The organism is Micromonospora sp. CNZ285 (genome assembly GCF_004637285.1).
Window position 1 is genome coordinate 5,359,062 of the sequence record NZ_SPQD01000001.1, and the last position, 113,282, is coordinate 5,472,343.

The 113,282-nt window shown below is 72.6% G+C and carries 109 protein-coding genes, 2 tRNA genes and 1 riboswitch (2 of these 112 cut by a window edge); of the genes, 69 read left to right on the forward strand and 42 right to left on the reverse strand.

Annotated elements, in window-relative coordinates:
* The 7 genes from CLT75_RS24450 to CLT75_RS24480 form a co-directional block, all read left to right on the forward strand.
* Positions 1–2,627: the 3' portion of a hypothetical protein gene (locus CLT75_RS24450; RefSeq protein WP_135242639.1), read on the forward strand. It extends 217 nt beyond the left edge of the window; only the last 2,627 of its 2,844 coding nucleotides appear in the window; its start codon lies off the left edge, out of view; its stop codon occupies positions 2,625–2,627.
* Positions 2,628–2,698: 71 nt separating this feature from the next.
* A complete protein-coding gene (locus tag CLT75_RS24455; protein ID WP_135242640.1) occupies positions 2,699–3,313 on the forward strand; it encodes a TetR/AcrR family transcriptional regulator in 615 nt (204 codons plus the stop codon).
* Positions 3,314–3,390: 77 nt separating this feature from the next.
* Positions 3,391–4,728 carry an ATP-binding protein gene (locus CLT75_RS24460; protein WP_135244118.1) on the forward strand — a complete coding sequence of 446 codons (1,338 nt, stop codon included), beginning with the start codon at positions 3,391–3,393 and terminating at the stop codon, positions 4,726–4,728.
* A gap of 25 nt (positions 4,729–4,753) precedes the next feature.
* A complete protein-coding gene (locus tag CLT75_RS24465; protein ID WP_135242641.1) occupies positions 4,754–5,674 on the forward strand; it encodes a hydroxymethylglutaryl-CoA lyase in 921 nt (306 codons plus the stop codon).
* A 212-nt stretch (positions 5,675–5,886) separates the two neighbouring features.
* Positions 5,887–7,419 carry an acyl-CoA carboxylase subunit beta gene (locus CLT75_RS24470; protein WP_135242642.1) on the forward strand — a complete coding sequence of 511 codons (1,533 nt, stop codon included), beginning with the start codon at positions 5,887–5,889 and terminating at the stop codon, positions 7,417–7,419.
* A 66-nt stretch (positions 7,420–7,485) separates the two neighbouring features.
* On the forward strand, positions 7,486–8,634 hold the full coding sequence (locus CLT75_RS24475) for an acyl-CoA dehydrogenase family protein (RefSeq protein ID WP_128138841.1): 1,149 nt from the start codon (positions 7,486–7,488) through the stop codon (positions 8,632–8,634).
* A 102-nt stretch (positions 8,635–8,736) separates the two neighbouring features.
* A complete protein-coding gene (locus CLT75_RS24480; RefSeq protein ID WP_135242643.1) occupies positions 8,737–11,280 on the forward strand; it encodes a helix-turn-helix domain-containing protein in 2,544 nt (847 codons plus the stop codon).
* 286 nt (positions 11,281–11,566) lie between these two features.
* Here the strand turns inward: CLT75_RS24480 and CLT75_RS24485 are convergent, their stop codons facing one another.
* The gene (locus tag CLT75_RS24485; RefSeq protein ID WP_135242644.1) at positions 11,567–12,058 is read right to left on the reverse strand and encodes a MarR family transcriptional regulator; all 492 of its coding nucleotides are present in this window, start codon (positions 12,056–12,058) and stop codon (positions 11,567–11,569) included.
* Between the two features lie 101 nt (positions 12,059–12,159).
* On the opposite strand from CLT75_RS24485, the gene CLT75_RS24490 reads away from it, so the two are divergent.
* Together CLT75_RS24490 and CLT75_RS24495 are read left to right on the forward strand one after the other, a co-directional pair.
* Positions 12,160–12,741 carry a YceI family protein gene (locus CLT75_RS24490; protein ID WP_135242645.1) on the forward strand — a complete coding sequence of 194 codons (582 nt, stop codon included), beginning with the start codon at positions 12,160–12,162 and terminating at the stop codon, positions 12,739–12,741.
* Between the two features lie 254 nt (positions 12,742–12,995).
* Entirely contained in the window at positions 12,996–14,474 is a 1,479-nt protein-coding gene (locus tag CLT75_RS24495; protein ID WP_135242646.1) for a glutamate-cysteine ligase family protein, read from the forward strand.
* A gap of 205 nt (positions 14,475–14,679) precedes the next feature.
* Here CLT75_RS24495 and CLT75_RS24500 read toward each other — a convergent pair whose 3' ends face one another.
* Positions 14,680–16,152 (reverse strand): ICP22 family protein, encoded by a 1,473-nt coding sequence (locus tag CLT75_RS24500; RefSeq protein ID WP_135242647.1) that lies wholly within the window; start codon positions 16,150–16,152, stop codon positions 14,680–14,682.
* A 104-nt stretch (positions 16,153–16,256) separates the two neighbouring features.
* On the opposite strand from CLT75_RS24500, the gene CLT75_RS24505 reads away from it, so the two are divergent.
* Entirely contained in the window at positions 16,257–16,928 is a 672-nt protein-coding gene (locus CLT75_RS24505; RefSeq protein WP_135242648.1) for a PASTA domain-containing protein, read from the forward strand.
* A gap of 97 nt (positions 16,929–17,025) precedes the next feature.
* Positions 17,026–17,919 carry a PASTA domain-containing protein gene (locus CLT75_RS24510; RefSeq protein WP_135242649.1) on the forward strand — a complete coding sequence of 298 codons (894 nt, stop codon included), beginning with the start codon at positions 17,026–17,028 and terminating at the stop codon, positions 17,917–17,919.
* A gap of 81 nt (positions 17,920–18,000) precedes the next feature.
* On the opposite strand, the gene CLT75_RS24515 is transcribed toward CLT75_RS24510, so the two are convergent.
* Together CLT75_RS24515 and CLT75_RS24520 are read right to left on the reverse strand one after the other, a co-directional pair.
* A complete protein-coding gene (locus CLT75_RS24515; protein ID WP_167797014.1) occupies positions 18,001–18,480 on the reverse strand; it encodes a hypothetical protein in 480 nt (159 codons plus the stop codon).
* A 98-nt stretch (positions 18,481–18,578) separates the two neighbouring features.
* Entirely contained in the window at positions 18,579–18,866 is a 288-nt protein-coding gene (locus CLT75_RS24520) for a hypothetical protein (protein WP_018785581.1), read from the reverse strand.
* Between the two features lie 733 nt (positions 18,867–19,599).
* Between CLT75_RS24520 and CLT75_RS24525 the strand changes: the two genes are divergently transcribed.
* The 3 genes from CLT75_RS24525 to CLT75_RS24535 all read left to right on the forward strand — a co-directional run bounded on the left by CLT75_RS24525 (position 19,600) and on the right by CLT75_RS24535 (position 21,220).
* Positions 19,600–20,481 (forward strand): helix-turn-helix domain-containing protein, encoded by an 882-nt coding sequence (locus CLT75_RS24525; protein WP_135242650.1) that lies wholly within the window; start codon positions 19,600–19,602, stop codon positions 20,479–20,481.
* Positions 20,451–20,672 carry a DUF397 domain-containing protein gene (locus CLT75_RS24530; protein ID WP_013283299.1) on the forward strand — a complete coding sequence of 74 codons (222 nt, stop codon included), beginning with the start codon at positions 20,451–20,453 and terminating at the stop codon, positions 20,670–20,672. The genes CLT75_RS24525 and CLT75_RS24530 overlap by 31 nt, the downstream gene beginning before the upstream one ends.
* 149 nt (positions 20,673–20,821) lie before the next feature.
* On the forward strand, positions 20,822–21,220 hold the full coding sequence (locus CLT75_RS24535) for a hypothetical protein (protein ID WP_135242651.1): 399 nt from the start codon (positions 20,822–20,824) through the stop codon (positions 21,218–21,220).
* Here CLT75_RS24535 and CLT75_RS24540 read toward each other — a convergent pair.
* The 4 genes from CLT75_RS24540 to CLT75_RS24555 all read right to left on the reverse strand — a co-directional run bounded on the left by CLT75_RS24540 (position 21,188) and on the right by CLT75_RS24555 (position 23,950).
* Complete coding sequence (locus tag CLT75_RS24540; RefSeq protein ID WP_135242652.1) at positions 21,188–21,790, reverse strand: hypothetical protein; 603 nt, start codon at positions 21,788–21,790, stop codon at positions 21,188–21,190. The two genes, CLT75_RS24535 and CLT75_RS24540, sit on opposite strands and share 33 nt — an antisense overlap.
* Positions 21,791–21,880: 90 nt before the next feature.
* Positions 21,881–22,687 (reverse strand): WecB/TagA/CpsF family glycosyltransferase, encoded by an 807-nt coding sequence (locus tag CLT75_RS24545; RefSeq protein ID WP_135242653.1) that lies wholly within the window; start codon positions 22,685–22,687, stop codon positions 21,881–21,883.
* Positions 22,684–23,793, reverse strand: coding sequence for an NAD-dependent epimerase/dehydratase family protein (locus CLT75_RS24550; protein WP_209310380.1), 1,110 nt, complete (start codon positions 23,791–23,793; stop codon positions 22,684–22,686). Before CLT75_RS24550 ends, CLT75_RS24545 begins: the two co-directional genes overlap by 4 nt.
* Positions 23,794–23,864: 71 nt before the next feature.
* Positions 23,865–23,950 (reverse strand) — tRNA-Leu (locus CLT75_RS24555).
* A gap of 209 nt (positions 23,951–24,159) precedes the next feature.
* On the opposite strand from CLT75_RS24555, the gene CLT75_RS24560 reads away from it, so the two are divergent.
* From CLT75_RS24560 to pknB, 7 genes are read left to right on the forward strand one after another with little or no spacing between them, the layout of a single operon-like run.
* On the forward strand, positions 24,160–24,948 hold the full coding sequence (locus CLT75_RS24560; RefSeq protein ID WP_026267912.1) for an FHA domain-containing protein: 789 nt from the start codon (positions 24,160–24,162) through the stop codon (positions 24,946–24,948).
* Between the two features lie 6 nt (positions 24,949–24,954).
* Entirely contained in the window at positions 24,955–25,440 is a 486-nt protein-coding gene (locus CLT75_RS24565) for an FHA domain-containing protein FhaB/FipA (protein WP_128138039.1), read from the forward strand.
* Complete coding sequence (locus CLT75_RS24570; RefSeq protein ID WP_135242655.1) at positions 25,437–26,873, forward strand: protein phosphatase 2C domain-containing protein; 1,437 nt, start codon at positions 25,437–25,439, stop codon at positions 26,871–26,873. Before CLT75_RS24565 ends, CLT75_RS24570 begins: the two co-directional genes overlap by 4 nt.
* A gap of 28 nt (positions 26,874–26,901) precedes the next feature.
* Entirely contained in the window at positions 26,902–28,395 is a 1,494-nt protein-coding gene (locus tag CLT75_RS24575; RefSeq protein WP_135242656.1) for an FtsW/RodA/SpoVE family cell cycle protein, read from the forward strand.
* Positions 28,392–29,900, forward strand: a complete 1,509-nt coding sequence (locus tag CLT75_RS24580; RefSeq protein WP_135242657.1) for a penicillin-binding transpeptidase domain-containing protein — start codon at positions 28,392–28,394, stop codon at positions 29,898–29,900. Before CLT75_RS24575 ends, CLT75_RS24580 begins: the two co-directional genes overlap by 4 nt.
* A 1-nt stretch (position 29,901) precedes the next feature.
* Positions 29,902–31,284 (forward strand): serine/threonine protein kinase, encoded by a 1,383-nt coding sequence (locus CLT75_RS24585; RefSeq protein ID WP_135242658.1) that lies wholly within the window; start codon positions 29,902–29,904, stop codon positions 31,282–31,284.
* Positions 31,281–33,119, forward strand: a complete 1,839-nt coding sequence (gene pknB / locus CLT75_RS24590; RefSeq protein WP_135242659.1) for a Stk1 family PASTA domain-containing Ser/Thr kinase — start codon at positions 31,281–31,283, stop codon at positions 33,117–33,119. Before CLT75_RS24585 ends, pknB begins: the two co-directional genes overlap by 4 nt.
* 177 nt (positions 33,120–33,296) lie before the next feature.
* On the opposite strand, the gene CLT75_RS24595 is transcribed toward pknB, so the two are convergent.
* The 4 genes from CLT75_RS24595 to CLT75_RS24610 are packed head-to-tail and all read right to left on the reverse strand — an operon-like array spanning position 33,297 to position 36,698.
* Positions 33,297–33,947, reverse strand: coding sequence for an aminodeoxychorismate/anthranilate synthase component II (locus tag CLT75_RS24595; protein WP_114919202.1), 651 nt, complete (start codon positions 33,945–33,947; stop codon positions 33,297–33,299).
* Between the two features lie 5 nt (positions 33,948–33,952).
* Positions 33,953–34,225 carry a hypothetical protein gene (locus tag CLT75_RS24600; RefSeq protein WP_135244120.1) on the reverse strand — a complete coding sequence of 91 codons (273 nt, stop codon included), beginning with the start codon at positions 34,223–34,225 and terminating at the stop codon, positions 33,953–33,955.
* A 2-nt stretch (positions 34,226–34,227) separates the two neighbouring features.
* Positions 34,228–35,895: a class E sortase gene (locus CLT75_RS33460; RefSeq protein ID WP_167796955.1), complete on the reverse strand. Its 1,668-nt coding sequence runs from the start codon at positions 35,893–35,895 to the stop codon at positions 34,228–34,230.
* Positions 35,892–36,698, reverse strand: a complete 807-nt coding sequence (locus tag CLT75_RS24610) for a DUF881 domain-containing protein (protein ID WP_013283315.1) — start codon at positions 36,696–36,698, stop codon at positions 35,892–35,894. Before CLT75_RS24610 ends, CLT75_RS33460 begins: the two co-directional genes overlap by 4 nt.
* Before the next feature lie 229 nt (positions 36,699–36,927).
* On the opposite strand from CLT75_RS24610, the gene CLT75_RS24615 reads away from it, so the two are divergent.
* Together CLT75_RS24615 and CLT75_RS24620 are read left to right on the forward strand one after the other, a co-directional pair.
* The gene (locus tag CLT75_RS24615) at positions 36,928–37,191 is read left to right on the forward strand and encodes a cell division protein CrgA (protein ID WP_135242661.1); all 264 of its coding nucleotides are present in this window, start codon (positions 36,928–36,930) and stop codon (positions 37,189–37,191) included.
* A 179-nt stretch (positions 37,192–37,370) separates the two neighbouring features.
* The gene (locus CLT75_RS24620) at positions 37,371–39,614 is read left to right on the forward strand and encodes a (Fe-S)-binding protein (protein WP_135242662.1); all 2,244 of its coding nucleotides are present in this window, start codon (positions 37,371–37,373) and stop codon (positions 39,612–39,614) included.
* A 66-nt stretch (positions 39,615–39,680) separates the two neighbouring features.
* On the opposite strand, the gene CLT75_RS24625 is transcribed toward CLT75_RS24620, so the two are convergent.
* A complete protein-coding gene (locus CLT75_RS24625) occupies positions 39,681–40,358 on the reverse strand; it encodes a GOLPH3/VPS74 family protein (protein WP_486485265.1) in 678 nt (225 codons plus the stop codon).
* Positions 40,359–40,440: 82 nt separating this feature from the next.
* Between CLT75_RS24625 and CLT75_RS24630 the strand changes: the two genes are divergently transcribed.
* The 3 genes from CLT75_RS24630 (at position 40,441) to CLT75_RS24640 (ending at position 43,926) form a co-directional block, all read left to right on the forward strand.
* On the forward strand, positions 40,441–41,748 hold the full coding sequence (locus tag CLT75_RS24630; RefSeq protein WP_135242664.1) for a hemolysin family protein: 1,308 nt from the start codon (positions 40,441–40,443) through the stop codon (positions 41,746–41,748).
* The gene (locus CLT75_RS24635) at positions 41,741–42,745 is read left to right on the forward strand and encodes a hemolysin family protein (RefSeq protein WP_013283320.1); all 1,005 of its coding nucleotides are present in this window, start codon (positions 41,741–41,743) and stop codon (positions 42,743–42,745) included. Before CLT75_RS24630 ends, CLT75_RS24635 begins: the two co-directional genes overlap by 8 nt.
* 170 nt (positions 42,746–42,915) lie before the next feature.
* Positions 42,916–43,926 (forward strand): C40 family peptidase, encoded by a 1,011-nt coding sequence (locus CLT75_RS24640; RefSeq protein WP_135242665.1) that lies wholly within the window; start codon positions 42,916–42,918, stop codon positions 43,924–43,926.
* Between the two features lie 70 nt (positions 43,927–43,996).
* Here CLT75_RS24640 and CLT75_RS24645 read toward each other — a convergent pair whose 3' ends face one another.
* On the reverse strand, positions 43,997–46,030 hold the full coding sequence (locus tag CLT75_RS24645; protein WP_135242666.1) for a peptidoglycan recognition protein family protein: 2,034 nt from the start codon (positions 46,028–46,030) through the stop codon (positions 43,997–43,999).
* A gap of 238 nt (positions 46,031–46,268) precedes the next feature.
* Positions 46,269–46,403: riboswitch (cyclic di-AMP (ydaO/yuaA leader) on the forward strand.
* Positions 46,404–46,416: 13 nt separating this feature from the next.
* On the opposite strand from CLT75_RS24645, the gene CLT75_RS24650 reads away from it, so the two are divergent.
* Positions 46,417–47,451 carry a C40 family peptidase gene (locus CLT75_RS24650; RefSeq protein ID WP_135242667.1) on the forward strand — a complete coding sequence of 345 codons (1,035 nt, stop codon included), beginning with the start codon at positions 46,417–46,419 and terminating at the stop codon, positions 47,449–47,451.
* A 77-nt stretch (positions 47,452–47,528) separates the two neighbouring features.
* Here CLT75_RS24650 and dcd read toward each other — a convergent pair whose 3' ends face one another.
* Positions 47,529–48,107 (reverse strand): dCTP deaminase, encoded by a 579-nt coding sequence (dcd, locus tag CLT75_RS24655; RefSeq protein ID WP_013283324.1) that lies wholly within the window; start codon positions 48,105–48,107, stop codon positions 47,529–47,531.
* A gap of 78 nt (positions 48,108–48,185) precedes the next feature.
* Here dcd and CLT75_RS24660 point away from each other — a divergent pair, with 78 nt between their 5' ends.
* On the forward strand, positions 48,186–48,731 hold the full coding sequence (locus tag CLT75_RS24660) for a pyridoxamine 5'-phosphate oxidase family protein (protein WP_135242668.1): 546 nt from the start codon (positions 48,186–48,188) through the stop codon (positions 48,729–48,731).
* Positions 48,732–48,804: 73 nt separating this feature from the next.
* On the opposite strand, the gene CLT75_RS24665 is transcribed toward CLT75_RS24660, so the two are convergent.
* On the reverse strand, positions 48,805–49,797 hold the full coding sequence (locus tag CLT75_RS24665) for a zinc metalloprotease (protein ID WP_135242669.1): 993 nt from the start codon (positions 49,795–49,797) through the stop codon (positions 48,805–48,807).
* Between the two features lie 269 nt (positions 49,798–50,066).
* Here CLT75_RS24665 and CLT75_RS24670 point away from each other — a divergent pair.
* From CLT75_RS24670 to CLT75_RS24700, 6 genes are all read left to right on the forward strand, one after another.
* A tRNA-Gly gene (locus tag CLT75_RS24670) sits at positions 50,067–50,140 on the forward strand.
* Between the two features lie 115 nt (positions 50,141–50,255).
* Positions 50,256–50,648 (forward strand): hypothetical protein, encoded by a 393-nt coding sequence (locus CLT75_RS24675; protein ID WP_135242670.1) that lies wholly within the window; start codon positions 50,256–50,258, stop codon positions 50,646–50,648.
* A gap of 220 nt (positions 50,649–50,868) precedes the next feature.
* Positions 50,869–51,288, forward strand: coding sequence for a hypothetical protein (locus CLT75_RS24685; RefSeq protein ID WP_135242671.1), 420 nt, complete (start codon positions 50,869–50,871; stop codon positions 51,286–51,288).
* 105 nt (positions 51,289–51,393) lie between these two features.
* Positions 51,394–52,239, forward strand: coding sequence for a helix-turn-helix domain-containing protein (locus CLT75_RS24690; protein WP_135242672.1), 846 nt, complete (start codon positions 51,394–51,396; stop codon positions 52,237–52,239).
* Positions 52,240–52,337: 98 nt separating this feature from the next.
* Positions 52,338–53,300, forward strand: coding sequence for an alpha/beta hydrolase (locus CLT75_RS24695; RefSeq protein ID WP_167796956.1), 963 nt, complete (start codon positions 52,338–52,340; stop codon positions 53,298–53,300).
* Between the two features lie 129 nt (positions 53,301–53,429).
* Positions 53,430–53,879 carry a CPCC family cysteine-rich protein gene (locus CLT75_RS24700; protein ID WP_486485367.1) on the forward strand — a complete coding sequence of 150 codons (450 nt, stop codon included), beginning with the start codon at positions 53,430–53,432 and terminating at the stop codon, positions 53,877–53,879.
* Between the two features lie 53 nt (positions 53,880–53,932).
* Here CLT75_RS24700 and CLT75_RS24705 read toward each other — a convergent pair whose 3' ends face one another.
* Positions 53,933–54,709, reverse strand: a complete 777-nt coding sequence (locus tag CLT75_RS24705; protein WP_135242674.1) for a hypothetical protein — start codon at positions 54,707–54,709, stop codon at positions 53,933–53,935.
* 160 nt (positions 54,710–54,869) lie between these two features.
* Between CLT75_RS24705 and CLT75_RS24710 the strand changes: the two genes are divergently transcribed.
* Complete coding sequence (locus CLT75_RS24710; protein WP_135242675.1) at positions 54,870–55,481, forward strand: dihydrofolate reductase family protein; 612 nt, start codon at positions 54,870–54,872, stop codon at positions 55,479–55,481.
* Here the strand turns inward: CLT75_RS24710 and CLT75_RS24715 are convergent.
* On the reverse strand, positions 55,460–55,981 hold the full coding sequence (locus CLT75_RS24715; protein WP_135242676.1) for a GNAT family N-acetyltransferase: 522 nt from the start codon (positions 55,979–55,981) through the stop codon (positions 55,460–55,462). The genes CLT75_RS24710 and CLT75_RS24715 overlap by 22 nt on opposite strands.
* Positions 55,982–55,990: 9 nt before the next feature.
* The gene (locus CLT75_RS24720; RefSeq protein ID WP_135242677.1) at positions 55,991–56,386 is read right to left on the reverse strand and encodes a VOC family protein; all 396 of its coding nucleotides are present in this window, start codon (positions 56,384–56,386) and stop codon (positions 55,991–55,993) included.
* Between the two features lie 88 nt (positions 56,387–56,474).
* Here CLT75_RS24720 and CLT75_RS24725 point away from each other — a divergent pair, with 88 nt between their 5' ends.
* The 4 genes from CLT75_RS24725 to CLT75_RS24740 all read left to right on the forward strand — a co-directional run bounded on the left by CLT75_RS24725 (position 56,475) and on the right by CLT75_RS24740 (position 60,024).
* On the forward strand, positions 56,475–57,368 hold the full coding sequence (locus CLT75_RS24725; RefSeq protein ID WP_135242678.1) for a LysR substrate-binding domain-containing protein: 894 nt from the start codon (positions 56,475–56,477) through the stop codon (positions 57,366–57,368).
* 30 nt (positions 57,369–57,398) lie between these two features.
* Entirely contained in the window at positions 57,399–57,965 is a 567-nt protein-coding gene (locus CLT75_RS24730) for an NUDIX domain-containing protein (protein ID WP_135242679.1), read from the forward strand.
* Between the two features lie 76 nt (positions 57,966–58,041).
* Entirely contained in the window at positions 58,042–59,094 is a 1,053-nt protein-coding gene (locus CLT75_RS24735; protein WP_135242680.1) for a MerR family transcriptional regulator, read from the forward strand.
* 51 nt (positions 59,095–59,145) lie between these two features.
* Positions 59,146–60,024, forward strand: a complete 879-nt coding sequence (locus tag CLT75_RS24740) for an LLM class flavin-dependent oxidoreductase (protein ID WP_167796957.1) — start codon at positions 59,146–59,148, stop codon at positions 60,022–60,024.
* Here the strand turns inward: CLT75_RS24740 and CLT75_RS24745 are convergent.
* Complete coding sequence (locus CLT75_RS24745; RefSeq protein WP_135242682.1) at positions 60,021–60,434, reverse strand: ASCH domain-containing protein; 414 nt, start codon at positions 60,432–60,434, stop codon at positions 60,021–60,023. The genes CLT75_RS24740 and CLT75_RS24745 overlap by 4 nt on opposite strands.
* Positions 60,435–60,487: 53 nt before the next feature.
* Positions 60,488–61,036 (reverse strand): type I phosphoribosyltransferase, encoded by a 549-nt coding sequence (locus CLT75_RS24750; RefSeq protein ID WP_209310381.1) that lies wholly within the window; start codon positions 61,034–61,036, stop codon positions 60,488–60,490.
* A 160-nt stretch (positions 61,037–61,196) separates the two neighbouring features.
* Between CLT75_RS24750 and CLT75_RS24755 the strand changes: the two genes are divergently transcribed.
* The 4 genes from CLT75_RS24755 (at position 61,197) to CLT75_RS24770 (ending at position 65,453) form a co-directional block, all read left to right on the forward strand.
* Positions 61,197–61,829, forward strand: a complete 633-nt coding sequence (locus CLT75_RS24755) for a septal ring lytic transglycosylase RlpA family protein (RefSeq protein ID WP_135242684.1) — start codon at positions 61,197–61,199, stop codon at positions 61,827–61,829.
* Positions 61,830–61,897: 68 nt separating this feature from the next.
* Entirely contained in the window at positions 61,898–63,025 is a 1,128-nt protein-coding gene (locus CLT75_RS24760) for a PP2C family protein-serine/threonine phosphatase (RefSeq protein WP_135242685.1), read from the forward strand.
* A gap of 116 nt (positions 63,026–63,141) precedes the next feature.
* Positions 63,142–64,998 carry an acyl-CoA dehydrogenase gene (locus CLT75_RS24765; RefSeq protein ID WP_120572400.1) on the forward strand — a complete coding sequence of 619 codons (1,857 nt, stop codon included), beginning with the start codon at positions 63,142–63,144 and terminating at the stop codon, positions 64,996–64,998.
* Positions 64,999–65,183: 185 nt separating this feature from the next.
* Positions 65,184–65,453, forward strand: a complete 270-nt coding sequence (locus CLT75_RS24770; protein ID WP_013283345.1) for a DUF6458 family protein — start codon at positions 65,184–65,186, stop codon at positions 65,451–65,453.
* A gap of 9 nt (positions 65,454–65,462) precedes the next feature.
* Here the strand turns inward: CLT75_RS24770 and CLT75_RS24775 are convergent, their stop codons facing one another.
* Complete coding sequence (locus CLT75_RS24775) at positions 65,463–66,329, reverse strand: aldo/keto reductase family oxidoreductase (protein ID WP_135242686.1); 867 nt, start codon at positions 66,327–66,329, stop codon at positions 65,463–65,465.
* 139 nt (positions 66,330–66,468) lie between these two features.
* Between CLT75_RS24775 and CLT75_RS24780 the strand changes: the two genes are divergently transcribed.
* Positions 66,469–66,876, forward strand: coding sequence for a winged helix-turn-helix transcriptional regulator (locus CLT75_RS24780; RefSeq protein ID WP_135242687.1), 408 nt, complete (start codon positions 66,469–66,471; stop codon positions 66,874–66,876).
* A gap of 9 nt (positions 66,877–66,885) precedes the next feature.
* Here CLT75_RS24780 and CLT75_RS24785 read toward each other — a convergent pair whose 3' ends face one another.
* Positions 66,886–67,422, reverse strand: a complete 537-nt coding sequence (locus CLT75_RS24785; RefSeq protein WP_135242688.1) for a SixA phosphatase family protein — start codon at positions 67,420–67,422, stop codon at positions 66,886–66,888.
* Positions 67,423–67,539: 117 nt separating this feature from the next.
* Between CLT75_RS24785 and CLT75_RS24790 the strand changes: the two genes are divergently transcribed.
* Positions 67,540–67,830, forward strand: a complete 291-nt coding sequence (locus tag CLT75_RS24790) for a DUF6458 family protein (RefSeq protein ID WP_120572396.1) — start codon at positions 67,540–67,542, stop codon at positions 67,828–67,830.
* 64 nt (positions 67,831–67,894) lie between these two features.
* Here the strand turns inward: CLT75_RS24790 and trhA are convergent, their stop codons facing one another.
* Positions 67,895–68,572 (reverse strand): PAQR family membrane homeostasis protein TrhA, encoded by a 678-nt coding sequence (gene trhA, locus CLT75_RS24795; protein WP_091413751.1) that lies wholly within the window; start codon positions 68,570–68,572, stop codon positions 67,895–67,897.
* 75 nt (positions 68,573–68,647) lie between these two features.
* Between trhA and CLT75_RS24800 the strand changes: the two genes are divergently transcribed.
* Genes CLT75_RS24800 through CLT75_RS24810 form a run of 3 tightly spaced genes read left to right on the forward strand, consistent with a single transcriptional unit; the run spans position 68,648 to position 70,861 of the window.
* The gene (locus CLT75_RS24800) at positions 68,648–69,262 is read left to right on the forward strand and encodes a 5-oxoprolinase subunit B family protein (protein ID WP_135242689.1); all 615 of its coding nucleotides are present in this window, start codon (positions 68,648–68,650) and stop codon (positions 69,260–69,262) included.
* Positions 69,259–70,128 (forward strand): 5-oxoprolinase subunit C family protein, encoded by an 870-nt coding sequence (locus tag CLT75_RS24805; RefSeq protein WP_135242690.1) that lies wholly within the window; start codon positions 69,259–69,261, stop codon positions 70,126–70,128. Before CLT75_RS24800 ends, CLT75_RS24805 begins: the two co-directional genes overlap by 4 nt.
* Positions 70,112–70,861, forward strand: a complete 750-nt coding sequence (locus CLT75_RS24810; RefSeq protein ID WP_135242691.1) for a 5-oxoprolinase subunit PxpA — start codon at positions 70,112–70,114, stop codon at positions 70,859–70,861. Before CLT75_RS24805 ends, CLT75_RS24810 begins: the two co-directional genes overlap by 17 nt.
* A gap of 9 nt (positions 70,862–70,870) precedes the next feature.
* Here CLT75_RS24810 and CLT75_RS24815 read toward each other — a convergent pair whose 3' ends face one another.
* From CLT75_RS24815 to CLT75_RS24855, 10 genes are all read right to left on the reverse strand, one after another.
* On the reverse strand, positions 70,871–72,706 hold the full coding sequence (locus CLT75_RS24815; protein WP_135242692.1) for an NHL domain-containing thioredoxin family protein: 1,836 nt from the start codon (positions 72,704–72,706) through the stop codon (positions 70,871–70,873).
* A gap of 117 nt (positions 72,707–72,823) precedes the next feature.
* Entirely contained in the window at positions 72,824–75,622 is a 2,799-nt protein-coding gene (locus CLT75_RS24820; RefSeq protein WP_135242693.1) for an LppU/SCO3897 family protein, read from the reverse strand.
* A 348-nt stretch (positions 75,623–75,970) separates the two neighbouring features.
* Positions 75,971–76,108 (reverse strand): hypothetical protein, encoded by a 138-nt coding sequence (locus CLT75_RS32770; protein ID WP_013283356.1) that lies wholly within the window; start codon positions 76,106–76,108, stop codon positions 75,971–75,973.
* A 224-nt stretch (positions 76,109–76,332) separates the two neighbouring features.
* Positions 76,333–77,802, reverse strand: a complete 1,470-nt coding sequence (locus tag CLT75_RS24825) for a dihydrolipoamide acetyltransferase family protein (protein ID WP_135244122.1) — start codon at positions 77,800–77,802, stop codon at positions 76,333–76,335.
* A gap of 5 nt (positions 77,803–77,807) precedes the next feature.
* Complete coding sequence (locus CLT75_RS24830; protein WP_030269708.1) at positions 77,808–78,797, reverse strand: alpha-ketoacid dehydrogenase subunit beta; 990 nt, start codon at positions 78,795–78,797, stop codon at positions 77,808–77,810.
* Positions 78,797–79,975 carry a pyruvate dehydrogenase (acetyl-transferring) E1 component subunit alpha gene (gene pdhA, locus CLT75_RS24835; protein ID WP_013473399.1) on the reverse strand — a complete coding sequence of 393 codons (1,179 nt, stop codon included), beginning with the start codon at positions 79,973–79,975 and terminating at the stop codon, positions 78,797–78,799. The genes CLT75_RS24830 and pdhA overlap by 1 nt, the downstream gene beginning before the upstream one ends.
* Positions 79,976–80,585: 610 nt before the next feature.
* The gene (locus tag CLT75_RS32910; protein WP_486485266.1) at positions 80,586–81,044 is read right to left on the reverse strand and encodes a hypothetical protein; all 459 of its coding nucleotides are present in this window, start codon (positions 81,042–81,044) and stop codon (positions 80,586–80,588) included.
* 289 nt (positions 81,045–81,333) lie between these two features.
* Positions 81,334–82,560, reverse strand: coding sequence for a hypothetical protein (locus tag CLT75_RS24845; protein ID WP_135242695.1), 1,227 nt, complete (start codon positions 82,558–82,560; stop codon positions 81,334–81,336).
* Between the two features lie 52 nt (positions 82,561–82,612).
* Positions 82,613–84,316: a GTPase gene (locus CLT75_RS24850; protein ID WP_135242696.1), complete on the reverse strand. Its 1,704-nt coding sequence runs from the start codon at positions 84,314–84,316 to the stop codon at positions 82,613–82,615.
* On the reverse strand, positions 84,313–86,130 hold the full coding sequence (locus CLT75_RS24855) for a P-loop NTPase family protein (RefSeq protein WP_135242697.1): 1,818 nt from the start codon (positions 86,128–86,130) through the stop codon (positions 84,313–84,315). The genes CLT75_RS24850 and CLT75_RS24855 overlap by 4 nt, the downstream gene beginning before the upstream one ends.
* Positions 86,131–86,340: 210 nt before the next feature.
* Between CLT75_RS24855 and dnaK the strand changes: the two genes are divergently transcribed.
* The 5 genes from dnaK (at position 86,341) to CLT75_RS24880 (ending at position 91,104) form a co-directional block, all read left to right on the forward strand.
* Positions 86,341–88,203, forward strand: coding sequence for a molecular chaperone DnaK (gene dnaK / locus CLT75_RS24860; protein ID WP_013473404.1), 1,863 nt, complete (start codon positions 86,341–86,343; stop codon positions 88,201–88,203).
* A gap of 48 nt (positions 88,204–88,251) precedes the next feature.
* The gene (grpE, locus tag CLT75_RS24865) at positions 88,252–88,989 is read left to right on the forward strand and encodes a nucleotide exchange factor GrpE (RefSeq protein ID WP_135242698.1); all 738 of its coding nucleotides are present in this window, start codon (positions 88,252–88,254) and stop codon (positions 88,987–88,989) included.
* Positions 88,990–89,068: 79 nt separating this feature from the next.
* On the forward strand, positions 89,069–90,256 hold the full coding sequence (gene dnaJ / locus CLT75_RS24870; protein ID WP_135242699.1) for a molecular chaperone DnaJ: 1,188 nt from the start codon (positions 89,069–89,071) through the stop codon (positions 90,254–90,256).
* A 24-nt stretch (positions 90,257–90,280) separates the two neighbouring features.
* Positions 90,281–90,721: a heat shock protein transcriptional repressor HspR gene (locus CLT75_RS24875; protein ID WP_120572381.1), complete on the forward strand. Its 441-nt coding sequence runs from the start codon at positions 90,281–90,283 to the stop codon at positions 90,719–90,721.
* 176 nt (positions 90,722–90,897) lie between these two features.
* Positions 90,898–91,104, forward strand: a complete 207-nt coding sequence (locus CLT75_RS24880) for a hypothetical protein (RefSeq protein ID WP_013283368.1) — start codon at positions 90,898–90,900, stop codon at positions 91,102–91,104.
* Positions 91,105–91,182: 78 nt separating this feature from the next.
* Here CLT75_RS24880 and CLT75_RS24885 read toward each other — a convergent pair whose 3' ends face one another.
* The 4 genes from CLT75_RS24885 to CLT75_RS24900 all read right to left on the reverse strand — a co-directional run bounded on the left by CLT75_RS24885 (position 91,183) and on the right by CLT75_RS24900 (position 93,799).
* Complete coding sequence (locus CLT75_RS24885; protein WP_135242700.1) at positions 91,183–91,611, reverse strand: hypothetical protein; 429 nt, start codon at positions 91,609–91,611, stop codon at positions 91,183–91,185.
* Positions 91,612–91,775: 164 nt separating this feature from the next.
* Positions 91,776–92,993 (reverse strand): cation:proton antiporter, encoded by a 1,218-nt coding sequence (locus tag CLT75_RS24890; protein ID WP_135242701.1) that lies wholly within the window; start codon positions 92,991–92,993, stop codon positions 91,776–91,778.
* 5 nt (positions 92,994–92,998) lie between these two features.
* Entirely contained in the window at positions 92,999–93,499 is a 501-nt protein-coding gene (locus tag CLT75_RS24895; protein ID WP_047892103.1) for a cation:proton antiporter regulatory subunit, read from the reverse strand.
* Between the two features lie 81 nt (positions 93,500–93,580).
* A complete protein-coding gene (locus CLT75_RS24900; RefSeq protein ID WP_121685715.1) occupies positions 93,581–93,799 on the reverse strand; it encodes a winged helix-turn-helix domain-containing protein in 219 nt (72 codons plus the stop codon).
* A 205-nt stretch (positions 93,800–94,004) separates the two neighbouring features.
* On the opposite strand from CLT75_RS24900, the gene CLT75_RS24905 reads away from it, so the two are divergent.
* The 16 genes from CLT75_RS24905 to CLT75_RS24980 all read left to right on the forward strand — a co-directional run bounded on the left by CLT75_RS24905 (position 94,005) and on the right by CLT75_RS24980 (position 106,854).
* The gene (locus CLT75_RS24905; RefSeq protein ID WP_135242702.1) at positions 94,005–94,322 is read left to right on the forward strand and encodes a DivIVA domain-containing protein; all 318 of its coding nucleotides are present in this window, start codon (positions 94,005–94,007) and stop codon (positions 94,320–94,322) included.
* Complete coding sequence (locus CLT75_RS24910; protein WP_135242703.1) at positions 94,319–94,573, forward strand: hypothetical protein; 255 nt, start codon at positions 94,319–94,321, stop codon at positions 94,571–94,573. Before CLT75_RS24905 ends, CLT75_RS24910 begins: the two co-directional genes overlap by 4 nt.
* 108 nt (positions 94,574–94,681) lie before the next feature.
* Entirely contained in the window at positions 94,682–97,273 is a 2,592-nt protein-coding gene (clpB, locus tag CLT75_RS24915; protein WP_135242704.1) for an ATP-dependent chaperone ClpB, read from the forward strand.
* A gap of 145 nt (positions 97,274–97,418) precedes the next feature.
* Entirely contained in the window at positions 97,419–97,799 is a 381-nt protein-coding gene (locus tag CLT75_RS24920; RefSeq protein WP_135242705.1) for a hypothetical protein, read from the forward strand.
* Between the two features lie 81 nt (positions 97,800–97,880).
* A complete protein-coding gene (locus tag CLT75_RS24925; protein ID WP_135242706.1) occupies positions 97,881–98,519 on the forward strand; it encodes a DUF4178 domain-containing protein in 639 nt (212 codons plus the stop codon).
* A gap of 1 nt (position 98,520) precedes the next feature.
* Positions 98,521–99,015: a DUF2617 family protein gene (locus CLT75_RS24930; protein ID WP_135242707.1), complete on the forward strand. Its 495-nt coding sequence runs from the start codon at positions 98,521–98,523 to the stop codon at positions 99,013–99,015.
* Positions 99,012–99,437: a DUF4247 domain-containing protein gene (locus CLT75_RS24935; protein WP_135242708.1), complete on the forward strand. Its 426-nt coding sequence runs from the start codon at positions 99,012–99,014 to the stop codon at positions 99,435–99,437. The genes CLT75_RS24930 and CLT75_RS24935 overlap by 4 nt, the downstream gene beginning before the upstream one ends.
* 31 nt (positions 99,438–99,468) lie before the next feature.
* On the forward strand, positions 99,469–99,891 hold the full coding sequence (locus tag CLT75_RS24940) for a DUF350 domain-containing protein (protein ID WP_030269725.1): 423 nt from the start codon (positions 99,469–99,471) through the stop codon (positions 99,889–99,891).
* Positions 99,891–100,664 (forward strand): hypothetical protein, encoded by a 774-nt coding sequence (locus CLT75_RS24945; RefSeq protein WP_135242709.1) that lies wholly within the window; start codon positions 99,891–99,893, stop codon positions 100,662–100,664. Before CLT75_RS24940 ends, CLT75_RS24945 begins: the two co-directional genes overlap by 1 nt.
* Positions 100,661–102,229 (forward strand): polyamine aminopropyltransferase, encoded by a 1,569-nt coding sequence (locus CLT75_RS24950; RefSeq protein WP_135242710.1) that lies wholly within the window; start codon positions 100,661–100,663, stop codon positions 102,227–102,229. The genes CLT75_RS24945 and CLT75_RS24950 overlap by 4 nt, the downstream gene beginning before the upstream one ends.
* Before the next feature lie 67 nt (positions 102,230–102,296).
* Positions 102,297–103,295 carry a hypothetical protein gene (locus CLT75_RS24955; RefSeq protein WP_209310493.1) on the forward strand — a complete coding sequence of 333 codons (999 nt, stop codon included), beginning with the start codon at positions 102,297–102,299 and terminating at the stop codon, positions 103,293–103,295.
* Between the two features lie 67 nt (positions 103,296–103,362).
* The gene (locus tag CLT75_RS24960) at positions 103,363–104,118 is read left to right on the forward strand and encodes a hypothetical protein (RefSeq protein ID WP_135242712.1); all 756 of its coding nucleotides are present in this window, start codon (positions 103,363–103,365) and stop codon (positions 104,116–104,118) included.
* 72 nt (positions 104,119–104,190) lie between these two features.
* A complete protein-coding gene (locus CLT75_RS24965) occupies positions 104,191–104,919 on the forward strand; it encodes a hypothetical protein (protein ID WP_135242713.1) in 729 nt (242 codons plus the stop codon).
* Positions 104,916–105,725 carry an SDR family NAD(P)-dependent oxidoreductase gene (locus CLT75_RS24970; protein WP_135242714.1) on the forward strand — a complete coding sequence of 270 codons (810 nt, stop codon included), beginning with the start codon at positions 104,916–104,918 and terminating at the stop codon, positions 105,723–105,725. Before CLT75_RS24965 ends, CLT75_RS24970 begins: the two co-directional genes overlap by 4 nt.
* 154 nt (positions 105,726–105,879) lie before the next feature.
* Positions 105,880–106,419 (forward strand): orotate phosphoribosyltransferase, encoded by a 540-nt coding sequence (gene pyrE / locus CLT75_RS24975; RefSeq protein WP_135242715.1) that lies wholly within the window; start codon positions 105,880–105,882, stop codon positions 106,417–106,419.
* Between the two features lie 57 nt (positions 106,420–106,476).
* A complete protein-coding gene (locus CLT75_RS24980; RefSeq protein WP_007454255.1) occupies positions 106,477–106,854 on the forward strand; it encodes an ArsR/SmtB family transcription factor in 378 nt (125 codons plus the stop codon).
* A 175-nt stretch (positions 106,855–107,029) separates the two neighbouring features.
* Here the strand turns inward: CLT75_RS24980 and CLT75_RS24985 are convergent, their stop codons facing one another.
* The 4 genes from CLT75_RS24985 to CLT75_RS25000 form a co-directional block, all read right to left on the reverse strand.
* On the reverse strand, positions 107,030–107,875 hold the full coding sequence (locus tag CLT75_RS24985) for a VTT domain-containing protein (protein ID WP_135242716.1): 846 nt from the start codon (positions 107,873–107,875) through the stop codon (positions 107,030–107,032).
* 23 nt (positions 107,876–107,898) lie between these two features.
* Positions 107,899–110,415, reverse strand: coding sequence for a polynucleotide kinase-phosphatase (locus CLT75_RS24990; RefSeq protein ID WP_135242717.1), 2,517 nt, complete (start codon positions 110,413–110,415; stop codon positions 107,899–107,901).
* The gene (locus CLT75_RS24995; RefSeq protein ID WP_135242718.1) at positions 110,412–111,947 is read right to left on the reverse strand and encodes a 3' terminal RNA ribose 2'-O-methyltransferase Hen1; all 1,536 of its coding nucleotides are present in this window, start codon (positions 111,945–111,947) and stop codon (positions 110,412–110,414) included. The genes CLT75_RS24990 and CLT75_RS24995 overlap by 4 nt, the downstream gene beginning before the upstream one ends.
* Positions 111,948–112,165: 218 nt before the next feature.
* On the reverse strand, positions 112,166–113,282 hold the 3' portion of the coding sequence (locus CLT75_RS25000; RefSeq protein ID WP_135242719.1) for an LPXTG cell wall anchor domain-containing protein. The gene runs 440 nt beyond the window's last position; only the last 1,117 of its 1,557 coding nucleotides appear in the window; its start codon lies off the right edge, out of view — the gene reads right to left on this strand; its stop codon occupies positions 112,166–112,168.

A 113,282-nucleotide genomic window follows, 5' to 3' on the forward strand; every position in this document is an offset into this window, starting at 1 on the left:
ACGACAAGGATCCGCAGCCCTACCACCAGCGCTACACGCACCAGCTGCTCTGGTTCTTCAAGTACATGGTCAACGCGATGGTGAAGTTCCCGGAGCTGCCGCTGGACCGGACGTACGCGGTGCTCGACGACATGGAACGGCGCTACCGCGACTCCGGGCACTCGCTCCAGGCCGTCTACAAGCACCGCTACCTGGTGGCCGCGCACCTGGGCGACGACGAGGCGGCGGAGCAGTGGTACCGCAAGTGGATGACCACCCCGCGCGACACGCTCTCCGACTGCGCCGGCTGCGACCCGACCACCCAGGTCGCGCACCTGGTGCGGCACGGCCGGCACGAGGAGGCGGTGGCGCTGGCCGAGCCGGTGCTCGCCGGCCGGCTCACCTGTAGCGAGCAGCCGCAGGGGATCCTCACCGCGCTGCTCACGCCCTACCGCGAGACCGGCCGCACCGACGCGGCGCGGGACGCGCACCGGGAGGCGTACCGGCGGGTGCGCGGGCACCTCGCCGACCTGTGGGACATCGCCGACCACGTCGAGTTCTGCACCGTGACCGGCAACGAGGCGCGGGCGCTGGAACTGGTCGAGCGGCACCTGGACTGGCTGGACCGGGCACCCACCCCGGCCGCCGCGATGCACTTCGCGGCCGCCGCCTCGGCGGCGCTGCGCCAGGTGCCGGCCGAGCTGACTGTGCACCGTCGCGCCTCCGGCGAGCGGCCGGCCGCGGACGTGCCGGTGGGCGCGCTCGCCGACGAGCTGGCCGGTACGGCGACCGCGCTGGCCGAGCGCTTCGACGCGCGCAACGGCACCACGCACCAGTCCGGGTTGATCGCCCGCAAGCTGGCGGCCGGGCCGGTCGGTGAGCACCTGGCGCTGTCGGCGAGCCTGCGCCGCCCGGCGGTGCCCGCGCCGCGTACCGGCTCGGACGCGCCGGCGGCCTCTCCGCAGCCGGTGACGGTGCCGGCCGACGCCGACGCGGACGAGCTGCTCGCGCTGGCCGAGGAGTGCTGGCGCACCAACCGCCGGGACGGCCTGGTCGCCGCGTTGCGCGCGTACGACGAGCGGTTCGGCGACGCCGACGTGCCGGCGGCCACCCGGGCCTGGCGGCTGGAGCTGCGGGCCGGTGAGCTGTCCCAGGACGACGACGGCGTACCGGTGGCGATCGACGTCAACCGGGAGGCGCTGGCCGCCTGGCGGGAGGTGCCGGATCCGCTGCGCGCCCAGGTCGTGGCCGGGCGGCTCGGTGTGCTGCTCAGCATGGTCGAGGAGAGCGCGGACGAGGGGATGGCCCTGGCCCGGGAGTCGGCCGGATACCTGACCGAGCACGGCGAGCCGCGTGACCGGGCCGCCGGCTGGGACCGGCTCGCCCTGGCCCACGTGCACCGCGAACAGTGGGCGGAGGCGCTCGACGCGCTCGACCGGGCCGAGGCGGAGGCGGACGCCGATCCGTGGCTGGCCGGACGGGTCGCGCTGCACCGCACGCACGTGCTGGAGCAGTTGGAACAGGCCGAGGAGTTCCGGGACGCGGCGGCACGGTCCCGCCGGCTGGCGAGTGAGCTGGGCGACGCCGAGATGCTCACCGGCGCCTGCCTGGCGTACGCCCGCTCCACCGACGACCCGGCCGAGGCGGTGGCCGCCTGCGACGAGGCGCTGTCTGTCGCACCGGCGGGCGCGCACCTGCCGCTACGGGTGACCCGGGGCCGGGCGCTGATGGCGGCCGACCGGGCCGCCGAGGCGGTGGAGGATCTGGCCGAGGCGGTCACCCTCTGCGTCGAGCAGGGGCTGGACGGCGACGCGCTGCTGCGCTGGGAGCTGGCCGAGGCGTACCGGGTGGCCGGGCGGCTGGCCGAGGCCGCGGAGGTGGCCGAGGAGGCGGTGCTCGGGCTCGACCGGGCCGGCGCGCAGGCCGAGGCGGACCGCTGCCGGCACATGCTGGCGGGCATCTACGCCGGTCTCGGCGAGACGGACCTGGCGCTCACGGTGCTCGACACGCTGGCCGAGAACCTGGACGGGCCGGACAATCTCCCCCACCGGGCGCAGGTGCTGGAGGAGTCCGGTGGCCTGCTCTACGACGCCGACCGGGACGCCCTCGCCGCGCAGCGGTTCGCGGCGGCGGCGACCGCCTGGCGGCTGACCGGCTTCCAGGTGGACGAGCTGCGGGCCCGGCGGCGGGAACTGCTCGCCCTGCACTGGTCCGGCGACCTGCCGGCCGCGGTCGCCGCGATCGAGCGGGTCGACGAGGCGGCGGCCGCGCTCCCGGCCGAGGCCGACGAGGCGCCGGTGGTCACGTACGAGCGGGCGATGGCCGCCGACGCGGTGGCCCGGGTGCTGATCGGCGAGGACCGGCTCACCGCCGCGCTGGACCGGGTGGACGGCGTCCCGGAGCGCCTGCGGTCGATCGAGGCGTTCGGCGAGGCGGCGCAGGTCGAGGTGCTGACCGGCGAGCTGCTGCTGCGCGACGGGCGGCCGGAGCAGGCCGAAGGGCTGCTGCGGCCGGTCCTCGCCGGGCTGCCCACCGGTTCCCGCCCGGCCACGCAGGCCGCCTGGCTGCTGGCCCGCGCGCTCGACGAGCAGGGCCGGGAGGCCGAGGCGGCGAAGGTGCGCGCCGACCACGGCATCGAGGAGGACTGACACGACGGGCTGGGGCAACCGTTGGGTAACCGCGGCTGCCCCAGCTCGAACGCGAGGTCTAGGCTGGTCCGGTGGCGGTGGAACAGCAGGCACGGGGGGCGGCGGGTGCGGCCCGGCGCCGGTCCCGGCGGGACGAGATCCTGGAGATCGCGGTCGGCCTCTTCGCGGCGCGCGGCTACCACGGTGTGTCGATGGACGACATCGGCGCGGCGGCCGGTGTCACCGGTCCGGCGCTCTACCACCACTTCGCCGGCAAGGAGGCGATGCTCGCCGCCGCATTGATCCCGGTGAGCGAGGGGTTGCTCGCGGGCGGCCGGGACCGCGCCGCCGGCCATCCGGGTGACCCGCGTGCCGCGCTGGAGTCACTCATCGACTTCCACGTCGACTTCGCGCTCGCCAACCCGGCGGTGATCGCGTTGCACCTGCACGAACTGGACCGCCTCCCGGACGAGCCGCGCCGCCGGATCCGCCGGCTCCAGCGGATGTACGTCGAGGAATGGGTCACCGTGCTGACCGCGCTGCACCCCGGCCTGCCCGACGGCGCGGCCCGGGTGCTCGCCCACGCGGCGTTCGGCCTGATGAACTCGACGCCGTTCCTCGGCGGCGAGGTGGACCGCCGGCGCCGTGCCGAACTGCTGCGCGGCGCGACCCTCGCGGCCCTGCTCGCGCCCACCGACCCGACCTGACACGCCGCGCTCACCTTAACGCGTGTTAAGAAGAGACCCCGGCTTTGCGTCGAGAAGGGGTCACGTCCGTGCAGAAGATGATCGAATCGTTGTTGGTCGCGAATCGGGGGGAGATCGCGCGGCGGATCATCCGCACCGGTAGGCGGCTCGGGATCCGGACGATCGCGGTGCACTCGGAGGCCGACGGCGGGCTGCCGTTCGTGACCGAGGCCGACGAGGCGGTCTGCGTCGGCCCGGCGAACCCGGCCCAGAGCTACCGGAACGTCGAGGCGATCCTCGACGCCGCCCGGAGCACCGGCGCGCAGGCGATCCACCCCGGCTACGGCTTCCTGTCCGAGAACGCGGACTTCGCCCGTACCGTCGAAGGGGCCGGCCTGATCTGGGTCGGGCCCGGCGCCGACGCGATCAGCGCGATGGGCGACAAGATCAACGCCCGGAACCTGATGGCGGCCGCGGGGGTGCCGGTCGCGCCCGGCACCACCGAACCGGCGAGCGACCTGGACGCGGCGGTCGCGGCCGCCGCGGAGATCGGCTACCCGGTGATGGTCAAGGCCGCCGCCGGTGGCGGCGGTATGGGCATGGGCGTCGCCGCCGACGAGGCGGCGCTGCGCACCGAGTACGACAAGGTCCGCGCGTTCGCCGAACGGATGTTCGGCGACGGGTCGGTGCTGATCGAGCGGTACTTCCCCCGGGTACGCCACGTCGAGGTGCAGATCCTCGGCCTGGCCGACGGCCGGGTGGTGGCGCTCGGCGAGCGGGAGTGCTCGGTGCAGCGGCGCAACCAGAAGCTGGTCGAGGAGTCGCCGTCCCCGGCGGTGTCGCCCGAGCTGCGCGAGCGGTTCCTGGCCGCGGCGGTACGCGCCGGTGAGGCGGTGAACTACCGCAACGCCGGCACCGTGGAATGCCTGCTCGACCCCTCGACGCAGGAGTTCTTCTTCCTGGAGATGAACACGCGGCTGCAGGTCGAGCACCCGGTCACCGAGTACGTCTACGGCGTCGACCTGGTCGAGGAGCAGTTGCGGGTGGCGTCCGGCCTGGCGCCGACGTTCGACCCGGACGCGCTCACCCCGCGCGGTCACGCTATCGAGCTGCGGATCAACGCCGAGGACCCGAAGCGCTTCATGCCCGGCCCGGGCGCGATCACCACCTGGAACGAGCCGTCCGGCACCGGCGTCCGGGTCGACTCCGGCTACGTCGCCGGCAACACCGTGACGCCGTTCTACGACAGCCTGATGGCGAAGCTGATCCTCACCGGGGCGACCCGCGAGGAGGCGGTCGAGCGGGCGCGGGCGGCGGTCGCCCAGTTCGAGATCGTCGGCCCGAAGTGCAACCTGCCGTTCTTCGCCGAGCTGCTGGAGAACCCGGAGTTCCTCTCCGGCGACTACGACACCGGCATCGTCTCCCGGATGCGCTGACCTTCGACCCAGTGAGGTGAATCTGATGGCGGAACTTCCAGACTCCGTGAGCATCCGTGAGGTCGGTCCCCGCGACGGCCTCCAGAACGAGGAGCCCATCCCCACCGAAGCGAAGGTGCGGCTGCTCGACGCGTTGTCCCGCACCGGGGTGCGCCGCATCGAGGCCGTCTCCTTCGTCCACCCGAAGGCGATCCCGCAGATGGCCGACGCCGACGAGGTGTGGCAGCGGGCGGAGAAGGTCGACGGCGTGCGCTACTCCGCCCTGGTGCCGAACACCCGTGGCGCGCAGCGGGCGCTGGCCGCCGGCTTCACCGAGATCGAGGTGGTGGTCTCGGCCAGCGACACGCACAACCGCCGCAACGTCAACCGCTTCACGGACGAGTCGCTGGACGACATCGCCGAGCTGATCGACCTGCTGCACGGCGCGGGCGCGACCGCCGAGGTGATCGTGGCGACGAGCTTCGGCTGCCCCTACGAGGGCGACGTGGACCCCCGCCGGGTCGCCGCGATCGTCGACCGTGTCGCCCGCGACGGCGCGGACCGCGTCGCCTTCGGCGACACCACAGGCATGGGTACGCCCCGGCGCGTCCGCGAACTGGTCACGGCGGTCCGGGACCGTAACGCCCACCTGCCGGTGCTGCTGCACTTCCACAACACCCGGGGTACCGCGCTGGCGAACATGCTCACCGCGATGGAACTGGGGATCACCGAGTTCGACGCCAGCGTCGGCGGCCTCGGCGGCTGCCCGTACGCCCCCGGTGCCAGCGGCAACCTGGCCACCGAGGAGGCGGTGCACATGCTGCACGACATGGGCATCGACACCGGCATCGACCTGGACGCCCTGATCGAGGCCGCCGAACTGGCCGAGACCCTGGTGGGCAAGAAGCTCCCGTCCGGCGTCCTCCGAGCCGGCCCCCGAACCCGCCTGACCCCCCGCCCCGCCTGAACCTGTTCCCCCTGCGCCCGCCCCGTTGATCAAGGAGTTTGTGTCCTCCGGGGGCCCGAACGAGGACACGAACTCCTTGATCAACGAAATGAGCGGGGGTGGGTGGGGTGCGAGGGCGTGGTGGGGTGCCGAGGGCGGGGCGGGTGGGGTAGCCTAACGATCGTTCAGGTCGGTGGGCGCCCTGTGCGGGGGCCGTGGCAACGGGAGTCGGCGTGACGCTCGACGGTGAGGCTCTGGAGCAGCTACGCAAGCGCGCCCGCGCCGGCGGAGCGGACAAGTACCACGCGGCGAACGCCGCGAAGGGGAAGCTGTTCGCCCGTGAGCGCGTGGCCTACCTGGTCGACGAGGGCTCCTTCGTCGAGGACGGGCTCTACGCCAACGCCATGGCCGACGGGCTGCCCGCCGACGGCGTGGTCACCGGCACCGCCACCATCGACGGCCGCCAGGTCTGCCTGATGGCGAACGACTCCACGGTCAAGGCCGGCAGCTGGGGCGCGCGTACCGTCGAGAAGATCATCCGGATCATCGAACGGGCGTACGCGACGGGCGTCCCGATGGTCTACCTGGTCGACTCGGCCGGCGCCCGGATCACCGACCAGGTCGACCTGTTCCCCGGCCGGCGCGGCGCCGGCAAGATCTTCTGGAACCAGGTCCGCGCCTCCGGGTCGATCCCGCAGGTCTGCGCGCTGTTCGGGCCGAGCGCGGCGGGCGGGGCGTACATCCCGGCGTTCTGCGACGTGGTCGCCATGGTGGACGGCAACGCCAGCATGTACCTCGGCTCCGACCGGATGGTCGAGATGGTCACCGGCGAGAAGACCACGCTGGAGGCGATGGGCGGCGCCAAGGTGCACTGCGCCGAGTCCGGCGTGGGGCACTTCCTCTGCAAGACCGAGAACGACGCGCTCGACGTGGTGCGGACCTACCTGTCGTACCTGCCGTCGAACTGGAAGCAGGACCCACCCGCCGCCGAAGCGGTGGGCGCACCGGAGAAGGTCGACCTGGCCGCGCTGGTCCCGGCCAGCGAGCGGCAGGCGTTCGACATGCGCCGGTACGTCAAGGGCCTGCTCGACTCCGGCAGCTTCTTCGAGATCCAGGCGCTGTGGGCCAAGGAGCTGACCATCGGGTTCGGCCGGCTCAACGGCGAGGTCGTCGGCGTGGTCGGCAACAACTCGATGTTCAAGGGCGGCGTGCTCTTCGTCGACTCGGCCGACAAGGCGACCCGGTTCGTGCAGCTCTGCGACGCGTTCAACGTGCCGCTGCTGTTCCTCAGCGACGTACCCGGGTTCATGGTCGGCAGCGCGGTGGAGAAGCAGGGCATCATCCGGCACGGCGCCAAGATGATCACGGCGATCTCCGAGGCGACCGTACCCAAGATCTGTGTGGTGGTCCGCAAGGCGTACGGCGCGGGTCTCTACGCGATGGCCGGTCCCGGCTTCGAGCCGGACGCCACGATCGCGCTGCCCACCGCGAAGATCGCGGTGATGGGCGCGGAGGCCGCCGTCAACGCGGTCTACGCCAACAAGATCGCCGCCATCTCCGACGAGGCCGAGCGGGCCGCGTTCGTGGCCGCGAAGCGCGAGGAGTACGAGCGCGACATCGACGTGGTGCGCCTCGCCAGCGAGCTGGTGGTGGACGCGATCGTCGAGCCGCACGAGCTGCGCGCCGAACTGGTCCGCCGGTTCGCCGCCGCGCGCGGCAAGGAGCGGCACTTCTCCCGGCGCCGGCACGGCGTCACCCCGGTCTGACCGACCCACGCCCCGGCGTCACGAGCGCCCGGCCCGTCCGTACCGCCGTCCCACCAGGAGGATCAGATGGACTTCCGGCTCAGCGACGAACAGGAGGCGCTGCGCTCCAGCGTGCGGGAGTTCGCCCGCGAGGTGGTCGCGCCCACCATCGCCGAGCACTACGAGCAGCACACCTTCCCGTACGAGATCGTCCGTCAGATGGGCAAGATGGGCCTGTTCGGGCTGCCCTTCGCGGAGGAGCACGGCGGCATGGGCGGCGACTACTTCGCGCTCTGCCTCGCACTGGAGGAGCTGGCCCGGGTGGACTCCAGCGTGGCCATCACGCTGGAGGCGGCGGTGTCGCTCGGCGCGATGCCGATCTACCGGTTCGGCACCGAGGAGCAGAAGGCGCAGTGGCTGCCGAAGCTGCTCAGCGGTGAGGCGCTGGCCGGGTTCGGGCTCACCGAGCCGGGCACCGGCTCGGACGCGGGCGGCACGCGGACGCGCGCGGTCCTGGACGGCGACGAGTGGGTCATCAACGGCTCGAAGGCGTTCATCACCAACTCCGGTACCGACATCACCGCGCTGGTCACCGTCACCGCCGTCACCGGTACGCGCCCGGACGGCGGCAAGGAGCTGTCCACGATCATCGTGCCGTCCGGTACCCCCGGCTTCACCGTCGCGCCCGGCTACTCCAAGGTCGGCTGGACCGCCTCGGACACGCACGAGCTGACGTTCGACGACTGCCGGGTGCCGGCGGCCAACCTGCTCGGCGAGCGCGGCCGGGGCTTCGCCCAGTTCCTGCGCATCCTGGACGAGGGCCGGATCGCCATCGCGGCGCTCGCCGTCGGCCTGGCCCAGGGCTGCGTGGACGAGTCGATCAAGTACGCCAAGGAGCGCCAGGCGTTCGGCCAGCCGATCGGCAACTACCAGGCCATCCAGTTCAAGATCGCGGACATGGAGATGAAGGCGCACACGGCCCGGCTGGCCTACTACGACGCGGCCGCCCGGATGCTCGCCGGTGAGCCGTTCAAGCGTCAGGCGGCGATCGCCAAGCTGCACGCCAGCACGGTGGCGGTGGACAACGCCCGCGAGGCGACGCAGATCCACGGCGGGTACGGCTTCATGAACGAGTACCCGGTGGCCCGCTTCTGGCGGGACTCCAAGATCCTGGAGATCGGCGAGGGCACCAGCGAGGTGCAGCGCATGATCATCGCCCGCGACCTCGGCATGTGAGGACGGCCCCCAGACCGTGTCCTGTCGGATATCGGCAGTGGACGGTCGGGTGGTTGACGATGGGCTGTGGAGCGTCGGAGTCCATCCGTAATCTTCGTGCCCATGACTCCGGATCATGACCGTGCGCGGGGCCCAGACGGTCGTACCGGTCTGTCCGATCTGCTGCGCGGACACCGGCTCGCCGTCGGCCTGACCCAGGCCGAGCTGGCGGGCCGGGCCGGCGTGGGCGTACGGACGGTCCGCGATCTGGAACGGGGACGGGCCGTACGGCCCCAGCGCACCACTGTCGACCTGCTGGCCGACGCGCTCGGCCTGAGCGGGAACGAGCGGCGGGAGTTCGTCGACACCGCCCGGCCCGCGGCGTCCCGCCTTCCCGGCCCCGGCACCGACGATCCGCCGGTGGCGCTGCCCCAGCCCGTACCGCTGCTCGGCCGCGAGCGGGACGTGGCGGAGGTGTCCGGCCTGCTCGACGCGTACCCGGTGGTCAGCCTGGTGGGACTCGCGGGCGTCGGCAAGACCGCGCTCGCCGTCACCGTCGCGCACGCGGTGGCGGCCCGGCACCCGGCCGGCGTGGCCGGGGTGCTCGTGGGCGAGGGCTCGGACACCCCGGATGTGCTCGCCGCGTCGGCGTCGATGTTCGGCGTGAACCGGCTGGCCGACCTGTCCTGCCGGATCGGCGACCGGCGGGCGCTGCTGCTCGTCGACGCCGTCGACCGGGCGCCGGACGCGGTGGCCGAGGCGCTGCGCGTCCTGACCGCCGCCGTGCCGACGCTGCGGGTGCTGGTCACCGGCCGCCGGCCGGTCGGCCTGCCCGGCGAGCTGGTCCGGCCGGTCGCGCCGCTCGACGTACCGCCGGCCGGCGCCGTACCCGCCGACCGGGCCGATCTGGACCGCTGGCCGGCGGCGGCGCTGTTCGCCGCGCGGCTCGCCCAGGTCCGCCCGGAACCGCCGACACCGGTCGAGCTGCCGGCGCTCGCCGCGCTCGTGCGCCGGCTCGGCGGACTGCCGCTCGCCATTGAGCTGATGGCGGCACGGGGACGCATCCTCGACGTCACCGAACTGCTCGACCGGTACGGCGACCGCGTCCTGGACCTGACCGGAGGACGCCCCGGCTGGGAACCCGCCGGCCCGTCTGCCGGCCCGTCCGCCGGCACGGTGACGCTTCGCGACGCGGTGGCGACCAGCTATCGCCTGCTCGCGCCCGCCGACCGGGCGGCGCTGCGGCGGCTGTCCGCGTTCCGTAACCGCTGGTCGGTCGAGCTGGCCGAGGATCTGCTCGCCGACGGCGGCCGGCGGTGGGACGCCGCGCCGATGCTGGACCGGCTGCGCGAACTGGGCCTGCTGAGTGTCCGGGGCACCGGTCCGTTCCGGTTCCGCCTGCTCGACGCGGTCCGTGACTTCGCCGCGGAGCAGGCCGACGCCGACGGCGAGACCGCCCGCATCCGGATGCGGCACGCCGCGGTGGTCGCCGGACTGGTCCACCGCACCGCCCCGGGGCTGGTGGGCCCACGGATGTCCGGCGCGGTGCGCGTGCTCGACGAGGCGACGAGCGACATCACCGCCGCGCTGGCGTACGCCGCCGAGCACGCGCCCGAGACGGCGCTCCTGCTCGCCGCCTCCCTGCCCCGCTGGTGGCGGCTGCGCGGGCGGGACGTCTCCGGCCGGCACCGGCTGCGGGAACTGCTGGCCGATCCGCGTACCGCCGGTGCCCGGCCCACGCTGCGGGCCTGGGCCATGCTCGGCGCGGCCCGGCTCGCCGCCGAGCACGGCGCGGGCGCGGAGGAACTTCCGGGGGTGCGGGCCGCCCTGGTCATCTTCACCGAGGCGGGCGACGTGACAGGCGAACTGTCCGCCCGGTCCGTACTGTGCGCGCTCCTGCCCGGGCTCGGCGCGCACGACGAGGCCCGCGAGCAGGCCGAGGCCGCGCTGGCGGCGGCCAGCCGGCACCACCGGGTACGCGAGATGGCCGTCGCCCAGGCGCACCTGACCTGGCACGACGTACGCGAGGCTCGGCTGCCCGGCGCCCGGCGGCGGCTGGCCACCGTCGACCGCCTGGCGGCACAGTGCGGTGACCAGCGCCTGCGTGTGCTGGCGCGGGCCGATCAGGCCGAGCTGACCCGCCTGGAGGGCCGGTACGCCGAGGCGGCCGAGCAGGGGCGCCGGGTGGCCGCCGCGCTCGCGGAGCTGGGCGATCCGGGGCGACGGCGCCGGACGATCGGCGCGGTCGGGCTGGCGCTCGCCCACGCCGGGCGCCCTGACGAGGCGCTGGCCACAGTGGCCGAGCTGTGGCCGTCGGGCGCGGTGCCGGGCCGGCGCCGGCCACCGGCGGTGGAGATGCTCGACCTGCCCGGCGCGGGTGGGGACGTGCGCACCGAGGACGCGTTGCGCGGGTTGATCGAGGGGCACGTGGCGTTGCACCGGGGAGACCGGGAGCTGGCGGCGGAGTGGTTCGCCGCGGCCGCCGACGCGGCGGAGGGTGTCGCCGACCGGCGCGATCTGGTGGAGGCGCTGGTGGGGCTGGCGGTCAGCACCGCCGACCCGGCCGTGCTGGACCGGCTGGACGCGGCGCGGCAGGTGACAGGCGTCAGCCTGCTGCCGCAGGAGGAGGAGTTGCTGTTCTCCCTGTCGGCCCGACGGCGGCGATGAGCGCTGCCGGCGTCACAGTGGCCGCCGGGTCGCGGTGACCGGCGTGTGCTCCGGCCGGGCAGGAGGAGGCGGAGGGCGCGGGGGTGGCGCGAGCGAAGTAGCCCCCTGGTGCTGCCCCTCGCTCCACGCTCGCGCCAGCACCCCCCGGTGCCCCCCGCTGCCGGAAGACTACCGAGGGCGGACGACCGATTCGTGAATATGTGGACCGCTTTGTCTGGCCGTTGGGGCGGTTCTGCCGGTCATTCTGCCGGTGGCCGGTGGGTAGTCGGCGGCAGAGCGCGGCCGGTCAGGCGGCGTCCTCGGCCGGTTCGGTGCTGCCGGCGGTGGCACCCGGATGAACCGCGTCGCGCACCCGGCGCAGCCCGTCCAGCAGCCCGTCGAGCTGTGCCGGGTCGAGCTGGCTGGTGAACCACTGCTCGATGATCTTCAGGTGACCGGGCAGGACGTCGTCCAGGCGGCTGAGCCCGGCGGTGGTGACCACCGCGAAGGAGCTGCGCCGGTCGGACGGGCAGGCGCGCCGGCAGATCAGCCCGTCCCGTTCCATCCGGTCCACCACGCGGGTCACGCCGCTGGTGGAGAGCGAGGTCTGCGCGGCCAGGTCGGTCATCCGCAGCTGGTTGTTGGGTGAGCGGGCGAGTCGGGTCAGCACCTCGAACTCGACCGGGGAGAGGCCGTGCTCCTCGAACTGGGCGGCGAACCGGGCGGCGAGCCCGGCGTGCGCCTCGACGAGCAGGCCGACGGCAGTGATCCGGGGGTCGTCGAACACGTTCTGGTCCACGCCACCATCCTAGCAACACTTGACACGGGGAATATTGCCATGACTATAGTTGCTCAGTCAGTCGTTGGGCTCCTAAACATTCTTCTCCGGAGGAGAGCATCATGACCAGCAGCACCGAGCCGACTACCCGCGACTGGGAGGGTCTCACCATCCCCGCTCCCGGCACCTACGTGCTGGACGCCGCGCACAAGCGTGTCGGCTTCGTCGCGCGGCACATGATGGTCAGCAAGGTACGCGGTGAGTTCGCCGACGCCACCGCCACCATCACCATCGCCGACGACCCGATGCAGTCCTCGGTCACCGCCAGCATCCAGGCGGCCAGCATCAACACCGCCCAGGCGGACCGCGACGCGCACCTGCGCAGCCCCGAGTTCCTCGACGCGGAGCAGTTCCCGACGCTGGAGTTCCGCAGCACCGAGGTGAAGTCCCGCGACGGCAACGAGTTCGTGCTCGTCGGTGAGCTGACCATCAAGGGCGTGACCCGTCAGGTCGAGCTCGAGGTGGAGTTCGAGGGCGTCGGCCGCAGCCCGTTCGGCCAGGACATCTTCGGCTTCTCCGCCTCCACCGAGATCGACCGGGAGGACTTCGGTCTGACCTGGAACGTGGCGCTGGAGACCGGCGGCGTCCTGGTCGGCCGCAAGGTCAAGATCGAGATCGAGGGTGAGGCCATCCGCCAGGGCTGAGCCCGGCACCGGCCCGCGGGGCCCGCACCGTCCGCCGACGGTGCGGGCCCTTCTCGTGTACGCCCCGGCCGTGCGAATCGTCACGCGAAGTTCTCCGCACTGACGCGCTGGTGACGGCCGCGACGGGGTACAGGTGCAGACCTGTCGCCCGTCCAGTCGGGTGGCGGGGCGGGCGCCCTTACGCCCACCACGTGAATGGTTCACAATGCGTTGCGGAACGGTACGGTTCCGTCGCACCAGCGCCGGGAGGACACATGGGCAGAGACGTCGAGCAGGGCGCCTTCTCCCGCGAGGATCGGGTCCGCTACCGGCAGAAGGTCCGACGGTGCCTGGACGTGTTCGCGCTGATGCTCGACGACTTCGGCTTCGACGCCGACCGCCCGATGACCGGGCTGGAGATCGAGCTGAACCTGATCGACGCCGCCGCCGAACCGGCCATGCGCAACGACCAGATCCTCGCCGACATCGCCGACCCGCTGTTCCAGACCGAGCTGGGGCAGTTCAACCTCGAACTGAACGCCTCGCCCCGGCTCATCGAGGGCAGCGGCTTCGCCGACTACGAGCAGGACCTGCGCAGCAGCCTCAGCCGCGCCGACGAGCGGGCCGCCAAGTCCGACGCGACGATCATGATGGTCGGCATCCTGCCCACGCTCACCGAACGCCACCTGGTCGCCGACAACCTCTCCACCAACGAGCGGTACCGCGTCCTCAACGACCAGATCGTCGGCGCCCGCGGCGAGGACATCGAGCTGGACATCAACGGCGTCGAGCGGCTGCGGACGCACACCGACTCGATCGCGCCGGAGGCCGCCTGCACCAGCCTCCAGTTCCACCTCCAGGTAGCGCCGGACAGCTTCGCCGACTACTGGAACGCCTCCCAGGCCATCGCCGGCGTCCAGGTCGCCGTCGGCGCCAACTCGCCGTTCCTATACGGCCGGCAACTCTGGGCGGAGACCCGGATCGCGCTGTTCCAGCAGGCCACCGACACCCGCCCGGACGAGCTGAAGGCCCAGGGCGTACGCCCCCGCGTGTGGTTCGGCGAGCGCTGGATCACCTCGATCTTCGACCTGTTCGAGGAGAACGTCCGCTACTTCCCGCCGCTGCTGCCCATCTGCGAGGAGGAGGACCCGGTCGAGGTGCTGCACGCCGGTGGCGTGCCCACGCTCGGTGAGCTGCGGCTGCACAACGGCACCGTCTACCGCTGGAACCGGCCGGTCTACGACATCATGAACGACCGCCCGCACCTGCGGGTGGAGAACCGGGTGCTGCCCGCCGGCCCGACGGTGGTGGACATGCTCGCCAACGCGGCGTTCTACTTCGGGCTGGCCCGCGGCCTCGCCGAGTCGGACCGCCCGATCTGGAGCCAGCTGACGTTCAGCTCGGCGGAGGAGAACTTCCACGCCGCCGCCCGGCGCGGCATCGAGGCGGTCCTGCACTGGCCCCGGCTCGGCGACGTGCCGGTCACCACGCTCGTGCTCGACACGCTGCTGCCGGTGGCCGCGCAGGGACTGGACCGGTTCGGTGTCGCCCCGGCCGAACGGGACCGCCTGCTCGGCGTGATCGAGGGCCGCTGCCGTACCGGCCGCAACGGCGCGGTCTGGCAGACCGAGACGGTGTGGACGGCCGAGCGGAACCGAGGGCTGGACCGGGAGGCCGCGCTGCACCACATGGTCCAGCGGTACGCCGAACTCCAGCGCGGCAACGAGCCCGTCCACACTTGGCCGGTCGACTAGTTCCCGAGGTCGCCCTCGCCCTTTGCCCCTCGGCCCTCCACCCTTCCACCCCGGCTCCCTGCGGCCCGCGCCTCGTCGATCTTGGAGTTATGGCGCCTCGAATCTTCCGAATGGGCGTTTTGTGAGGTGCCACAACTCCAAGATCGACGCAGTTGGGCGGGTGGCGCAGCGGCCAAGGTGACGTGCGGGCTGGGGCGGGTGGGGCTCAGCGACCCCGGCGGCGGGTGGTCTCGGTGGGCGGCGGCGGGTCGGCCTGGCCCGACGAGGCGGTCGGGGACGAGGAGTCGTCCGTCGTGCTTCGCGGGTTCGGCTCGTCGGCGGTTGAACCCTTGTCGCGCGGGCCGGCCTGCGTGGGTGACTCGGGCTGCCGCTGCGGCGGCACGGCCCGGCCCCGGCGACCGGTGCTGGACCGGGTGGCACGCCCCCGATCCGTCTCCGTCCGGCCGGATGCCACGCCCGGCTCGTCGTCCACTGCCGCATCCCGGAGCGAACCGGCCGACGCGTCCGGCCCGGTGCCCGGCAGAGTCGTCCGGCCGGAGAGATCCGCCGCCGACCGGTCCGACGCGGATCGACCCGACGTGGACCGGCCCGACGCCGGCGCGTCCGACAAGTCCGAATCCGACACGCTCGCCGTCGACGTGCCCGCCCGCTTCGATGGCGCCGTGCCCGACCGGCCCGCCGTCGAGCTGCCGGACAACGGCCCGTCCGGCCCGTCCGGCTCCGCGGTGGTGGGCGAGGCATCCACGCTGATCTCGTCCGGCTCGCCGGTGCGCTGCCGGGGCAGTGTCACCTGCTCGGCGCTCCGGCGCTCGGCACGCTGGGCCAGCGCGGCCATCACCATCGAGCCGCCGACGCCGGCGATCACCGCGTACGGGGCGATCAGGTGGGCCGACAACTGCTCCGCGGCGATCCCGGCCAGGCGCGGCACGGCGAGCAGGTACGCCAGCGCGACGAGCAGCGGTCCGGCCGCCCCGGAGGCCGCCGCGCCGACCCGGATCTCCGGTGCGCGGGCGGCTCGACGGGCCGCCACCAGGCCGATCACCAGTGCGGAGAGCACCGACAGCAGCGCACCGGGCCAGTAGAAGTAGTCGCGGATCCAGAACGCGCCACGGTCCGCGCTGATCTGCCAGATGCCGAGCTGGGCGGTGGTCAGGCCACGGCCGGCGATCACCCCGTCGACCACCGACACCACGGCGAGCAGCCAGAGCCAGCCGGTGGTGGCGATCAGGTTGGTGGCGGCGGCACGGGTGTGCAGCGCCCAGACGGCGAGCAGTACGCCGAGCACCAGCCCCGCGCCCGCGTACGCGGCGGCGACTGCCTGCGGCGAGGAGACGTCCGGCACCCGGGCTGCCCGCGCGGGTACCGCCACCAGCAGGACGGTGACGATCGCGCCGACACCCGCGGCGAGCGCGAGGCCGAGCCGGGGCAGCGTGCCCGGCGACTCGTCCACGCCACCACGCAGGCGCTGGGCGCAGACCGCACCGACGATGACCGATGTCGCCGCGATCCAGGTCGCCCACGCGAGGCTCGCCACCCAGGCCGCCTCGGCCCGTACCGCGCCGTCCGGCACCCAGTTGATGATGCCCAGCCCGTACCCGAAACCGAGCTGCGCGGCGCCCGCGCCGGCGGCGACGCCGAGCGCGGCGGCTGTCGATCCTCCCCAGCCCCGTCTGACCATGCCGGGGAGCGTAACGTCCCGTGGTCGGCGCGGCGAGTCGTAACGACGGGCCGTGACCGTCAGTGAGCAACGGATACGGTCATCGATGATCGGGGCGGGGGAGCATGACGGACGAGCGGCAACCGGCAGGCGACGGCACCGGGCCGGGGCGGGGCAGGCTGCTCCTCGGTGGTGGTGTGGCAGTGGTCCTGCTGGCCGTGATCGGCGCCAGCGTCGGGTGGATCCTTGCGGGTGAGCCGGAGCGCTCGGCCGCGCCCGGCGACTCCGCTCCGCCCGCCGCCGCGTCCACATCGGCCTTCGCGACCACGGCACCGCCGACCACCGCCGCCCCACCATCCGGTACGCGCACCAGCGCCCCGGCCGGGCTCACCGTGCCCGAGGTGGTGGGCGTCGACTTCGAGCAGGCCCGCCGGGATCTGCGCGAGCGCCGCCTGGGCTGGCGACTGGTCTTCGGTACGGGCAGCGGACGCACCGTGGAGCGCACCTCACCGGGCCCCGGCACTCCGGTGAAGCGCGGCACCACTGTCACCGTGTGGGTCTCCGGGCCGGCGCCGGCCGTGAGCGTGCCGGACGTGGGCACGCTGCCCTGCTCCGACGCGGCAGACGATCTGGTGGAGGCGGGCCTCTATCCCCGGTACGCCACCGGCCGCCAGGGTCCGGTCACGGCACAGGTGCCGGTGGCCGGCGGTACCGCCCGGTGGAACGACCAGGTGACCCTCACCTGCGGCGGCCGGACGTCCCCGTCACCGACGGTCTCCCCGTCGCCGACTCTCTGACCGACGCGGCGCGCTGATCCCGGCCGGTGTCGCCGTGGCCCGCTACGGTGGACGATCGAGGGCCGTGCGCCCCGTCCCGGTGGGGAAAGGACGTGCCATGAGCGACGACCGTCAGGAACCACCCGCCGGTGACGCGGACGCGACCCGGGCGCTGCCCCGGGATTCGGCCGGGGAAGACGCCGAACCGTCCCGGGCGCTGCCCCCCGAGCCGGACGCGGACGCCACGCGGGCGATGCCGCGTAACGCCGCCGGGGAGGACGCCGACGCGACCCGCGCGATGCCGCGTAACGCAGCCGGAGAGGACGCGGACGCCACCCGTCCGTTGCCCGGCGGTCCGGCCGGACAGGGCGGGCAGGCAGGGCAGGGCGGGCCGCGCCGCCCGCTCGACGCGACCGCCCCGCACGAACCGGTGGGTGCCTGGTCCGGCCGTGCCGGCGTACCTCCACCACGTCCGGCGGGTTACCCCGAGCCCGGCGGCGAGTGGTACGGCGACGAGCAGGCCGGGCGCCGCTGGTGGATGCCGATCCTGCTGGGCATCCTGGCCCTGCTCCTGCTCGGGTTGATCGGAGTGGGGGTGTGGCTGGCGTTGCGTGCCGCCGACCGGAACTCCGATCCGGGCCCGCCGGTACCGAGCATCTCGGCGCAGACGAGCGCTGCCCCGACCTCGGCCGCCCCGACCAGTGCCGCGCCGAGCAGTTCACCGCCGAGTACGCCGCCGGCCACGACCGCCCCGGTCGAGGTGCCGATGCCGCCGCTGGTGGGGCTGCCGGAGGCCGCCGCCCGGGCGGCGCTCGACCGGCTGGACCTGGACTACCGGGTGCAGCGGCGGGCGTCGGACCGCCCGGCCGGCACGGTGATCTCCACCGATCCCGAGGCCGGTTACCCGGTGGGCGAGGACGACCGGGTCACGATCGTGGTGGCCGTACCCGCGCCACCGACGAGCGGCCCGAGCACACCGGGCTCCGCCCCGGCGACGACCACGACGCCCTGACGATCACCGCGACGCCCTGACGGTCACCAGGACACTCTGACGATCATCGAGCCGCCCTGGCCGGCCACCGTCACGCCTGACTCACCACTGGCGTCTGCGGGTGCCGACCAGGCCCAGCCCGGCCAGTGAGATGGCGAGCCCGAGCAGCCCGGAGTAGAACAGCGACCGGCTGAGATCGTCGGTGACAGCGGTGGGCCGCTCGGCGAGCGCACCCTCCCCGCCCCCGGTACCCGCGCCCCGGTCGTCGTCGGCCTCCGGCGGGTCGGCGGCCTCGCCGTCCTCGTCGTCGATCGCATCGGACTCGGCGGCATCCGAGTGGGCCGTATCGGAATCGGCCGTATCGGCCGTGGCCGCGTCGGAGTCCGTCCGGCCGTCCTCGCCGGCCACGGTGATCTCCGGTGCCGGTACGGGCTCGGCGAGCTGCTGGGTGGCGGAGAAGGCGGGATGACGGACCGCGAGCGCGAGGGCGGTCGCGGTGACGAGGAAGAGGAAGAGCCCGAGGGCATAGCCGATACGGGACCGGTGGTGCCGCCGCGCGGCGGGCAAGTTGACCATGACCATCCCAGGTTCAGGGTCCATGACGCGCGGGGTGGAACGTGCCGGGGTGGGCGTACCGATTCTATGGCGACGGCACGCCCTCCCGACCGGGAATCGTCAGGTCAGCCGACCCGGACCGGGGTCCGGACCACCGGGCGGCGGGCCGTCCGCACGGTGTGCTGACGCGGAGCCGGTGCGGCCTGGAGCTGCCGCAACCCCTCCTGGAGTACGAAGATCGACCTCCGGTTGACCGCGTCCCCCGCCGCGTTCAACTCGTAGCCGTCGAGCCAGAGCCAACCGTCGTAGGTCGGCCAGTCGAGCACCCGGATCACCCGGAACATGATCGGTCGGAGGAACTGGACACTCGCCGCGCGTGTCACGTGCAGTACGTCACCGGAGCGGGGAAGCACATGGGCTCCTGGGAAGTTCGGCCGGCGGGACCGGCGAGGCTGAACGGGGGGCAGGTGCGGTCCGGTGACGGGGGGTCTGCCTCGTGGACCGGCGGTCGGTGGGTCGGTGCTGGTCGGGCCGTACCCGCGGTGGCGAACCGCCACCCGACCATCACCCGGCTGCTCCCGGTTACCGCTCCCGCCGCCGCAGCCAAACTGGCGTGCAGCGACGGGGTCTTCATTCCGGGGCAGGTCGCACGGCGCGGGACGGCTCCCCTCCGGCCGTCCCACGGACCGTGGTGTCACCACGCCCGGAGATCAAGCGAAGACGGTGAGTAACCCGTGCCATACGGACAGACTGCATCAGGGGCGTGCGACATGCAAGTTGCACGTCGAGTTTTGCTGATAGGTGAGTCGGACACGCAAACGGCGAAACTTGAAGCGTCAGGTACCGGAGCGGCACACTGGACGCCGGTTTCGCCCGTCGCGGCCGGTCGACGACCGGCACCACCCCTGCCGCGAACGACACCCGCCGCTCGCCGGTCGCGCCCGCGGTGGGAGCCGCACCGGGGCGCGACCGACCGGAGGTAGCCGGGTGACTGTGAAGCGTGGTCCCGCAATCCGATGGACGGCACCGTGAGCGCGAGGAGTGAGCCGGTCCTGCGAGCCCCGCAGTCGCGAACTGAGGGGATGCCGTGAGCGCGAGGAGTGAGCCGGTCCTGCGAGCCCCGCAGTCGCGAGCCGAGGAGACTCCGTGACGGAAAGGCGCAGCCCCACCATCCGGCGGCGCCGGCTGGGTGCGGAACTCCGCCGGCAGCGGGAGGCGGCGGGCATCACCATCGAAGTCGTCGCCGAGCAGCTGGAGTGCTCGGCGTCGAAGATCTCCCGGATCGAGACCGGCCACACCACGGCGACCCCGCGCGACGTACGCGACATGCTCCGCATCTACGGCGTCGTCGGCGCGGAGAGCGACGAGCTGGTGCAGATCGCCCGGGAGGCCCGGCAGAAGGGCTGGTGGCATCCGTACAGCACGGTGCTCGTCGGCGCGTACGTCGGCCTGGAGGCCGCGGCCAGCTCCATCCGGGCGTACGAGCAGCAGGTGGTGCCGGGCCTGCTGGAGACCGAGGAGTACGCGAGCGCGATGATCCGGGCGGCCCGGCCGGACTTCACCGACGAACAGGTCGACCAACGGGTGCGTGTCCGTCTGGGCCGTCAGTCGTTGTTGACGCAGGACGATCCGGTCGATCTGTGGGTGGTGCTCGATGAGGCGGTGCTGAGCCGGCCGGTTGGCGGCGACGCGGTGATGCGTGGTCAGCTCAAGCGGTTGGTGGAGGTGGCCGAACTGCCGAACGTGACAGTGCAGGTCCTGCCCTTCGAGGTGGGAGCGCACGCCGGCATGGACGGGACCTTCACGATCCTCAGCTTCCCCGAGCCGAGTGATCCCGATGTCGTGTACGCGGAGAACGCCACGGGTGGACTCTTCCTGGAGAAGAGTGACGAACTGCAGAAGTACAGCTTCATCTTCGATCACATTCGAGCAGCGGCCATGCGCCCGGAGGAGTCCGTCGCACACATCGCGAAACTGGCAGAGGAGCCACTGTGGAAATGGCGACCAAGGAGTTCCCCGTGGACCTGACGCAGGCGACGTGGTTCAAGAGCTCGAAGAGCGGGCCGAACTGCGACAACTGCGTCGAGGTCGCGTACGTGACCGGGGCGGTCGGAGTGCGGGACTCGAAGGACAAGACCGGCCCGGCCCTGGTCTTCGCTCCGGGTGACTGGCACGCCTTCGTCGCCCGCGCCCGGAACGGCGTGTTCGGCCGGAGCTGACCGGCACCGAGATGTGGTCCCGCCCGGCAGCGCCGCCGGGCGGGACCATTCGTGTCCGCGTGCCCGCGCCGCGGCGGCGACCCGTCGCCAGTTCCGATCCGCCTCGTTGAACCGCACAGATCGGCAACCGAACAAGGCAGGCGAGACGGATGACGACGATCGGTTCAGAGAACCTCACCAGCGGCCCGGGCAAGCCCGAGCGGTTCGGTGGCAAGTACCGGGGTGCCCGCCGGGACACCGTCCTCACCGAGGTGGTCTCCGGTGACGGCGACGACACCCGCGAGGGTGGCGTCCCCGAGCAGGCCGCGGCGCCGCTGTCCCTGCCGTCGCTGGACCCCAACCCGCTCACCGAGCCGTCCTTCCCGCCGAGCGGCTGGCCGGTCGAGCAGCAGGAGTCCCTGGTGGACCACCCGCTGCTGCGCGGCCTGCTGATGGAGCTGCCCCCGAAGGGCAGCGTGCCTCCGCCCGGCTGGCTGGACCGCTGGTTCGAGGCGACCCGCGCGATCCTGGAACTGCTATACGTGCAGGGCGCGAGCCGGTCGCGCTGACACCGCCTCGGCGGCCGGCATCGCCCGCTCGGCGAGCCGGTTGTGCCGCAGCGCGTGGCGTACTCCGATCGCGCACACGCCGAGCACCCCGACGGTGATCGCCGGGCTGGCGACGCCCGGCGCGGCGAACAGGTCGACCCCGGCCGCCGGCAGCACCGCCGCCAGCACCGCGATCGCCGTCGCCTGGAGCGGCAGCGCGATCAGCGGGTGCGCCGCCGCCGCGCGCAGCCCGTGCGGGGCGGGGGTGCCCGGCGCCGCCGCGAACGCGCCCGCGCCGGACCGCAGCCGCCGGACCCGCCGTACCGTGCAGACCGCCACCACGGCCGCCGGCACGGCCGCGAGGCCGAGTGCGGCGGCGGCCCGGTCCACAGTGGTGTCGCCGCCGCTCTGCAGGCCCGCGGCGAGGACCGCCGCGGTGAGCGCGAGGCCGGTCAGCACCAGGGCGGACAACCATCCGGTACGCCGGCGCAGCGCGCGGGCGCGGTCGAGCCCGGGCAGGCCCTCCGCGACCAGCCCGGCGGCGAGCCAGACGGCGGCGACGGGAAGCAGTACGGCGAGACGGTCATCCATGCCCCCCAGCCTTGCCCGTTTCGACGTTCGGCGAATCCGGGACGGCACCCGGGTTCGCCCCGTACCCGGGCCCGTAGGGGTAGGGGCGGCTCAGACGTCGAACGTGGCGGGACGCCCGGTGGCCGGCGCCGGCGGGGTGGCCTTCCACACGCCGGTCTTCTGGGCGGCGAGCCGGGCCAGGTAGGCCGGGTTGAGGATGACGTACCGGCGCCACAGGCGCTTGGGTTCCAGGCCGAGCCGCCAGAACCACTCCAGCCCGGCGCGCTGCATCCACGGTGGCGGGTTGCGCAGCAGGCCGGCGTGGTAGTCGAAGGCCGCGCCGACGGCCATCAGCGGCATGTCGAGCAGCGGGCGCATGGCGTACGCGAAGACCTCCTGGCGCGGGCAGCCCAGCCCGACCAGGACGAGGCGGGCGCCGCTGGCCCGGATCCGGTCGGCGATCTCGGCGTCCTCGCCCGGCGTGACGGCGCGGAACTTGGACGGCTCGACCCCGGCGATCTTCAGCGCGGGGAACTTGCGCTCCAGCGCCGGGACCAGCCGGGACAAGGTCTCCTCGGTGGAGCCGTAGAGGTAGACCGGCAGCCCTTCCTCGGCGAACCGGGCGAGCACCCGCAGGGTCAGCTCCGGCCCGTAGACGCGGTCGGTGAGCCCGGCGCCGTGCAGCAGGTTGAGCGCCCAGCGCACCGGCTGCCCGTCCGGGGTGACCACGTCGAACGAGTTGAGCCGGGCGTTGTGGGCCGGGTCGAGCACGCCGGTCATCACGCCGTGCACGGCGAGCGCGGTCAGCGCCAGCGGGCGGCGTTCGTGCGCGGCCGCCACGACGGCCTCGGTGGCCCGGGCGTAGTCGGTGGCGTCGACGCCGACGCCGAGCACGTTGCGCTTGGTTCCGGTGGTCATGCCTTCGGTACCCACTTGTCGACGTTGGCCTCGTAGATCTCGCGGAGGATCATCGGCACGTCGTACGTGATCTTCCAGGACGGGTAGTGCTCCTCGAAGCGGGCCATGCTGCTGACGTACCACTGGTGGTCGCCGGTGCGGGCCTGCTCGACGTAGTTGATCCGGGCCTCACGGCCGGTGATCTCCTGGGCGACCCGGAACGCCTCGATGTGCGAGGTGTTGGAGTGCCGGCCGCCGCCGAGGTTGTAGACCTGGGCCGAGCGCGGCTCACGGAAGAACGCCTCGAACGCGGTCAGCACGTCGTGCGAGTGGATCGCGTCCCGGACCATCTTCCCCTTGTAGCCGAAGAGGTTGTACGTCCGGCCCTCCATCACGCAGCGCATCAGGTACGCCAGGAAGCCGTGCAGCTCGGCGGCGGAGTGCGCGGGGCCGGTCAGCGTTCCGCCCCGGAAGCAGGCGGTCTTCATGTCGAAGTAGCGGCCGTACTCCTGGACCATCACGTCGGAGGCGACCTTCGAGGCGCCGAAGATCGAGTGCAGCGACTCGTCGATCGACATGTCCTCGGTGATGCCGTCGTACCAGCGGTGGTCCTCGGGCAGCTCGTACCGGGTCTCCAGCTCGATCAGCGGGAGCGAGTTCGGCCGGTCGCCGTACACCTTGTTCGTGGAGCAGTGGATGAACGGCGCGTCGATCGCGTGCCGCCGGGTGTTCTCCAGCACGTTGAGCGTGCCGCCAGCGTTCACGTCGAAGTCGGTGAACGGCTCCTTGGCGGCCCAGTCGTGGCTCGGCTGGGCGGCGCTGTGGATCACCACGGCGATGTCCTTGCCGTACCGCTTGAAGACCTGCTCCAGCCCGTCGCGGTCGCGGATGTCGACGGCGTGGTGGGTGTACGCGGAGCCGAGGTCGGCGGCGAGCCGGTCGAGGCTCCAGGCGGTCGAGCCGTCCTCGCCGAAAAAGTACCGGCGCATGTCGTTGTCGATGCCGACCACGTCGAGACCGAGTCCGGCGAAGTGCCGGGCCGCCTCGGAGCCGATCAGACCGCCGGAACCGGTCACCAACGCGACAGTCACACGCCACTCCTGGTCCATGGGAGGCAGGGAAACCATCGGAGCATAGCGTGACGTCCGGAACGCCCCGATACGAAGCAAGGGCCCCGCGATGCGCGGAGCCCTTGCACTGGTGGGGATGGGGGGAGTTGAACCCCCACGTCCTTTCGGACACACGGACCTGAACCGTGCGCGTCTGCCATTCCGCCACATCCCCGTGGCACGACCCGGAACACCATATCGCATCCCGCGCCCGCCATCTGCGGCGGGTGCCGGGACATATTACGCTGTCCACTGGCCACGCCACGAACGATCACCGCTCGTGGCGGGCGAAACTTTAGCACGTCCGCGGGCCTGGTCACGAACGGGCCGACGGCAGCCGGCCGAGCGGCGTGTGAGCTGCGGAGGCGGTGTCCGGATACCATCATTGCCTCGGGACCCGAGGAGGAGCCGGTGAGCGTGCTGCAACGCTTCGAGAAGCGTCTGGAAGGCCTGGTCGAGGGGGCCTTCGCCAAGGTCTTCAAAGGGGTGGTCCACCCCGTGGAGATCCTCAACGCCATGCAGCGGGAGGCCGAGGCGCACAAGGCGATCCTGGCCGGTGGGCGCACCCTTGTGCCCAACCGCTACGTGATCGATCTCTCGCCCTACGACCACAGTCGGCTGGCGCCGTACGCTGCGGCGCTGGCCCAGGAGCTGGCCCAGTCGCAGGCCGAGTTCATCGGCGAGCAGGCGTGGACGGTCTACGGCGACGTGATCGTCGAGGTCGAACGCGGTGAGGGCCTGGACACCGGCATGTTCCGGGTCACCGCCGAGGTCTACACCGGTGGGGACGTCGCCCCGGTCTCCGCGCCCGGCGGCTACGACGCCGGCCCGGCGTACCCGGCGTACGACCAGGGTGGCGGCTACGGCCCTCCGCCCGGTCACGGCGGTGGCCGCAACGTCCGCCTGGTCTCCGGCGACGGCCGCACCTACCCGCTCCAGATGGGCTCGACCGTGATCGGCCGTGGCGACCAGGCCAACCTGCGCCTGCCCGACGTCGGCATCTCCCGGCGCCACGCCCGGCTGGACTTCGACGGCGGCCAGGTGGTGCTGACCGACCTGGGCTCCACCAACGGCACGATGGTCAACGGCCAGCGGGTGTCTGCGGTCGCCCTCAACCCCGGCGACATGATCCAGCTCGGCACCACGACGCTGACCTTCCGCGTGGACGGCTGACCCGCGTTGCCGGAACTGGTCATCACCGTCGCCCGGTTCGGGTTCCTCATCCTGCTGTGGATCTTCGTGTTCACGGTGGTCGGCGTGATCCGCCGGGACCTCTTCGCCGGTGCCCGGTCGGGCAAGCTGGTGGCCGCGCCGCGGGGGATCGGCGCGTCGACCGGGCAGCCGGGGAAGCCGGCGAAGGCCAAGCGCGGCCGGGCCGCCCACCAGCTGGTGGTCACCGCCGGTCAGCTCGCCGGCACCCGGATCACGCTCGGAGAGGCCCAGATCACCATCGGCCGGGCGGAGGACTCGACCCTGGTGATCACCGACGACTACGCCTCGGCGCGACACGCCCGGCTGGTGCCCCGCGACGGGCAGTGGTACGTCGAGGACCTCGGATCGACTAACGGCACCTATCTCGATCGCGCTAAGGTCACCGGACCAACCCCCGTCCCCCTCGGCGTGCCGATCCGGATCGGCCGCACTTCCCTCGAATTACGGCCATGACTCTGACCCTGCGCTACGCGGCCCACAGCGACCGCGGTCTGATCCGAGACGGCAATCAGGATTCCGTCTACGCCGGACCGCGGCTGCTCGCCGTGGCCGACGGCATGGGCGGCATGGCCGCCGGTGACGTCGCCAGCAACATCGTCATCGGTGCCATGGCGCCGCTCGACGAGGACGTCCCCGGTGACGCCCTGGTCGACGCGCTCCGCTCCGCCGTGGGCACCGCCAACCAGCAGCTCCGCGACACCGTGGACGCCAACCCGCAGCTGGAGGGGATGGGCACGACGCTCACCGCGACCCTCTTCTCCGGCAGCAAGCTCGGCATGGTCCACATCGGTGACTCCCGGGCCTATCTCCTGCGCAACGGCGAGTTCGCGCAGATCACCAAGGACGACACGTACGTCCAGATGCTCGTCGACGAGGGCCGGATCAGCGCGGAGGAGGCGAGCAGCCACCCCCAGCGCTCGCTGCTCACCCGCGCGCTCGACGGCCGCGACATCGACCCGGAGTACAGCGTCCGCCAGGTGCTGCCCGGCGACCGCTACCTGATCTGCTCCGACGGGCTCTCCGGCGTGGTCAGCGCGGAGACCATCGCGGACACCATGCGGGAGTACCCCGACCCGCAGCGGTGCGTGGAACGCCTGGTGCAGCTCGCGCTGCGCGGCGGCGGCCCGGACAACATCACGGTGATCATCGCCGACGCCACCGACCAGGACATCGTCGAGGCGTCCCCGATCGTCGGCGGCGCCGCCGCCCGCGACCGGGGCATGGCGACCTCGGCCGACGACTCCACCCCGGCGGCCCGCGCCTCGGCGCTGTCCGCCCCCCGGCCGCCCGCGCCGGAGGAGCCGGCGGACAGCCGCGACGACGAGCCGGAGCGGCGCCGTCGCCGGCCGCTGCGTACCGTCGCCATGGTGCTGGCGCTCGCGGTGATCGTCGGCGGTGGCGCGTTCGGCGGGTGGACGTACACCCAGCGGCAGTTCTACGTCGGCGCCACCGACGACGGCCAGCTGGCCGTCTTCCGCGGGGTGCCCGGCCAGGTCGCCGGACTGGACCTGTCGAACGTGCACGAGCGCAGTGAGGCCCGGCTCGACGACCTCACCCTCGCCGCCCAGGAGCGGGTGAAGCAGGGCATCCAGGCTCGCAACGAGCCGGACGCGGAGCGCCGGCTGGCGGAGCTGACCAGCGACGACCCGGCGAACCCGAACCTCAAGCCGCTCTGCCCGCCCGACCCGTCGCCCGGTGCGACCAGCCCGAGCCCGGCAGCGGGCGGGCTGAACCCGCAGGTCAGCGGCAGTCCCGCACCGTCCGTTCCGCCGGCCGGCTCACCGAGCCCCGGCGCGTCGACGCCGCTGATGACCATCACGCCCGACGCCGTACCCTCCGACACCGTTCCGCCGGCCGACCCGGCCGGTTGCCGGTCGCCGGAGTGAGTGCCGGCTCGATCCCGAGGACGTATCCGTGACCGCAGCCGCCGTACCGGCCGCCTCGCCCGCTTCGACGGGCGAGCAGTCCGGCGTACGCCTGGCCCGGTCCCGGCGCAACGCCGAGCTGTCTCTGCTCCTGCTCGCCATGGTGCTCGTGGCGGCGTACGCGGCGATGATCGAGGCCAAGGCGCTGGACACGATCACGCCCGATTTCTGGATCCCGGCCGCCGCGCTGGGGCTGGTCTTCCTCGGCCTGCACCTGGTGATCCGCTGGCTGGCGCCGTTCGCCGATCCGGCGCTGCTGCCCGCGGTGGCGCTGCTCAACGGCATCGGGGTCGGCTTCCTGCGACGGTACGACCTGGCCAAGGCCACGCCCGCCGAGCGGGAGGACCTGGCCGTCTTCGCCGGCACTGGTGGGCGGCAGCTCGCCTGGACGCTGCTCGCGGTGATGCTGGCCGCCGGGCTGCTGGCGATCCTGCGCGACCACCGTTCGCTGTCCCGGTACGCGTACACGCTGGGCCTGGCCGGCATCGTGCTGGTGATGATCCCGGCGGTGCTGCCCAGCCGGTTCTCCGAGATCAACGGCGCCAAGCTGTGGATCAAGTTCGGTTCGTTCTTCTCCATCCAGCCCGGTGAGTTCGCCAAGCTGGCCCTGCTCACGTTCTTCGCCTACTACCTGGTGCGCAAGCGGGAGGTGCTCTCGCTCGCCAGCCGGCGGGTGCTCGGCATCGACTTCCCGCGCGGGCGTGACCTCGGCCCGGTCCTCGTGGTCTGGCTGATCAGCCTCCTGGTCCTGATCTTCGAGAAGGACCTGGGCACCTCGCTGCTCTACTTCGGCATGTTCGTGGTGACGCTCTACATCGCCACCGAGCGGGTGAGCTGGCTGCTCATCGGCCTGATCCTGTTCTTCGGCGGCGCCTACCTGGCGTACCTGCTGGGCAGCACCATCGGCGGCCCGTTCGCGAACTTCTACGACCGGGCGCAGATCTGGCTGGACCCGTTCGCCGAGCCGTACGACAGGGGTTACCAGCTGGTGCAGGGTCTGCTCACGCTCGGCACCGGCGGCCTGTTCGGGGCCGGGCCGGGCGGCGGCCAGCCGGCGTTGCTGCCCGAGGTGCAGACCGACTTCATCTTCGCCGGCATCGGTGAGGAGATCGGCCTGTTCGGTCTCTCCGCGCTGCTGGTGATCTACCTGCTGATCGTGGAGCGGGGCCTGCGCGCCGCGCTGGCGGTACGGGACTCGTTCGGCAAGCTGCTCGCCGGTGGTCTGGCGTTCACGCTGGGCCTCCAGGTCTTCGTGATCGTCGGCGGCATCAGCAAGCTCATCCCGCTGACCGGTCAGACCACCCCGTTCCTGTCCGCCGGTGGCTCCTCGCTGATGGCGAACTGGCTGCTGATCGCCCTGCTGCTGCGGGTCTCCGACGGCGCCCGCCGCCCGGTGACCGGCGGCGGCGGCCCGGCCGCCCGGCCCGCCGGTGGTCCGCCCGAGCAGTTGCACGGCGCCCCGACGGAGGTGATCCGGCCGTGAACGCCCCCCTGCGCCGCGTCGGCGTTGTCGTGATCGTCCTGTTCGGGTTGCTGTTCGCGAACCTGAACTGGATCCAGGCCTACAAGGCCGACGAGTACCGCAACAGCGACTACAACGGCCGGGTCCAGGTCGCCGAGTACGACCGCAAGCGCGGCAACATCGAGGTCGGCGGCACCGCGTACGCGGTCAGCAAGGAGACCGGTGGTGAGCTGAAGTACCAGCGCACCTACCCGGGCGGGGCGATGTACGCGCACGTGCTCGGCTGGAAGCCGGTGAACGGCGGCGCGAGCGGCATCGAGCGGGTGGAGAACGACTTCCTGGCCGGCACCAGCGACGCGCTCATCGCCAGCCGGATCAAGGACATGTTCACCGGTGACGAGACCGGTGGCGGCAACGTGCTGCTGACGCTCTCCAAGGGGGCCCAGCAGACGGCGTTCAAGCAGTTGAACGACAACCAGGTCGGCGCGACGAAGGGCGCGGCCATCGCGATCGACCCGCGTACCGGCGCGGTGCAGGCGCTGGTGTCCATGCCGAGCTTCGACCCGAACCCGCTCGCCAGCCACGACAGCACCGAGGCGGACCGGGCGTACAACGCGCTGGAGAAGGACAAGGATCGGCCGCTGGCGAACCGGGCGCTGTCCGAGACGCTGCCGCCGGGCTCCACCTTCAAGATCATCATGGCGGCGGCGGCGCTGGAGAACGGCGTCGGACAGCAGACCCGCATCCCGGCCGGTTCCAGCTACACCGCGCCCGGTGCGGGCCAGCCGATCCGCAACGCGGCGCCGTCGATCTGCCCCGAGTCCCAGGTCACGCTGCGGGAGGCGGTGACCGAGTCCTGCAACACCGGCTTCGCCCAGCTCGGCGTACGCCTCGGCGCGGACAAGGTCAAGGAGAAGGCGAAGCAGTTCGGCTTCGAGCAGGAGGACCTTACCGTCGGTCAGCTCGGCGAGGGCGGCCTGCCGGTGGCGGCCAGCCGCACCGGCGACATGCAGAACCCGGACGGCAGCACCGACCAGGCCGCGCTGGCGCAGTCGTCGATCGGGCAGAACAACGTGCGGATGACCCCGTTGCAGGGCGCGATGATCGCCGCCGCGGTGGCCAACAAGGACGGCAAGCAGATGCGTCCCTACCTGGTCAAGCAGCTGCTCGGGCCGGACCGCACCACCGTCTACGACGCCGCCCAGCCGCGCGAGCTGCGCCGCCCGGTCAGCGGCCAGGTCGCCGCCGACCTGCGCGACATGATGCAGAACGTGGTGAAGGAGGGCACCGGTCGCCGGGCCGCCATCGACGGCTACATCGTCGGCGGCAAGACCGGTACCGCCCAGTCCGGCCCGAACACCCCGGACCACGGCTGGTTCATCGGCTTCGCGCTGGACAAGGACGGCACGCCGCTCTCCGCGGTCTGCGTCGAGCTGGAGCAGGCGGGCAGCGGCGGCAGCGCCGAGGCGGCCCGCATCGCCGGCCGGATCATGGCGGCGGCGATCGCCGACTCCGGGAGGCGCTGACGTGCTCGGTCCGGGAGTGAAGCTCGGCAACCGCTACCGCCTCGACGAGCGGATCGCCAGCGGTGGCATGGGCGACGTGTGGCGCGGCACCGACCAGGTGCTGGGCCGTACCGTCGCGGTGAAGAGCCTGCTCCCGGCGCTGCTGGACGAACCCGGCTTCGCCGAGCGGTTCCGCGGCGAGGCCCGGACCATGGCCACCATCAACCACCCCGGCGTGGTCGACGTCTACGACTTCGGCAGCGACCAGCACATCGCGTTCCTGGTGATGGAGTACGTCGAGGGTGACGCGCTCTCCGCCACGCTCAGCCGCGTCGGCCGGCTCACCCCGGCCCGCACGATGGCGCTGCTGGCCCAGGCCGCCGACGCGTTGCACGCGGCGCACGAGAAGGGCATCGTGCACCGCGACGTGAAGCCGGGCAACCTGCTGGTCCGGCCGAACGGCACGCTCGTGCTCACCGACTTCGGCATCGCCCGCTCGGACCTGGTCGGCCAGCTCACCGCCGCCGGCTCGGTGCTCGGCACCGCCTCGTACATCTCGCCGGAGCAGGCCACCGGCGCTGTCGCCACCCCCGCCTCGGACGTCTACGCGCTGGGCGTGGTCGCGTACCAGTGCCTGGCCGGCCGCCGCCCGTTCGAAGGGGACAATCCCCTCGAAATCGCCATGAAGCACGTGCGGGACGCCCCGCGGGCGCTTCCGCCCGACATCCCGCCGCAGGTCCGGGCGATCGTGGAGCGGGCCATGGCGAAGGACCCGGCGGCCCGCTGGCCGAGCGCCGCCGCGCTGGCGAGCATCGCCCGGCAGGCCAAGCTCGCGCTCTCCCAGGCGGCCCGCGTCGGGCACCCGATCTCCGGCGTACCCGCCTCGCCCGCCGCGCCGGTCGCGCGGGCGCAGGTGCCGACCGCCGCGCCGCGTCCGCAGCCGCCGGCGGCCGTCCCGCACCCGCAGCCCCGGCCGCCCGTGTCCCCGGCGCGCCCGCCGGTCATGCCGCGCCCGGCAGTTGTCGCCCACCCCGCCCCGCAGCCCCGTCCGCCGGTGGCGCCGCGCGGCGCGGCCCCCGTCCCGCAGCCGCGCCCCATGCCTCAGCACAACCCCCTGGGGTACGCGCGACCGCCCGCCGCCGCCCCGCCCCGGCGCTCCCGGTCCGGGCTGTGGACGACGGCGATCGTGGTGGCCGTACTGGTCATCCTCTGCTCGGGCGTGATTTCGTTCCTGTACCGGAAATACGGTGATACCGCAGCCGCTCCGGCGAGTGTGAGCGTGACCTCCGGCGCGGTGCGGGCGTACGGAGGCGACTATCCGGTCCGCACGTCGTACCGTCGTGAGGTACGCCTCCTGCCGGCCGGCGGCGGTACGACGACGAGCGAAGGACGAGAGACGCGATGACAGCGCAGGCCCGCCTGCTCGGTGGCAGGTATCAGGTCGGCGAGCTGCTGGGCTACGGCGGCATGGCCGAGGTGCACCGCGGCCGTGACCTCCGGCTCGGGCGGGATGTCGCGATCAAGATGCTCCGTGCCGATCTGGCCCGGGATGCCACCTTCCAGATGCGGTTCCGCCGTGAGGCGCAGAACGCCGCCTCGCTCAACCACCCGGCGATCGTCGCCGTCTACGACACCGGTGAGGAGACCGGCCCCACGGGCGAGACCCTTCCGTTCATCGTGATGGAGTTCGTCAACGGCCGGACCCTCAAGGAGGTTCTCGGCGTCGAGGGGCGGCTCCAGCCGCGCCGGGCGCTGGAGATCTGCGCGGACATGTGCGCCGCGCTGGAGTTCAGCCACCGGCACGGGATCATCCACCGGGACATCAAGCCCGGAAACGTGATGCTCACCCAGACCGGCCAGGTCAAGGTGATGGACTTCGGCATCGCCCGGGCGCTCGCCAGCGGCGCCACCACGATGACGCAGACCAGCGCGGTCATCGGCACCGCCCAATACCTCTCCCCCGAGCAGGCGCGCGGTGAGGCGGTCGACGCCCGCTCCGACGTCTACGCGGCCGGCTGCGTGCTGTTCGAGCTGCTCTGCGGGCACCCGCCGTTCGTCGGGGACAGCCCGGTCAGCGTCGCGTACCAGCACGTACGGGAACAGCCGCCGACGCCGAGCACGATCAACCCGGACGTCAACCCCGCAGTCGACGCCATCGTGCTCAAGGCGCTGTCGAAGAACCCGCTCAACCGCTACCAGAGCGCCGGTGAGATGCGGGCGGACCTGCTCCGCGCCGCCGCCGGCCGGCCGGTGCTCGCCACCCCGGTGATGCCGGCCGACGAGACCATGCCGATGGGTGCCGCCGCGGGCGGCGGGTACCACCAGGCGCAGCAGACCCAGATGATGGGCCCGCAGACCCGCCAGCAGCCGGTGGCGCGGGTCGGTGACCCGGGCAAGCGCAAGAGTTCGTCCTGGGTGATCGCCGCGTTCGCCACGCTCGGCGTGCTCGCGGTGATCGCGCTCGGCACTGCGCTCTGGCTCAACCAGGCCGGCAACGAGAAGGTGTCGGTGCCGCAGTTGGTGGGCCGTTCACAGGCCGAGGCGCAGGCGGCGCTCACCCAGGCCGGGCTGCGGTTCACCGCCGGCGACCCGGTGCAGAACACCACCTGCGAGAAGGGCTCGGTGGTCGACCAGAGCCCGTCGTTCGGCCAGCGGGTGGAGAAGGACACCGAGGTCACCGTCAACGTCTGCACCGGCCCCGGCCAGGTCACCATCCCCACCAACCTGACGGGCGGCACGTACGACGCCGCGAGCGACCGCCTGACCGAACTCAAGCTGATCCCGGTGCGCGAGAACGTCAACGGCAGCGCGCCGGAAGGTCAGGTCGTCGACGTCTCGCCGAAGGAAGGCAGTGCGGTCGCCGAGGGCAGCAAGGTGACGCTCAAGGTCTCCCGGGGCAACGTCAGCGAGGTGCCGAACGTCCGCGGCTACACCGAGGACCAGGCGAAGCAGCGGCTCAAGGAGGCCGGCTACGTGGCCCGGGTCCAGGAGGGCGACGAGGTCGACCCGGCCGAGGCGGGCAAGGTCAGCAGCCAGTCGCCGGCCGCCGGGACCAGCCTGGCCAAGGGCGAGCGGGTGACGATTAAGGTCGACGTGCCGCGGGAGGAGGAACCCACCAGCCCGACGCCGAGTGGCAGCCCGAGCACGTCGCCGAGCACGCCGGGCAACGGTGGTGGCGGCAACGGCGGCGGCAGCGGCTTCCCGTTCCCGACCATCGCGCCGACACGTACCGACCGCTGACCACCACCTGACCGACCGCTGCGGCGGCGTCCCCGATCCCGGGGCCGCCGCCGCCCCCGTTTCCGCGTCGATCATGAAGTTAGCGGCACTGAGCGTCCGATTTGTCCCCGCCAACTTCATGATCGACGGAGAGGGAGGCGGGCGGGGACGCGCGGGGGTGGGGCGGGACGCGGGGCGTCAGGCTGGGGAGAAGGCTGCCCGGCGGCGGGCGTCGACCTCGGCGGCCAGCTCCGGGGCGCGCTCCAGCGCCGCCGGGAAGCCGCAGGCGGCGAGCCAGTTCGCCAGCATCAGGTGACCGCCCTCGGTCAGCACCGACTCCGGGTGGAACTGCACGCCTTCGATCGGCAGCGTGCGGTGCCGCATCGCCATCACCACGCCGGAAGCGGTCCGGCCGGTGACCTCCAGCTCGTCGGGGAGCGTCTCGGGCAGCACGGCCAGCGAGTGGTAGCGGGTGGCGGTGAACGGGTCGGGCAGCCCGGCGAGCACGCCCACGCCGTCGTGGCGTACCTCCGAGGTCTTGCCGTGCAGCAGTTCCGGCGCGCGGGCGACTGTCGCGCCGAACGCCTCGCCGATCGCCTGGTGGCCGAGGCAGACGCCGAAGATCGGGAGCTTGCCGGCGTACTCGCGGATCACGTCCAGGCAGATGCCGGCCCGGTCCGGGCTGCCCGGCCCGGGCGACAGCAGGACACCGGCGGCGCCGGCGCGGCCCACCTCGGCGACGTCGATCTCGTCGTTGCGCCGCACCTCGCAGTCGGCGCCGAGCTGGCCGAGGTACTGCACGAGGTTGAAGACGAACGAGTCGTAGTTGTCGATCACCAGCACGCGCATCGCTGTCACCTGTTCGGGGTGGAGGGTGGGGCGTTGTTCGTCTCGGTGCTGTACGGCAGCTCCTCCTCGCCGGGCAACCCGGTCGGTTCGGTGATCCCACCGTCACCCGGTACGCCGGAGTCCTGGGTGACCTGCACGTCGTCGAAGGGCAGCAGCGGCTCGGCCCACGGGAAGACCACGAACCAGAGCAGCGCGACAGTGGCGGTGGCCAGCATCAGCGAGCCGAACAGCTTGCCGGGCAGCCCGAACGGCAGTTTGCGCCAGATCCACGAGTACACGCTCACGCCTCCAACTCGGCCGGGCGGCCCGCCGACTTGGCCTGGGTGTGGTCCAGCCGGGCGTGGATGATCAGCCGCTGGTAGTTGTCGAACTTCGGATTGCAGGTGGTGAGCGTGAGCAGCTTCTCGGTGGGCTTCTGACCCGGCTTGCCGGGCACCGGCGCGACCACCTCCACCTGGGACGGCTTGACGATCCGCTGCTGGTAGACCCGGTAGACGAGCCACTCCGTCTTGGTCTCGACCACTATCGCGTCGCCGGTCTTCAACTCGTCCAGCCGCCAGAACGTGGAGCGGATCCGGTGACCGGCGACGGAGAAGTTGCCCATCTCGCCGGGCATGGCGCTGTCCGGGTAGCGGCCCGGGGCGTACCGGATGTCGTTCGGGCTGACCCCCTCGACCACCACCCAGTGCTTGTCGAACTTGGGGATGTAGAGGCCGGCGACCGGCTTGCCCTCGGCCGGCGGCTTCGGCTTCACCGTGGGCCCGGTGGTCGGGCCGACGGTCGGGTCCGCGGTCGCGCCCCACTCCTGGGCGAGCTGGCTGTTGAGGTCGTTCTGGTGGGCCTCGACGATGACCGCCTTGCCCCAGATCTCGTACCCGGCGAACAGGAGCACCACCAGCCCGAAGGTGATCAGCAGTTCGCCGGTGCCCCGCACGACGGTGCGCAGCCGGGAGCCGACGGTCGGGCGGGTCAGCTCGGAGTAGACGCTGCGGTATCCGTCGCCGGTCTGCTCGGGCCGCAGTTGCACCACCCGCTCGCCACGCCGGGGGCGGGGCGGCTCGGCGGGCGGTTCGGCACCACCACCACCGCCGTCCCCGTCGTCGGGTGGCGGGGGCACCGCGCCCATCAGCCCGGTGGCGTCCAGGTGGGGGTCCGCGGGTCGGCGGGTGACGGCGGGCAGCACCGCCGTGGCTCCGGGGTCGGCCGGAGGGTTCCGGTCCGCGCCGGTCGGCCCACCGAGAGGGGGTACGCCGGGCGGCCGTCCCTCACCCCCCGCCGGTCGGCGACCGTCCTCCGGCGGGCGTCCGCCGGCCTCCCACGGGCGGGTGCCGTTCTGCGGTGGCTGTCCACCGCGGCCACCACGCTCGGGCGGCATCGCCCCACCTGTGGAATGGCGGACGGCGTACTGCTGCCCCGCCGGTCCGTACCCCTCCGGTCGCGACTGGCGCTCGCCCGGCCGGTGTACGACGTCGCCGGGTGCGGCCGGGCGCATCCCGGGGGCGGGACCACCCCGGGGCACCGCTCCGTGGGGCGCGGGGCCGTTCTGCGTAGGGCCGTGGTGTCCGGCGCCCTGGTGCGCCGGGCCGGCCGGGTGGGGCGTACCCCTGGGGGGAAGCTCGCTCGCCGGGGGGCGGAATCGGGGGTCGGCCTCGGGGCGGGAGGCGCTCGCCGGTTGATGCGCCTGACTGCCCGGCCACGGCGGCGGCGGAGCGACCGGCGGGGCGGTCCGTGGCGGGGCGGACGGCGGTGGGCCGGTCCGTGGCGGGGCGGGCCGGTGGGTGTCCCGGCCGTGTCGGGCCGGGGCGGTGTGGGCCGGGCCGGCGTCGGGCCAGGGCAGGTCGAGCGGCTGTGGCGACGCCGGGGCCGGACGCTCGACCCGGGGAAGGAACGCGGTGGGCTCCTCCCGGCGGTCGTGGCCGGCGCGTTCCCGGGGGTCGCCGCCGGTCACCGGGGCACCGTCGCCGACTGCAACGCCGTGGAGTCCTCGAACGCGGGCACGGTGACCGTGGAGACGCGCTCGACGTACCCGAGTTGGTAGTGGTCGGCCACTTCCTTGAACACCCGCACTCCCTCAGAGGCGGCGAGCGCCCGCTGGAGTTCCGCGGGATCGCCGATTGCCACGATCTTGAAAGGAGGGGAGTACACCCGGCCGTGCAGCAGCAGGGTGTTACCGACGCAGCGTACCGCGCTGGTGCTCAGCACGCGGACGTTCATGATTGACATGGCCTCCGCGCCGCCGGCCCAGAGCGCGTTGACGACCGCCTGGACGTCGCCCTGGTGCACCACCAGGTCGTCGTTGCTGGCGCCCTTCGGCAGCGGCTGGTCGGGCCGGCGGTCGGCGTCGTTCAGCTCGACAGTCACGCCGCTGCCGGTGAGCGCGGTGAACCCGGCGCCCTGCCGGCTCGCGGCGGCCCGGTCCCGCTCGGTCTTGATCGGCCCGTCGGCGCCGGCGAGTGCTTCGGTCTGCTCCTCCACCTCGGCGCGGAGCCGGGCGGCCTTCGCCTCGCTGGCGGCGACCTCCTCGCGGCGGTCCTCGATCAGCTGGGTGAGCTGGGGCCGGCGGTCCTCACGCAGGGAGGTGCCGCCCGCGGTGGTGGCGGTGGTGGTGAACAGCAGACCGGCCGCGGCGGCGATCAGGGGCACGCCGACGGACCAGCCGGGGCGGCGCTGGCGTGCGCGCCGGGGCAGCAGGGCGGCTGCCGCGCGGCGGAGGACCTTCTGCCAGGAGGCGGCGCCGGACGTGTACTCCACCGGGCGTTCCCTTTCCCGTCGTCTCGTTCCGGCCCGCGCCGGTGCGAGCCGACCTGCTCGACCCGGAAAGTCCGCTCTTTCCGGTTACTGAGTGCACCGGCCTGGCCCCATTCGTGGCCTGGACGGTCCGTCGGGACTACGCTAGCTGTCGAACATTATTGGCCATGGACCGTCGCCCTCGCGCCCGGTTGTCAGGCCGGACGAGGTCGTACCCCCTCTGGAGAGCGTCGTGCCCAAGTCTCAGGTCCGCAAGAAGAAGGTGTACACCCCGCCGACGGACGTCCGTCCGACGGCGACGGCGTCGACGCGCAAGCCTAGCCCCATCTGGCTGCCGGCTACCGCGGTCGCGCTGATCGTGGTGGGCATCGGCTGGCTGGTGCTCTACTACCTCTCCGAGCAGGCGTACCCGGTCGCCAGCTGGGGCTACTGGAACCTCGCCGTGGGCTTCGGCGCGATGGTCTCGTCGCTGATCCTGCTCTCCCGCTGGCGCTGATCCGGCGCTGCCCCACCCCGGCGTAGGTCACGCCACGCCGCCCCTGCACGGCGCTTCGACGCCGCTCCACCTATGGTGTGCGCAGGGCGGCGTGGCCTGGTGCGAGAAGACTCACGTTACTGCTGGGTAACCTTGCGCGTAGGCTGCACGGACAAGCAGCAGACCGGGAGGCCAACTCGATGGGCAGCGTCCAGATCGTCACCACGATCCTCGCGGCCGCCATCACCGCCGTTGCGGTGTGGCTTGCGGTGCGCGCGGTCATGAAGATGACCGCGGTCATCCGGCTCGGCCAGCCCGCGCCGGAGCGGTTCGGCGACAAGGGCGCGCGTACGAAGAAGATGCTGGTGGAGACCGCCGGTCACACCCGCATGCTCAAGTGGAGCGTGGTCGGCGCCGCCCACTGGTTCGTGATGGTCGGCTTCATCGTGCTGTCGCTGCTGGTGCTGGAGGCCTACTTCGAGGTGGTCTCCACCGGCGGCGGGCTGCCGATCATCGGGCACTGGACGATCTTCGGCCTGGTCACCGAGTGGATCGGCATCCTCGGCCTGGTCGGCATCCTGGTGCTGATGGCGATCCGGCTGCGCAACCGGCCGGGCCGCGCGGAGAACCGCTCCCGGTTCACCGGCTCGACCATGTGGCAGGGCTACTTCGTCGAGTGGGTCGTCCTGCTGGTCCTGATCTTCGGGTTCGTGATCCGCGGCTTCAAGGTCGCCACCGACCACTTCGAGTACCCGGTCTGGGCCGCCCCGCTCAGCCACGCGGTCGGCTCGGTCCTCCCGAACTGGGAGGCGGGCGTCAGCATCGCCGCGCTCATCAAGATCATGATTTCGATGACCTGGCTCATCGTGATCTCGCTGAACGTCACCATGGGTGTGGCCTGGCACCGCTTCCTGGCCTTCCCGAACATCTTCTTCAAGCGCGACCCGGAGAAGCCGGCCGGTTCCGGCCTGGGCCCGCTGCGCCCGATGACCAGCGAGGGCAAGCCGCTGGACTTCGAGGAGGCCGACCCGGAGAAGGACCAGTTCGGTGTCGCCCAGGTCGAGCAGTTCACCTGGAAGGGCCTGCTGGACTTCAGCACCTGCACCGAGTGCGGTCGCTGCCAGTCGCAGTGCCCCGCCTGGAACACCGGCAAGCCGCTGTCGCCGAAGCTGCTGGTGCTGAGCCTGCGCGACCACGCGTACGCCAAGGCGCCGTACCTGCTGGCCGGTGGCGGCAAGGACCTGACCGGCGAGGAGAAGGCCACGCAGGAGCAGCTGGCCGGCGTGGACGTGCTCGCGATGGCCGAGGCGGACCGGCCGCTGATCGGCACCGCCGAGGAGGGCGGTGTCATCGACCCGGACGTGCTCTGGTCCTGCACCACCTGCGGCGCCTGCGTCGAGCAGTGCCCGGTGGACATCGAGCACGTGGACCACATCGTCGACATGCGCCGTTACCAGGTGCTGATCGAGTCGAGCTTCCCGTCCGAGGCCGGCGTCATGCTCCGCAACCTGGAGAACAAGGGCAACCCGTGGGGCGCCCCGCAGAACACCCGCGAGGACTGGACCAAGGGCCTCGGGTTCGAGGTGCCGCGCGTCGGCGAGGTCGACGACTTCGAGTACCTGTTCTGGGTCGGCTGCGCCGGCGCGTTCGAGGACCGGGCCAAGAAGACCACCCGCGCGGTCGCCACGCTGCTGAACGAGGCGGGCGTCAAGTTCGCCATCCTGGGCGAGGGCGAGACCTGCTCCGGCGACCCGGCGCGCCGCATCGGCAACGAGTTCGTCTTCCAGATGCTGGCCCAGCAGAACGTCGAGACGCTGAACGAGGCGTTCGAGGGCCGGGAGAAGAGCAAGCGCAAGATCGTCGCCACCTGTCCGCACTGCTTCAACACCCTGGGCAACGAGTACGGCCAGCTCGGCGGCGAGTTCGAGGTCGTGCACCACACCCAGCTGCTGGCCCACCTGGTCAGCGCCGGCAAGCTCACCCCGGTCCAGCCGGTCGACGGCGGCGTGACCTACCACGACCCGTGCTACCTGGGCCGCCACAACCGGATCTTCGCCGCGCCGCGTGAGGTGCTCGGCAGTGCCATCGGAGATGGCCGCGGTGGCGCAGCTTCCGATTCCGGTGCAGGCCGCGACAGCGGCCTCGTCGAGATGCCGCGTAACAGCGAGCGCTCCTTCTGCTGCGGCGCCGGCGGTGCGCGGATGTGGATGGAGGAGAAGATCGGCAAGCGGATCAACGTGGACCGGGTCGAGGAGGCCATGTCCACCGGGGCGAAGACCATCGCGGTCGGCTGCCCGTTCTGCTCGACGATGCTCAACGACGGCGTGAACGGCAAGGGCGCGGGCGAGCAGGTCGAGGTGGTCGACGTGGCGAGCGTGCTGCTGCGCTCGGTCAAGCCGGAGGCCCCGGCCGGTGAGCCGGAGGTCGCGCCCGCCGCGAGCTGAGGCGTACACCGGCAGGAGCCGGACCACGACGGCGGCGGCACCCGAGCGGTGCCGCCGCCGTCGCGTTCAGCTGGTCGTGGTGGTCATGATGGCGGCGCTCGTCCCGGCCGTCATCGCGACCATCAGCGCGGCCTGCATCTCCTCGATCGCCTTCTTGGTGGCGGCCGACGCCCAGTCGCCGGCGGCGATCTCGTCGATGCGCGCCTTGACCCGCTGCTTCGGCAACTCACGGAAGATCCTGCGGTCCAGGCCGACCGCGCGGGTCAGCGTGAGCAGCGCGGCGGTCCGGGCGTCGACCGGGCCGTCGGTGGTGAGCGCCGTCGTCATCCGTTGCCGGGCCGCGGTCTCCACCGCCGGCTCCGCGCCGGTCGGCGAGGGATAGCGGGTACGCGGGAAGACCAGCAGCACCCGATCGGACTCCCGGCGCAGCACCCCGGCGTCGACGAGGCCGCCGAGCACCCGGTCCGGCAGGCCCTTGGCGAGCTTGCCGATCCAGTCCTTCGGCTTGCGGGGGCGGCCGGATCCCACAGTCGCCAGCGCCTCGTCCAGCAGCGGCACACCGGTCGGGGCGGGATCGGTCACCACGAGCCGCTCGTCCGCCACCTCCACCCGGCCGACCAGCGCCAGTTCCAGCAGCACCGCCCCGGCGAGGCCGTAGCCGAGGTGCGGACTGCCGAGGCGGTTGACGCCGTCGTCGTCGTACGCGAGCAGGACCAGTTCGTCAGTGAGCAGCAGACCGTCCATGCACACCACGCTACGGGGGGTCCACCATCGGCGTCCGCGTGCCACAATCACGCGCATCGACGGCCTTCTGCTTCTGACGCTGTTGCCACTGGTCGGTTTCGTGCTGCTGACCGCCGGCAACGCCTTCTTCGTCGCGGCCGAGTTCGCCCTGGTCACCGTCGACCGGGCGGAGATCGACAGGCGGGCCGACGAGGGCGACGGCCGGGCCGCCACGGTACGCCGCGCGCTGCGCGAACTGTCCTTCCAGCTCTCCGGCGCGCAGCTCGGCATCACGCTCACCGCGTTGCTCACCGGCTACCTGGCCGAGCCCGCCCTGGCCCGGCTCTTCGCGCCGCTGCTGCGCCCGCTCGGCGGCGCGGAACGCTTCTCCGGCCTGCTCGCGCTGGCCCTGGCCACGCTCATCTCGATGCTGTTCGGCGAGCTGGTGCCGAAGAACCTGGCGCTGGCCCGCCCGATGCCGGCGGCGCTCGCCACGGCAGCGCCGATGCGGGCCTTCTCCCGCACCTTCGGCTGGCTGATCCGGCTGCTGAACGAATCCGCGAACCGGCTGGTGCGCCGCCTCGGCGTGGAGCCGCAGGAGGAACTGGCGAGCGCCCGCTCCCCGGAGGAACTGGGCCTGCTCGCCGCCATCTCGGCCCGGGCCGGCGCGCTGCCGCCGGACACCGCGATGCTGCTGCGCCGCACCATCCGCTTCGGCGACAAGCGGGCCGCCGAGGCGATGACGCCCCGGGTCGACGTCACCGCGCTGCGCGCCACCACGACCGTCGCCGAGCTGCTGGAGGCGTCCCGGCGGACCGGCCGCACCCGGTTCCCGGTCTACGAGGAGACACTCGACCTGGTCACCGGCGTCGCCGGGGTACCAGACGCCCTGGGCGTGCCGCTGGCCCGCCGCGCGGCCACCACTGTCGCCGCCGTGGCCCGGGAACCGGTGTACGTGCCGGAGAGCCTCAACCTGAACGGGGTGCTGGCCGCGCTCAAGGCCGCCGGGGCGGACCTGGCGATCGTGGTGGACGAGTACGGCGGCACCGACGGCGTGGTGACGGTGGAGGATCTGGTCGAGGAACTGGTGGGCGAGATCGCCGACGAGTTCGACCCGGACGCCGTGGACGGCTTCGGGCCGGTGGAGCTGACAGTGCCCGGCGGCGAGCGCACCGTCCTGACCGACGGCGTGCTGCGCGCCGACGAGCTGGTGGAGCAGACGGGTTTCCGGCTGCCCGACGGGCCGTACGAGACGCTCGGCGGGTTCCTCATGGCACGGTTCGGCCACATCCCGGTGCCGGGTGAGACGCTCGACGAGGCCGGGTACGAGTTCACAGTGGTGGAGGTCGACCGGCACCGGATCGAGCAGGTGCGGGTGGTACGCCCCGAGGAGCCCGACGACGGTGCCTGAACTACTCGTCGCGGTCGGGTTGCTGCTCGGTAACGCGTTCTTCGTGGGCAGCGAGTTCGCGCTGATCGCCTCCCGCCGTACGGTCATCGAACCGCTGGCGGCGACGTCGAAGCGGGCCCGGCTGGCGCTGGCTGCGATGAACCAGATCCCGCTGATGATCGCCGGAGCGCAGCTCGGCATCACCGTCTGCTCGCTCGGCCTCGGCGCGATCGCCGAGCCGGCGCTGGCGCACCTGCTGGAGCCGGCGTTCGCCGCGCTGGGGCTGCCCGCCTCGGCGGTGCATCCGGTGTCGTTCGTCATCGCGCTGGCGGTGGTGGTGTTCCTACACACGGTGGTCGGCGAGATGGTGCCGAAGAACATCACGCTGGCCGGGCCGGAACCGTCGGCGCTCTGGCTCGGCCCGGCCATGCTGGCGTTCTGCCTGGCCACCAAGCCGCTGCTGCTGGCGATGAAGTGGGCGTCGCGGCAGGTGCTGCGGTGGTGGCGGGTGGAGGCGACAGACGCGGTGAAGACCGTGTTCACCGCGGAGGAACTGGCCGGGCTGGTCTCCCAGGCGCGTACCGAGGGGTTGCTGGACGCCGAGGAGCACGCCCGGATCACCGGCGCGCTGGCCCTGCACAGCCGTACCGCGGCGGACGCGCTGCAACCCTGGTCCACGGTGACCACGGTGGCCGAGGACGTCTCACCGGCGTCGCTGGAGGTGCTGGCGACCCGTACCGGCCGGTCCCGCTTCCCGGTGGTGCAGCGGGCCACCCGCCGGGTGCTCGGTTTCGTGCACGTCAAGGACGTGCTCGGGTACGCCGGGGCGAGCCGCCGGGCACCGGTGCCGGCCGAGATCTACCGGCCGCTGGCGGTGGTGCCGCCGGACCGTACGCTCGCCGATCTGCTGCTCGCGATGCGCCGCGAACGCCGCCACATGGTGCTGGTCAGCGACGGACGCCGGCCGATGGGTGTGGTGACGCTCGACGACGTATTGACAGCCATCGTCGGAAGATGAATTGAATACCCTTGGTGTGCAACCGATTGCGGATACGTGATTGAACAAACGGTCGCCTTGATTCCATCGGACGCCTTCCCTAATGTGAGGCACCGACCGCTGTGGGTCGTCTGCCTCGAACTTCCCTCTCGCGAGGCGCCCGGCGGTCGGTTGCAAAGGAGTCCGTGCCGGTGGCAACCACGCCCCCTCAACGTCACGCCCCGAGCGCTCCACCCGGCCGGCGGGCCGGGTTCCGACGGGTGGTACACGGTCTGGTCACCCTGGTCGCGGCCGCCGCGGTCGGCGCCGGAATGCTGACCGCCCCGGCGCACGCGGCGCCGTCGGTGGACGAGATCGACGCGCAGATCGACAAGCAGTGGCAGCAGCTCGAACCCACCATCGAGCAGTTCAACAAGGTCCGCTCGCAGCTTCGCGCCAACCAGAAGAAGTCCAAGGCGCTGAAGGACAAGATGGTGCCGCTGGAGCTGGCCTCCACGCTCGCCATGAACAAGGTCGGCGACATCGCGGCCCGCTACTACATCCAGGGCCCGTCGCAGGAGCTGGGCGCGCTGCTGGTGAACTCCAAGCCGGGCGCGCTGGCCGAGCAGCTGGTCATGCTGGACCGGATCGCCGAGGACCAGCGCCGCCAGATCGCCGGTGTGCTGAAGGTGCGCGACGAGTACAACAAGCAGAAGGAGAAGCTCGACGCGCTGATCGCGCTGGAGACCAAGCAGCAGAACGATCTGGCGGCGAAGAAGAAGCAGATCGACTCGGAGATCAAGCGGCTGACCGCCATGCTGCCGGTGACCTCGATCCGCCCGGCGGGCTGCCCGAAGATCGACGGCGTGGTGAGCAGCGCCGCGCGGACCGCCATCAAGACGGCGTGCGCCCAGGTCGGCGACCCGTACGTGTGGGGCGCCACCGGCCCGAACTCGTTCGACTGCTCCGGCCTCACCCAGTACGCGTACAAGGCGGCGGGCATCTCGCTGACCCACTTCACCGGCGCGCAGTGGAACGAGGGCCGCAAGGTGTCCCGCTCCGAGGCGAGACCGGGTGACCTGGTGTTCTTCGGCTCCGACCTGCACCACGTCGGGCTCTATCTCGGCAACGGGGTGATGGTGCACGCGCCACGTACCGGTAAACCGGTCCAGGTGTCGAGCATCAGCACCCAGCCGCTCGCCGGCTTCGTCCGGGTCGCCTGACCCGAACCCCTGGCAGCGGAAAGGCCCCCGGTCCACGCGGACCGGGGGCCTTCCCGTGTGCGGTGCCGGGTCAGCGTGGCGTGCCGACCGGGGACGGCAGGACCAGCACGTCGTCCAGGTTCACGAACATGATCCGGTGACCGAACTGGACCTGCACGTAGCGGTTCTTCCCGCGGACCACGGTCCGGTCACCCGGTGCCGAACCGTCGAACGAGACCGCCCGGTAGTACTCGCCGGGCAGCACCCCGCCGACCGCGTACCGCTGGCCGGCGGCGAACGTGTACTGCAGCGGCGAGATCGTCTGGTACGGGATGGTGTCCGGGTAGGCGGCCTGCTCCGGGTAGGCCCGCCCGTACACCGGGATGGTGGCCTTGCCGGGCCGCGGGGTCACCACGAAGCCGGTGGCCCACTTGGCCGTCGGCGCGGAGGCCGGGTTGAGGAACCACGCCTTCTGGCCGAGGTACCAGATCGCCGTCCAGTCACCCTGCCGGCCGGCGAGCGCGTACGTCTGGCCGGCGGAGGCGCGGGCGCCGTGGTCGGAGATGTACATGGTGTCCGGCGTGCCGTCCGGGCGCAGCCCGAGGTCGTTGACGAGCGGGGCGTCCGGGCTCGGCGCGGTCCGCAGGATCACCGACGAGGAACCGCGCGACGGGCACGGCTCGGCCGGCGGCCGGGGCGTCGGGACGCCGGGCGGCTGCTGGTTGCAGCCGGTGAACGCGGGCCGGTTGGTGGCGAAGTCCGGGTCGATGGTGACCAGGCCGGTACGCGGCGTGCCGGTGCTGCGGAACGGCGCCTTCATCAGGTCGAAGTAGTGCGACCAGTCCCAGTACGGTCCCGGGTCCCAGTGCATCCCGCCCACCGCGCCGGCGTTGATGCCGGGCACGTTGTCGTGGCCGATGATGTGCTGCCGGTCCATCGGGATGCCGAGCTTCAGCGCCAGGTGCCGCACCAGCTTGGCGGAGGTGCGGTACATCGCCTCGGTGTACCAGGTGCCCTGACCGGCGAAGCCCTCGTGCTCCAGGCCGATGGACTTGGCGTTGACGTACCAGTTGCCGGCGTGCCAGCCGACGTCCTTGGTCTTGATGTGCTGGGCGATGTAGCCGTCCACCGAGCGCAGCGTGTAGTGCCAGCCCAGGTAGTCGGCCCGCTTCACCAGGTCGACGCTCGGGCCGAAGTAGCCCTCGGTGTCGTGGATGACGATGTACTCGATCTTCTGCTGCTTCGGCCGGTCGCCCAGGTCGTGGTTGCCGTAGTCGCCCGGGTCGTCGCTGAGCTGCTCGTACGGCGCGGGGATCCACTCGCAGGCCAGCCGTACCGGGCACTCCAGCCCGTCCGGCCGCTCGGCGTTGCGCAGGCCGAGGCGGGCCAGCCGGGAACGGTCCGGCTGCGCGGCGGTGGCGGCGAGCGTGACCCGCTGGCCGTCGTCGGTGGTGCGGCTGGCGCCCTGGCCGAGCTGGTCGTAGACCTCGTCGGCGAAGGCCGCCGCGGCGTCGGAGGTGTCCGCGCCGGAGTACCGGGCCACCGCGCCGTACCAGGCCGCCGGGTCGGTGCCGGCGCCGACCGGCCCACCCAGAGCCTTCTGGTACGACGCCAGCAGCGCGGCGCCACCGCGGATGTTCGCGGCCGGGTCGGTACGGAGCGTGTCCGCGTCGAGCCCGGTGAGCGCGGCGGCGGCGTCGAGCGTCTGGAGCGAGGCGGGCGGCAGCGGGGTTTCCCGCTCCGGCGCGGCGGCGGTGGCCGGGTCGAGCTTCAGCGGCCGGGAGTCGTCGCCGCGCGGGTCCTCGTCCTCGTCGACGTGGGCGCTGCCCGGCATGGCGAGGATGTGCGCGGCGTCGGTCAGGTGCATCGGGCCGTAGCCGCCGCTGGTGCTCGGCTGCCCGGTGTGGGTGTCCCAGCGGGACTCCAGATAGGAGACACCGAGCAGCACGTTCTGCGGCACGCCGTACTCGGCCGCGGCGGCGGCGTATTGTTGTTGCCTGTCGCTCGCGGGCGCGGACGTGTCCGGCGCGGCTGTCACCGGGCCGGTCGTCGCCAGCGCGGTGGCTGTCGCCACTGCGGCGGCGAGCAGTATCCGTCTGCCCGACGGCGGGGCGGAGAGGTGCATCGAACCTCCTGGACAGGGATGGGGGTCACTGCGTCTCCACCCTCACTCCGCACACCCGCAGGGGTCAATACCTTTCCAGTGAGTAATCAGCCTTGAAAGAAAATTTCACCTCCGCCCCGGGTGCGGCCCTGGATCGCGTACGGAGTGTCACGGCGCTGGAAGTTGCGGATCGATAACGGTGGTCCCTACTCTGGTGAATCGTCGGCCGCACGTCTCACCGTCCAACCCGGTCGGTGACGGTCCGACACCGCCGAGTCGCCTCCGGGCGAGCCGGGGAACCAGGTACCTGGGGTGAATCCGCAGCGATGCGGTAGGGCGGCTCCCTTCCCGCCCGAATCCGTCAGCTAACCCGGTAGGCGGTACGGAAGAAGGAGTACGGACGCCCGGTGGCACTCCATGCCCCGCGGCCGTCGTCGAACCGGTCGGTCGACCGGTCCTTCGTCGCGCCGCGTTCCCGCTGGTCCCGCTTCACCACAGCCCTCGCCGCACTGGTCGGCACCGCCGTCGTCCTGACCGGCGGCGCCACGGCGGCACACGCCGAACCCTCGGTCGCCGAGATCGAGGCCCAGATCGACCGCGACTGGAACAAGCTCGAACCGGTCATCGAACAGGTCAACGCCGTACGCGGGCAGCTCGCCGCGCGGCGCAAGCAGGCCGACGCGCTCGGCCGGCAGATCGCACCCCTCCAGGCCCGGGTGGACGCCGCACTCGGCCAGGTCGGCGGGCTCGCCGCCGACGCCTACAAGGGCGACAACCTCTCCACCGTGAACGCGCTGCTGGGCAGCCGCTCACCCGGCGACCTGGTCACCGGCCTGGAACTGCTCGACCGCTTCGCGCACCGTCAGCACGAGCAGGTGCGCTCCGTCGCCGCGCTGCGCGACGAACTGGCGGCGAAGAAGAAGCCGCTGGACGAGATGATCGCCGGTCTGGCGCGTACCGAGGCCCAGCTCGCGGCGAAGAAGAAGCAGATCGACGCCGAGATCGCCAAGCTGGAGAAGCTGCGGCTCAAGGTGTACGGCAAGGGTGGCGGCGGCCCGCTGCGCCCGGCGCCGTGCCCGGCCGGCTACCCCGGTGGCCCGGCCGGTGCGGCGGTCAAGTTCGCCTGTGCCCAGATCGGCAAGATCTACGTCTGGGGCGCGGCCGGACCGGACCACTTCGACTGCTCGGGCCTGACCATGGCGGCCTGGGCGAAGGGCGGCGTCTCGCTGCCGCACAACGCGCGCCAGCAGCACGACGTGACGAAGCGGGTCAGCCGGGCCGAGCTGCGCGCCGGTGACCTCGTCTTCTACTACGGCGACCTGCACCACGTGGCGATGTACGTGGGCGACGGCTGGGTGGTGCACGCCTCCCAGTCCGGCAAGCCGATCACGATGAAGCGGGTCGACGACGGCGACATCAACAGCTACGGCCGCCCCGGCTGAGGTCGTGCTCCGGGGCTCCGCCGGTGACGGCGGCGCCCCGGGCGCGGCGCCCCGGGCGCGGCGCCCCGGGCGCGGCGTCAGCGCGTCGGCCAGGTGCGCCAGCTCTGCCAGGACCGGCTCGGCGTCGGACCGCGCTGCCCCTGGTAACGCGAGCCGTAGACGGCCGAGCCGTACGGGTGCTCGGCCGGCGAGGAGAGCCGGAAGATGCAGAGCTGCCCGATCTTCATGCCCGGCCAGAGCGTGATCGGCAGGTTCGCCACGTTCGACAGCTCCAGCGTGACGTGACCGGAGAAGCCGGGGTCGATGAAACCGGCTGTCGAGTGCGTCAGCAGCCCCAGCCGCCCCAGACTCGACTTGCCCTCCAGCCGGCCGGCGAGCTGGTCACCCAGCGAGATCACCTCAAGCGTGGACGCGAGCACGAACTCGCCCGGGTGCAGCACGAACGGCTGCCCCTCCGGCACCTCCACCATCGAGGTCAGGTCGTCCTGCTGGATCGACGGGTCGATGTGCGTGTAGAGGTGGTTGTTGAAGACCCGGAACAGCCGGTCCAGGCGTACGTCGATGCTCGACGGCTGCACCAGCGTGGGCTCGAAGGGCTCCAGCGCGAGCGTGCCGGCCTTGATCTCGGAGACCAGGTCGCGGTCGGAGAGCAGCATCGGAACACCATAGCGACCGGTACGGGTGACCTGCGTGTCGCACTACATCTTCGTACATGTGTTCGATAGAGTGTCCACATGGCTTCCTGGTCCGAATTCGCCGCCGACGAGCCCCGCCTCGCCGACGAGATCCGCCTCCTGATGCAGCAGTACGGGCCGGGCTTCGGCTACCTCGCCACGGTCCGCGCCGACGGCGGCCCCCGCGTCCACCCGGTCTCCCCGGTGATCACCGCCGACGGCCTCTGGTGCTTCGTCGTCGACTCGCCGAAGCGACGCGACCTCGAACGCGACGGCCGCTACGCGCTGCACTCGTTCCCGCCGGAGGAGAGCGACGACGAGGCGTACCTCGCGGGGCGCGCCCGGCCGGTGACCGACCCGGCCACGGTGACGCGGCTGGCCCGGATCGCCCGCGCGTCGCCGCAGGGCGACTGGCGGCTGTTCGAGTTCACCGTCGAGGTGGCGATGCTGACCCGGCGCGACCCGGTGGCCCAGCCCGGCGCCGCCCCGCCGCAGGTGCGGGTCTGGCTCGACCCGCGCGGAGCCGAACCCGCCCGGCGGGAGCCGGTGGGCGCGGAGGCCCGGCGCGGCCGGCACGGCTTCGACACCCGCCGCCCGGCCGCCTGACCCCCGATCCGAAACGAAACGGTGCCGGCCCCGTCCGAGGACAGGGCCGGCACCGGTGCGTGGTGCGAGGAGGTCAGGCCGCGCGGTAGGCGTTCCACGCGGTGAGCATGCGGCTCGCCTGGCCGGCGGTGAACTGGTACATGCAGGAGTCGTACGTGTAGTCCATGAAGTTGGTGATCGGGTCCTTGCCGGCGGTCGAGCAGGTGTCGCGGCCGGTCGGGCACTGGTACGCCGGGGACGCCTCGGCCGGGGTGTCGGAGACGCTGTCGCCCGAGCCGGAGCAGCCGCCCTGGAAGGTGTGGTAGAGGTTCAGCCAGTGGCCGACCTCGTGGGTGCCGGTGTCACCCTGGTTGTAGTTGGTCGCGGTGCCGCCGGGCAGCGACTCGTTCAGCACGACCACGCCGTCCATCTTGTCCAGCGTCCGCTTCGGGAACGTCGCCCAGCCCAGCAGGCTGTCGCTCAGCTCGCCCAGGTAGATGTTCAGCGTGTTCTTGCCGCCCTCACGCAGCGAGGTCTTCATCGAGCGCTCGGCGGAGGAGCCCTGCACGATCGGGTACCACGACGGGTTCGTCACCCGGTTGATCTTCGTGAGCTGGAACCCGAAGGCGGTGGCGGCGCCGCCGGTCGAGCCCGCGTACGCCTGGTTCAGCACGGTGATCTGCTGGTTGATCATCGAGTCGGTGATGTTGCCGCCGGCCCGGGTGCTGTTCTCCTGGATGACGTGCACGACGACCGGGATCGTCACGGTGGCCAGCGGTGCGACGGCGCCGGTCCGGAAGCCGGCCCGCTCGCGCTGCGCCGCGGCGAGGTCGGCCTCACGGTCACGGACCTGCGCGGCGGTCAGATGGTTCGGGTCGAGCTTGGCGTTGCCACCCTTCGCGACGCGCGCGTTCGAGTGCTCGTCGGCGTGGGCGTCGGCCGGCTCGGCGCACACGCCGGCCGGGGCGGCCGAGAAGGCCGAAGCAGCGGGTACGACGCCGACGGCGGCGGTGCTGAGCAGCAGCGCGAGGGTCGACGTCGCGACACCGGCGGTACGCCGGGTCAGCAGGTTGGGACGGAGTCCCATGGGCCCACCTCTTTCTGACGGCGTGCCAGGGGGTGTGTCACGCCGGTTCGGAAACGTGGGGCAGACGTTACATCCCATCGACGCATTTGAGAACGCCCATACGTTTCCGACGTGCAACTTCGCGCCGGCCGGCCTCGGTCGGGTGCTTGATCCACTCCAGCTCGGGGAGGTGGCGGGGTCAACCGCTCGCCGATGCAGCCACCTCGCCGAAGTGGCGCGGGCACCTGGATGCACGGGGGTGGTGACCTTCGGGTAGAGTGGTGCCGCCTGCGGGTGTAGTTCAATGGCAGAACATCAGCTTCCCAAGCTGACAGTGCGGGTTCGATTCCCGTCACCCGCTCCAGCGTGAAGGCCCTGATCAGGATGACAGTCCCGGTCAGGGCCTTCGATGTTCCAGGGGTCACCAGCCTGCACGGGCCGATGGCCGCGGCTTCTTGCCGGCGCCTATGGTTCTGCGCGTGAGTGAGAATGCGTTCGTCTTCCCGGCCGTGTCCAGGGCGGACGTGTTGCGACTCCTGGGTTCCCTCGGTGAGACCCAGCCGGATCAGTGGGTAGCGCCGGGCTCGGTCTTCCTCTGGCTGGTGGAGGAACACCGTGACCTGTACCTGGACTGGGAGCCCGAGATGGTGGCGGAGTTGGAGCGCGCTGTCGGCGAGCGGCCGGCGTGGGCGGTCCAGGTGAACTACCGGTTGTCGCGGCGGCAGGAGGCAGTGGCAGCGATCCGGACGCTGCTCGGACGCGGTGGTGTCGCGGTGGACGACTTCGTCGGTCACGTCTGGACGGTCCAGGAAGTCGAGACCGATTCCGTCGTCCGTGGTGCCAGATTCGGCGAGCTGCCGGTTCGCACCTGACGTGCGGACGAGGTAGGGCTGCTGACGCCGGTGACTGGGGCGGTGAGCATCGGGAGAAGCGGCTCATGGGCGAGACGCAGGCCGGCGAGGTCGGACGTTGCGAACCAGGCCACGGCGTCGTGCTCGTCCGGCGTCCTGCGAGCCGGTCGCGAGGCCGCTGCCTGTCGGCCGTCGTCGGTACGATCGCGCGATCCCCATTTGTTGATCAACGGAGAGAACCGTGCAGCTGCGCCTGAAGTACGCGCCCGTCCCGGAGAACGCAGCCCGGTTCGCGGGCGACATCGTGGTGTCAGCGGCCCAGGTCAGCGGCGTGCACCTGGACTACACGCCGGACAGCCTGACGTCCGTGGACACCATCCTCGACGGCTTTCGGGCCGAGGGCCTCGCGGCTGAACAGGTGGCGGAGACTCTCTTCGGCTTCGGTTGCTATGTCGGCGAGGTGCTGACCCGCCATGCCGGTGGACGGTGGCGCGCAACGGCGGCAGACGAACTGGCCGTCGTCGGGTGGCCCATGGTGGTGGAGCTCGGCGGGCAGCGCTGGTGCAATCCGATTGCGAAGGCCTTCAAGCGACTGGAGAACGGTCCGGAGGACAGCCTCCGGTACTTCTACGCGGTGTTCGCACCGGGCGGAGCCCGCTAGGGAGGGCTGATCAGCTCGCCGCCTGGGCCGCTCACGTGTCCCGGCCCGCCGCCTGGGCCAAGGCGGATCTCCGGAGTCGGTTGAGGTGACACGTACCATCGTGATGTGCGACCTACCGAGCCGGTGCGCTCCGGTTCGCCCGCCTGGGATATCGCGGTTCCGCAACGACCGGGCCGGTTGGCGGGGGTCACCATGGCGGGTTTCAGCGATCGGGCTGACGCCCCGGTGGAGGTCGAGGTCGTGCCGCACCCCGCCTTCATGGTGATCTTCGACCTCGGCGATCAGCCGCTCGTCGTCGACGACGGTGCTGGCCGGCAACAGCGAGGCTGCGTCACCGCCGGACTCGCGTCACCCCCTGGCGCGCAAGGACGAGGACAGGCCGGAAGCTTCGCGTGCCTTCAGGTGCGGCTGTCGCCTGTGATCGCGCACGCGGTCCTGGGTGCCGCATCGGAGCTGAGTGGGACCGTGACAGCCCTCGGCGACCTCTGGGGGCGCGACGCCGCGCGAATCCAGGAGCGACTGCGCGCCGCCCGGTCCTGGGACGACCGGTTCGCGATGGCCGAGGTGGCGCTGGCCCGGCGTCAGGACGTGGGCCGCGCGGTCGATGCGGAAGTCGCCTACTGCTGGAGGCGGATGGTGGCCGGCGGGGGACAGGTGCGGGTCGAGCGGTTGGCGGCCGAGGTCGGATGGAGCCGCAAACGGCTGTGGGCCCGATTCCGGTCCCAGATCGGACTCACCCCCAAGCGCGCCGCCCAACTCATCCGGTTCGATCGTGCGGCCCATCGCCTCGCCGCGGGTCACAGCGCCGCAGCGGCGGCGGCAGACAGCGGTTACGCCGACCAGTCGCACCTCCACCGAGACGTCATGACCTTCACCGGAGCGACGCCCACGACCGTGGCGAACGCACCGTTCCTCGCCGTCGACGACGTCGCCTGGCCCGCCCGGCCCTGACGCCGGAGGGTGGGGAGTCCGTCCTGACATTCGTTCAATCCACCGGCATGCACTGGCTGTGACAGTGAGTCGACAGCGTCTGCATCCCGGAGGACACCATGAGAGGCAAAGCCCCACTGGGCACCCGTATCCTGAGGGACACCCTGGACTGGGAGGCTCTGACCGACGAGCAGGTGATCGCCGCGCGCGAGAAGGCCAACCGCGTGGCATCGTCTCGTGTCGCACGGATCATCACCGGCCGCCCGGACCGCCGCGCACGCATCGAGGCAACCTCCATCGATCTGCCTGGTCGACGTCTGACGCTGCGGGTACACCGTCCGAAGGACACCGACCGGAAGCTGCCGCTGGTCGTCTCGTTCCATGGCGGAGGTTTCTTCGCGGGGACGGCTGCCCAGAACGACTGGCTCAACAGCCACCTCGCGGCGCGCTGCCCGGCGGTGGTCGTCTCGGTGGAGTACCGCCTCGCCCCGGAGCACCCGCTGCCCCAGCCGATCGACGACGGCTACGACACCGTCGTCCGGCTCGTCGAAGATGCCGCCCAGTGGGGCGTCGATCCCGCAGCCGTCGCGGTCATGGGCGAGAGCGCGGGTGGCACGATCGCCGGACTCATCGCCCTGCGCGCCCGCAAGGACGGCCCACCGCTGCGCGCCCAGGCGCTGCTCTACCCGGGCACGGACTGGACCGAGAGCATGACCGAGTACCCCTCGGTCGCGGAGAACGCCGACAACCCCACGCTGTCCGTGTCCCGGCTGCGCGCGGCCCGCAAGGTGAGCCTGCCGCCCACGCTCGACCCGCGCAGCGTGTCACCCGTCATGTTCGACGACCTCAGCGGACTGCCGCCGACACTGGTGATCACCGCCGCACTGGATCCGCTGGCCGACCACGGAAGCCGCTACGTCGAGCGACTTCGCGAGGACGGCACCGACGCCCACCTGACCTGCTACCCGAGAGCCACCCACACCTTCCTGAGCACTCCCGGTCTGGTGCCGGCCGCCCGGCCGGCGCGCCGCGAGATGGTCGCCTTCCTGCGCAGCCGTCTTCATCCGGTGCCGCGAAGCTGAGACGGTAGGACAGACACGAAGGCCCTGGTCAAAAACCAGGGTCTTCGACGTCACTGCGGCCCGCTCCCCCAGACAGGTTGTCTCCGGTTTGACAGGATTCAAGGCGTGGCCGATCGAGCGTCGAGATACGTGCGTCGTGGGCCGGAGGGTGGGCCGTATGCGTGTCCGTGCTGCAAGTGCCTCACGCTCGACGAGCGTGGCATGCACGGGATCTGCCTGGTGTGTTTCTGGCAGGATGACGGGACAGACGACCTCAGCGCCGACGAGTTGAGTGGGCCGAACGGGCTGACCCTGACCGAGGCGCGGGAGAACTTCGAGCGATTCGGTGCCTGTGCCGAGCTGCGATCGGACTGGCCTGAGCAGTTCGAAGAAATGCGGAGCCGGCTCGCTGATGGGATGCCGGTCGATGCAGCCGTTGCTCTGATGCGCGAGCGCGGCCTGGGCTGGCTGGAGTCGAAGAAACTTCTGTGGCACCTGGTGGTGCCGGATGTTCGCGCGGTGAGGCTGCTGATCGAGGACAGCGCTGCTTGGGCTGATCGCCGTTCGAGAGCTGACCGGCGCGGGCGACAAGGGGCGTGACCGCAGTGAAGGCCCTGGTCAGGACGCGAAGTCCCGCCAGGGCCTTCCGTACGTCACTCAGGCCACGGGCGCCTGGAGCTCCACCGCGAGAGCGGTTTGTCGTACCGCTCGGAGTCGGGAAGGCTGAACCGGCGGATGTCCTCGAGCAGCTCGGCCGACGCGTCGTACTCGCGCAGGACAATGGGCGCGTGTCGGATCACCCACAGTTGCAGCGCGGGGGCCCACGCGTCGATGTCGTGCCAACTCGGCCACGGGAGCGCATCGCCCCGCAGGTCGTACATCCACTCGTCCATGGCCTGGACCAGGTGTCGCCGGGCCGGCTCGTCGGCCAGCGCCTCCGCCCAGTCGGCCAGCCACGGGGTGAGCTCTGTGGTGGCCTCGGCGAGGAACGACAGGGCCGCATGGGCGGGCACCTTCGCGTCGGGCTCGACCAGGACGTGCACCCACCACACGTTCAGGAACTTCCGCAGGGCAGCCTGTTGCCCCCTCGGCCACTCGTGCCAAGGAGAGACGGCGAAGAAGTTCGCCAGACTGTCCAGCCCGTCCATCGCCACTATTCGGCCGTCCACGAGGCGCTCAGTCACCTGGGGCAGGATCCGGCGCAGCAGCAGACCGGGGTAGTGCCAGTCCATGGTCCAGTACGTGCGACGAAACAGGTCATCGTCGAGCGGCACGTCCGGCGTCTTCAGCAGTGCCAGTTCCTCCGCGCTGCCCCAGTGGCACTCGCAGTTGGACTCCTGCTCGTGGGCCGTCATGCCCTGGAACGCGACGGCCACACCCGCCAGTGCCTCGTCCAGGAGGACGCTTGTCTCAGTCCGATTGGGGATCATGGCGAAATCCGCCTTCGAGGACTCCGGAAGGCGTACGCCTGCCGAAGAGAATGATCTTACGCTGGAGGCGACACGGGGCACAGGTAATTCCGGCGGCGATGAGTTGCGGGTCGTGGCCGGGTCTGCCGGTTGACGGAGCAGAAACCGGAGGAGCGGACCCATGGGCAAGCTGATCGTGACCGAGTTCCTGACCCTCGACGGCGTGGCGCAGGCGCCCGGCGAACCGGACGAGGACCGCGAGGGCGGCTTCAGCCACGGCGGCTGGCAGATGCCGCTGCTCGACGACAAGTCCGGCGCGGTGATGTTCCAGCGGGCGAGCAGCATGGACGCGCTGCTGCTGGGCCGCAAGACGTACGACATCTTCGCCGGCTACTGGCCGAAGGCGCCTGCGGACATCCCCTTCACCGGCCTGCTGAACGGCGTGCCGAAGTACGTGGCCAGCCGCACGCTCGCCGAACCGCTCGCCTGGCAGAACTCGTCGCTGGTGAAGGGTGACCTCGCCGAGCGCGTCACCGAGATGAAGGGCCGCCACGCCGAGGTCCACGTGATCGGCAGCCTGGACCTGGTGCAGTCGCTGCTGCGCCTCGGCCTGGTCGACCGGCTCAACCTGTGGGTGTACCCGGTGCTGCTCGGCACCGGCAAGCGCCTGTTCGGCGAGGGGACGGTGCCGAGCGCGCTGCGGCTCACCGAGTCGGTCACCCACGCCCACGGCACGCTGCAACTGACGTACGAGCCGGCCGGCGCGCTCGCCTACGGGGACGCCGCCGCGTAGGGCGCGTGGAGGTCGAGCACGTGCCGCAGGCCGGGCTCCCCGTCCAGATCCACCTCGCAGTCGGTCACCGCGCCGTCGAGCACGAAACCGGCGCGCCGGAGCACCGCCAGCGAGGCCGGGTTCGCCAGCGCCGCCGAGGCGACCAGCCGGCGCAGCCCGTACTCGGTGCGGGCCAGTTCGCAGACGCGCCGTACGCCCTCACTCGCGAGCCCGCGCCCGGCGGCGCGCTCGGCCACCCGGTAGCCCAGCTCGGCGCTGCCGCCTGCGACATCGACCAGGTTGAACCGCCCGAGCACGGCGCCGTGGTCGCCGACCAGCACGTGGAAGTGGCAGGTGCCGCGTTCCTGCTCGTCCAGCAGGGCCGCGTGCCGGGCGGCGTACCCGGTGAAGAAGTCGTCGCCCCGGTCGGGGACGTACCGGGCGAAGTAGGCCCGGTTCTCCCGCTCGAACCGCAGCACGGCGGGTGCGTGGTGGGCGGCGAGGCGTTCCAGCTCCGGCATCGGACCAGGTTAGGCGTCGGCCGGGTAGCAGCGCAGTTCGATTGTGTTGCCGTCCGGGTCGCTGACGTAGATCGAGGTGGCGGTGCCGCGCGCCCCGAAGCGCGGTACCGGGCCGGTCAGCACGGTGAACACCCCGGAGTCGACCACCCGCTGCCAGTCGACCGGCTCCACCACGAGGCAGAAGTGGTCCACGTTGGACCCGGTCGGGTCACCCTTGATCAGGTCGATGATGGTGCCGGCGTCGACGCGTACGGAGGGGAACGGCACCTCACCGGCCCGCCACCTGTCGACCCGCACCGGGGCCAGGCCGAGCGTGCCGCAGTAGAAGTCGAGGGAACGCTCGACGTCGCTCACCGCGAGGACGAGGTGGTCGAAACCGGTCACGGTCACGAGTTGGTTCTGCATGCCGTCAACCCTGGTCCGGCGCGCCGACCGGACCAAGCCCGATCCGGACTACGATCGTTGACCCGCAGGCAACGACGGAGGTGCTCCGGTGCTGGAGCGGTACGAGATCGAGACGTTCCTGACCCTGGCCGGGGAACTGCACTTCGGGCGGACCGCCGAGCGGCTGCGGGTGAGCACCGGCCGGGTCAGCCACGTGGTGCGCAAGCTGGAACGCCGCATCGGCGCGCCGCTGTTCGAGCGGACCAGCCGGGTCGTCCGGCTCACCCCGATCGGCGCCCGCCTGGCCGAGGAGATGCGCCCGCTGGTGGCCGGCATCGAGGCGGCGGTGCAGCGGGCCGTGGACGCCGGGCGCGGGCTCACCGGCGAGCTGCGGGTGGCGTACGTCGGGGAGTCGACAGCTCCGGTGCTGCTGCGCGCGGTGGCCCTCTTCACCGAGCGCCACCCGGACTGCGAGGTGCACGTGCACGAGGCGCCGCTGGCCAGCACCCGGTCGAGCCTGCTGGACGGCACGATCGACGTGCTGATCGCCGCGTACCCCTTCGACGGCATGGCGAACGGCCCGGTGCTGATGCGCGAGCGCCGGGTGCTCGCGGTGGCCGCGGGCCATCCGCTCGCGGCCGAGGAGTCGGTGTCGCTGGAGGTGCTCGGCGACCATCCGGTGGTGCAGTACCCGGCGGTGACCTCGGCCGCGTTCAAGCAGGACCGCACGCCGGACCGCACCCCGGCGGGCCGCCCGGTGCCGAAGGGCCCGGCGGGCGGCAGCTTCTCCGAGATGCTGGCGCTCGTCGCGCTGGGGCGCGGGGTGCTGCCGGTGGGCGAGCAGGCCCGGCAGTTCTACGCCCGCCCGGACGTGGCCTACGTGCCGATCCACGACGCGCCGCCGATCTGTCGCGGTCCGGTGTGGCCGGCCGGGAACACCACGTCCCGGGTACGCGAGTTCGTCCGCGCGGCGGCCGACGCCAACCCGCTGCCGCCGGACTGACCGTCGTACCCGGCTGGCAGCATCGGCGGGATGCGGGACGAGATCCGGGAACTGGTCGACGAGCTGACACCGGGGGACGAACTGGAGGTGCGGCACCGGGAGGCGGCACTGGCCTGGCTGGCCGGCACGGAGGACATCTTCCGCCGGGCCAAGCCGCGTACGCCGTCGCCGCACCTGGTCGCGTACTTCCTGCTCCGCGACCCGGCCGACGGCGCGGTGCTGCTTGTCGACCACCGCCTTGCCGGCATGTGGCTGCCCAGCGGCGGGCACGTCGAGCCCGGCGAGCACCCGGCCGGCACGGTGCGCCGCGAGCTGCGGGAGGAGCTGGGCGTGGCGGCGGTCTTCGCGCCGCCGTTCGGTGAGCGCCCGGCGTTCCTCACCGTCACCGAGACGGTCGGCCCGCCCGAGCACCGGCACACGGACGTGAGCCTCTGGTACGTGCTGTCCGCCCACCGCGGCCAGCGGTTCACGCCCGATCCGGTGGAGTTCGCCGGCATCCGCTGGTGGACGCCGGCCGAGGTGCACGAGGCGCCGGCCGGCACGATCGAGCCGCATCTGGGCCGGATGCTGACCAAACTGGCGGCAGCGACGCCTTGACCCGTCCCCTGCGGCAAGGCCCAGCGTGACCGGTGCCGGTCGCGGTGACCGGCACGAGGAGCGCGAGGGAGGCACGGTGCGGCTGCTGACCATCGGCGCGTTCGCCCGGGCGACCGGCCTGAGCGCCAAGGCGCTGCGCATCTACGACGACTGCGGGCTGCTGCCCCCTGCTGCTGTGGACCCGCACTCGGGCTACCGCTACTACGCGCCGGAGCAGGCGGACCGGGCACGGCTGATCGCCGGGCTGCGCCGGGCCGGGATGCCGCTGGCCGAGATCCGTACCGTTTGCGGCCTGCCGCCCGCTGCCGCCGCCGAGGCGCTCGACGCCTGGTGGCGGCGGGTCAGCGCGGACACCGCGGCGCGCGGCCGGGCCGTCGCGCTCCTCGTCGACAGGCTCAGCGAGAGGGGCACCACCATGTCCGAGACCACCTTCCGGTACGCGACGCGTTGCGAGACGGGCACGGTCCGCGATTCCAACGAGGACACCGCGTACGCGAGCGCGGCGCTGCTCGCGGTCGCCGACGGCGTACGCGGTCCCGCCGGGTCCACCGCCGGCGCGGCGGCGGTGGACGCGCTGCGGCCGTTGGAGCAGGCGGACGCGCCGCAGGCCGACCTGCTCGCCGCGCTTGCCGACGCGGTGACCCGGGCCGACCGGGCGGTTCGCGCGCACGCCACCGACGCCGATCAGCCCGCCACCACGCTCACCGCGCTCGTACGGCGTGGCACCCGGCTCGCGCTGGTGCACGTCGGGGACAGCCGGGCGTACCTGCTGCGCGGCGGCGAGCTGTCCCGGCTCACCCAGGACCACACGTACGTGCAGACGCTCGTCGACCAGGGCCGGCTCACGCCGGCCGAGGCAGGGGCGCATCCGCAGCGGGCGCTGCTGGCCCGGGCGCTCGGCGCGGGCGCGGAGGTGGAGGCGGACCTGGCGCTGCGGACCGCGCTGCCCGGCGACCGCTACCTGCTCTGCTCCGACGGCCTCTCCGCCGTGGTGGACCCGGGCGCGCTGCACGCCGCGCTGGCCGAGGCGGACGACCCGGAGAGCGCCGTCGAGCGCCTGGTCGAGCTGGCGTACGCGGCCGGCGCGCCGGACAACATCGCCTGCGTGGTCGCCGACCTGGCGCCGTGATCCCCCGCGACCCGGGCCGGGTTGTCCGGCCCGGGTCGTACCCTGGCGATCATGCGAATCGGCATCGTGATCCTGCCCGACCAGCGTTGGTCGGAAGCGCGTCGGCGATGGACCCAGGTGGACGAGTGGGGCTTCGACCACGCCTGGACCTACGACCACCTGGGGTGGCGTGACCTGGTCGACGGGCCGTGGTTCGACTCGTGGACGACGCTGACCGCGGCGGCCGGCGTGACGTCCCGGGTGAAGCTCGGGACGCTCGTGGCGTCGCCGAACTTCCGGCACCCGGCGGCGTTCGCCAGGCAGGTGACCGCGCTCGACGACGTGTCGGACGGCCGGCTGCTGCTCGGCCTGGGCGCGGGCGGCATCGGCTTCGACTCGGCGGTGCTCGGCGGCGAGACGCTGCCGCCCCGGCAGCGCGTGGACCGGTTCGCCGAGTTCACCGAGTTGCTCGACCTGATCCTGCGGGAGGACGGCACGACCCTGCGCGGTGAGTGGTTCACCGCTGTGGACGCGCGCAACAACCCGGGGTGCGTCCAGCAGCCCCGGGTGCCGTTCGTGCTGGCCGCGAACGGTCCCCGCTCGATGCGGCTGGTCGCCCGGTTCGGGCAGGGCTGGGTCACCACCGGGCTCGGCGGCGACGTCGAGACCTGGTGGGGCACTGTGGCGGAGCTGTCCGACCGGATGGACCGCACGCTGGAGCAGGCCGGCCGCGACCCGGCGACGCTCGACCGCTACCTGTCGCTCGACTCGGCACCGGTGTTCTCGCTGACCAGCGCCGACTTCCTCGCCGAGCAGGTGGCCCGGGCGGCCCGGCTGGGCTTCACCGACGTGGTGACGCACTGGCCCCGGGCCAGCAGCTGGTACGCGGGCGACGAGGCGGTGCTGGTGGAGGCGGCGGCGCTGCTGCCGGAGCTGCGCCGGGCCGGTTAGGTGCCGACGCTGCCCTCGGTGGAGACCAGCCGGAACCGGAGGCAGACGATCCGGGTGTCGTCGGTGACCGGCGTGCCCTGCCGGGCCCAGTAGGCGCCGTGGCCCTCGCGCCACTCCTCGATCGACCGGTCGCCCTCGCCCTCGGCGCGGGCGAAGTCCCACGGCACGTCGGCGAAGCGCACCACCTCGACGCCTGTCACCTCGATCACGGCGACGAACTCGTCGTTGTCGTCGACGAGCACCTGCCGCTCGCCGACGTGCTCCAGTTCCTCGCCGTCCTCGTCGTACTCCTGCACGAGACCGGCGGTGGCGGTCTTCACGCCGGAGAGCACGAGGGTGTTGAGCCGGGTGCGCAGCTCGCCTGGTGTGCCGAGGGCGAGTGCGCGCAATCCACCGATGCGGGGCCACATGCTGCCGACGCTACGGCACCGTACCGCCGTCGCTCATCCGGTTTCGCGGCGTCTCACGGCAGTTGGTCGCCGGTGAGCAGGGCGCGCAGCCTCAGCCGCGTGGCGACCTCGGGCGGGCAGGTCGCGACGAGCGCGGCGGAGCCGATCAGGTCGGCCCCGGCGTCCCGGACAACCCGGCTGAGCGCGTCGAGCTGCGCGCCGGTGTCGACCCAGTCGTCGACCAGCAGCACCCGGTCGCCGGTGCCGAGCCGCCGGCCGTCCACGCCGACCCGCAGCCGCCGGCCCCGGTAGTCCGGGGGTGTCTGCGCCCAGCGCGTCGGTCCGACCCGGCGCCGCTCTCCGCCGTCCTTGTACGCGGGCAGGAAACCGGCCCCGGCGGCGACCGCGACGAGCGGGCCGAGCAGCAGCCCGGTCACCTCGGGGGCGATCACGACGGTCGGACGATCCTCGGGGAACAGCCCGGCCACCGCTGGCCCGACCTGGGCCAGCACCTCGGGGTCACGCCACCAGCCGGAGATGTCGCTGACCAGGTGGGTGCTGCCCGGGCCGGGGTCGATCCACCCGAACAGCTCGACCAGGCGACGACTCAGCACGTCTTCCATCCTGGCGGATCTGTGGGCCGTTCGGCCGATCGACTGTGGCGTGATCGGCTACACGTACCAGGGTAAATGCGGGCATAGCACCATGATCACGTTGACTTCGGAAGTGCTTCTCTCGTTACGGTGCGGGCCGGTTTGTTCAGTTGACGAAAGGACCGGGCCGGTGGCTGCTAGGCACCTTCGTACCCGCAAGTTCTCCTCGCCCGCCGCCATCGCCGCCACCGCGGCGGTCGGTGTGGCGCTCGCGGTCGGCGGTACCGTCGGCGCCGTGCGGCTCACCTCCGCCGAGCCGCCCGCCGAGCCGGCCGTGGTCGAGACGCTGCCCAGCACGCCCGCCCCCACGTCGGCCGCCCCCTCGCCGAGCGCGTCCGCCTCGCCGAGCGCGAGTCTCAGCCCGTCGCCGAAGGCCACCCCGAGCCCGAAGGCGAGCCGCACCCAGGCGGCCTCCCGCAGCAAGGCCCGGACCGCCTCCCCGTCGCCGACGGCGAAGAAGACGAGCAGCCCGAAGGTCGTGGACAGCGGCTCCTGCGGCGCCTCCTTCTACGCCGAGGGCCAGATGACGGCGAACGGCGAGACGTTCAACCCGGACGCGCTCACCGCCGCGCACAAGACGCTGCCGTTCAACACGAAGGTCCGGGTGACCAACCCGGCCAACGGCAAGTCGGTGGTGGTGCGGATCAACGACCGTGGCCCGTTCATCGAGGGCCGGTGCCTGGACCTGTCCCGCGCCGCGTTCGCGACCATCGCCGCCACCGGCCTCGGCCACGTGAACGTCCGGTACGAGGTGCTCGGCTGACCGGCCACTCGGGCAGAACTTCCACGACCGACGGGCCAGGTTCATTCTCCCGTTCACGTCCATCAGGCATGCTGTCCGATGTACGCACGCAACCCTTCCAGCCGGGCCGAGGCCCGCTGAGTCCCGGATCCCGCGCCGGTCTCGGCGCGGCCCTCGCGCTGCTCGCGATCGTGGTCGCGGTGGAGCTGGCCGACGGCCGCCCGGCGCACTACCTGGCGTTGATGGTCGTCGCGCCGTTCCTCGCGGCAGCCCTGGCGTCCTGGCGGGTGGTGCTCGCGGTGGGCGGCCTCGCCACCGCCATCGGGATCGGCTTCGCCATCGCCGAACGGGGCAGCCCGCTGGTGACAGTCGTCAATGTGACAGCGGTCGGTGTGGCCACCGCGATCGCGGCGGCGACGGCGGCGGTACGCCAGCGCCAGGCGGACCGGATCGCGGAGCTGTCCCGGCTCGCCTCGGTCGCCCAGCAGGCGGTGCTGCGACCGCTCGGCCCGCAGGTCGGCACGCTGGCGGTGGCCGCCCGATACATCTCCTCCACCGCGACGGCCGAGATCGGCGGCGACCTGTACGAGGTGATGGACACCCCGTACGGCGTCCGCATGATCATCGGTGACGTACGGGGCAAGGGGCTGGACGCGGTCCGCCTGGCCAGCATCGTGCTCGGCTCCTACCGGCACGTCGCGTACGAGCGGGCCGACCTGCGCGCGGTGGTGACCGACCTGGATCGCGCGGTGGCCCGCAACGTCGGCGACGAGGACTTCGTCACCGCCGCCCTGGTCGAGGAGCGCGGCGGCACGCTCACCATCGTCAACTGCGGGCACCCGTCGCCGTTGCTGCTGCGCCGCGGTGCGGTGATCCCGCTGGAGCCGCCCGCGCCCGCGCCGCCGCTCGGTTTCATGCCCGTGGTCCGGCCCCGGGTGGAGCGGCTGGAACCGGGCGACCGGCTGCTGCTGTTCACCGACGGGCTGGGTGAGGCGCGCCGGGACGGCGAGTTCTTCCCCACTGCCGACCGGGCCTGGCGGCTGCTCGGCCACGGCACCGTCGCGGACGGGCTGGCCTCGCTGGAGACCGCCCTGGTCGAGTGGGTGCACGGCCGGCTCGACGACGACATCGCGCTGGTCCTGATGGAGTACGTCGGCCCGCGCAGCACCACCGCCGCGCCGGTTCCGAGCTGGGAGGTCGGCGCCGCCGACGGATGAACGGGAAGTGTGTAATCGCTGTCACTTCCGAGATCCGCTTGTCGTTGCCTACCGGCGAGTAATACAGTCTGGAGTTACTGATCGGTAACACCTGTCCGGAAGCGGGGCCAGCGAGCATGACCCACTACAAGAGCAATGTGCGGGACCTTGAGTTCAACCTGTTCGAGGTATTCGGGGCGGACCGGACGCTCGGCCAGGCGCCGTTCACGGACCTGGACGTCGACACGGCCCGCAGCTTCCTCGGCGAGGTCGACCGCCTCGCCCGCGAGGATCTGGCCGCCAGCTACTCGGACAGCGACCGCAATCCGCCGGTCTTCGACCCGGCGACGTTCACCGCGCCGCTGCCGGAGTCGTTCAAGAAGTCGTACAAGGCGTTCATGGACTCCGAGTTCTGGCGCCTGGACCTGCCGGAGTCCCTGGGCGGCACGAACGCCCCGCGCGCCCTCTGGTGGTCGCTCGCCGAGCTGGTGCTCGGCGCCAACGCCCCGATCTGGATGTACGCCTCCGGCCCGTCCTTCGCCCACGTGCTGCACGTCGAGGGCACCGAGGAGCAGAAGAAGTGGGCCCGGCTGTTCATCGACAAGCAGTGGGGCTCGACCATGGTCCTCACCGAGCCGGACGCCGGCTCGGACGTGGGCGCCGGCCGTACCCGCGCGATCCAGCAGCCGGACGGCTCGTGGCACATCGAGGGCGTGAAGCGCTTCATCACCTCCGGTGAGCACGACCTGAGCGACAACATCGTCCACTACGTGCTGGCCCGTCCGGTCGGCGTCGAGGGCGTCGGCGGCCCGGGCACCAAGGGCCTGTCGCTGTTCGTCGTGCCGAAGTACCACTTCGACGCCGAGACCGGCGAGCTGGGCGAGCGCAACGGCGTCTACGCGACGAACGTCGAGCACAAGATGGGCCTGAAGGTCTCGAACACCTGCGAGGTGACCTTCGGCGAGCACGGCGTACCGGCCAAGGGCTGGCTGCTGGGCGAGAAGCACGACGGCATCCGCCAGATGTTCATGATCATCGAGTACGCCCGGATGCTGGTCGGCACCAAGGCGATCGCCACGCTCTCCACCGGCTACCTGAACGCGCTGGAGTACGCCAAGAACCGGGTGCAGGGCGCGGACCTGACCCAGATGGCCGACAAGACCGCCCCGCGGGTGACCATCACCAACCACCCGGACGTGCGCCGCTCGCTGCTGCTGCAGAAGTCGTACGCCGAGGGCCTGCGCGCGCTGGTCTGCTACACCGCGACCTGGCAGGACAAGGTCACGATCGCCGAGGCGGCCGGTGACGAGAAGGCCACCAAGCTGGCGAAGCGGGTCAACGACCTGCTCCTGCCGCTGGTCAAGGGCGTCGGCTCGGAGCGGGCGTACGAGCTGCTCGGTCACGAGGCGCTCCAGACCTACGGCGGTTCCGGCTTCCTCCAGGACTACCCGCTGGAGCAGTACGTCCGGGACGCCAAGATCGACACCCTGTACGAGGGCACCACCGCGATCCAGAGCCTCGACCTGATCTTCCGGAAGATCGTCCGGGACAACGGCAAGGCCCTGATGGCTGTTGCCGCCGAGATCCAGGAGCACATCGCCTCCGAGGCCGGCAACGGCCAGCTCAAGGAGGAGCGTCAGGCGCTCGGCAAGGCGCTCGCCGAGATCCAGAACATCCTCGGCGTGATGACCGGCTGGCTGGGCGAGGCCCAGGGCGGCGACACCCGCGCGCTCTACAAGGTCGGCCTGAGCAGCCGCCGGTTCCTGCTGGCGATCGGCGACCTGGTGGTCGGCTGGCTGCTGCAGAAGCAGGCGGACGTGGCGCTGAAGGCGCTGGCCGGCGAGGTCTCGGCGGCCGACAAGTCCTTCTACACCGGCAAGGTCGCCGCGGCCCGGTTCTTCGCCCGCGAGGTGCTGCCCCGCATCGGCGCCGACCGCCGGATCATCGAGGGCACCGACCTGGAGATCATGGACCTCCCGGAGGAGGTTTTCTGAGCCCTTCCGGGGGCTTTCACCCCTGAAACGTCACTCTCCCCCTCATGACGACGGCCGGCGGGCACCAGCCCGCCGGCCGTCGCCGTGCGTGTGCCCGGGGTGGATAGGCGGCCCGGTGGCGGGTAACCGTCGCGGACCACGACCGGAGTACGCCCAAGGCCATCGCACGGGGGAGTGCAGCGCACATGGGCATTGGTAGCGCCATCTTTCTCATCGCGCTCGGCGCGATCATGACCTTCGCCATCCGGGCCAACGTCTGGTGGATCGACCTGCGCGCGGTCGGCTGGGTGTTCATCCTGGCCGGGCTGGGCGTCCTGCTGACCACGCTGTGGTTCTGGCAGGACCGCCGCAAGCGGGCCCGCACGCTCATCGTGGAGGAGAACCGGCTCTCGCATCCGACCGCGATGATGCCGCCGCCGCCCGACCCGCCGCCGCCGACGGCCCCGCCGTCCTGACGCCGTGTCTCAGCGGCCGATCCGGTCCAGCTCGGCGAGGTCGTCGCCGGAGAGGGTCAGCCCGGCGCCGGCGACGTTCTCGCGCAGGTGCGCGACGGACTTGGTGCCGGGGATCAGCAGGATGTTCGGCGAACGCCGCAGCAGCCAGGCCAGGGCGACGCCCATCGGTGTCGCCCCCAGGCGTTCGGCCACCGCCGACAACGCCGCGGACTGCAATGGGGTGAACCCGCCGAGCGGGAAGAACGGCACGTAGGCGACGCCCTGCCGGGCCAGCTCGTCGATCAGGTCGTCGTCCTGGCGGTGGGCCAGGTTGTACAGGTTCTGCACGCAGACGATCGGCGCGATCGACCGCGCCTCGGCCACCTGTTCCGGCGTCACGTTGCTCAGGCCCAGGTGGCGGATCAGGCCCTCCTGCTGGAGCGTGGCGAGCGTGTCCAGCGCCTCGGCGAGCGATCCGGGCTGCGGCCCCGTGGCGTCGCCCAGCCGCAGGTTCACCAGGCCGAGCGAGTCCACGCCGAGCGTCTCCAGGTTCTCCCGGACCTGCCGGCGCAGGCTCTCCGGATCCCGTGCGGTGGGCCAGCCGCCCTGCTCGTCCCGGTCCGCGCCGACCTTGGTGACGACGTGCAGCGAATCCGGGTACGGGTGCAGCGCCTCCCGGATCAGCCGGTTGGTGACGAACGGCCCGTACGCCGCGCTGGTGTCGATGTGGGTGATGCCGAGCGCGACCGCCTCGCGCAGCACCGCCAGGGCGCCGTCGTGGTCGGCGGGCGGTCCCATGACCCAGGGGCCGGCGAGCTGCATCGCGCCGTAGCCGAACCGGGTGACGGTCAGGTCGCCCAGCGTCCAGTTGCCGCCGGGAAGGGTGGTGCGGGCCATGCGTGTACCTCTTGGCTCTCGTCGTCCGTGACGGGCGCCGCCGGATCACAGCGCCCGGCCTCCACTATCGGCGTGTAACTTTCCGGGGGGAAGTAGGCACCTCAAAGTGCGTAGCTCACCGGCGTGGCAGGAGCAGAGCATGAGCAAGGCCGAGTACGACGCGTTCCTGGCCCAGTGCCCCAGCCGGCAACTGCTCGACCGGATCACCGACAAGTGGGTCACGCTGGTGCTGGCCGCGTTGCGCAGCGACGGCTCGCACCGGTTCGGAGCGGACTGCGCCGGCGAGCCGCGACCGAGGCGATACTCCGAGCTGTTCCGCACGCTGCCCGGGGTCAGCCAGAAGATGCTCACCCAGACGCTGCGCGCCCTGGAGCGCGACGGAATGATCACCCGCACGGTGGAGCCGACGGTGCCGGTGACTGTCACCTACGAGCTGACCGACCTCGGGTTCTCCCTGCACGAGATGATCCGGGGCCTGAAGACCTGGGCCGAGACGCACATGGAGGACGTGCTCGCCAACCGGGCGACCTACGACAGCCGGGTCTGAGCGGTCCGCTCAGGCGCGGGCGGTGTGGCGGCCGGTGATCGGCGCGTTCCCCGGTGCGAGGTCGGCCCAGCGGGTCGTCGGCCGGTGCACCACCAGGTCGGTGGTCCGTAGCCCGTCCGGGTCGGCCCGCTGCGGATCGAGCAGCGCCGACAGCAGAGAGATCCCCGGGTTGTGCGCGACGAGCAGCACCGTCCCGGCGGTCGGCTCGACCGTCCACAGCAGCTCCAGCAGCTGATCCGGAAGCGCGTCGTACGCGGTCACCTCGTATCGCACCGCGGGAGCCGAGCCCGCCGGACCGCCCTCCGGCGGGGAACCGCTCATACCCATCGCCACGTCGTGCCAGGTCTGCCGGGTGCGCCGGGCGGGCGAGCAGAGGACCACGTCGGGGAGCAGCGCGTGCCGGGCCAGCCAGGCGCCCGCGGTGGCGGCGTCGGCGTGCCCCCGCGCGGTGAGCGACCGGTCCGTGTCCGGGAGGTCACCGGACTGCTCGGCCTTGGCGTGCCGCAGCAGCACCAGCGTCCGCTGCCCGTTCCTGCCGTCCGTCATACCGCCCAGCTTGCCTGATTGACGATCAAAGCGCCTGGGTATGTCGATGTGTGCCGCTACCTCATCCATGGCCGCGGCGGGCAGGAAACGCCAGCAGGACGCCAAGGAGGCGACGTCATGGGCATCGGTGCCAGCATCTTCCTCATCGCGCTCGGCGCGATCTTCGCGTTCGCCATCGACGCCAATCTGGGATGGCTGAACCTCAACGTGGTGGGCTGGGTGCTCATGCTCGCCGGCGTCGCCGGCCTGCTCACCACGCTCTACTTCTGGAACAGCCGCCGCCGTGTGGTGGCCGCTCCGGTACGCGAGCAGGTCGTCGCCGAGCCGGTGGTGCCGGTGCGCGACGACCGCGTCGTGCGCGAGGAGTACCGCGAGGTGCGCCGTCCGGGCTCGGGCTACCCGGCCTGACCCCGAGAACCCGAGGGCCCCGCAACGGTGCGGGGCCCTCGCGCATGTCCGGGGTCCGCTCGGGTCAGGCGAACAACGCGAAGTAGATCGCGATGTGGTGGCAGATCGCGGCGACGAGCGTGCAGGCGTGGAAGAACTCGTGGTGGCCGAAGACGGTGGGCCACGGGTTCGGCCGGCGCAGCGCGTAGAACACCGCGCCCACGCTGTAGATCGCGCCGCCCACGCTCAGCAGCACCAGCGCGGTGACGCCACCGGCGTGCAGGATCTGCGGCAGCATGGCCACCGCTACCCAGCCGAGCGCCAGGTAGAGCGGGGCGGAGACCCAACGCGGCGCGTGCGGCCAGATCAGCTTCACCGCCACGCCCGCGATCGCGCCGCCCCAGACCAGGCTCAGCATGATCGTGGCCTGCCGGGTGTCCAGCAGCAGCGCGCAAAACGGTGTGTAGGTGCCGGCGATGAACACGAAGATCATCGAGTGGTCCATCCGGCGCATGATCTGGTAGCCGCGTTCGGACCAGACCCGCCGGTGGTAGAGCGCGCTGGTGCCGAACAGCCCGCACACGGTGAAGCTGTAGATCAGGCAGCTCACCAGCGGCGCCCAGCCGGGACGACCGGCGGCGATCGAACACAGCACGATGCCGCAGACGAGAGCGGCGAAGAACGCGTAAGCGTGCAGCCAGCCGCGCATGCGCGGCTTCCCGATGTCGGCCGGCCGGAGCCGGAACGGTGCGGAGGTCGTCACCTCAATAGGTTACGACGGCGTAGGTTACTTGCAAGTAGTGTGGACCGTCACCTCACCCGGCGGGAGGATGACCGGATGCTGATCCGGCCGGTCGGGGCGTACGCCCTGCTCCTCGACTGCGACGACGCGGAGCAGGCGCAGGCGTGGCGGGCCGAACTGTGGCGCCGGCGCCAGGCGGGCGAGCTGACCGCAACCGAGATCGTCCCCGGCGCGGTCACCGTGCTGCTCGACGGCGTACCGGACCCGCAGGCCGCAGCCGCGCGGATCGCCGGCTGGCGGCCCCGGACCGCCGCCTCCGGCGCGACCACCACCGAGGTCCGGGTGCCAGTCGTGTACGACGGCGAGGACCTCCCGCGGGTCGCCGACCACTGGCAGGTGGACGTGCCCGCCGTCGTCGACCGGCTGCGGCGCACCGAGTTCCGGGTCGCGTTCTGCGGCTTCGCGCCCGGGTTCGCGTACCTGACCGGGCTGCCGCCCGAGCTCGCGGTGCCCCGGCTCGCCACGCCGCGTACCCGGGTGCCGGCCGGCTCGGTCGCGCTCGCCGGCCCGTACGCGGGCATCTACCCCGCCGCGTCACCCGGTGGCTGGCTGCTCGTCGGCCGCACCGACCTGCCGCTGTTCGACGTGCGCGCCGACCCGCCGGCCCGGCTCGCCCCCGGCACCCGCGTCCGGCTGGTCGACGCACCGTGATCGAGGTGCTGCGCGCCGGGGCGCTCACCACCGTCCAGGACCAGGGGCGGCCCGGGTGGGCGCACCTCGGCGTACCCCGCTCCGGCGCGCTCGACCCGGCCGCCCTGCGCCTGGCCAACCGGCTCGTCGGCAACGACGAGCACGCCGCCGGGCTGGAGATCACCATGACCGGCTGCGCGCTGCGCGTCACCCGGGCGGTGGCTGTCGCCCTCACCGGCGCCCCGGCCGACGTGGTCGTCGAGTGGCCGGCCGGGGCCGCACCGCGCCGGCCGGGGGACGTGGGGCGGCCGCTCGCGCTGCCCGCCGGGGCGGTGCTGCGCGTCGGACCGGCCCGCGCCGGGGTACGGACCTGGCTGGCGGTCAGCGGCGGGATCGCCGTCGAGCCGGTGCTCGGCAGCCGCGCCACCGACACGCTCTCCGGCCTCGGACCGCCGCCGCTGCGCGACGGGGACCGGCTGCCGCTCGGCACCCCGGCCGGCCCACCCGCACCCGTCGACGTCCCCGTCACCCGACCGGTCCCGGACGAGCTGCGGCTCACCGTGCGCCCCGGCCCCCGGCAGGACTGGTTCACCCCCGAGGCGCTTGATCTGCTGTGCCACGCCGCGTACACGGTGAGCCCGGACAGCAACCGGGTCGGCGCGCGGCTGGCCGGCGCGACGCTGACCCGCGCGGTCGCCGGCGAACTCCCCAGCGAGGGCCTGGTGCTCGGCGCGGTGCAGGTGCCGCCGGACGGCCGGCCGCTCGTCTTCCTGGCCGACCACCCCACCACCGGCGGGTACCCGGTCATCGGGGTGGTGGACGACGTGACCCCGCTCGCCCAGGCCCGGCCAGGCACTACGGTGACGTTCCATGGACCTCAACGCTGACCTGGGCGAGGGATTCGGAAGCTGGCGGCTCGGCGACGACCACGCGCTGCTCGACCTGATCAGCTCCGCGAACGTCGCCTGCGGCTTCCACGCCGGTGACGCGGCCACCATGCACCGGGTCTGCGCCGGCGCCGCCGAACGCGGCGTCGCGGTGGGCGCGCAGGTCGGCTACCGGGACCTCGCCGGCTTCGGCCGGCGGCACATCGCGTACGACTTCGCCGAACTACGCGACGAGACGATCTACCAGCTCGGGGCGCTCGACGCCTTCTGCCGCCTGTACCGCACCCGGGTCCGCTACCTCAAACCGCACGGCGCGCTCTACCACGCGGCAGCCCGCGACGAGGGCCAGGCCGCCGCGCTGGTGGCGGCGATCAGCGGGTACGACCACGAGCTGCCGGTGCTCTGCCAGCCCGGCACCGTGCTGGCCCAGCTCGCTGCGGGCGCCGGGCTGCGGGTGGTGGCCGAGGGCTTCGCCGACCGCAACTACCTCCCCAACGGCACGCTCGTACCGCGCAGCTCACCGGACGCGCTGGTGACCGACCCGGAGCAGGTGGCAGTCCGGGCGGTACGGATGGCCGTCGAGCGCACGCTGGTCGCCGTCGACGGGACGGTCATCCCGGCCCCGGTCGAGTCGATCTGCCTGCACGGGGACACCCCCGGCGCGGTGCGGTGCGCGGAGCTGGTCCGCGCAGCGCTCATCGACGCCGGGGTGACCCCCACCTCGTTCGCCTGAACGGAGCGGTCAGGACTCGTCCATGCCGCGCAGGACCAGCGGCACACGGGTCGCGCCACCGGTGACCACCCGGACCGGCACGCCCCAGTCCTGCCGCGTCAGGTGGCAGGCCGCGTGCTCCACGTCGGCGTCGCAGGTCGCCGCCTGGGCGGTCACCTGGAGCACCCCCTGCGCCACGTCGCCGCTGACCACCAGCTTGCGGGACAGGTCGGTGGTCGTGCCCGCGCCCTCGACCAGCAGCTCCGGCGGGGACGCCGAGACCACCAGCCGGGTCGACGGCCCGTACGTCTCGTCGAGCTTCTGCCCCGGCGCCGGCGTGAAGATCACGTCGAGCGTCAGCTCCCCGGCCACCACGTCTGTGGGCTTGCGCTCCAGCCGGTGCCGGGGGCCCTCCACCGTGTTCGCGCCGGCCGACGTCAGCGCGCCCGGTGCCAGCCGGGTCAGCCGGTGCGCGGCCGACTCGACCACCAGCACGTCGCCCTCACCGGTGAGCACCAGGTCGCTCGGCTCGGCCAGCCCGTCCGCCACGGTGCCCACCTGGCCGGTCTCCGGGTCGAAACGGCGCACCGCCCCGTTGTACGTGTCGGCGATCAGCACCGAGCCGTCGGGCAGCGCGCACACGCCCAGCGGGTGCTGGAGCAACGCCTGGTCGGCCGGGCCGTCGACGTGCCCGAAGTCGAACAGGCCCTGACCGACGGCGGTGTGCATCTCGCCGCCGGAGACCCACCGGATCGCGCTGGTCTCGCTGTCGGCCACCCAGAGGCGGGCCCCGTCGGCCGAGACGGACAACCCGGACGGCTGCGCCATCCACACGTCCGGCAGCGGGCCGTCGCGCAGCGCCTCGACAGTGGTCCCGGCGTACATGCCGGCGGTGCGCTTCATCGGGTCGAACCACCAGAGCTGGTGGATGCCGGCCATCGCCACGATCACCCGGTCGTCGTACCAGGCCACGTCCCACGGGGACGACAGGTCGACGGCGCGGGCGTCGTGCGCGTGGTCGTCGACGGTCGAGCGCCACTGCCGCCCGGTGCCGGCCACGGTGACCACCTCGCCGGAGGACAGCCGTACGCCGCGCAGCAGGTGGTTGACGGTGTCCGCGACGACCACGTCGTAACCGGCCACCTCGGCCACGTGCGGCGGCAGCAGGCAGAGCCCCTGCGGCTCGGCGAACGTGGCGGCGGAGGCCGGGCCGTCCGTACGACCCCGGGAACCGGCGCCGATGCGGCGGACCACCGTCTCGCCGTCGGCGGCCAGCTCGACCAGTGAGTGCCGGGCCGAGTCGCTGACCAGCAGGTTCCCGCCGTCGAGCGGCAGCGCCTTGCCGGGGAACCGCAGCACCGTGTCCGGCTCGGCCGGCGGCACGTACGGGCCCTCGCCCCGGTGCAGCGTGCCCTTCGCCTCGTGGCCGGCGATCAACTCGTCGATCAGCCGGGCCAGCCCTTCGGCGTGCCCCTCGCCGGCCATGGTGGCGACCACGTACCCCTCGGGGTCGACCACGGCGAGCGTCGGCCACGCCTTGGCCGCGTACTGCTGCCACATGTCCATCTCGGCGTCGTCGAGCACCGGGTGGTGCACGCCGTACCGCTCGACGGCCGCGCTCAGCGCCGCCGGGTCCTTCTCGTGCTCGAACTTCGGCGAGTGCACGCCGATCACGACCAGGACGTCGCCGTACTTCTCTTCGAGCGGACGCAACTCGTCGAGCACGTGCAGGCAGTTGATGCAGCAGAACGTCCAGAAGTCGAGCAGGACGATCTTGCCGCGCAGATCGGCCAGCGTGACGGCCTTGCCGCCGGTGTTCAGCCAGGCCCGACCCCGCAGTTCCGGTGCCCGTACGCGTGCGCTCATGCCCCCATCGTGCCGCACCGGCCGGGCGCGCTCCCGGCGATCCCAGGGTGAACAGACGCACACCGGAACGGCGCGGAGCGCCCACCCCGCGAGGGTGGACGCTCCGCATACGTGCGGTTACTGGCCGGCGGGCTTCAGGCAGAGCACCCGGGTGGTGCCGCCGCCCTCGACCGAGACCGAGGGCTGCGACAGATCGGCGCACTTGTCCTTGTTGTCCACCTTCGACACCACGCTGAACGCGCCCGGCTCGCCGCAGTCGGCGGCCACGGCGCTCGTGCCGGACTGCTTCACGCAGGAGCCGACCGCCGGGTCGAAGCCCGCCGACTTGTCGTCGCCGACCTTGCCGAGCAACGTCAGCAGACCCAGCGGTACGGCGAGGATGAGCACCGCCGCGATCAGCACGGCGGCGAGCACCCGGCCGTTGCGCACCTTCGGCGGCGGTGCCTCGGTCTGCGACTCGGCGGCGTCCGGCTTGAACGCGTCGAAGCGGCCCTGCTCCGGCTCGGCGCTAGGACCGTCCTGCGACCAGGCCGGCGGGGCCTGCTGGGGCGGCGGGAAGGCGTTCGGACCCGCCGGGCCCTGGCCGGGCACCGCGACCGAGGCGCGTCCCCCGGCGGACGGGCCGAACCGGTCCGGCTCGCCGAACGGCTCGGGCCGGCCGGCCGGGCTGCCGAACGGCGCCTGCTGCCCACCGAACGGGTCCTGCTGGCCGCCGGGGCCGCCGAACGGGTCCTGCTGACCACCCTGCGCGCCGAACGGCTCGGGCTGGCCGCCCGGGCCACCGAACGGGTCCGGCCGGCCACCCGGGCCGCCGAACGCGTCCTGGCCGCCGGGAGCGCCGTACGGGCTCTGCGGGCCGCCGAACGGGTCACGGGAGGCGTCGGGCTGCTCGCCGCCCGGGTGCACGCCGTTCGCGGGGCGGGTGTTGCCGGGCGGGTCCACGAAGGACGGCACACCGACCGGGAACGACGGCGGCGCGGCGGGCGAGGAGGGCGCTCCGGCGTACCCGTGCGGGCCGTCGGCGTCCTCGGACCGCGACTGCGGGCCGGGGAAGCCGTTGCCGTGCGGCCCGTCCTGGCCGGGGAACCCGGACTCGTCCTGCTCGGGGGCGTCCTCGGGCTCCGGGCGGGCGGGCCGCCCGTACACGCGGGGCTGCGGCGTGGGGCCGCCGGTCGGCAGCGGCTGGTCGGACGGCGGGGTGACGCGGCTGGCCACCGGCACCGACGCGCTCGCCGAGACCGGGCCGCCCTCCGGGGAGGTACGCGGTCCGGGAACGGCTGGCGACTGCGGCTCGTTCCAGCCACCGTCGCCGCGCTCCGGCTCGCACCCCTGGGGTTCGGGGCCCGGGTGGTCGGCGGGCGACGACGCGGCCAGCGCGGCGCCCGGCACCCGCTGCTGCTGTGCCGGCAGCGGCACCGCGTTGCCGGGGGAGATGCCCGGCGCGGGCGCGGGCTGGTAGGCCGGGGCGGAGTCCTCGGACCGGCCCCATGCCTCGGCCTGCGGCCACGGCTCGGGCGACGGTGCGGCCGGACGCTCGTCCTGGTTGCCGCCCCAGCCGGCGGGCGCGTCGGACGACGGCACGGAGACGCTCGCGCGGGCCTCGACCGGCGCGGCGGCGCCCCAGGCGGGCTGCGCGGGCTCGTCCGACGGCCGCGCGGGCTCGTGCTGCTGCGGTACGGAGGCCGCGCCGCTCCAGGCGCCGCCCTGCTCACCGGAGTCACGCTGCTGCGGTACGGCGGCGCCGTCACCCCAGCCGCCGGCCTGCCGGCCCTGGTTCGGCTCCCAGCCGCCCTGCTGTGCCGCCTCGGCGGGGTTCGCGGCGCGCCCGGCGGCCCAGCCGCCCGAGCGGTCCGGGTCCTCGGTGCGGGCCGGCTCGTCCCAGCCGCCGGACCGGTTCTCGGCCTGCGGGGCGGGCCAGCCGCCGGAACGCTGTCCGTCGTCGTGCTGCGGCCCGCCGGTCGCGCGCCAGCCGCCGCTGTCCTCGGCCGAGCGGTTGTCCTGATCGGACTGCTCCGGAGTGGACCAGGCGTTGTCCGGCCGGGCGGCGCCGGGCACCGAGACCGCTGCGGCGGCTCGGGCGGGCGGGTCGGCCGGCGGCCAGGTGGCGCCGGTCTGCTGACCCGGCGCCCAGGCCGGCTGGCTCTCCCGCGGGTTCCAGCCGCCCGAGCGGTTCGGGTCGTCGGACGCGGCAGGCTGCTCGTCGCGGGGGTTCCAGCCGCCGGAGCGGTTCGGGTCGTCCTGCTGCTGCGCTGCGGCCCAGCCACCGGCGCGACCGGAGGCGTCCTCGTGCTGCCCGCCGGTGGGCGCGAAGCCGCCGGAGCGGTGCGGGTCGTCCGCGGGGGCGGGCGTGACCCAGGTCTCGTTCGGCACGGTGGCCGGGGCGGGCACGTAACCGGTGCCGCGGGCGGCCGGGTCACCGGACGGCGACCAGCCCGGCTGCTCGCCGGAACCCCACCCCTGACGGTTCTGCTCGGCGGCGGCCCAGGGGGCCTGCGACGGCTCGGCCGGGCTGCCCGGCGGCGTGGCGGCCCAGGCGGGCGGCGCCTGCTCGGCGCCGCGATCAGGGCCGGACTGCTCCTGGTTGCCCCAGGCGGGGCCACCGGAACCGGACCAGGCGGGGTTGCCCTGGTCGTTGCCGCCCCAGGCGGGCTGCGGGACCTGGGCGGTCGCCCGCCCGGTCACCGGCTGCCCGGCGGGCGGGGCCCACGCGGGTGGCTGGTCGTCGTTCGCGGCCCAGGCCGGGGCCGGCTGCGCGGGCCGACCGGCCGGCGGGGGCGGTGCCCAGCCGAGGTCGGGTGCGCCGTTGTACCCGTTGTCCTGCTGCGCCGGCTGATCGCCGTACGGCACCGGTCCGCCGGTGCCCGGCGACACCTCGCCCGGCTCCTGGCCGGGGCGGTGCGGAGCCTCGGACGTCATGGGTGCGCCTCCTCCATCACAGGTCGGCCGCCGATGCCGGTCGGGGAAACCGTCGGCACGACTGCCGGCGTCGCCGGCGGGTACCGGCCGTGCGGGCTCCCCGCACCGTATCCGGTGGTCGCCCGAGGCCGCCCGGGGGAGCATCAGCGGTCACCGAAAGTCACCGGACGACGTCGATGGGTTTCGCTGCCTCGTATCCGTCCGGAGTCAGCCGGTTGGCGACCGTGCCAACCGTACCGGGCGGTGAAGCGAGGTGGAATCCCGGTGCCGACCGATACCGATACGCCGAAGACCCGCCCGGAGTCGGGCGGGTCTTCGGACTGGAGGAGGTGAGAAAGGTCTGTGGCGTCAGCTCATGTGACGCTGGGCGATGGCGAGAAGCTCCTCGCGGACCGCGGGCGAGTTCGCGGAACGCAGCGCGTGCTCGATGGCGCGGGCGCGGCGGTTGGCGTCGCGGCGGGTGCGGATTCGCTCGATCATGCTCATCTTGGGTCTCTCCTCCTGGCTATTCGGTTGTCAGCCCCTTGATGTCTCTATTTAAGCGCACCGGGCCCGTCGCTGCCATCGATTATTAGGTGAGCTGAACCACGCACCTACGGATCGTAGGTCCATCGGCCCCTGAATCCTATGATTCCGTTCCCAAAATGGTCACGGCCGGTGTGCCGGGCGTTCACCCGTGGCACACCGGCCGTGACCGGAGCGGTGGTGCGTCAGGTCCAGGCGAGCAGCGCCGCCTCCGGGTCGGCCAGGAACTCCCCGATGTCGCGGAGGAACTTCGAGCCCAGCTCACCGTCGATGATCCGGTGGTCGAAGGACAGGCCCAGCGTGGTCACCAGGCGCGGCTTCACCTTGCCCTTGTGCACCCACGGCTGCTCCCGTACCGCGCCGAAGGCGAGGATCGCCGACTCGCCCGGGGGCAGGATCGGCGTACCGGTGTCGACGCCGAAGACGCCGACGTTGGTGATGGTGAGCGTGCCGCCGGACATGTCCGCCGGGGACGTCTTGCCCGACTTCGCGGTCTGCACGAGTTCCGTCATCGCGTCCGCCAGCTCGCGCAGCGAGAGCCGCCCGGCGTCCTTGATGTTCGGCACGATCAGGCCGCGCTCGGTGGCCGCCGCGATGCCGAGGTTGACGTACTCCTTCACCACGATCTCGTCGCCGGCCCAGGTCGAGTTGACCATCGGGTGCCGCTTGACCGCCAGGAGCACCGCCTTGGCGACCAGCAGCAGCGGCGAGACGCGCACGTCCCGCCACTCGCGCCGGTCACGCAGCCGGTCCAGCGCCTTCATCGCCCGGGTCACGTCGACGGTCAGGAACTCCGTCACGTGCGGGGCGGTGAACGCCGAGCGGGCCATGTTCTCCGCGGTGAGCTTGCGTACCCCCTTGACCGGGATGCGCTGCTCGCGGTCCGCGCCGAAGCTCGCGGCCGACGCGGCCGGTGCCGCGACCGTCAGCGGCTCGGCCGCCGCCGGGGTCGCGCTCGCCGCCCGCTGTACGTCCTCACGGGTGATCGAGCCGAGCGGACCCGAGCCGGTGAGCGTGGCCAGGTCGATGCCGAGGTCCTTCGCCAGCTTGCGGACCGGCGGCTTGGCAAGCACCGGACCGGAGACCCGGCCGTTGCCGTTGACCGCCGGGGCCGGAGCGGGCGCCACCGGCGCGGGAGCGACAGGCGCGGGTGCCACCGGGGCGGCGGCCTGAGCCGGTGCCGCAGCCGGCGCGTCGCCCTTGCGGGGACGGCGCTTGGCCGGGGCGTTGCGCGGGCCGTAGCCGACCAGCACGGCGGTACGCCCACCCGGGGCCACACCACCGATCAGGCCCGGCTCGACCATGCCCTCGGCGGGTGCGACCTGGACCGCGGCGAGCGACGCTGCAGACGGTGCGGGCAGGTCCGACGCCGGGGTCGCGGTCGTCGACTCCTCGATCGGCCCGGCGTTCGGGTCGGTGTCGATCGCGATGATCGGCACGCCGACCTCGACCGTCGACCCCTCCGGGTGGAAGATCGCCTGCACCCGGCCGGCCCACTTCGCCGGGATCTCGACCGCCGCCTTGGCGGTCTCCACCTCGACGATCGGCTGGTTCAGCTCGATGTCGTCGCCGACCTTGACCAGCCAGGCGAGGATCTCGCCCTCGGTCAGGCCCTCGCCCAGGTCGGGAAGGTTGAACTCCTTGATCCGGGACATGCCGCTCACCAGCCGAACGTGCGGTCGACGGCGTCGAGCACCCGGTCCAGATCGGGCAGGTACTCCTCCTCCACCCGGGCGGCCGGGTAGGGGGTGTCGAAGCCGGTCACCCGCAGCACCGGGGACTCCAGGGAGTAGAAGCACTCCTCGGTGATCCGGGCCGCGATCTCCGACCCGAGACCCAGGTTGCCCGGGGCCTCGTGCACGACCACGCAGCGGCCGGTGCGCCGCACCGACTCGTACGCGGCGGTCAGGTCCAGCGGCGAGATCGTCCGCAGGTCGATGACCTCCAGCTCGCGGCCGTCCTCGGCGGCGGCGGTGGCCGCGTCGAGCGCGGTGCGGACCATCGGGCCGTACGCCAGCACCGTCGCGTCGGTGCCGGGCCGCGCGACCCGGGCCGAGTGCAGCGGGTACGCGTCGGCGATCGGCGCGTCCAGGTCCACCGGACCCTTCTCCCAGTAGCGCCGCTTCGGCTCCAGGAACACGATCGGGTCGTCCGACGCGATCGCCTGCTGGATCATCACGTACGCGTCCTGCGGGTTCGCGCAGCTCACCACCTTGAGACCGGCGGTGTGCGCGAAGTACGCCTCGGGCGACTCGGAGTGGTGCTCGACCGCGCCGATGCCGCCGCCGAACGGGATGCGGATGACCATCGGGATCCGCACCTTGCCCTGCGAGCGGTAGTGCATCTTCGCCACCTGCGACACGATCTGGTCGTACGCGGGGTAGACGAAGCCGTCGAACTGGATCTCGCAGACCGGCCGGAAACCGCGGATGGCCAGGCCGACAGCGGTGCCGATGATGCCGGACTCGGCCAGCGGGGTGTCGATCACACGCTGGTCGCCGAAGTCCTTCTGGAGGCCGTCGGTGATCCGGAACACGCCGCCGAGCTTGCCGACGTCCTCGCCCATGATGACGACCTTGGGGTCGTTCTCCAGGGCCCGCCGCAGGCCGGTGTTTAGTGCCTTGCCGAGGGTGAGCGTCTCCGTGGCCATCAGTGCGCGCTCCCCTCGAAGGACTCCATGTACTGCGTGAACCGGGCCCGCTGCTCGTCCAGTTCGGGAGAGCCGTTGGGGTAGACGTGGTCGAACATGGTCACCGGCTGCGGGTCGGGCATGGCGAGCACCCGCTCACGCAGGTGCACCGACTCGGTGCGGGCCTGCTCGTCGACAGCGGTGAAGAACGACTCGTCGGCGATCTTCTGCTTGGTCAGGAACGCCTTCATCCGGGCGATCGGGTCCTTCGCCTGCCACGCCTCGACCTCGCTGGCGATGCGGTAGCGGGTCGGGTCGTCAGAGGTGGTGTGCGCGCCCATCCGGTAGGTGTACGCCTCGATCAGGCTCGGGCCCTGGCCGTTGCGCGCGTTGTCCAGCGCGTGCCGGGTCACCGCGTACGACGCGAGCACGTCGTTGCCGTCCACCCGGACGCCGGGGAAGCCGAACCCGCCGGCCCGCCGGTACAGCGGCACGCGGGTCTGCCGCTCCAGCGGCTCGGAGATGGCGTACTGGTTGTTCTGGCAGAAGAACACCAGCGGGGCGTTGAAGACGCTGGCCCAGACGAACGACTCGTTGACGTCGCCCTGGCTGGTGGCGCCGTCACCGAAGTAGGCGATGACCGCCTCGCCGTCCTCGCCGCCGGTCTTGCCGTCCATGGCGACACCCATGGCGTACCCGGTCGCGTGCAGGGTCTGCGCCCCGATCACGATCGTGTACATGTTGAACTTGAACTCGTTCGGGTCCCAGCCGCCCTGGTCGACGCCGCGGAACAGGCCCAGCGGCATGATCGGGTCGATGCCGCGGCAGTAGAGCACGCCGTGCTCGCGGTAGGTCGGGAAGGCCATGTCCTGCGTACGCAGTGCCCGGCCGGAGCCGACCTGCGCGGCCTCCTGGCCCAGCAGACTGGCCCACAGTCCCAGCTCGCCCTGGCGCTGCAGAGCGGTGGCCTCGGCGTCCAGCTTGCGGACCAGCACGAGGTCGCGGTAGAGCCCGCGGTACTCCTCGTCGGTGAAGTCGACGCGGTACTCGGTCCCGTCCGGGCCGAGCGCGCTCTCGATCCGCTCACCCTCGGGGGTCAGCAGTTGTACGAGTTCCGGTTCACCGGTCGCGGCGGCGCGTCTGGTTCGGGGTGCGGCCCGCTTGCTGCGGGTGGCGGCCCCGGGGTCGCCCTTTGCCATCCGTCTCTCCCTGTCTGTCTGCGCCGGCGCCGGGGGTTACCCGAGCCGAGCACCTCGTGCGCCCGCCCGGCTGGTGCCGGGTCGGTCCCTGGCGACCGCGCCTGACCCCGGTAGGGGTTGCCGCGCGGCGTGAGCCGGAGTCGGTCGGGGACAGACCCAGGCCCGGGAGCGCCGGCGCCGTTCCGCACCAGCCGCGGGGTACGCGGAGGTGGCGGCTGCGTTGCCGTCGTGTCTGAATGATTGCAGAGGAGGTGAGCGGGCCCACAGTATGGCCTCCCTCGCCGGTGAGGTTCGATCGGGTTCACGACGGATAAGCGCTTTTGTCCGCAGTGGCGGGTGCGGCCGACGTACAAAATGTGTGTCGACACGCGGTTGCGGCTGGTGAACTGAGCGTCACTGGGTCAAGCTTGCGATGAGCTGTTGCGCGGCATTTGTCCGAATATCCGCGCGCGCTCTTCGTCCGTCCGTGCGTGAGGAGTGTGCCGGTGTCCGAACCAGAGGGTCCACCAGGTACGCCCTTCCTCGGCCGGCACCGGGCGCTGCCCGCCTCCCCGTACCGCCGGGTCGTGGGCGCCCACCGCGCCACCGGGACCGGCGGTCCCAGCCGCGGCTACCTGCTCACCGTGGCGTTGCTCGCCGGCACCGCGTCGATGCCGATCCTCGCCGCGATCAGCACCGGATCCGCCACCGTCGGCAACAGCGCCCTGCCCGACACCAGCACCCCGTTCCTGCCGACCCCCTCGGTCGGCCCGGTGGTCATCCCGATGCCCCAGGGCACCCAGGCCCCGGCGCCGTCCACGCCCACGCCCGCCGTCGACGTGACCTCGGTGCCCCCGGCGCGGCCGGTGCTCCCGGCGGCGCCGGCCCTGCCCGACGACAGCGACCTCGGCTCCCGGCACCGGTCCCGCCCGGTCGCCGCGCCCCCGCCGCCGCCGGCGGCGCCGGTCCGGCCCACCCCGGTCCGCCCGCCGCGCCCGTCGCCGGTGCCCTCACCGTCGCCGTCGCACTCGCCGTCGGACCCGGCCACGCCGACGCCCGAGCCGAGCCCGAGCCCCGAGCCGTCCGTCACGACCGTCGAGCCGACGGCCACCGCCGAGCCCTCGTCGGAACCGACGTCCGAGCCCTCCGGCCCATCGGGTACGTCCGGTCCACCAGATCCGTCAGGTCCCGCCGATCCGTCCGGTCCTGCCGATCCGTCGGGTTCCGCCGATCCGTCGGGTTCCGCCGATCCATTGGTTTCCCACACCTCATGATCGACACCATTACGGCGTAGTGGTGCAGTCCCCACTGGCCCGATGCAGCCACTTCGCCGAGCTGGTGTGGATCAACGGCGTGCCGATCATGCGGGGCGCGAGTGCCTAGGCCGGGTCGTCGGTCAGGCGGTGGCGGTTCGCCTCGATCCAGGCGTTCAGCGCCTCCGGGTCGTCCGGATCCACCCCGTCCGCCATGAGCTGGGCCACCGCCGCGGTGGCCGGGCTGCGCCGCTCACCGGTGCTGTAGAGCCGCGCGAACTCCGGGACCATCTCGGTGATCGCCTCGTCCGTCCGGGCGGCGGCCGACTGCGACAGCCCGCGCTGCCGGGCCGCGTACGCCGCCCAGGCGCGCAGCACCCGGGGCAGCATCGCCGCGTCGTCCATGTCCAGCACGGCCCGGCGGTGCACCCAGTCGAGCAGGAACAGCTCGGCCACCATCGGGCTCCACCGCATCGGGTCGGCATCCGGGAAGCTGGCCGCGTGGTCGAGCAGCAGGCCGAGGCAGAAGTGCAGCGAGGCCAGCTCGCCGTCGGCCACCTCGGGCAGCCCGAACCGGGCCGCCTCGGGTGAGTCGAGGAAGGCACGCACCAGGCGGGTGCGCTCCTCGTCGGTGGGCGGCGGCACGACCGCCGGACCGGCCGGCGGGGTCGGCCCCGGGAGTACGGCCAGCCGGGCGCCCACGAGCGCCCGGTCGGTGGCGAGCGAGCCCTGTGCGGGCAGCTCGGTGAGGTCGTCGGTGACCGCCAGGTGGCGGCTCACCTCGGCGTGCATCCGGGCCGGGTCCTCGGTGCGGAACCAGGTGAACTCGTCCTCGGTGCAGATCTCCCGGGCCTGCTCGACGATCCGTCCGGCCGGGCCGCCGACGAAGACGTCCTTGGTGATGCCGATGTTGTGGTCGACGAGGGCAACCAGGGCGTGCTCCGGGCCGCCCTCCTCCTCGTCGTCGTACGCGAACGTGGCGAGGTAGGAGGTCTGGTCGCCGTACACGTCGCCGTACGCCCAGGCGCCGGTGACGCGCACCCGGCCGAGCTGGCCGGCCCACGACGGGGCGTACGCCCCGGGCCGGACCCGGGCGGCGCCCTCGGCGTCGGGCACCAGCGCGGCGAAGACGGCCCGCAGTGTGGTCGCGGCGGCGCTGCGGCGCCGGGACGTGGCGGCGAGGAAGCCGCTGACGAACTCGCGGACGGCCTGCTCCCGGTCGTGCTCCGCGACGGCGTAGACGCTGCCCAGCAACGCGGCGCCGAGCATCTCCGCGTCCAGGGCCGAGTCGAGCCTCGTCACGTCGCGCGCGGCGTGCAGCACCGCGTCGTAGGGGGTCTGTGGCGTGGCCATGCATCGACCCTACGCCGCGCCGGCCGCCCCCACACCGGTCAGCACGCCGGGTTCAGCGCCGTCCCGCCTCGCGCAGCGCGTCCCGGGCCGTGCCGTAGCGCGCCAGCACCGCCCAGACCGGGTCCAGCACGTACTTCTCGGAAACGCTGCCCACCGACGTGAGCAGGCGTTGCTCTGCCCGCGCCCGGGCCCGCCGGGCCGCCCACCCGATGACCGGCCGGGTCAGCGCCGCGATCAGCAGCCCGGCCAGCAGGCCACCGAGCAGCAGGACCGTGGGCCAGGGCACCACACCGAGCGTGGGATGCTCCAGCGGCGGCAGGCCGAGCAGGCGCACCGCGTACCCGACGAGCAGCCAGACCAGGCCGGCCAGCGCGGCGAGGGTGACCACCCACTGGAGCGCGCCGACCACCCGCCACCAGGCGGGTCGCCGGTCCATGCCCAGGTCGGTCGCGGCGACCGCGTGGTCGAGCGCGCCCGGCAGGTCGGCCTGCCGGGCCCGGGCCGCGGCGGTCACCGCGGCGGGCCACGGCGCCGGCAGGCCGCTCGCGGACCGCTCGGCCACCGCGCGGATCGCCAGCGTGACGGCGGAGCGCTGCGCGGCTGTCGGATCGGGTACGGAGGTGGCAGCGACCAGGCTCTCCGCCGGCGCGTCCGGGTCCCGCCCGGACAGGTGCAGCCGGCGCAGCGGATCCGGCCGCAGCTTGCGCCAGCTCCGCAGCAGCGGCCAGCCGGTGTTGCCGACCGCCCGGTGCCGGTACGCGCCCTCGACCGCCGCCGCCACGGTCGGCACCCCGGCCGCCCCGGCCAGTGCCCGGGTCAGTTCCTGTGCCGAGGCGTCACCGGGCCGGGTGCGGGGCGGCTCCGGCCCGACGAGCGGTTCGAGATCGGCCACCACGGCGTCCACGTCGCCGGAGAGCCGGCGCAGCGCGGCCTGCCGTTCGGCGACCGTACGCTCCAGCTCGGTCCGCAGCCCTTCCAGCCCGTTCGGGTCCACCGCGACTGTCGGCAGCAGCGGCACCCCGCCCAGCCCGTCGGCGTCGAGCAGCCGGCGCAGGTCGTCGAGGACCTTCGGCAGCTCGGTCGGGTGCAGCCGGTCGGCCTGGTTGAGCACCACGACGGTGACGTCCTTGTGCCTGTGGAACTCGCGCAGGTAGCTGGTGTGGATCACGCGGTCGGCGTACTTCTGCGGGTCGACCACCCAGACCACCAGGTCGACCAGGCCGAGCAGGCGGTCCACCTCCAGCCGGTGGCCGTGCTGCACCGAGTCGAAGTCGGGCAGGTCGAGCAGGACGAGGCCGTGCAGGGTCGACTCGTCGTCGGCGTCCAGCGGGCTCTCCCGGACGAACCGGTGCCGGGGCAGCACGCCGATCCAGTCGAGCAGCCGGACCGCGCCGTCGAGCGGACCCCACACGCAGGCGTGCGCGACGCCCGTGGTGGGCCGGCGTACGCCCACCGGGGAGAGGTCCAGCCGGGCCAGCGAGTTGAACAGGCTCGACTTGCCGCTGCCGGTCGCGCCGGCGAGCGCGACCACCGTGTGGCGGCCGGAGAGCGCGAGCCGGTCACCGGCGCGCTCGACCACCGTGTGCGCGGCGACGAGCTGGGCGTCGGGCACGTGGCCGTCCACCGCGCCGAGGAACCGCTGGATCGCGGTGAGCCGTGCGATCAGGGTGTCCGGGTCGACCCGCTGCTCACCCCGCATCGCCTCGCGCATCCGTCCCACGATGTTGCTCACGGTGCCGTCCTTGCTCGCGCTCACGGGCGACCGTCCTGCTCGGGGGCCGGGAAGAGGCCGCTGCGGTGCCGGGCCCGCTCGACCTCGACGGCGGCCCAGCGCAGCGCCGCACCGGCGTTGGCGGCGGGACGCTCGGCCTCGGTGCGGCTCAGGTAGCGCTCGGCCTCCTCGGCCAGCAGCTTGCCGACCCGGTCGAGCAGGTCGACGCGGGCCTTGCGGGACAGGTTGCGGACCGCCTGGTCGCCGAAGATCGCCTGGAGCACGGTCTGGCCGGCCACCGCGGTGCCGGTGCCCGCGGCGACCTCCAGGCCGGTGGGGATGAACGCGGTGGAGGCGAACACACCGATCATGACGGCGAGGCCGGTGGCGTTCACCGCGTACGCGGCCGTCCGGGCCACGAACCGCCGGTCGCCGCCCTCGACCCGGACCAGCTCCAGCACGCCGCGCTGCCAGTCGCGGACCAGCTGCTCGGCCCGCTCCGGCAGGTCGGCCGAGGGGTGGGCCAGGTCCGGCTCCAGCAGCGCCGCACCCGCCGGGTGCGCCTTCCAACCGGTGTACGCGTTCTCCGCCGCCTCGGCGGCCACCCCGCGCAGCAAGGTGACGAGCTGGGACTCGATCGCGGTACGCAGTTCCGCGGCCGGCGCGGGCCGTCCGGTGACCGCCGCGACCACCCGGTCGCGCAGCCGCCCGATGCGGGCCTCCAGCCCGCGGAAGAAGTCGCCGGTGCCGATGAACTCCTGCCAGCGGGCCAGCACCTCGCCACGCAGCAGCCGGCCGTCCCTGAGCCCCTGGTCGACGCTGCGCTCTGCGCTCCGGTACGCGGCCTGGACCCGCTCGTCCAGCGCGTCGGCGGCGCTCACCTGCTCGTCGGCGGCCTCGGCCAGCGCCTCCACCACCGGGTGCAGCGCGGCCAGCGCGCCGTCGAGCGTCTGCCGGACCACTGCGGCGCGGGCCTCGGAGTCGGCGGCGAGCCGGGCGAACCAGTCGCTCAGCGGCGCGGTGATCCGGTCCGGCAGCAGCCCCTGCCCGTCCACCCAGGTCTCCGGCAGCACGAACAGCGGCGAGGCGCCCAGCTCCTGCTCGGCGAGCATCTCGGACAGGTGGGCGGCGACCTCGTCGGCGGCCTCCGGGGGGACCCGGTCCAGAACCATCGCCACGGCGGTGCCCCGGGCGCGGGCGCTGCGCAGCAGTTCCCAGGGGACGGCGTCGGCGTACCGGGCGGCGGTGGTGACGAACAGCCAGAGGTCGGCGGCGGCGAGCAGCTGACCGGCGAGCGCCCGGTTGGCGTCGACCACCGAGTCGATGTCCGGCGCGTCGAGGAAGGCCAGGCCGGGCGGCAGCGCCGGCGCGGTGACCAGGTGCAGGGTGCCCGGCTGCTCGCTGGGCTCGGTGGTCCGGGTCAGGCCGGGCAGCAGTTCGCCCTGCCGGAACCAGGCCGCGTCGGCCGGGCTGCACACCAGCACCGGGGAGCGGGTGGTGGGGCGGAGCACGCCCGCCGCGCTGACCCGGGCCTGGACCAGGCTGTTGACGAGTGTCGACTTGCCGGCGCCGGTGGAGCCGCCGACGACCACCAGGAGCGGGGCGTCGAGCCGGGCCAGCCGGGGCAGCAGGTAGTCGTCGAGCTGGTCGGTGAGGCTCGTGGCGGCGTGCCGGGCCGGCTCGGCCGAGGGAAGGGTGAGCGGGAAGCGGGCCGCACCGATTGCCGCGCGCAGGCCGGTGAGCGCGGCGGGCAGGCCGTCGGCGGCGTGAGCAGGCTGATCGTCGCCCGTGGCGGGCCCGGTGCGGGCTGCGACGGCGGGCGCGCCGGCACGGGTGGCGGAATCGCCATGCGTCGTCACCGCTAAAGCGTGCCCGACCGACGCAAGGTAAGACAACCGGACAGTAGTAACGGTCGGGTTGCGCCGGGTCGGCTCAACCCCGACTTGCGGATTGGCGATCGCGTGGCACTATTGAGTCAAGTTCACTCAACTTGTGGTGCGGTCGCTTACCGGCGACCCGCCGGGCAGGCCGTCTGACCTGCTCACCCGTTACGAAGCGAGGAAGCGAACATGGCACGTGCGGTCGGCATCGACCTCGGCACGACGAACTCCTGCGTCAGCGTTCTCGAGGGCGGTGAGCCCACCGTCATCGCCAACGCCGAGGGCTCGCGTACGACTCCCTCGATCGTCGCGTTCGCCCGCAACGGCGAGGTGCTCGTCGGTGAGGTCGCCAAGCGCCAGGCGGTGACCAACCCCGACCGGACCATCCGGTCGGTCAAGCGTGAGATCGGCACCAACTGGACCGTCGACATCGACGGCAAGAAGTACACCCCGCAGGAGATCTCGGCGCGCACGCTGATGAAGCTCAAGCGGGATGCCGAGGCGTACCTGGGCGAGCAGATCACCGACGCGGTGATCACCGTCCCGGCCTACTTCAACGACGGGCAGCGCCAGGCCACCAAGGAGGCCGGTGAGATCGCCGGCTTCAACGTGCTGCGGATCGTGAACGAGCCGACCGCGGCGGCGCTGGCGTACGGCCTGGACAAGGGCTCCAAGGAGCAGACCGTCCTGGTCTTCGACCTCGGTGGCGGCACCTTCGACGTGTCGCTGCTGGAGCTGGCCGAGGGCGTGGTGGAGGTCAAGTCCACCAGCGGTGACAACCAGCTCGGTGGTGACGACTGGGACCAGCGCATCATCGACCACCTGGTGAAGACGTTCCGTGGCGAGCACGGCATCGACCTCTCGCAGGACAAGATGGCCATGCAGCGGCTCAAGGAGGCCGCCGAGAAGGCCAAGATCGAGCTGTCCGCCGCCACCACCAGCAACATCAACCTGCCGTACATCACCGCCGGTTCGGCCGGTCCGCTGCACCTGGACGTGACGCTCAGCCGCGCCGAGTTCCAGCGCATGACGCAGGACCTGCTGGACCGCTGCAAGGGCCCGTTCGAGCAGGCCGTCAAGGACGCCGGCATCAAGATCTCCGACGTCGACCACGTCATCCTGGTCGGCGGCTCGACCCGCATGCCGGCCGTGACCGACCTGGTCAAGCAGCTCACCGGCCGCGACCCGAACAAGGGCGTCAACCCGGACGAGGTCGTCGCCGTCGGCGCCGCCCTCCAGGCCGGTGTGCTCAAGGGCGAGGTCAAGGACGTCCTGCTGCTCGACGTGACCCCGCTGAGCCTGGGCATCGAGACCAAGGGCGGCATCTTCACCAAGCTGATCGAGCGCAACACCACCATCCCGACCAAGCGCTCCGAGGTGTTCACCACCGCCGACGACAACCAGCCGTCGGTGCTGATCCAGGTGTTCCAGGGCGAGCGGGACATCGCCGCCTACAACAAGAAGCTCGGCACCTTCGAGCTGACCGGTCTCCCGCCGGCCCCGCGCGGCGTGCCGCAGATCGAGGTCACGTTCGACATCGACGCCAACGGCATCGTGAACGTGCACGCCAAGGACCTGGGCACCGGCAAGGAGCAGAAGATGACGATCACCGGCGGCTCCTCGCTGCCGAAGGACGACATCGAGCGGATGCGCCGGGACGCCGAGGAGCACGCCGACGAGGACAAGCGTCGTCGTGAGGAGGCCGAGACCCGCAACGTGGCCGAGGCGCTCCAGTGGCAGACCGAGAAGTTCCTCGCCGAGAGCGGCGACAAGCTGCCCGGCGAGAACCGCGACCAGCTCAACGAGGCGCTCGGCGAGCTGCGCAGCGCCCTCGGCGGGCAGGACATCGAGAAGATCAAGTCCGCGCACGAGAAGCTGGCGCAGGTCTCCCAGCAGGCGGGCTCGCTGCTCTACGCCCAGCAGCAGGAGGGCGAGCAGACCGCACCAGGTGCGGCCGGGCCGGGTGCCGGCGCGGGCGCGGCCGGTGGCCCGAAGGCCGGTGGCGACGACGACGTGGTCGACGCGGAGATCGTGGACGAGGACAAGAAGTGACATCCGGTCCCGGACACGATTCGCACGGCAGAGGGATGAGGTAACCGCATGACGGACAAGCCACGAGCGGCCGACCCGGGTGCCACCGGGTCGGCGCCGGGCGCCGGGAAGGACACCGGCGACGAACCCCGGGTCGTCATCCGCGACAAGCGCAAGCTCGGCAAGGTGACCGAGCAGCCGGCGAACGACGCCTCGGCGGCCGACGCGGCCGCCGACGCGCCCGCCGAAGGGCTGGTCGAGGAGGCCGAGGTCGTGGTCGACGAGATCGGCGGCGAGGCCGAGGTCAGCGGTCCGACCGTGGTCGACTCGCCCGTCGAGCCGAACGGCGGGACCGGCACTGACACGCCGCTCGGCGCCGAGCTGGAGTCGCTCCGCACCGACCTGGAGGAGCGCACCCGCGACCTCCAGCGGGTGACTGCGGAGTACGCCAACTACCGCAAGCGGGTCGACCGGGACCGCAACCTGGTGCAGGAGCAGGCCACCGGGGCGGTGCTCACCGCGCTGCTGCCGATCCTCGACGACCTGGACCGGGCCCGCGAGCACGGCGACCTGGTGGGCCCGTTCGGCAGCGTGGCCGAGCAGCTCACCGGCGCGCTGGCCAAGTTCGGCCTGACCGCGTTCGGCGAGCAGGGTGACCCGTTCGACCCGACCCGGCACGAGGCGGTGGCGCACCAGACCTCCGCCGACGTGACGGAGCCGACCTGCGTACAGGTCATGCGCCGTGGTTACCAGCTCGGCGAGCGGCTGCTGCGGCCCGCCATGGTCGCGGTCGCGGACCCGGAGTAGTGCCGACCCGTGACGTCCCGCCCGCCCGCACCGGGCGGGCGGGACGACCGGGGTTCGACCCGTGGAAGGGGGTGGACCGGTGAGTTCCAAGGACTGGATCGAGAAGGACTACTACGCCGCGTTGGGCGTGGACAAGTCCGCCTCCTCGGACGAGATCAAGAAGGCGTACCGCAAGTTGGCCCGGGAGTCGCACCCGGACCACAACCCCGGCGACACCGGTGCCGAGGAGCGGTTCAAGACCGTCTCCGAGGCGTACGCGGTGCTCGGTGACGAGAAGAAGCGCCGCGAGTACGACGAGATGCGCTCGCTGTTCGGCTCCGGCGCCTTCCGGCGCAGCGCCCGCGGCGCGGGCCAGCCGGGCGGCATGCCGTTCGACGTCTCCGACCTGTTCGGCGGCGGCGCCGGCGGTGGCGACAACCGGTTCAGCGGCGGCGGCTTCACCGACCTGTTCAGCTCGATCTTCTCCGGCGGCGGCGCCGGCGGTGGCCCGGCGCGGCCGCGCGGCCCGGCCCGCGGCCGGGACGTCGAGACCGAGGTGGCGCTCGACTTCGACGATGCGGTACGCGGCGTCACGCTGCCGCTGACGCTGCGCGCACCAGGCGTCTGCGACACCTGCCACGGCAACGGCGCGAAGCCCGGCACCCAGCCGGTGGCCTGCCCGGTCTGCCACGGCGCCGGGGTGACCACCCGCAACCAGGGGTCGTTCAGTTTCTCCGAGCCGTGCCGCAACTGCCAGGGCGTCGGCACGATCGTCGAGGAGAAGTGCCCGGAGTGCCACGGCACCGGCGGGGTCACCAAGACCCGCACGCTGAACGTGCGCTTCCCCGCCGGGGTGGCCGACGGGCAGCGGATCCGCCTGGCCGGCCGGGGCGAGCCCGGCGAGCGGGGCGGTCCGGCGGGCGACCTGTTCGTACAGGTGAAGGTCCGCCCGGACGAGCTGTTCGGGCGCACCGGGGACGACCTGACCCTGACCGTCCCGATCACGTACGCCGAGGCGGTTCTCGGCACGGACCTGCGCGTGCCGACCCTGGACGGGACGGTGACCCTGCGGGTGCCACCGGGTACGCCCAGCGGGCGGGTGCTGCGCGCTCGCGGCAAGGGCGTCGTACGCAAGGACGGCCGCGCCGGTGACCTGCTGGTCACGCTCGACGTGGTGGTCCCGGCGAAGGTCTCGGACGAGGCGCGGGCGGCGCTGGAGACCTTCGCGGCGCAGACTCCGCCCGCCGCGCGGGAACATCTCGACGCGCGGGTACGTCGATTCAGTTGACGGCGGCACCGGAGGTGAGCGGGCATGTCGGAGGAGTACGTCGGCTCGGGTGACCCGGCCTACGAGGCCAAGGTCTTGATGATCTCGGTGGCCGCGCGGATGGCGGGGATGCACCCCCAGACGCTGCGCCAGTACGACCGGCTGGGCCTGGTGCAGGCCGGCCGGGCGTCCGGCGGCGGTCGCCGGTACAGCGTCCGGGACGTGGTGCTGCTCCGCGAGGTGCAGCGGCTCAGCCAGGACGACGGCATCAACCTGGCCGGGGTCAAGCGGATCATCGGGTTGGAGCGGCTGCTCGAAGAGGCGCAGCAGCGGGTGGCCCGGCTGGAGGCGGAACTGGACGCCGCGTACCGGCGGATCGCCGAGCTGGAGTCACTCGGCGGCTTCCCCCGCGGCGACCTCGTGCCCACCAACCGCACGTCCACCGCGCTCGTCGTCTGGCGTCCGCGCCGCGCTCCCGACCGCTGACCTCGTACCGGAAGGCCGGCGCGCCCCGCTCCCCCGGGGCCGCGCCGGCCTTCGTCGTCTCCCGGGCGGTTCGCGGGCCGGGTCAGGGGAAAGCGGCGTACGGCAGGGTGGGGTCAACTACGCTTTTCCGCAGGGGCAAAAGCCCCAAAGCGGATTCCGGGCTGGCGGGGGGAGTCATGACGGAACCGGCGAAGAAGGTGGCCGAGCGCGCGGAGGAACGGCTGGAGAAGGTGGCCGAGAACGTCCGCGAGCGGTTCGACCGGGTCACCGAGGGACGCTTCAGCGACAAGGTCAAGGAAGGGCGCTTCGCCGACCAGACGGACCACGGCGTGGACCGGGCGCGGGACGACGAGAGGCGCAAGAAGCAGGGCGGGTCGACCTAGACGATCCGCCGACGTGCGGGCCGGGATCCACGGGGGATCCCGGCCCGTTCGCCGCGCCGAGGCTGTTCAGGGCGGCCGTCAGAGGCGGCGGTTCTCGCGGACCAGGCCGCCCTCGCACCAGTCCCGGTAGACGAAGAGATCCGGCCGGGCGAGCAGCACCCGGCTGTTGTGCGCCCAGTTGCGCATCAGGTCGTCGCCGGACTTCTCGGCCTGCTCGACCAGCTTGCGGAACCGGCGCTTGGGGTGGGCGCGGAAGTTCGTCCGGATGCCGTCGGCGGCGTAGATGTAGAGGCAGTGCAGCGCGAACCGCCGCGCCGGGCAGCCCTGGTCCATCGCCAGATCGAACAGCGTCTGCACCAGGTGGTCACCGGCGACCAGCAGATCCCAGTCCGGCGGCATCGAGGTCAGCGGCACCGAATCCGGCTGATACGCCCACGACCGGAGCTCGGCGGGCGAGGGATCAACCGGGTTGGCGAAGCCGCGGAACGTCTCTTCCTGCACGCTCACCGGCCGACCTTCCGCTTGCGCTGGCGGGGGCGCAGGCCACCCGCGGACCCTGGCTGCTGGGCCGAAACGTTAACGCGGTTGGACGGAGCAGGGGTAGACCTTCCCGGGATCAATTTGACAACGCCGGGCCGGATCTGCCCCTCGGCTGATCCGGCCCGGCCCGGTCAGTCGCCGGAGCCCAGGGGCAGCGGCGCCGGCGGGCGTGCGGCGGCGGCGCGGGTGCGCAGCCACTGCTTGAACCACGGGCTGTCCGGCAGGCGGGCGAGCAGCGGCCCGGTCACCACCGTGATCAACACGTACGCGGTGGCGAGCGCGGCGAGCTTCGGCTCCACCGGGTAGACGGCCGCGACGGCCAGCCCGGCGATGACGATGGAGAACTCGCCGCGCGGAGTCAGCGCCAGTCCGGCCCGCCAGCGTCCGGGCTCGGCGATCCCGGCCCGGCGGGCGGCCAGGTAGCCGGTGGCCACCTTCGTCGCCATGGTCACCACTGCGAGCAGCAGCGCGGGCAGCAGCACCGGCGGCATGTCCAACGGGTTGGTGACCAGCCCGAAGAACACGAAGAAGACCGCGGCGAACAGATCGCGCAGCGGGGAGAGCAGCTCGGTGGCGTGGTGCGCCACCGGCCCGGACAGCGCGATGCCCACCAGGAACGCGCCGACCGCCGCCGACACCTGGAGCTTGGCCGCGACACCGGCGACCAGCAGGGTCAGGCCGAGCACCCCGAGCAGCAGCGCCTCCGGATCCTTGGCGGAGAGCGCGGCGGAGATCAGGTGGCCGTACCGGATCGCCACGGCCAGCACCACGACGACGGTGAACACCGCGACGGCGAGCGCGATGCCGCCCTTCATCAGGCCGACCCCGGCGAGCAGCGCGGTGACCAGCGGCAGGTAGAGGGCCATCGCCAGGTCCTCGATCACCAGGACGGAGAGGATCACCGGGGTCTCCCGGTTACCGACCCGGCCCAGGTCGCCGAGCACCTTCGCGATCACGCCGGACGACGACACCCAGGTCACGCCCGCGAGCACCACCGCCGCCACCCAGCCCCAGCCGACCAGGAGCGCGAAGGCGAACCCGGGCAGCGCGTTGAACACCGCGTCGATCAGGCCGGCCGGCGCGGCGGATCGGAGGTTGCCCACCAGCTCGTTCGCGCTGTACTCCAGGCCGAGCATGACCAGCAGCAGGATCACGCCGATCTCGGCGCCGACCGCGAAGAACTCCTCGCTGGCGTTGAGCGGCAGCAGACCACCGTGCCCGAACGCCAGGCCGGCAAGCAGGTACAGCGGAATGGGCGAGACGCCGAAGCGACGGCTCAGCCGGCCGAGCAGGCCGAGCAGGAGCAGCAGCGCACCGACTTCGATGAGCAGGATTGTGGTTTCGTGCATACGCGTCAGCCGTCCGGATCGGTCTCGGCGAGGATCGCGGTCACGCCGTCGAGCCCCTGACGGGTACCGACCACGACGACCACGTCGCCGGCTTCGAACCGGAAGGTGGGATCGGGCGAGACGTTCACGGCGCCCTGACGCAGCACGGCCACGATCGACGCGCTGGTCCGGGTGCGTGCCTTGGTGTCCGCGAGCCGCCTGCCGACGTACTTCGACCCCGCCGGGATGGCGATCTGCTCGGTCAGCAGCCCGGCGGCCTGCTCGCGCAGCCCGGAGAGCTGACCCAGCATCAGCGACGCGCCGAGGATGTCGGCGAGCGCCTCCGCCTCGTCGTCGGTCAGGGGTATGTCATGTTGGCAGGAGTCGGGATCGTCCGGGTCGTAGAGGACCAGGTCGCGACGGCCATTGCGGTGGGAGACCACACCGAGCCGGCGGCCGGACTCCGTCATCAGATCATGACGTACGCCGATCCCGGGCAGGGCGGTCTGTTCGACACGTACTCGCACGCGGGTGAGGCTACTCCGGGCGCGCACGTGCTGTTTCCGGGGCCGAACCACAGACTGGTCGATGCGGCTCGGGCGGCTCGTCTAGTCCCGTTCGGCTACGAACACGCCGACGCCTTCGAGCGTTTCGGTGAGGCCGGTCGCGCGCAGGATCATCATCGCCTTGCCGACGACGGTGTCGGAGACGCCGTATTCCTTGCACAGTTGGGCGCGGCTCGGCAGCTTGGTGCCGGGTGGCCACTCTCCCGAATCGATCTTGCTCTTCAGTTCGTCTGCGAGCACTTGGTACTGCTGCTTGGGCATACACACTCCCCGGATGGCACGCCCATTCGACCATGCAACCACCTCCAACCTCAAGCAATTGTGGGTCGGTCGTTGACCTACGACTGGTACCGATTGTAGGTTGCTGACGAACGCTCCCGGATGGCACCTGGAGCTTTCCCGGGTCGGGGCGGGCATCCCCCGTGGCTCGTCCCGACCCCCGTCCTCCGCGAGAAGGGACAGTGTCGTGCGCAATCTCCTGCGAATACGTCCGAAGCGGCGGAAGGTGGGCCCGCCCAACTCCGCGCCGGTCGGCGCGTACCGCTCCGCGTCGTACCTTCCGCTCCGACCCTGGCAGGTGCGGGGCCACCGCTTCGCGACGTGCCGTCGAGGGCTGGACCCGGCCGAGGTCGCGGCGTTCCTCGATCGCGTCGCCGGGGACCTCGCCGCCGCGTACGCCGAAGTCGCCCGGAGCTGTGAGGAGACGGCCCGGATCAAGAGCGCGTTGCGCGAGTGGCAGTCCCGGCAGGCTCCGTCGATGCGTGACCTGGCCGGGCGGCCGTGACCGGGCGGTACGTGATCCATCTGCCGGTGTGCGCGGCCGATCTGACCCGGGCGAAGATGCTCGGTCGTACGGCCGGGCGGGCGTTGGCGTTCCTCGCGGTGGTGGAGCTGGGCGGGATCACCGTGTCGGCCGAGGACGACCAGGCCGTACGTCATTGGGTGTTCTGCGACCGCAAGCTGGACGGCGGCCGGCGTTGCGTGCTGCGCGCCGACCACGAGACCTCTTGCCTCGCGCGCCTTCCACGTCGCTGACCGGCCGGGCCGGAGGACGGTGACTCAGGTCACAGGGGTGGGGTTGAGCGGAATAGACTCAACTCTGGTTGTGTCATGTCCAGTGGACACGCCGATCCGGGGGAGCCCATGAACACGGAACGTCTCACCACCAAGAGCCGCGAAGCCATCACCGGTGCCGTCGCGCTGGCGAACCAGCGCGGTCACGCCACCGTGGAGCCCTGGCACCTGCTGCTGTCACTGCTGGACACCGAGGGCTCGACCGCCGCGGGCCTGCTGCGCGCCGTCGGGGCCGACCCCGCCGAGCTGCGCCGCGTCGCCCAGCGCTCGGTCGACGCGCTGCCCGCCGCCCGCGGGTCGAGCATCGCCGAGCCGACCCTGGCCCGCGAGTTCGTCAACGCCATCGGCGCCGCCGAGCAGATCGCGCGGCCGCTGGGCGACGAGTACACCTCCACCGAGCACCTGCTGGCCGGGCTGGCCCGGGTCGGCGGCGCGGTCTCGGTAGCGCTGAAGAACTCCGGCGCCACCGAGGAGAACCTCGTCGCCGCGTTCCCGACCGTCCGGGGCGGCGACCGCCGGGTCACCACCGCCGACCCGGAGCAGACCTACCAGGCCCTCGCCAAGTACGGCGTGGACCTCACCGCCAGCGCCCGCGACGGCAAGATCGACCCGGTGATCGGCCGGGACTCGGAGATCCGCCGGGTGATCCAGGTGCTGTCCCGGCGTACCAAGAACAACCCGGTGCTGATCGGCGAGCCGGGCGTCGGCAAGACCGCGATCGTGGAGGGCCTGGCCCAGCGCATCGTGGCCGGCGACGTGCCGGAGTCGCTGCGGGACAAGAAGCTCGTCTCGCTCGACCTCGGCGCGATGGTCGCCGGCGCGTCCTACCGCGGTCAGTTCGAGGAGCGGCTGAAGTCCGTGCTGGAGGAGATCAAGAACTCCGACGGCAAGGTCATCACCTTCCTGGACGAGCTGCACACGGTGGTCGGCGCCGGCAAGGGCGAGGGCTCGATGGACGCCGGCAACATGCTCAAGCCGATGCTGGCCCGCGGCGAGCTGCGGATGGTCGGCGCGACCACGCTCGACGAGTACCGCGAGCACATCGAGAAGGACCCGGCCCTGGAGCGCCGCTTCCAGCCGGTGCTGGTCGGCGAGCCGACGATCGAGGACACCATCGGCATCCTGCGAGGGCTCAAGGAACGCTACGAGGTGCACCACGGCGTACGGATCACCGACGCCGCGCTCGTCGCCGCCGCCGCGCTCTCCGACCGGTACATCACCGACCGGTTCCTGCCGGACAAGGCGATCGACCTGGTGGACGAGTCGGCGTCCCGGCTGCGCATGGAGATCGACTCGCGGCCGGTCGAGGTGGACGAGATCGAGCGGGCGGTACGCCGGCTGGAGATCGAGGAGATGGCGCTCGCAAAGGAGCCGGACGCGGCGTCCGCCGAGCGTCTGGAGCGGCTGCGCAAGGAACTGGCCGACAAGCGCGAGCAGCTCACCGCGCTGTCCGAGCGCTGGCAGACCGAGAAGAGCCACATCACCAAGCTCTCCACCGCCAAGGAGGAGCTGGAGCGCCTCGGCGGCGAGGCCGAGCGGGCCGAGCGCGACGGCGAGCTGGAACGCGCCGCCGAGCTGCGGTACGGCCGGATCCCCGCGCTGCGAACCGAGCTGAAGCAGGCCGAGGAGGAACTGGCCCGGCTCCAGGCCGACGGCGCGATGCTCAAGGAGGAGGTCGGCGCGGACGACATCGCCGCCGTGGTCGCCTCCTGGACCGGCATCCCCGCCGGGCGGCTGCTCGAAGGCGAGACCGCCAAGCTGCTGCGGATGGAGGAGTCGCTGCGCGGCCGTGTGGTCGGCCAGGCCGAGGCGGTGGGCGCGGTCTCCGACGCGGTACGCCGCGCCCGGGCCGGCGTCGCCGACCCGGACCGCCCGACCGGCAGCTTCCTGTTCCTCGGCCCGACCGGCGTCGGCAAGACCGAGCTCGCAAAGGCGCTCGCCGAGTTCCTCTTCGACGACGAGCGGGCCATGGTCCGCATCGACATGAGCGAGTACGGCGAGAAGCACTCGGTGGCCCGCCTGGTCGGTGCCCCGCCCGGGTACGTCGGCTACGAGGAGGGCGGCCAGCTCACCGAGGCGGTACGCCGCCGGCCGTACTCGGTGATCCTGCTGGACGAGGTGGAGAAGGCCCACCCGGACGTCTTCGACGTGCTGCTCCAGGTGCTCGACGACGGCCGGCTCACCGACGGTCAGGGCCGTACCGTGGACTTCCGCAACGCGATCCTGATCCTCACCTCGAACCTGGGCTCGTCGGTGATCAGCGACCTGACGCTCACCGAGAACGAGCGCCGGGAGGGTGTGCTCGCGGTGGTCCGGTCGCACTTCAAGCCGGAGTTCCTCAACCGGCTCGACGACATCGTGGTGTTCGCCGCGCTCCAGGGCGAGGACCTGCGGTCGATCGTGGACATCCAGCTCGACCGGATGCGAACCCGTCTTGCGGACCGCCGGTTGGCACTGGACGTCAGCGACTCCGCGCGCACCTGGCTGGCCGAGCACGGGTACGACCCGATCTACGGTGCCCGCCCGCTGCGCCGGCTGGTGCAGTCGGCGATCGGCGACCAGCTCGCGAAGGCGCTGCTGGCCGGCGAGATCCGCGACGGCGACACGGTCCGTGTCGACCTGTCCGACTCCAAGGAGTCCCTGGCGGTCACCGCCGCCTGACCCGCACCACCCCGCGAAGGCCCGGCCGTCCCGGCCGGGCCTTCCCCGTCCCCGCCCCCGTCCGAACCTGGCGTTGAGGAGGGCCCGGACGGGTGGCGGGGAGTGGGAGGGGTGAGGGGTTGGTGGGGTGGGCACATAGTGGGGCATGAGCGGGAGCTGGGAACGGGAACTGGACGAGGCGGCGCGGGAACTCGACGGTGCGGACACCCTCGCCTTCGGCGGGGTGGGGCTGGCGGGGCAGATCCTGCCCGCGACCGAGGCGTACCGGACGCTGGAACAGGGACTGCGGGAGCACCCGGAGGCGGCCCGTAAGCGGGTCGACAGGTTGCTCCGCAAGGGTTCGCCGGCCGGCCGGGCGTACGCGGCGACGTTGCTGGAGGCTGTCGACCCGGCCGCCGGGCGGGACGCCTGGGCGCGGCTGCGCGGCGACGACGGCGAGTTCACCACGTTCTCCGGCTGCCTCATGGGCCGCGCCACGCTGGGCGAATATGCCGCCGACCGGCTCGCCGGTGCCGAAGGTAGCTGAGCGCACACTCAGCGAACAGGACTTCAGAAGGCGTGCGTGCGGTTGTTACCGTTCCCGCCGAGCACGTTGGGGGAGGCGGTCGTGAACGGTTCGTTGGCGTACGTGGTGACCACGCTGGGGTGCCTGGTCGGGGTGGCCGGTGTGGTGATCGCCGTCATCGCGGTACGGAAGTCCCGATCGGCGTCGCGCCCGAAGACGAAGGCGGCGCCGGGTGACCCGTTCCGGGACCGGGACGCCGACGCGCTGCGGGGTGACCCGCGCGCGCTCAAGCCCGGCGACATCGTCGAGATCCGCACGGTGCCGTACACCGTGCGCGGCTCGGTGCACCTGGTCGAGGGCGGGTGGAGCTGGGCGGAGCACCTGCTCGACGACGCGGGCGGCGTGAAGCGCTGGCTCTCCGTGGAGACCGACCCGGACCTGGAGATGGTGCTCTGGACCAGCGAGCCGGGAGCCACCGTCACGCCTGGCGCCCCGACGCTGGAGATCGCCGGCCGCCGCTACAACTGGGACGAGTCGGGCCAGGCCCGGTACACCGCGACCGAGGGCACCGGCCTCGACCCGCACGGCACCATGCGCTACTACGACTACCAGGCGCCCGGCGGCGCGCGGCTGTCGTTCGAGGCGTACGGGGAGGCCGGCTGGGAGGTCAACCTCGGCGAGGAGCTGCGCCGCGCCGAGGTGATGATCTACCCGCAGGGCGGCCCGGAGACGGTGCGCTGACGTGCTCGTCTGTCTCGACGCGCCCTACGTCGACACCAGCGCCGCCGATCTGAGCCTGGCCCTGGGCGGCCCGGAACTGCCGGCGCTCGCAGTGCGCGACATCGACCTGCCCGGCCTGCCCCGGCTGCGGCTGCGCCTGCTCGGCGCCTCCCACCAGGTCGTGCTCGGCACGCTCACCGAGACGGTCGCCTGCCTGCCCGGCCGCCCGCCGCACCTGCCCGGCACGCTGCACGACGAGACGGCCGGCTACCGGTTCCTCGCCACAGTGCTCCGGCCGGAGGGCGACGGCCTGCGCACCCGGGTCGCGGCGCTGCGCGCCGAACTGGCCGAGGACCCGTACGCGCTGATCGGCGTCTTCCCCGGCGACGAGGACGCGGTCACCGCGCTCTCCGTCCGCCCCCGCCCGCCGGACGGCGCGCTCGCCTGGCGCACCTGGCACGCCTACCCGCAGACGAACGAGCTGGTCCTGACCGAGACGGTGGTGGAGGAGCTGTGACGTACCGACGGTGGTTCGTGGTGGGCGTGGCGGTCGCCGTCATCGGCGCGCTCATCGCCGCCTTCACGATCTTCTACGGCAACTTCTCGCCCCGCGGCTACGTGGAGGACAACTTCTCCCGCGCCACCGGGCGGGACATCGGCTCGAACGCGATCGCGTACACCTCGAACAAGGCGCCGAGCGACGTGTCCAAGCAGATCACCGACGCCTGGAAGCCAGCCGACCAGTACGTCGACGGCAGCGGCGTCTACCTGCGCTACGACGACGACTCGGTGGTGATCCTCCCGCTCGCCGTCGGCTCGGTGATCCTGCTGGAGCGGATGACCACCGCCTACCCCCGGTACCACAGCGTCGTCGGCAACAGCTGGGGCTGGGGCCGAGGCAGCACGGTCCGGGGCGGCGGCCCCGGTTCCGGCAAGTAGCCCCTCCGACCCCCTCACCCTGGAGTCTCCTGTGCAGCATCTCGTCACCGACCTGCTGGTCACCCTCGCCTACGGCGCGGTCGGCGTCGTCCTGATGGCGATCGGCTACGTCCTGGTCGACCTGGCCACCCCCGGCAAGCTCCACGAGCTGATCTGGACCGAGCGCAACCGCAACGCGGCGCTGCTGCTCTCGTCCAACCTGCTCGGGGTGGGCACGATCGTGGTCGCCGCGATCGTCGCCAGCGACGACGACTTCACGCTGGGGCTGGTCGGCGCAGCCGCGTACGGCATCCTCGGTCTGGTGATCATGGCGGCGGCGTTCGTGCTGCTCGACGTGGCCACCCCGGGCAAGCTCGGTGAGCTGCTCGTCGACCCGGAGCCGCACCCGGCGGTGTGGGTCTCCGCCACCGTGCACCTCGCCACCGGTGCGATCATCGCGGCCGCGATCATCTGATGAGCGGCAAGCCCACCAAGCACCCGGTGGGGAAGGACAAGCGCACCCAGACGGTGATCTGGTCCCTGGTCGTCGGGGTCGTGGTGGTCGTCTGCGCCATCGGCGCGTTCAGCGGCGACTCGGACACCTCCGTCCCCGCCCCGGCGGCCGACGAGCGTTCCGGCACCGTGCCGATCCTCAAGGCGGCCGCCGACAGCCAGGGCATCTGCTACGGCTGGGAACTGCTCGACGTGTACGACGAGGTGAGCGTCGGCTCCAACCTCGGCGACGGCACCACAGTCATCGACGCGCCGGGCTGCACGCGCTGGATCGCCATCTCCGCGAACGTCAGGTACACCTCGTCGAGCAGCGAGTCGGAGGACTCCGCCACGATCCGGATCAAGGGCTCGGACGACATCGAGTTCGCCGACCTCGCCGCGATCGAGACCCGGCTGGGCCGCTTCGGGCTGAACGAGGACGCGTTCGTCGACGACCCGGGCTGGGCCGTCACCCGGGCCGCCACGATCCTGCCGCTGCTCGCCGCCGAGCGCGGGCTCGCCGAGCCGGCCGCGACGCCCACCGCCGCGCCGTCGACAGTCGCCGCACCGCTGCCGGACGCCGGGAACGACTTCTGGCGGGACCGCTGGATCTACGTCCTCAGCTCGGTCGGCCTGTTCCTGCTCGCCGCGCTGTTCCTCGCGGTGGGCGTGCGCCAGCGCCGCAACCACCGGGGACGGGTGCCCGCGCAGCGCGCCGGGGCGGGAGCCGCCGGACGTACCCGGAGCAGACGGTGACCACCGACGTGGCCGCACGGCCGCGGTGGCGCCTGGCCCGCTCGGCGGTCCTGCTCGCGGTCTTCGTGTGCGCGGCCTGCGGCCTGGTGTACGAGCTGGCGCTGGTCGCGCTCGGCAGCTACCTGATCGGCGACACGGTCGGCCAGGCGTCGATCGTGCTCGGCGTGATGGTCTTCGCGATGGGCGTCGGCGCGCTGGTGGCGAAGCCGTTGCAGTCCCGGGCGGTGGTCTCGTTCGCGGTGATCGAGCTGACGCTGGCGCTGCTCGGCGGCCTGTCCGTGCTCGGCCTCTACGCCGCGTTCGCCTGGCTCGACCTGTACGGCCCGGCGCTCGTCGGCACCGCGTTCGTGCTCGGCCTGCTGATCGGCGCGGAGATCCCGCTGCTGATGGTGATGCTGCAACGCATCCGGGAGCAGTCGGCGGGCAGCGCGGTGGCCGACCTGTTCGCCGCCGACTACGTGGGCGCGCTGCTCGGCGGGCTGGCGTTCCCGTTCCTGCTGATCCCGGTCTTCGGCCAGCTCAAGGGTGCGCTCGTGGTGGGCGCGGTGAACGCGGTCGCCGGTGTGGTGCTCGTCTTCACCGTGTTCCGCGCCGAACTCGGCCGCCGGGCGCGGGCCGCGCTGGGCGCGGCCACCGTCGTGGTCGGCCTGCTCCTCGGGTACGCCTGGGTGACCGCCCACGACTTCGAGGTGACCGCGCGTCAGCAGCTCTACCGCGACCCGGTGGTGCACGCCGAGCGCAGCCGCTACCAGGAGATCGTGCTGACCCGTTCGGTGCGCGAGCCCGGCCACTCCGACACCGACCTGCGGCTGTTCCTCAACGGCGACCTCCAGTTCAGCTCGATCGACGAGTACCGCTACCACGAGGCGCTCGTGCACCCGGCGATGCGCGGCGCGCACGGCGACGTGCTGGTGCTCGGCGCCGGGGACGGGCTGGCCGCGCGGGAACTCCTCAAGTACCCGGACGTGCGCTCGGTGACGCTCGTCGACCTCGACCCGGCGGTGGTGGAGCTGGCCCGCCGCGAGCCGCAGCTGCGCGAGCTGAACCGGGAGTCGCTCACCGACCCCCGGGTGCGGGTGCTCAACCTGGACGCGTTCGCGTGGCTGCGTACCGCCACGGACCGCTTCGACGTGGTGATCGCCGACCTGCCCGACCCGGACGAGACGGCCACCGCGAAGCTCTACACGATCGAGTTCTACACGCTGATCCGGCCGGTGCTGGCCCCCGGCGGGCGGCTCGTCGTGCAGTCCGGGTCGCCCTACTTCGCGCCCCGGTCGTACTGGTCGATCGAACGGTCGATCCGCGAGGCGGGCTTCGCCACCGTGCCGTACCACGTCGACGTGCCGAGCTTCGGCGACTGGGGGTTCGTGCTCGCCGCGCCGGGTGACGTCGCGCCCGAACTGGCGCTGCCGGACGATCCGCCGCCGCTGCGGTTCCTCACCCCGGCGGTGCTGGCCGCCGCCGGCACGTTCCCCGCCGACCGGGCCCGGATCGAGGTACCGGCCTCCACGCTGTTGCGCCCGAGGGTGCTGGACTACGCCCGCGAGGAGTGGCGCGGCTACTAGGTTTCGGGACATGCCACCCGAATCGTCGTCGCGCCACCGACCGGGGATCGGCTGGCTGGTCCGCCGGCTGCCGACCCGGGCGATCGAGGCGGCGTCCTCCCTCCAGGCGTTCGTGCTCTCCGGCGTGGTCACCGTGCTGGCCGTACGGGCGTACCTGGAGGCCACCGGCTATCCGCAGCTCGGCGGCGGCGGGCTGCACATCGCGCACGTGCTCTGGGGCGGCCTGCTGCTCGCCGTCGGCCTGGGCATCCCGCTCGTCTTCCTCGGGCGCGGCGCCCGCATCGGCGGGGCGGTGGTCGGCGGCATCGGGTTCGGGTTGTTCATCGACGAGGTGGGCAAGTTCGTCACCACCGGCACCGACTACTTCTACGCCCCCGCCGCCGCCATCATCTACGTCGCGTTCGCGCTGCTGGTCCTGCTCACCCAGGCGGTACGCGGACGCACCGGCCGGTCCCGGCTGACCCCCGCCGAGCGCACCGCCAACGCGCTGGACATGGTGCTCAGCGGCCTGCCGGGCGGGCTGACCGACCGCCGACGAGCCGCCGTGCTGCGGCTCGTGCAGGGCACCGGCCCGGCCACCCAGACGGCGGTGGCGCACCTGCTGGACGCGGTGCCCCGCCGGGAACCACCGCCGGTGCCGCTCTGGCAGCGGGCGGCGGACCGGGCCCGGCGCCTCGCCGTCTGGGCGGCCGGCCGCCGCTGGCTCATCTGGCCGGTGGTGGTCTACCTGGTGGTGGAGCCGGTCCTCACCGTGCTGGCGGTGTTCCTCGACGGCGTGACCGGGCACCTGGGCCAGGAACGGGAGTGGGGCGCGATTCTGGGCGTCAGCGTCAGCGCGCTGATCACCGCCGTGCTCGGCCTGTGGGCCGCCTGGCTGCTGCGCCGCGACCGGGCCGAGGCGTTCCGCCTGTTCAAGCTGGCGCTGCTCGTCGACCTGCTGTTCGGCCAGGTCTTCAACTTCACGGTGAACCAGTTCGGCGCCGTCGCCGCGGTCGCGCTCGATCTCGCGCTGCTCGGCGTGGTCACCGCCGAGCACCGCCGGTTGCGGCGCGCCGCCGAGAGGTGAGCCATTCCGGCGTGCTGAGCTGGTCGAAGATCGCTACGGTGGGCATCTGGTCCAGGAAGGGAGAATCATGGTCGATGCTTCGGGCACCCCGCCTCGCACGCGTCCCGGCGTGGTGACGCTCTCCAGTTGGCTGCTCATCCTCGTCGCCGCGATCCAGGTGCTGAACCTGATCGTGGCGCTGTCCGTCGTCGGCAAGATCCGCGATGTTCTCGCCGACGCGTACGCCGGCACCTCGGCCGAGTCGGCCGCCGACATCGCGTACGCGTTCAGCATCATCACGGCGATCCTGTCGCTGGTGATCGCGGCCGGCCTCGTCGTCCTCGCGCTGTTGAACAACCGGGGCAAGAACGGCTCCCGGATCACCACCTGGGTGCTGGGCGGCATCCTGTTCTGCTGCACCGGCGGCGGGCTGCTGACCGGTCTCGGCGGCGGCATGACGGGCGGCGGCAACACCACCGGTGACGTGCCCAGCTCGGAGGAGATCCAGCGCCGGCTGGAGGACGCGCTGCCGTCCTGGTACACCCCGGTCAACCTGCTGCTGGGTCTGGTCGCGCTGCTCGCCCTGCTGGCCGCGCTGATCCTGCTGGCGCTGCCGCAGGCGAACGAGTTCTTCCGCAAGCCCAAGGCCGGTTGGGAGCCCCCGGTGCCCGGTGGCGCCTACCCGGCGTACCCGTCGCACCCGGGCCAGTCGGGCGACCCGGCGTACCCGTCGTACCCGCCGGCTCCCGGCACGCCGCCGTCGGCGCCCGGTGGTCAGCCGCCGTCCGCGCCGGGCGGTCAGCCGGGTGAGCGCCGCGATCCGGAGCCGCCATCCGGAAGTTGACGTCCGGATTGCAGCGACGCCGACGATCCCTCCGAGTAGGTTGCAAGCCGACGCCTACCGGAGGGATCAGTCGTGTCGTACCCCGAACGGGCCGCACCCCGCCGGCCGGGCACCGTCGTCGCCGCGGCGGCGCTGCTGCTGGCGATGGCTGTGGGCGCCGTGGCGTACGCGGTGGTCAACCTGGCCGTCGGCGGCGGCACGGTGGACCGGTTCCGGGACGCGGCGGCGGAACGGACCGGCGCAAGCGGTGGCGACATCGACCAGGTGGCCGGCCTGCTGCGCGGCTCCACAGTGCTGGCCGCCGTGGTCGGCGTGCTCGCCGGGCTGCTGCTCGTCGGGCTCGCGCTCGGCCTGCTCGCCGGCCGGTCCGGCGCCCGCACGGCGACCTGGGTGGTCGCCGGGACCGGCCTGCTCTGCGGTTGCTGCGGGCTGGCGGTGCTGGTCGGCCAGCGCGCCGCCCCGCTGCGGCTCGGCGCGGACGACCGGATCACCGCCGAGCTGCTGGGCCTCGTCGGGGACGCCTACCCGTCCTGGTGGATCCCGGTGAACGCGACGCTGTCGGTGGCGCAGATCCTCGGCTACCTGGTGGTCGCCGTGCTGCTCACGCTGCCGCCGTCCGGCGCGTTCCTGCGCCGCCGTACCGCACCGCTGCGGCTGTCCGGCTACGGCGCGACGGTGTCCGGCGCGACCGCCCCCGGGCCGACACCCTGGGGACCGCCGCCCGGCCTGAACCCGCCCCCGTCCGTCCCGCCCGCGACGCCGCCGGGTGGGTTCCCGCCACCTCCCGAGGACCGCCGATGACCGGTGACACCGACCCCTCCCGGCGCCGCGCCCTGGTCACCGGCGCCAGTCTCGGCATCGGCGAGGCGTTCGCCCGCCGGCTGGCCGCGGACGGCTGGGACCTCGTCCTGGTGGCCCGGGACGCCGCCCGGCTCGACGCGCTGGCGGCCGAGCTGACCGGCCGGCACGGCGGTGCCGTGGAGACGATCGCCGCCGATCTGTCCACCGAGGACGGCTGCGCGGCTGTCGAACAGCGGCTAACCGCCGGTACGCCGATCGAGCTGCTCGTCAACAACGCCGGCATCAGTCTGAACACGTCGTTCGTCCGGTCGTCGGTGGCGGACGAGGCGCGGCTGGTGCGGCTCAACGTGCTCGCGGTGCTGCGTCTGACCCACGCCGCACTGGGCCCGATGACCGAACGTGGGCACGGGGCAGTGATAAATGTCTCTTCCGTTGCGGGCTTCGGTGTCCCCATGCCGGGATCCACGTACTCGGCCAGCAAGGCGTGGGTGACGAATTTCAGTGAATCGATCGGCCAGTCCGTCGCGCCGCTGGGTGTGCGCGTGATGGCGCTCTGTCCCGGCTACACGCGAACCGGAGTTCACGAACGCGCGGGCATCGACATGTCGCGCCTGCCCGCCTGGGCCTGGCTGCGAGCCGACGATGTGGTGGCTGAAGGGCTGCTTGACCTGCATAAAGGTAAGTTCGTGAGTGTCCCGGACTGGAAGTACAAGGTGGCGGTGGCCGGGCTGCGGCACGCGCCGAAGCGTCTGCTGCGCGGCTTCCGGCGGGACACCCGCGGTGCGGTCGGCCGGCAGCGCGGCTGACCGGCGGAGGTACGCACCTGAGCCGGTTCGGTGGCCGGCCGGGATGGACGGTCGCACAGCGTAGCCGCTCATCGCCACCCGTCGGTCGCCCGCAGGGTTGACCAGGGCGGACCCGAAACACGGCGCTCAGACTTGCGAAGTACGCTCTGGGGCCATGGGCGACCACGACGACCTGCGCAAATTCATCACTGACCTTGCTGTGGTGCACGGCCGGGTGGTGCTCTCGTCGGGCCGCGAGGCGGACTGGTACGTGGACCTGCGCCGCGTCACGCTCCATCACGAGGCGGCTCCGTTGATCGGTCGGGTCATGCGTGACCTCACCGCCGACTGGGCGTACGACGCGGTCGGCGGCCTGACCCTGGGCGCCGATCCGGTGGCCGCCGCCATGCTGCACGCCTCGGCGGGCACCGGCCGCGCGGTCGACGCCTTCGTGGTCCGCAAGGAGGGCAAGGCTCACGGTCTCCAGCGCCGGATCGAGGGACCGGACGTCTCCGGGCGGCGGGTGCTCGCGGTCGAGGACACCTCCACCACCGGTGGAAGTGTGTTGACGGCGGTCGACGCATTGCGTGAGGCGGGGGCCGAGGTGGTGGGTGTGGCGGTTATTGTTGATCGAGGTGCCGGCGACACGGTGCGAGCCGCCGGATTGCCCTATCGGGCGGCCTATACGTTGGCTGACCTCGGCCTTGTGGCGTAAAAGTTTGCCGATTCGGATCTGCTGATATGCAGGCGGATCGATGCTGCTGGTGGAAGGATGGAATACGTGGGAACTGCGTTGGCTGAAATGACCATGCCTCAGATCTCGCCGCTTGCCGGCGAGCCGATCGAACGCGCCGACGCCGAGCGGCTTGCGGGGGTCCTCAAGGCCCTCGCGGACCCCGCCCGGCTGCGGCTGCTCAGCCTGATCCAGTCGGCTCCCGAGGGGGAGGCGTGCGTGTGTGACCTCACCGCGCCGCTCGGCCTCTCGCAGCCGACGGTCAGCCACCACCTGCGAATCCTCACCGAGGCCGGCTTGCTGGAGCGGGAGAAGCGCGGGGTCTGGGCGTACTACCGGCTGGTGCCGTCCGCGATCGCCACGATCGCGGATCTGCTCACCCCGCCGCGGAAGCGGGCCACGAAGAAGGCTCGCTGAAACCTCCGGGCCGGCCCGACCGAGGGTCGTCCCGACCGGGTGACCGGTGGCGTGCGAGGGGTGGCGCCATCAGCGCACGGTGACGGCTGTCGTCGTCCGTGTGACCCGGCTGGAGCAGTGATGTCGAAGGCCGGTCCTCGTCCGAGGGCCGGCCTTCGGCGTCCGTACGACGTGCTCAGCGGCGGTGCTGACCGCCGTGCCCGTCACCGTGCCCGGGGCGGTGCTCCTCGATGCCCTCCCGGGCCGCCTCCACAGCGCCGGCCATCGTCGCCGCGGTGATGACGGCGACCGCCTCGCCGCGCTTGCGGGCCCGCCGGTCGCGGAGGAACTCGAAGAAGATCGGCAGCACCGAGATCACGATGATCAGCGCGACCACCGGCAGGATGTACCTGTCGATCTTGTCGCCGATGGCGTCGTAGATCTGCCGGGCCAACAGGTAGCCGACCAGCAGGATGCCGTCCACCCAGAGGACCGCGCCCACCACGTTCCACACGAAGAACTGGCGGGCCGGCATGCCGAGCACCCCGGCCACCGGGTTGAGGAACGTCCGCACGATCGGGATGAACCGGGCCAGCACCACGGCCTTCGCCGGGCCGAACTTCTGGAAGTAGTACTCCGCCTTCTCCACGTACTCCCGCTTGAACAGCCGGGAGTTGGGCTTCTCGAACATGCGGCGGCCGTACCGGGCGCCGAGCCAGTGCCCGAGCTGGGCGCCGACGATGGCGCAGATCGGACCGCCGATCATCAGACCGGCCAGGGACAGGCGGGTGCCGTCGCCGAAGATGGCGTCGGCCACCGGTGAGGCGGCCACCCCGGCCAGGAACAGCAGCGAGTCACCCGGGAAGAAGAAGCCGACCAGCAGCCCCGTCTCGGCGAAGAGGATCACCCAGACGCCGATCATGCCGAAGGTGTGGATGAGGTCCTTCGGGTCGAGCGGGTTCAATGCCACGCTCTCGGAGAACATCCGGGTCTTCTCTGCTGTGTCCACGGCCACACAGGGTACCCCGGCCCGGTCCGGCATATCGGCCGGACCGGGCGTCGTCGTCAGAGGCGGGGGTCCACCGGCTCGGACTCGCAGGCGAGGATCGCGAACACCAGCTCGTGGCGGCGCCAGAGCGGGGCGTCCTCGGCCAGCGCGTCCAGGGCGGCCAGGCCGAGGCCGTGTTCCCGCAGGGCGAGCCCGCGCTTGCGTCCCAGCGACCGGCGGCGCAACGCGGCGAGCTGCCCCGCCTCGGTGTACCCGGGACCGTAGATGATCCGCAGGTACTCCCGCCCGCGGCACTTGATCCCCGGCTGGAGCAGCGAGCCCTTCGGCGAGCGGGCGGCCAGGCCCGCGTACGGCTTGACCACCATGCCCTCGCCGCCGGCCGCGGTGAGCGCCAGCCACCACTCGGTGGCGTCGGCCACCGCCGACTCGTCGGCCAGGTCCACCACCCGGCGCCGGGTCGGGGTGAAGAACTCCGGGTCGGCGGCGCAGAGCCGGTCGGCCAGCGCCAGGTGCCAGCCGTGGTCGCGGTCGGCGTAGCTCACCCCGGCCCCGGCCAGCACCGCGAACGGCGCCAGCGTCACCCCGCGCAGCCCGTCCGTCGGCCGGACGTACGCCCGGTAGGCAGCCGAGTAGGCGGTGACCTCGGCGGCCCGCCCGGCCATCCGGTCGCGCAGCCCGGCCACCGGCATCCCGCGCCCGGCGGCGGTGTCCAGCGCGGCGAGCACCGCCGGCAGCGCGGCCCGCCCGGCCGCGCCGACCCCGGCGTACTGCTCGCGGATCAGCCCGCTCGCCTTCGCCGACCAGGGCAGCAGTTCGGCGTCGAGCAGCAGCCAGTCGGTGCCCAGCTCGGCCCAGAGGCCGGCGCTGGTGACCGCCGCGCGCACCCGGGCCAGCAACTCGCCGTCGAGCGGCGGGCCGAAGAACGGCCTGCCGGTACGGGTGTGCACCACCCCGCCGCCGAAACGGCCCGGCTCCCGCTCCACGAGCACCACCGCTCGCGAGCCCATGTGCTTCTCCTCGCAGACCACCCGCTCGACGCCCGCCGCGCGGTAGTCGGCGAACGCCTCGGCCGGGTGCTCCAGGAACCCGTCCACCGTCGACGTGGAGCAGGGCGCCATGGTCGGCGGCAGCCACACCAGCCGGCCCGGGTCGACCGCGAACCGGCTCATCACCTCCAGCGCGGCGGCGGCGTTCTCGGCCGGCACGGTCAGCGACCCGTACGCGTGGGTGAGGTGCCGTCGCCCGGTCACGTCGGCCAGGTCCAGCACGGTGTCCGGCCGCGACGGCGTGACCGGGACCAGTGGGCGGGCCGGGGCGTACCACTCCTTCACCGCCGGGACGGCCACCAGCTCCTTCTCCGGGTAGCGCAGCGCGGTGAGCTGCCCGCCGAACACGCAACCGGTGTCCAGGCAGATGGTGTTGTTCACCCACTCCGGCTCGGGCGTCGGCGTGTGCCCGTACACGACCATCGCCGAGCCGCGGTAGTCCCGCGCCCACGGGTAGCGCACCGGCAGGCCGTACTCGTCGGTCTCGCCTGTGGTCTCGCCGTAGAGCGCGAACGACCGCACCCGGCCGGACGCCCGCCCGTGGTACGCCTCCTTCAGCCCGGCGTGCGCCACCACGAGCCGGCCGCCGTCGAGCACGTAGTGGCTGACCAGGCCGTCGATGAACGTCTCCACCCCGGCGACGAACTCCGGCGGCTCGGCGGCGAGCTGCTCCATCGTCTCGGCCAGGCCGTGGGTGAGCCGGACGTCCCGGCCGCGCAGCTTGCGCAGCAGCTTCTGCTCGTGGTTGCCCGGCACGCAGATCGCGTGGCCGGCCGCCACCATGCCCATCACCAGGCGGAGCACGCCGGGCGAGTCCGGGCCGCGGTCCACCAGATCACCGACGAACACCGCGGTACGCCCCGACGGGTGCGCCGCGTCCACCGGGCGGCCCGCGTCGTCGCGTCGCAGCACGTAGCCGAGCCGGGACAGCAGCGCCTCCAGCTCGGTACGGCAGCCGTGCACGTCCCCGACCACGTCGAACGGACCGGTCAGCTCGCGCCGGTCGTTGAACAGCTTCTCGTAACGGATCTCCGCGGCGTCGATCTCCTCCACCCCGCGCAGTACGTGCACCTTGCGGAAGCCCTCGCGGGCCAGCCGCCCGTACGACTGCCGCAGGTCGCGTCGCATCCGGTTGAGCACCTGCCGACCGTGCGTGCGATCGGCGCGCGCCTCCGTACGCTCCCAGGCCACCGCCTCCGGCACGTCCAGCACGATCGCCACCGGCAGCACGTCGTGCTCCCGGGCCACCCGGATCAGCCCGGCGCGGGCGTGCGGCTGGAGGTTCGTCGCGTCGACCACGGTGAGCAGGCCGCGTCGCAGCCGGATGGCGGCGACGTGGTGCAGCGCGTCGAACGCGTCGGCGGACGCGGACTGGTCGTTCTCGTCGTCGGCCACCAGGCCGCGGAACGTGTCCGAGGAGAGCACCTGGCTCGGCGCGAAGTGCCGCCGGGCGAACGTGGACTTGCCGGAACCGGAGACGCCGACGAGCGCCACCAGTGCCAGCTCGGGGATGTCCAGGACGGTCATCGGTTCGTCGCCTCCTTCCGGTCGTTGCCGGTGGTGCTGTCGTTGCTGTCGCTCCGGTCGGCCCGGTCGCGCCGGCCGGTGCTCTCGTCGCGGTCGGCGCGGGTGAGCACCGCCATCTGGGTCGGCGTGCCCACCTCCGGGTCGTCGTCGCCGACGCCGCCGAGTACCGCCGTGTAGCCGTGCGTCGCCGCCACCCGGTCCACCCAGGCGGCGAACTCGGCCCGGGTCCACTCGAACCTGTGGTCCGCGTGCCGGAACCGGCCCGGCGCGAGCCCCTCGTAGCGCACGTTGTACTCGACGTTCGGGGTGGTCACCACCACCGTGCCCGGCCGGGCGTGACCGAACACCGCGTCCTCCAGCGCCGGCAGGCGCGGCGGGTCGAGGTGCTCGACGACCTCCATCAGCACCGCCGCGTCGTACCCCCGGAGCCGGTCGTCCCGGTAGGTCAGCGCGGACTGCCACAGCCGGATCCGGTCCCGCTGCCGCTCCGGAAGACGATCCAGGCGCAGCCGCCGGGCCGCCATGCCGAGCGACCGGTCCGACACGTCGACGCCCACCACCTCGGTGAACCGCCGGTCGGCGACGAGCGCGGTGAGCAGCGCGCCGCCCCCGCAGCCCAGGTCCAGCACCCGGCTCGCGCCGCTGTCCCGCAGCGCGGCGAGCACCGCCTCCCGCCGCCGTACCGCCAGGGAGGCGCGGCGGACGTCCTCCGCCGTCCCGGCCCCGCCGCCCGACTCGGCCGGCTCTCCGATCGACGGCTCGATGCTGTCGTCGGCCGGCGGCTCGTCGGCCAGCCGCAGCTCGGTCAGGCGGGCCATCGCCTCGCCCGCGAGCGCCCGGCGGTGTGCCAGGTAGCGGCGCGTGATCAGGCCCCGCTCGGGGTGCCCGGCCAGCCAGCCGGCACCCGCGCGCAGCAGCTTGTCCACCTCGTCCGGCGCCACCCAGTAGTGCTTGGCGTCGTCCAGTACCGGCAGCAGCACGTACAGGTGGTTGAGGGCGTCCGCGAGCCGCAGCGTGCCGGTCAGCGTCAGGTCGACGTAGCGGCTGTCACCCCATTCCGGGTACGTCTCGTCGAGCGGGATCGGGGTGGCCGTCACGGTCCAGCCCAGCGGGGCGAAGATCCGTACCGCCAGCTCGGCGCCGCCCCGGCAGCGCAGCACCGGCACCCGTACGGTCAGCGGGATCGCGCTCGCGGCCAGCTCGGGACGATCGCGCGACTCGCCGCGCAGGGCGGAGCGGAACACCTTCGCCAGCGCCGACGAGAGCAGGCTCGACGCGGCGTACGGGCGGTCGTTGACGTACTGCCCGAGCGCGAAGCCCTCCGGCGCCCGGTTCCGGCGGCCGCCGCCCAGCTTGAGCGGATCGACCTCGACCAGCAACGCCGCCGTGCAGCGCGCCTCGTCCGCCTCCGGGTAGAACACATGCGCGGCACCGGCGGGCAGATCGAAGGTCTGCACGCGGTCCGGATGCTTCACCAGGAGGTGGCCGAGGTCGGTCGCCGGGCGGTGGGTCGTGGTGAGGGTCAGTAGCACTTGTCGATGATCTCTTGGTTTGTTGGCTCGTGTCGTGGGGGTTTCCGGGGGAGCCCGACCCGCTCCGGGCGGTCAGGCTTGATCCCTGCGCGGGCCGGGCTCCCCCGGAAACCTGACCTGGTCCGGCTTCGTCGACAGCCGTACTGCTTGGTGCCTTTGCTTCTATGCGGAGGTGCCCCGCCGACCTCTGGGTCGACGGGGCACCGGTGTCGCGTGGGTCAGGCGACGAAGCGGGTCTTGCGGCGGCGGGTCAGCACGTAGCCGACCGCACCGGCGGCGAGCAGCAGCGCGCCGATGCCGGCGATCAGGCCGGTGGAGGAACCGGTGATCGGCAGCGTGCCACCGTCACCGCCGCCCTGGCCACCGTCGCCCGGGTTACCGGGCGTGCCGCCGGCCGGGTTGATGACGATCGCGGCGGTGTCGTTCTTGCCGTTCGGGTCGCCGGAGAGCTTCGTGGTGAAGCTGCCCGCCGCGTTAGCGGTCGCCGTGTCGATGCGCAGGCGGAACTCGTACGGGTTCTTCATGCCCTTGGGGCTCTCGGTGACCTGGCAGGCGTACTCCTTGGCCCCCGGCTCACCCCAGTTCGCGGTCCACGGGTCCCACTCCTTCGTGGGCAGGAACGGCACGCAGTCGTACGGCGCCTCGACGGCGGTCGTGCCGGCCGGGACGGTGACGCGGACCGGCAGGTCCTCCAGGCGGATGCCCGGGGTGCCCTGGCCCAGGTACTCCAGCGTGGCCGGACCCAGGTTGGTGAAGCTCGGCGCGACAGTGACGACGTCGCCCTTCTTCCCGGTGGCGGTGGCGCCCTCGGCGGCGAGGTCGGCCGGGTTGTCACCGGTGACCTTCACGGTCGCGACGGTGAAGTTGTTCATCTGGTCCAGGTCGGTCTGCGGTACCCGCGCGGCCTGCACCGACTTCTCGACCAGGCGCAGCTCGGGGCCCGTGCCGGGCTTGACTTCGTCCAGCCAGTCCTCGAACGCCTGGTCGAAGTCGTCGGTGGTCCACCAGTCGAGGTAGACCGGGAACCGGGCGCCGGTACGCGTCTCCGGGCGCAGCGTGATCGGCAGGTCCTCGGAGAGCTTGTACGACCGGCCCGGCTCGATCTTCGTGTCGAAGGCGCAGAAGGCGTAGAACCCGTCCTCCTGGGCCCGGCAGTTGGAGAAGTTCCCGCCGTACGACGCGAGCCAGTCGGCCTGCACGACGAGCACCGTCCCGTCGACTGTGGTGTCGCCGCCGTTGCGGACGACACCCGGCACGGCGGCGCGCCCGCCCGGGGCCCCGCTCGCCTCGACGGTCGGGTCGCTCACCAGGTCGACGCCCTCGGCGATGGTGACA

Excerpts from the sequence above, each read along its gene's own strand:
- CLT75_RS24705 (WP_135242674.1), bottom strand. The coding sequence starts at position 54,709 with ATGATCCCCAATCGGACTGAGACAAGCGTCCTCCTGGACGAGGCACTG.
- CLT75_RS24715 (WP_135242676.1), bottom strand. The coding sequence starts at position 55,981 with ATGCCGGAGCTGGAACGCCTCGCCGCCCACCACGCACCCGCCGTGCTG.
- CLT75_RS24985 (WP_135242716.1), bottom strand. The coding sequence starts at position 107,875 with ATGCCGGACCGGGCCGGGGTACCCTGTGTGGCCGTGGACACAGCAGAG.
- CLT75_RS24665 (WP_135242669.1), bottom strand. The coding sequence starts at position 49,797 with ATGGGACTCCGTCCCAACCTGCTGACCCGGCGTACCGCCGGTGTCGCG.
- clpB (WP_135242704.1), top strand. The coding sequence starts at position 94,682 with ATGAACACGGAACGTCTCACCACCAAGAGCCGCGAAGCCATCACCGGT.
- CLT75_RS24765 (WP_120572400.1), top strand. The coding sequence starts at position 63,142 with ATGACCCACTACAAGAGCAATGTGCGGGACCTTGAGTTCAACCTGTTC.
- CLT75_RS24515 (WP_167797014.1), bottom strand. The coding sequence starts at position 18,480 with ATGGTCATGGTCAACTTGCCCGCCGCGCGGCGGCACCACCGGTCCCGT.
- CLT75_RS24710 (WP_135242675.1), top strand. The coding sequence starts at position 54,870 with ATGGGCAAGCTGATCGTGACCGAGTTCCTGACCCTCGACGGCGTGGCG.
- CLT75_RS24745 (WP_135242682.1), bottom strand. The coding sequence starts at position 60,434 with ATGTGGCCCCGCATCGGTGGATTGCGCGCACTCGCCCTCGGCACACCA.
- CLT75_RS24890 (WP_135242701.1), bottom strand. The coding sequence starts at position 92,993 with ATGCACGAAACCACAATCCTGCTCATCGAAGTCGGTGCGCTGCTGCTC.
- CLT75_RS24730 (WP_135242679.1), top strand. The coding sequence starts at position 57,399 with ATGCGGGACGAGATCCGGGAACTGGTCGACGAGCTGACACCGGGGGAC.
- CLT75_RS24770 (WP_013283345.1), top strand. The coding sequence starts at position 65,184 with ATGGGCATTGGTAGCGCCATCTTTCTCATCGCGCTCGGCGCGATCATG.
- dcd (WP_013283324.1), bottom strand. The coding sequence starts at position 48,107 with ATGCTGCTCTCCGACCGCGACCTGGTCTCCGAGATCAAGGCCGGCACG.
- CLT75_RS24540 (WP_135242652.1), bottom strand. The coding sequence starts at position 21,790 with ATGGATGACCGTCTCGCCGTACTGCTTCCCGTCGCCGCCGTCTGGCTC.
- CLT75_RS24550 (WP_209310380.1), bottom strand. The coding sequence starts at position 23,793 with ATGGTTTCCCTGCCTCCCATGGACCAGGAGTGGCGTGTGACTGTCGCG.
- CLT75_RS24570 (WP_135242655.1), top strand. The coding sequence starts at position 25,437 with ATGACTCTGACCCTGCGCTACGCGGCCCACAGCGACCGCGGTCTGATC.
- CLT75_RS24460 (WP_135244118.1), top strand. The coding sequence starts at position 3,391 with ATGATCGAATCGTTGTTGGTCGCGAATCGGGGGGAGATCGCGCGGCGG.
- CLT75_RS24820 (WP_135242693.1), bottom strand. The coding sequence starts at position 75,622 with ATGACGTCCGAGGCTCCGCACCGCCCCGGCCAGGAGCCGGGCGAGGTG.
- CLT75_RS24505 (WP_135242648.1), top strand. The coding sequence starts at position 16,257 with ATGACGGACGAGCGGCAACCGGCAGGCGACGGCACCGGGCCGGGGCGG.
- CLT75_RS24740 (WP_167796957.1), top strand. The coding sequence starts at position 59,146 with ATGCGAATCGGCATCGTGATCCTGCCCGACCAGCGTTGGTCGGAAGCG.
- dnaK (WP_013473404.1), top strand. The coding sequence starts at position 86,341 with ATGGCACGTGCGGTCGGCATCGACCTCGGCACGACGAACTCCTGCGTC.
- CLT75_RS24880 (WP_013283368.1), top strand. The coding sequence starts at position 90,898 with ATGACGGAACCGGCGAAGAAGGTGGCCGAGCGCGCGGAGGAACGGCTG.
- CLT75_RS24830 (WP_030269708.1), bottom strand. The coding sequence starts at position 78,797 with ATGGCCACGGAGACGCTCACCCTCGGCAAGGCACTAAACACCGGCCTG.
- CLT75_RS24970 (WP_135242714.1), top strand. The coding sequence starts at position 104,916 with ATGACCGGTGACACCGACCCCTCCCGGCGCCGCGCCCTGGTCACCGGC.
- CLT75_RS24780 (WP_135242687.1), top strand. The coding sequence starts at position 66,469 with ATGAGCAAGGCCGAGTACGACGCGTTCCTGGCCCAGTGCCCCAGCCGG.
- CLT75_RS32770 (WP_013283356.1), bottom strand. The coding sequence starts at position 76,108 with ATGAGCATGATCGAGCGAATCCGCACCCGCCGCGACGCCAACCGCCGC.
- CLT75_RS24500 (WP_135242647.1), bottom strand. The coding sequence starts at position 16,152 with ATGGTCAGACGGGGCTGGGGAGGATCGACAGCCGCCGCGCTCGGCGTC.
- CLT75_RS24845 (WP_135242695.1), bottom strand. The coding sequence starts at position 82,560 with ATGGCCACGCCACAGACCCCCTACGACGCGGTGCTGCACGCCGCGCGC.
- CLT75_RS24825 (WP_135244122.1), bottom strand. The coding sequence starts at position 77,802 with ATGTCCCGGATCAAGGAGTTCAACCTTCCCGACCTGGGCGAGGGCCTG.
- CLT75_RS24790 (WP_120572396.1), top strand. The coding sequence starts at position 67,540 with ATGGGCATCGGTGCCAGCATCTTCCTCATCGCGCTCGGCGCGATCTTC.
- pknB (WP_135242659.1), top strand. The coding sequence starts at position 31,281 with ATGACAGCGCAGGCCCGCCTGCTCGGTGGCAGGTATCAGGTCGGCGAG.
- grpE (WP_135242698.1), top strand. The coding sequence starts at position 88,252 with ATGACGGACAAGCCACGAGCGGCCGACCCGGGTGCCACCGGGTCGGCG.
- CLT75_RS24510 (WP_135242649.1), top strand. The coding sequence starts at position 17,026 with ATGAGCGACGACCGTCAGGAACCACCCGCCGGTGACGCGGACGCGACC.
- CLT75_RS24530 (WP_013283299.1), top strand. The coding sequence starts at position 20,451 with ATGGCGACCAAGGAGTTCCCCGTGGACCTGACGCAGGCGACGTGGTTC.
- CLT75_RS24465 (WP_135242641.1), top strand. The coding sequence starts at position 4,754 with ATGGCGGAACTTCCAGACTCCGTGAGCATCCGTGAGGTCGGTCCCCGC.
- CLT75_RS24490 (WP_135242645.1), top strand. The coding sequence starts at position 12,160 with ATGACCAGCAGCACCGAGCCGACTACCCGCGACTGGGAGGGTCTCACC.
- CLT75_RS24990 (WP_135242717.1), bottom strand. The coding sequence starts at position 110,415 with ATGACCGTCCTGGACATCCCCGAGCTGGCACTGGTGGCGCTCGTCGGC.
- CLT75_RS24815 (WP_135242692.1), bottom strand. The coding sequence starts at position 72,706 with ATGAGCGCACGCGTACGGGCACCGGAACTGCGGGGTCGGGCCTGGCTG.
- CLT75_RS24875 (WP_120572381.1), top strand. The coding sequence starts at position 90,281 with ATGTCGGAGGAGTACGTCGGCTCGGGTGACCCGGCCTACGAGGCCAAG.
- CLT75_RS24785 (WP_135242688.1), bottom strand. The coding sequence starts at position 67,422 with ATGACGGACGGCAGGAACGGGCAGCGGACGCTGGTGCTGCTGCGGCAC.
- CLT75_RS24695 (WP_167796956.1), top strand. The coding sequence starts at position 52,338 with ATGAGAGGCAAAGCCCCACTGGGCACCCGTATCCTGAGGGACACCCTG.
- CLT75_RS24595 (WP_114919202.1), bottom strand. The coding sequence starts at position 33,947 with ATGCGCGTGCTGGTGATCGACAACTACGACTCGTTCGTCTTCAACCTC.
- CLT75_RS24645 (WP_135242666.1), bottom strand. The coding sequence starts at position 46,030 with ATGCACCTCTCCGCCCCGCCGTCGGGCAGACGGATACTGCTCGCCGCC.
- CLT75_RS24800 (WP_135242689.1), top strand. The coding sequence starts at position 68,648 with ATGCTGATCCGGCCGGTCGGGGCGTACGCCCTGCTCCTCGACTGCGAC.
- CLT75_RS24945 (WP_135242709.1), top strand. The coding sequence starts at position 99,891 with ATGAGCGGCAAGCCCACCAAGCACCCGGTGGGGAAGGACAAGCGCACC.
- CLT75_RS24750 (WP_209310381.1), bottom strand. The coding sequence starts at position 61,036 with ATGGAAGACGTGCTGAGTCGTCGCCTGGTCGAGCTGTTCGGGTGGATC.
- CLT75_RS24545 (WP_135242653.1), bottom strand. The coding sequence starts at position 22,687 with ATGACCACCGGAACCAAGCGCAACGTGCTCGGCGTCGGCGTCGACGCC.
- CLT75_RS24475 (WP_128138841.1), top strand. The coding sequence starts at position 7,486 with ATGGACTTCCGGCTCAGCGACGAACAGGAGGCGCTGCGCTCCAGCGTG.
- CLT75_RS24810 (WP_135242691.1), top strand. The coding sequence starts at position 70,112 with ATGGACCTCAACGCTGACCTGGGCGAGGGATTCGGAAGCTGGCGGCTC.
- CLT75_RS24625 (WP_486485265.1), bottom strand. The coding sequence starts at position 40,358 with ATGGACGGTCTGCTGCTCACTGACGAACTGGTCCTGCTCGCGTACGAC.
- CLT75_RS24980 (WP_007454255.1), top strand. The coding sequence starts at position 106,477 with ATGGAATACGTGGGAACTGCGTTGGCTGAAATGACCATGCCTCAGATC.
- pyrE (WP_135242715.1), top strand. The coding sequence starts at position 105,880 with ATGGGCGACCACGACGACCTGCGCAAATTCATCACTGACCTTGCTGTG.
- CLT75_RS24480 (WP_135242643.1), top strand. The coding sequence starts at position 8,737 with ATGACTCCGGATCATGACCGTGCGCGGGGCCCAGACGGTCGTACCGGT.
- CLT75_RS24775 (WP_135242686.1), bottom strand. The coding sequence starts at position 66,329 with ATGGCCCGCACCACCCTTCCCGGCGGCAACTGGACGCTGGGCGACCTG.
- CLT75_RS24660 (WP_135242668.1), top strand. The coding sequence starts at position 48,186 with ATGGCTTCCTGGTCCGAATTCGCCGCCGACGAGCCCCGCCTCGCCGAC.
- CLT75_RS24900 (WP_121685715.1), bottom strand. The coding sequence starts at position 93,799 with ATGCCCAAGCAGCAGTACCAAGTGCTCGCAGACGAACTGAAGAGCAAG.
- CLT75_RS24960 (WP_135242712.1), top strand. The coding sequence starts at position 103,363 with ATGGTCGATGCTTCGGGCACCCCGCCTCGCACGCGTCCCGGCGTGGTG.
- CLT75_RS24495 (WP_135242646.1), top strand. The coding sequence starts at position 12,996 with ATGGGCAGAGACGTCGAGCAGGGCGCCTTCTCCCGCGAGGATCGGGTC.
- CLT75_RS24620 (WP_135242662.1), top strand. The coding sequence starts at position 37,371 with ATGGGCAGCGTCCAGATCGTCACCACGATCCTCGCGGCCGCCATCACC.
- CLT75_RS24720 (WP_135242677.1), bottom strand. The coding sequence starts at position 56,386 with ATGCAGAACCAACTCGTGACCGTGACCGGTTTCGACCACCTCGTCCTC.
- pdhA (WP_013473399.1), bottom strand. The coding sequence starts at position 79,975 with ATGGCAAAGGGCGACCCCGGGGCCGCCACCCGCAGCAAGCGGGCCGCA.
- CLT75_RS24760 (WP_135242685.1), top strand. The coding sequence starts at position 61,898 with ATGCTGTCCGATGTACGCACGCAACCCTTCCAGCCGGGCCGAGGCCCG.
- CLT75_RS24920 (WP_135242705.1), top strand. The coding sequence starts at position 97,419 with ATGAGCGGGAGCTGGGAACGGGAACTGGACGAGGCGGCGCGGGAACTC.
- CLT75_RS24535 (WP_135242651.1), top strand. The coding sequence starts at position 20,822 with ATGACGACGATCGGTTCAGAGAACCTCACCAGCGGCCCGGGCAAGCCC.